Below are 115,343 nucleotides of genomic sequence, written 5' to 3' on the forward strand. Positions count from 1 at the left end.
TGATTGACCTATCTTCTCACACCGAGTATCTTAGCCCGGTTGGCAATTTCCTGCCATACCTAAAAGGTGATTTAAGATAATTTGTCAGCCGAAATTTAATAAATGCAGAAAATAGCATGATTCTGGATGGCAATGTATAGGCAAACGATGGATAAGAAACCTTATATATATATCGAAAAAAGAAAAACGAATAAAAATAAAAAATCTAAGCCATCTAAGGTATTAATGGGTTTTGCCTTAATTATTGCCTTTTCGCTTCCCTATTTCCTTGTAAAAAAATTTTCGCATGATCCTCAGAAGGGTCTATCAACTCAATCCATTGCTCTGCCTGATCTGGAGGAGGATGAATCCGAAGAATATCAAGATGAAGCATATCAAGAAGACACGTATCCAAATGAAGAAGGACAAGTTGCTGAAGAATCTCCATCAGAGCTTATTCAAGAGACAGCTAAAACAGTTGTAGAGAATGTTGTTAGCACAGTAAAACCCGTCAAAAAAATCGTCAAGGACAATGAGTGGCAAACCATTAGACCCAGATCAGGCGACTCTATGGCTATTATATTTAAGCGTCTTGGCTTAACGGCACAAAATCTACATTTGGTCATGCAAAAAAATCCTTATGCAAAAGCCCTTACTGCAATAAAACCAAGCCAGGAACTGAAGTTTTTAATTAATAAAAATAAGTTGGAAAAATTAGTTATTCCAATAAACACCATACAAACACTCACAGTTTATAGGGATGGGGCAGTTTATAAAACTAAAATTGACTCTAAAAAAGTAAAAACTCAAGAGCGTTATATCACTGGTGTGGTCAAGGGTTCTTTATTCACTACGGCCCAACATTTAGGGATCCCCAGAAAATTAATTCAACAAATGACCATGATTTTACGTAAAGAAATTGATTTTTCCCGTTCCGTTCGCAGTGGCGATCGATTCTCTATCGCTTATGATACGTTGTATGTGGAAGACAAAATGGTAGGTATTGGTGATGTTGTTGCTGTGAGCTATACCAATCAGGGTAAGACAGCCCAAGCGATACGTCATATTAGTAGAAATGGTGCTCGTGACTACTATACTCCTAAAGGAGAAAGCTTTAAAAAGGCTTTTTCACGCTATCCCATTAAATTTAGCCATATCAGTTCAACCTTTTCAAATTCCAGATATCATCCAATATTACATTATAAAAGAGCTCATAAAGGCATCGATCTTGCGGCGCCCATTGGTACTCCGATCCAATCAGTTGGTGATGGAACTATTGCCAATATTGGAAGGCATAATGGCTACGGTAATATGATTGAAATCAAACATGATAAAACTTACAGTACCCTCTATGGACACATGCTTCGATTTGCAAAAGGTCTATCAAAAGGCAGTAGAATAAAACGAGGTCAAGTGATTGGCTATGTAGGTCAGACAGGTCTTGCAACAGGTCCTCATTGTCATTATGAATTGCATGTTCATAATCAACCAAGAAATCCAACAACGACCTATTTGCCTACAGCATCTCCTGTCCCTGCGCGCGAAATGGCTCAATTTAAAGCAAAAGTACGCAATGTATTTGCACGTTTAAAATCACTTGAAAAAACAAGTTTTGCCGGTAAAGACAAGGGCAAGAAGAAGATAAAAGTTGGATAATCTATATATAACTCATTCTAGCCCCTAATGTATTTTGACAGGAGTCGAACAACTTGCAGAACCATCATCAGTATTGAAAGTTGCTGCTTCTTGAATGTCTGATACGGAACAAACAGAAGTGTATAACCCATCTCCGGTTTTACATTTGTAACTGCCACTTGCTTTTATTGTTAAGAAAGGGACATCATCAAAATTATCTGAAGATACATTGGCTGGAATAGTGTATGTAGCATGAGGTTTTTTCATCTGTACACATACGAGTTCCGCTGGGTAAGTGTTTCTTATGCTATAGGCGTATGAACTTGTCCCATATAAAATAATAGGAACTAGTGTCATTAATTGTAATTGTTTTTTCATTAGATACCTTTCTTGTTAAATTGTCTTATCTTTACCATTGGCATCATAAACAATTATTATTTTGTAACGAACATCACCCGAATAAATAACGACAAACAATTACAGAAGCAATAATTCCGGCAAGATCTGCGAGCAATCCTGCTGGAATAGCATGTCGTGTACGTCGAATTCCTATAGAACCAAAATACACAGCAATGACATAAAATGTAGTTTCTGTACTTCCCATCATAGTTGCTGCAATTTTGGAAATGAGTGAATCTCCACCATATTGATGAATCAATTCTGCCATCATTCCTGTTGAGGCACTTCCTGAAAAAGGTCGGATTAAAGCCAATGGTAATACTTCTGGAGGCATGCCAATCATGGCTAGAAGCGGAGCAAGGAGATTTGCTATGAGACTAAAAAAGCCAGAGGCACGCAGCATGCCTATAGCAACGATCATTGCAATTAAATAAGGGACGATACTCAAAATTGTATCAAAACCTTGTTTCGCACCAACAATAAATGCATCAAACACATTAATTTTTTTAATTGCTCCATATAAAGGAATCCCTACGATAAAAACTATAAGCATCCAATTGGACAATTGGTTGGCGAATCCGATCATAAGCTGTCTTTCCTTCCAACACGAAACATCGGTAATTTTTCTAAATGTTTTACAGAAATAATGGCAACCAGAGTAGAAATGATTGTTGCGATCATGGAACTGACTATAACACTGCTTGGGTTGGTACTGCCATTTGCTGCCAAATATGCAATAGCAGTAGCAGGAATTATCTGCACACTTGAAGTATTAATTGCCAGGAAAGTACACATTGAATTCGTTGCAATTTTTGCATGTTGATTCAGTGCTTGCAGTTCTTTCATCGCTTGTAGACCAAACGGGGTTGCTGCATTAGCCAGCCCTAGCATATTCGCGGCAAGATTCATGGTTATAGCCCCCATTGCAGGATGTTCGGTAGGAATATCAGGGAATAGCCGTCTTAAGATCGGCTTAAGAATTTTTCCCAGCAAGTTAACCAAACCTGATTCATTTGCAATAGACATTATTCCCAGCCATAAAGTCATGATTCCTGCTAAACCAAGGGCGATTTCAAAGCCAAGTTTGGCGGATTCAGTGACGGCGCGTGCAACCTCATCAATACGCCCCTCAATCACCCCAACTATTACAGAAATCAGTATCATCCCCAGCCAAATTAAATTGAGCATTCTTGCCTCCATACTCTAGAACAGGTTAAAATGAAATTCTTTTTTGGCTTTAGATAGAAAAAACTGATGAAGTACACTCTTACTCCCTTAAAACATCTGGTTTTTATAACCTGTCTTCTCATTTCTTTTCAGAGTAATGCTTTTGATTCGAATAGTACTGAAAAACAGGCTAATTCCTCAATAGAAGAACTATACCATAGACTGAGCAGCATGCCGAATAGTTCTATGCCCGACAGAATAGATTGGATTAGCAGCCAATTTTTAGGAGTGCCTTACCTTCTTGGCTCTCTTGGAGAAGGTTCATCAGCACAATACGATCAATTTCCCAAATATCGTGTTGATGCATTCGACTGTGAGACGTATGTTGACACTGTTTTGTCTTTAGCTGTGGCAAACTCCCTTTCATCATTTCAACAATGTATCGATAACATACGCTATAAAAACGGAACCGTCTCTTACCTATATCGAAATCATTTTACTGGCTTGGATTGGAATCAAAATAATCAGCACAGTGGAATACTGAAAGACATTACGCTCACCATTAAAGACCAAAATAATCAACCAGTAGCCAAAATTGCTGATGCAATCATTAATAAGCCCAATTGGTATGCCTTTAAAACTGTAGAAACAATTAGACTAGAAAATGCAGATAATGCGAAAGAACGGAACCGATTGGCCGAATTAAAAAGAAAAGGGGCAAAATTAGAAGTCGCTTCAGAAAAAGTTCCTTATCTTCCTTTTACTGCGTTATTTTCCGAAAATAAACCAAATATGTATTTATTCGCACAAATTCCTCATGGAGCAATTATTGAAATCGTTAGACCAAACTGGGATTTAAGTCAAAAAATTGGCACTGCGTTAAATATTTCACATTTAGGCTTTGCAATTAGAAATAATGGTCAATTGTATTTTCGCGAAGCTTCGTCAGAATACGGCAAAGTAGTTGATGTTCCATTAATTGATTACCTTAACAAAGCACAAAATAGTCCAACAATTAAAGGCATCAATGTCCAAATCATTGTACCTAAAAGTCCATTAATAGACTGTAAAATGCCTGTTTAAAATCAAGCTTAATTTGGGTAAACTACAGTCAAAAGCAGCCTGGAATTAGAACTAAGGAAAATCCGTGGGTTATGCTTTCCCAAAGGCCATCCAAGTGTAGGAACCATTAAAATGAATTACGGATTAACGCACAAACCTACTTTATCAACTAGTGAATGTCTGGTTCTTGGGGTATTTTCTGATGCTGAGTTAACCGATTTTGCTTTGACTCTTGATAAAGAGCATCACGGCCTAATCAGTAGGCTTATTAAGAAAACCTCTGATACTGGCGATACACAATGGCATCATGATGTGCATGGTAGTATATTCATCATTCAATGCGGCGAACAAACAAAATTTACTCCTCCTCAACTAAAAAAAAGGCTAGGTGAGATTACAGGAGCATTAATTAAGCACCGCATCCGAACTGCAACTGTATGTTTGCCATTACTCACTCAATATTCTGCAGATTGGCAATTGGAGCAAATGGTTATCCAAATAGATAATCAATGTTATCAATTACTCGATTTTAAAAAGAAAAAAGCAAAACCCCATCAACTAGAAACTATAACTTTTTATTTGCCCAATGCCAGTGAAGAAGGATTAAAATCAGGCCAGGCAATTGCAGCAGGTGTTGAATTGACGCGCCATCTGGCAAATATGCCAGCCAATATCTGTACCCCTACCTATTTGGGCGAACAAGCATTACAGCTAGCCAAACAATTCACCCAACACATGAATTGCAAGGTTATGGGCCCTGATGAAATGCGCAAAATGGGTATGGAGACTTTACTAGCAGTTGCCCAAGGCTCAGCTCAGCCACCAAGGCTCATAGACATCCATTACAAAGGAGCTGGTGATTTACCCCCAATAATTTTGGTGGGCAAAGGAATTACTTTTGATTCGGGTGGATTATCCATCAAACCAGCAAATGCGATGGATGAAATGAAATACGATATGTCGGGTGCTGCCAGTGTATTAGGCGCCTTAAAAGCCTGTGCTTTATTAAAGCTTCCCATCAATGTTATAGGTTTAATCGCCAGTGCTGAGAATATGGTAAGTGGCACCTCAGTTAAGTCGGGAGATATTGTCACCAGCATGTCAGGACAAACTGTCGAAATTATTAATACCGATGCCGAGGGCCGCCTGGTCTTAGCTGATGCACTCACTTATGCAGAACGGTATCAGCCCCAATTTGTCATCGATGTTGCAACACTTACTGGTGGAGTTATTGTCGCCTTAGGGACAGTAGCGTCCGGTTTCATGACCCAGGATGAAGAGTTAGCACAACTGATTGAGAACGCAGCTAAAGAAAGCAATGACAGAGTATGGCGTATGCCTTTAGATGATGAATACCAAGATGCTCTTGATAGCCCTTTAGCAGATATGATCAATGCAGGCTTTGATCGTACGGCAAGCAGTGTTACTGCAGCGTGTTTCCTATCTCGCTTTACAGAAAAATATCGTTGGGCACATTTAGACATTGCAGGTACAGCCTGGGTTTTTGGTAAAAATCGTAATGCCACAGGTAGGCCAGTTCCTTTACTCACTCAAATAATACGCCATGCCGCCAATTCGTGTTGATTTTTATTTATTAGCGAGCGACCAGAATGATGCACGTTGGCTGGTCGCCTGCCGTCTTTTGGAAAAAGCTTATACTAAAGGCCATAAAGTTTATGTCTTATGCAAGGATAAACAGGATGCGGAACTTTTAGATGAGCTGTTATGGACTTTTAAAGAAGACAGCTTTATTCCACATAACCTCCAAGGCGAAGGCCCCATACCCCCTCCGCCAATACAAATTGGTTATGAGTACGAGCCCAGAGGATTTAATGATATTTTATTGAATCTTGCGAGTCACGTTCCGGATTTTTACCCTAAATTTAAGCGTATTATGGAAATCGTAATCAATGTAGAAGCGGACAAAGAACAAAGTCGCGCGCATTATAGAGACTATAGAGCAAAAGGTTGCGAGTTGCATACACATCAGATTGATTAAACAGTCTACAAAATACATGCGGCCTGTGTAGCATGAGAGATTCCCATAAAATCTCAACAGGAAAAAACGTAGTAGCCTGGGTGCAGCGCAGCGGAACCCGGGTTTCGGTGTGCTACACCCAGGCTACAAAAACAATAAGCAATACATTAGTCCCAAAGAATATCTTTATCTTTTTTTATTGCTGCTTGGAGCAAGCTAATTAAAGGAACAGCTCGTTTTGCCAAACTGATTTCCTGTTCATTGTCTTCATCATCCTCAACAATTTTTGTTTCTTTTTTAAGAGCAGCCTGTAACCTTTCTAATGCTTCAGGAAGATGCTCGGATTTAATCGCCCCAGGAATGGTACCGCTATGCCCCATTAAAGAAAGCAGACGTTTGGCTATATCTGCAAAATAAGTAATATCTTCATAAGCATCTGTATGAAATGTTACTAACATCAAAAATCTCCTTTTAAACTCGATATTTTATTACCCATAAGCCTTTAGTAAATATTCTGCAACAGTATGTAACCCCATCGCTTCTCCCCCCTCAGGCTTTCCTGCCTTACTGCCTAAATTCCATGCCATAATGTCAAAATGCATCCATGGGATGGATTTTGTTATGAAACGTTGAAGAAACAAACCTGCAACAATTGCTCCTGCAAAAGGATGATCACTGGAATTAGTTAAATCAGCAACACTTGAGCGAAGCAATTCCTCATAAGGAGCAAATAAAGGCAAACGCCAGACCGGATCAGCTGCTTTATGGGATGCTGCCGTTACTTCTGCAGCCAATTGATCATTATTAGTAAACAGAGCAGCAATTTCGGTACCCACTGAAACTCGAGCAGCTCCTGTTAACGTCGCAAAATCAATGAGTAATTCAGGCAGCTCTTCGCATGCCTTTACCAAAGCATCAGCCAAAACCAAACGTCCTTCTGCATCTGTATTATGCACTTCCACCGTTAAACCATTACGCATTGTGATGACATCGCCAGGTCTAAATGCATCAGGCCCTATAGAATTTTCAACTGCGGGAATAAGTATTTGTAGACGAATGGGTAAATTGCGAGTCATTATCCATTGCGCAAGACCTATTACATGTGCTGCGCCACCCATATCTTTTTTCATTAAACGCATACCCGATGCCGATTTAATATCCAGACCTCCGCTATCAAAACAAACTCCTTTTCCTACCAAGGTAACATGAGGATTTTTCTCATCACCCCAAGTTAATGACAACAAACGAGGCTCTGATTTGGCAGCACGCCCCACTGCATGAATTGCTGGAAAATTATCTTTTAACAATTCATCGCCAACCCATTGCCTGAATTGTGCTTTATGTGTTTTAGCTAATTGTTCTACTACCTCAGCTAATTCTTTGGGACCTAAATCGCTTGTTGGTTTGTTGATTAAATCCCTCACCAGAAAATGAGCTTGGGTTAATGCCAAAAGGGGATTTAAATTATCTGGATGAATCATTAAAAGCCGGGGTTGCAGATCGGTTTTTTTATATGCATCAAAACGGTATTGCGCCAAAGCCCAGCTCATTGCTGCTTCCTGAGTACAAGTACCTTGCACCTGATAAATATTAGGAGGAAGTAATAGCGCTGCATTAGCTAAAGCTTGAACCTGATTCCCATCACCTGTACCAATATACGCTTTATCCATTAATCCATCTGAGTTTTGAATAAAACAAGAATCACCGACTTTTCCTTTAAATTGGTGCAAGGCAAGACAATTTTGCTCTGCTGGAGCAAGTATGCTTAGTCCTTCTTCCCATTGGCTTTGTGAAATCAAATAAAGAGGAATAGCTCTGTCGCTCTGGGTTTCATAAAATAATTTTGCTTGCATATTTTTATTCCTTCACTTGGCCACGAAAATGAGCAGGTCTAAGCCCGGCTAATCCCAGGACTAATAAATAAATGATTACGGCAACTAATACGTGAACGGATAATAAGCCTAAACGCGTACCTGGGGGGAAACTGAGCCAATAACTTACTGTACCATTCATGAGAATTAAATAAATACTAATTGCCACGTTAGCAAAGAGTAATTGTATACTGTATTTTACCCATCCCGGTGAGGGTTTGAATACCCCTCGCTTAATGAGTAAAAATAATAAAGTTCCGCAATTGACATAGCCTGCCAATGCTGAAGCTAAAGTCAAACCTGCATGAGCAAAATGCCAAACAAAAAGAAAACACAACAACGTATTAATCACCATAGAAATCGCCCCCACCTTAACTGGAGTACTGATATCTTGTCGTGCATAAAAACCAGAAGCCAATACTTTGACCATCATAAAAGCAGGTACGCCTGCACCAAGAGTAATCAGGCTTTTTTGTGTCTGAAGCACATCGTAGACAGTAAACTTGCCATAAGCAAAGCAACTGGCAATTAAAGGCATAGCAAACAAACACAGCCCCAGACCCGCAGGAATTCCTATAAGTAAAATAGAACGCAATCCCCAATCCAACGCGCTTGAGTATTGGCTTATGCTTTGTTCGGCATGTCTTCGCGATAAATGCGGAAGAATTACCGTTGCAATCGCTACCCCAAAAACTCCTAATGGGAAATCTGTAAGGCGGTCTGTGTAATACAACCAAGAAACACTGCCAATTTTTAAAAAGGAAGCAAAAATACTGTCAACCATTAAATTAAGTTGGGCAATAGAAACGCCAAATAAAGCCGGAATCATGAGCTTAAGCACTTTATTCACTCCAGCATCATTTCTTACCAACTGGGGTTTTACCAATAAATTCCTTTGATACAAAAACGGAATTTGAAAAAGCAACTGCGCAATACCAGCAATAAGAACCCCCCAAGCTAAACCTACTACAGGTCGTGGTAAATGAGGGCATAAATAGATCGCTGCAAGAATCATACTGATGTTCAGTAATACCGGTGTAAACGCGGGGATTGCAAAATAGCCATAGGTATTTAATACAGCCCCAGCCATAGCAGTCAACGAAACCAGCATTAAAAAAGGAAAGGTAATGCGCAGCATTTCTGTTGCCAATACAGCACGACTACTGTCATGACTAAAACCTGGGGCAAATAAAAAGATGATCACAGGTGCAGCAAACATCCCGATTAACGTGACAACACTGAGAATAGAACCTAAATATCCCGCAATACGTGCAATAAAAACACGTACATCGTTTGGAGAGCGTGTTTTTTGATATTCAGCCAGGACAGGTACAAAAGCTTGAGCAAAAGCTCCTTCTGCAAAAAGACGACGCATAAAATTAGGAATGCGGAATGCTACAAAAAAAGCGTCCATACCGGCTTGGGCACCAAAAAAATTAGCAAGAACCATATCGCGCAAAAAACCTACAATACGTGAAATAAAGGTCATTACTGAAACCAGTGTCGTTGAACGCAATAAGCTCTGCCGTTTAGGTACCATAATCTCTGAATCGGTTGTTGACATAATTTTTATGCACAAAGTAAAAATACTTTATAATATACTAAATGAATCGGCTGTCATAATCTTAAATAACAGCATATCCGCCTTTGCATTGAAATAACCTGAACCAGGTAGATATCCTATTCCCTCATGTCATTTGAGCATAAATAATACATACCGCAATTGAGAGAATCAATTTATACTTTAGAAACAAAGAAGTCTATTGACAAATTCTAACTCATTGTGCATGATCATCATCTTTTGTACCGTCTGAATGAGTGGAGATTTTTAAGTGGCAAATATTAAATCAGCGATCAAACGTGCTCGCCAAAACGTAAAACTACGTCAACACAACGCCAGTGCACGTTCTATGTTCCGCACTTACATCAAAAATGTAATTAAAGCTGTTGAATCAGGTGATAAAGAAGCCGCTCATGCTGCCTACACCAAAGCACAACCAATTATTGATAAGGCTGCTGGAAAAGGTTTGATTCATAAGAATAAAGCTTCTCGTATTAAAAGCCGCCTGGTAGCTCGTGTTAAGGCAATGACCGCTTAATCTTTCAATTCACTTCATAAAATTCGAACTGGCAGTGCCAGTTCGAATTTCTTTACATACTGATATTACCCTTATACTAAAAAAACCGTAGCTTTTGAGCACACCCAAGACACGTAATAGCTCAGTTCTCAGTTAAAGGTTACTCGAGCGGTCGGATTTGCGTGCAGCCTTTGTGAGCAAAATTTTTCTAAACAAGCGCAACATACATCAACATGTGACATTGATTAGAAAATTTTATCCGCACGATGCGCTCAACACACCACTCCCTGATAGCGACGGAACACTTAGACATAACCTGGATTTACTTTGCCCGGGTTATGATTAAAAAAGGGGTGAATAGCTGTGGCTGCAGGTTAACATCCTAAAGAAAAGGACTCATTCATTGCTATTATTGTAGCTCTTGCATTTAATATCTCTTCCATCAGTGATTCATGGAAATCAAATGACTCCAATATAGTGAGAAAATGTCTGTTTCTTTTGAGGATCTTAATAATCTCTCCACTTACCATATCGTCTTCTGGATAAGGTAATAATCGCTCTAAAGCGCCCTTAAGCAAGCGATTTCTATTTTGGACTTCATCCTCTATTTCATCAACAACATCTAGTGAGGGAGCTTCATGCAGGCGCTCTTTAAAAAGCTTTTGTTGATTTATAAGTAATTCTGCAATAGGCTTAAGTTCTTTTAGTTTGTTAATAAAAACCAATAATTCAGTTTGTTGTTTTATGGTTAGATTGGATAATGCTTCCTGCAGACTTAATCGTTCTTTTTTGTCTATAATATTTTTTGTTGCGATCTCTGTATAATTCAACAAGGTCATTGCATTTTTGAAATTAGGGAGGTCAACCATGTACGCCTTCACTTTTGATATAGTCTCTTCATCTGTTCCATTTGTAAGCTCCAATAAAAAGCGATGAACATTTTTTTCTTCGTTGATTGTCAATTGAACAACACCGTCGAACTCTTCTTTTGTATTTGCCGCATAGAGCTTATCTTGCAACATATTCAGCGTATTACAAAAAGTATCTACTTTTGTTTTAGCGTCAGTAAAACCATCAATGACTCGCTGAGCATTTCTCTTTTTTTCCTGAAAAAGCTTACACATTCCTATTTCCTCAATGTAATTAGCGTCGTGTACTTAAATTGTAAATATTGACTGTACATCCGTTCTCCCCTTCTGCTGCGTACTTTCGTTTTCCTTTTGCAATTGACCAAGGAAAGTAGTGCTGGCATGTATACTCAATACCACTTCCGACGCTTTTACTTTCGGATCAAAAGAGTTTCCATGCGTGCCCAGTACTTCCACCACTTCCTGCTTATCTCTTTCAGGTTCCTTAGCTTTAGGAGTTGCTTTTTCAGGTTCCTTAGGGCTCACTTTTTCAAGTCCTTCACCAATGCTCCCACTAATCGGTAAAGTGCCAGCTAATCTTTTTCTCGCATCCTCAAGCATAAATGCTCTTGCTTTATCTATAGCAGATTGAACACTGTGCGCCCACTTTGGAACGTCAGGTAGTTCCTTTTTAAGTTTATCATCCCTGCCCATACCCGGCGTTTTAGCGAGATATCGTGTTCCTTTAATTTTACTGGGATCAGTTATTTCAGGAGTAAGTCCTCTGCTCCCACCCGTACTTCTGAACGCTACGAATTCATTATACTCATTATCCACTTTCTCTAATAATGCACTTAGGCTTTCCGTTGTCAGGCCTTCTCTCACAATCCGCTCTATTTCCTTTCTCGCTGCTTGATAATCTACTTTGAGTTCTGTCATATTAATTCGACAAGGTTCCTGTTGGTGGGCAAATAACTCCAACTCAATCACATCTTCTAATTCTAGTTTTTGTGATGGAGAGCTGAAGTATTCCTCTTCCAGTGAAGGTTTCGCTCCCTCTTTTGCAACCCATCCCAAATAAAACTGTTCGAATTTTTTACAGATCTCGTCAATTTCACCCTCTTCAAAAAATTCTTGATAAATTTCAGTTTTGGCGAGAGCAACCATGTGTTGATTAAAATCTTTAGGTGTATATGCTTTATTATTCTTTAATCGGTAATGATTGTGATTATGTCCAAACTCTAATGGTAGATGATGCATTAACTTACCATGGAGGTCGTCACTGCCTCTGAGATATAAATCGCATCCATCCTCAACTTCCTTATGAGCCTTCGCTGCAGCATTATATAATTTATCTCTAAAATCTTGAGGATATTGATCCATTCCATCTGGAGCCCAAAAGTACCAAGTTAAGCTGAATCCTTTAACCTGGACAGCAACGCGAACATTTATTTTTTCGCCTTCATCCCTAATTTCATAAACAACTCCTTTGGTCAATCTAAATTTATAACCTTCTTCATTAAGCTCTTGCTCTCTTTTTCTATATTGTGCTTTATTGCCTGATGCAACAAGCAATTGAAGCTCATTAGTTTGTTCTGTATTTTGATATGAAGTAAATTTTTTAACGGTATGTTTTTTCTTTAAAAAAACAAAAAAAGGATTTGGCATAATGACCACCACATCAATTACAAAAAGATCCCATATTGGCCGGGCATTTTAACTTATGACCAAAATATAATCAATGATTATTCTTTAAAGACACCAACACGTTATTGGATATTAAGAAATTTTAAAAAGAAATATCAAAGTGAAGAACACGAATTTAAAAGCTGCAGCAAGCAGCTTCTTTCTTATCTGCCTCTTCTTTTTTTACCGCTCTTGCTTTATCCATATAGCAGGATTGAAAAAAAAATTGTTTTTCACCCAGGTTATTTTTTGTCAAAAAAAAACTGGAATCAAAGGGGGCAGAACTTGGCTTTTGGCTTGCAGTTCCAAAGAGTCGATGAACATCTGCTTGAGTCAGGGAGTGCGCCTTTACTATTTTTTCTACAAAAAATGATTTTGGTTCGCCATCTAAAGAAAAAGACATTTCTACCGCTGATTTAGAAGAAGCCAATTTACAAATGGTATTCTGAAGCTTCGTTTTCAGAAATGAATTTTTATTATTACTCAATGTGTTTATCAATACCCGTAAAGGCGAAAGCGTATAATCACCTATAGTACTTTTTGGAGCCTGGTGAGTAAATGCAGAACCTAAATCTTCGGGATCATTTTTTATAAAATCATTTAAAAAGTCGATAATTGGTGCTATTTGAAGTTGATGATCGATGGCAACAGTCAATGCACGCACTATCATCATGATACCATTTAAATCAACATGCTCACCACTATGAATCGTTTGTGTTAATGCCGAAGTAACTTTGCCATCTAAGTTGCTCCTCCAAATCTCATGTACTGCATCAATCAAAGTACCTATAGCCTCTGAATTTTGATCAATATATGCAGCAGAAACTAGTGAAGTAAGAATAATGTGCAGCGTATGCTTACCTTTATAAGGACCGACTTTATGAATTTTGCATAAAGAATTAACCAGGTGATCAGGGCACATCTTATTGACATCAATCAGAATACGACTAAGAATTTGCACTACTTTAGGATTATCCTCTACTGCATTCTTTAATCCACCCATTAATACATAGATACTGCTTTTATCTTTAAAAGAACCATAAATAACTTCCTCAGTTAAAGCAGCACTTATAATTCCAGGGGACTTCTTAACAAAACTTCTTAGAAGCTCAGCAATTAATTCCGCTGTTGGCTGATTATCAGACATTGAAGTAGCATTTGCCAATGCGCGCGCAAGTACAAGAATTGCATTTTTTCCTTTTTCACTGCCCTTCTCTACATTTTTTGCAATAACGGAAGAAAGTTCATCACCTGTTTTCTCTAACAGCTGACTGAAAATATAGTTAATTGCCACAACCACTGAATTATTTCTGGAATCGAAAGTAGCAGTAAAGAGGTTATCCATCCAAGCATAAGCTACAGTTTGACCCTCAAAAACTCCCCCGAGAGTCTGAGAAAGGATTGAAACTAAAGGCTCTGCATTTTCATCATTGTATAAATTATATAAAAGTGCACAAATCTGCTGTGCTGCTTTCTCATCATATAGATTCAACGCACATTGGAGCGCGTACGTTAACCAGTAACCCAAATTACTTTCTGCTAAAGTTGCATACGGAGTTTCATTTATGAAATGATTAAGCTGAGTAATCAACCATTCAAGTTCTGTGCTCGAAAGTTGGGGATCCTTAGCACCTGGATATTGATCAAATGGGATAGTTAGAAAACCTGTTGGGAAAAGGTCTAGAGGATTACCCATGTAAATTTGTCCCAAAAAAAATACAACATTATTATTTTATTATGATACCAAATGAATTGATACACAAGAAATTTTATTGGCATTAAGTTATTGATTTTAAAAGTCGTAGTCTGGGGAGGCACTTTTTGTTACATCGAACCCAGACCACTATTATTATTCTCGCCCATTCAAGGCGTTAGGTTGGGGAAAATATCCGCGAAGTCGCTTGCATTTTTTCATTTTCTATATAATTTCTTCCTATTATCTGACATACATTTTTCTTATCGTTTTTTGATAAATAAGAAGCTACCGCCTCAAGATCGTTATAATCTTCCGCATCTTCAGGGGCAGAAATCTCAGAAGGATAATCCTTATCGATTTTCCATTCATCCACTATTGCCCAATAAATAGAATTAAAAAGCATTTTAGCGTGATGAATTTTATCTTGTAATTTTTTCTCTTCCTTACTTCGGGGTACAGAAAATAAAGAAAGAGCAAAGCCTTGCCAACCTGATATTTTAGTATCTTTTTTAGGCTCAATGATGGCAAACGCCCTATAGCACTTCACGATCACATCAGCTAAATCATCTTTATATTTAGTTAAATAAGCTTCTTCTTCTTTGAATTTCTTAGAGAAAGATGCATTTCTTATTGCCCATTCCAGACATTGTAACTTCCTGACAATATCTTTCACCTCATTGCGATACTCAGTATCTATATTAACTAAATCTGCTGACTCTTCTGATAATTTATCAAAACGTTGTGGCGGGACACTCCAATATAATTTTACATCTTTATCTCCCCAGTTTCGAGAGAACACCTGTCGACCTGATGATTTAGTATGCGGACGTAATGTTCCTTCGCTATGTAATAAGATAGGCTCCAAACCAGAAATAAATCGCGGGAAAGAGGAGTTTTTGAACGGTGCAAGCTGCTTTTCAGTGAGGATACCCTCTAACAGAGCAACCGCCCTGGTTTTACAGGTATTTGAATTTTCAAGACTGGGTACAGGAACCCAAAAGTCAAACCCTAAGAAGCTCACCTGCCTGTAACCCAATGATAAATGAAAATCAAAAGGTTTCAATCGAGATGGACGCCCTTCAATTTTGGCCTTAATTTGCTCAATCTCAAAAATTTGTCTGGAATAGGCCTCTTCTTTATAAATTCTTCCCTCCCTTTGCGGATCAACTTTAAAATTTTGACCATCCCCTACTATTTCCTTTATAGCAGCCTCTTGATCTGCCTTTTCTTTTGCACATCTCCTTTGCAGTTCTTCAAATTGCTGCTGAGTGAGCTCAAAAGTATATCCATGTAAACCATATCCAAGATCCATGAAACGAATTTCTTCATGGACCAACATACCGTGATTACCTTGCAAATCGACATCCAAATGATTTTTTCTTTTAAATTGTTCGAAACGACTGTTTTTATCTCCAGTACTAGTAACACCATAGAAGCCCCAAGTCTCAACGACTTCAAGCATCTTCTTGCTTTTATCCAGTTTCGATAGATAAAAGGAACCATGCCAAAAAGGATTCCCGCCTATAGTATGATCAAATACACAAAAAGATACTGAATATTCCATTTCAACACCCCTGTTATTTACATTAGACATTCCGTTATAAAACTAGATAAGGCAAAAGATATTTTGAGTAAAAATTATAAAAGATGCAAGATTTTATCCCAAGGAATAAATCTAAATAAAAATTTAATTTAGATTCAATAAATTAATCTAATGAAGTTAATGCAATGAGGACAAACGATACGGTTAGGCTTTCCCGGGTTACACATTTGCTTCACTCGGGCTTAGCCTATAAGGAATGGATCAATTAACCAAAAATACTCCCTTTTTGTATCTGGTTCAATTGATCAAAAGCTCGTTTTGCTGGGATAAAGTTAGGATATTGAGTTACTAAACGTTGTAAAATCATACGTGATAAAATTTCATCTCCCTGATTCCACTCATTTAATGCTTGAAGATACATAAAGTCAGCAGTCTGTCCCGCAATAACAGGTACTTTATTTATCAAAATAGGCTCAATAAAACTGACACGAGCTTGAGTTTGTGCTTCCATTCTTTGCAGGGCTTTACGAGCCTGGAGACTACCATTATCACTGGCTTGCTGCAATAATTCCTTGCCTTTGGAAAGAGAACGCTCACCCACAGTACCTTCAAGATAATAAGTACCTAACTGATATTGTGCATACGCATTTTGGCGTGCGGCCAGTTTTTCATAAAAGCCTGCCGCCATTTTGGGGTTTTTCTCCACACCTAAGCCATAATGATACATTCGTGCTAGGGCCAACATCGCTTTCTCATTACCTTTATCTGCAGATTGCTGGTAATAATTGAGCGCGTTATTAAAATCAAGTTTGGTGATAAAACCCGTTTCCGACAATAATCCTAATTGATAAAGGGCATTGGCATTACCTAATTCTGCCGCCTTTTTATACCAGGATAAAGCTTGCTGTGTATCGCGAGGTTGACCCAATCCATTGAAATAAAGAGCTCCTAATTGATTCATTGCCTCATGAACTTGATGAGTTGCTGCTTCAACAAATAAATCTCTAGCTTTTTGATAATTGACAGGGGTTCCTTTACCGTATAAGTACATTAACGCCAAATCATATATCCCTAAAGCATCCCCTTTCATAGCAGCTTGTTCATAAGCCTTTAATGCCTGAACGTAATTGTCATTGACTGTTTCATCAATAAACCCTAATGCAACGGAGGCTTCAGGTAGGGTTGCAGCTGCCTTTTCATACCATTGCTTCGCCAAATTATAATCAGGCTCAGCATTCTCACCCAGCTGATAAAACTGACCCAATTGATACTGTGCGAGAGGATTTCCCTGTTCTGCAGAAGCAGTATACCAACGTTGTGCACCTGCGAGATCAGGTTCAGAACCTAAACCGTTTTCCAGCATATAAGCCAGTTTCAGTTGTGCATACTGATCCCCTTTTTCAGCCAAGCCAGTATAAATTTGTTTGGCTTCTTGCATTTTTTCCGGATCAGAATTTTCTGCCAAATAATAATCTGCTAAAACAATCCCAGCATGGCTGTTTCCTAATTTATATGAACGTATTAAATTAGGTAAAAAGTCTTGTCCAGTTTCTTTTTGTAATACCGCTATATTAAAATCTGCATAAGAGAATTGATCGTCCACGGATTGCTGCAATTGCTCCATCCCTTTTGTCTTGTCTTGAGCTATTCCCTTCCCTTCAGAAGCATAAGTTCCCAAAATAAAATTACTTACCGCATTTTGCCCTGCTTGCTGGTACCAGGTAATTGCTTGTCCTGGGTCAGCTTTGACACCAATGCCCCGATCATAGAGTAATCCCATCAATAGTGCGGCATGTTCATTACCAGTCGCTGCTTCATCTTTGGCAATCAGAAACGCTTGTGCCTGTCTTTGTTTGTCTTGATCCATAGCATTATAATACGCGAGTGGTAGTAATGCTTGGGAAACACCTCGATCTGCTGCTCCCTGATACAATTGGCGAATCATGGCTATTTTTTGTTTTCTAACATCCACACTTAAACCACTGTCATTTTGGCGCGCCAAGCTATCCGCTAGCTCATATTCTGCAGGGCCATAATTATTGGCCGCAGCCAGGTACAACATAGACGTTGCTTGCTCTTGATTGGGCTGAATGTATACTGTGCCGTCTGGGCCAGTTATCCCCTGTGAAAGAATTCTAGCCAGAACGTATTGGGATCTTTTATTTCCTTTAAATGCAGCATCAGTTAAATCATTGAGCGCCAACTGATAATCCTTTTTATCTTTGGCATGCTGCAAATATAAAATAGCCAAATTGTATTCTGCGCCCAGATGCTGCTGTTGTGCTGCATTTTGATAAAAAATAATGGCCGAAGAATCACTTTGTCCCACACCAATACCGTACTGAAACATTTGTCCTATTTGAAATTGTGATTGGGCATCACCTAATATTGCTCTAAAGTATAAATGATTAAATACAGACATATAGTTAAGTTGTGCTTGCCAATCCTGAGTCCACAAATCCATAACATGGGCTTGGGAATTATCATCATAATCATAAAAGTTGGCATCGATATAAGGTGTAGGCAAATTAATTCGCGTATATATAGGCGTGTTTATTCTCTCTAAGACTGATAACTGATGATCTAAAGGATAATGAGGATAGGTCCATTGATTCGCCTGGAAACCAGGAGTCTTACTTAAGAGAGCATCATAATAACTGGTTATAGGAACATCATTAGGCTGAACTAATTCAAACTGTGGATGAAAAACAGACTGGCGCATCATCTTTTTCAGTTGAGGCCCCTGGTTGTAAGCAAAATCGCCTAATACCATGGGGTTATGCCAAGCACTCAATATCCCTTTCATTTGAAAATCTGTTTGTTCTAATTTATCAGTCGTACCATTACTTAACCACAGTGCAGCCTGTGCTAAAGCGGCCTCCTGATTTTTAGCACTTTCATCTTGCATCGCCTGATTTAGCCATTGCTTTGCCAAGTCGGGAGCCACTTCAACACCTATTCCTTTTTGATACATTTCAGCTAATTCACGTTTGGCTTGCGGCAATCCATTCTGAGCTGCTTTCAAAGTCCACATGTATGCAGTTTTTGGATCGTAAACTGGACTTTTTTGCTGTAAATAAATATGAGCCAGATCCAAATAGGCTTCATTATTCTGTTGATTGCCCGCTTTATTAAACCACTGCAATGCTTGTTCTTTTTGGTTTTGCTCTAAAGCCAATTCTCCTAAAGCAACCATTGCAGGTGCGAAACCTTGAGCCGCAGCTTGGTTTAATAACTGCTCCCCTTTATTTTCATCTTTATCTAACATCTTTCCTTCTAGATAAAGTTCCCCTAATCTGGTTATTGCTTGAGGATTGTTATTGGCAACTGCTTTATTTAACCAAATGAGACCCAACTTTCGATTGGATGCATTACGGCTTTCGATAAAGTTTTTTGCTAAGGTAAATTGTGCTATGGAGTTACCATTTTTTGCCGCATTTATGTAATAACGAGTTGCCGCATCCATATTCTTCTTAACCCCAACTCCATACATATAAGCCGCTGCTGTAAACATTTGGGCATCTACATCACCTGCATCTGCCGCCTTTTTAAACCATGTAAAGGCTTGTTGCGGATCTTTATCATGCAATAGGGTGTATTTGGCCATAAGCTGAATGGCGGGGAGGTATCCTTTTTGTGCCGATTGAGTAAAATAGCGTATCGCTAACAAACTATTTTTGAGTTGGCCATATCCATAAAGATAAATTCGCCCTAAGTAATAATCAGCAACTGCATTTTTACCCGACTGACTCATTAAAGGTTCTATCGCTTTATTATAATTCCCTAATCGATAAGCACTGAAATCATCAGCAAAAACGTTTTGCCCAGCTGATGCAACAAATAAACATACCCAAGGTACTAGCGATTTCATGAAAATTCTCCCTCTTTGCATGCCAATTTAACCCGAATTATTATTATACGTTCAGTCTTATGCCCCGGGTATTATGCCATAATGCACTACTTCATTGACGGCTCCATTTCTTGTAGTGCCATCTACTATCCATAAATTGCCTTTATTATTTAAACCAAACTTTACATTGACATATTCACATACTTTAATCGTATCAGCACAATCAATGATTTTTCCATAGGAGGTTTTACCATCGCCCAAGGTGCAAATGAACTTGACTAATGGTTCTCCTGTAGCTAATGCGGCCCATTGCCGCCCCCCTATTGTATGATTGTATCGAGTTGTATATTGGCTATCTTCATCACGCATTTGATACAAACTTACAGTTTGCGGCGATTTATTAAAGAAGAAATATAAAGATTGCAAAGCACCTTCTTTACCTGGGAAAAGAGACAAAACCTTTAAACTTTCCTTATATCCCACAGGCTTGCATCCTATAGGAAATCGGGCTTCTTCCTTTTCTGCCTTTTCCGCTTTAGTTTGCACATCCTTAGGATCATTCTTTTTTGGTTTAGCTGCTTCAAGATGTGCAGATATTAGCCCTAAACAAACCATCAATGAAATTGAAGTGATTTTTTTTATTGTATTCATCATATTCTCACTCACTGTCATTTATTGGACGTACAATTACTGTTGTACCCATGAAATTATTTCGTTCACTGGATAATTCAACAAAGCTCAAATTTAACCATTTAGCATCTTGGATAAACATCCGTACGCATCCATGACTTGCTCTGACCCCTGGAATGTCGTCAGAACCATGTAAAGCGAACCCTTTATGAAAAAACATGCAGAAAGGCATCTTTGCGCCCCCTTTACCAATAGGGAATACATCAGAGACACACTTCTCATTTTCTTTACTAAAAACTCGATAAATTCCCGTCAAAGTGCGGCAAGAACGATTGGAATCAGAACATCGATCTCTTCCTGATGAAATTGGCCCCCATCTCACCAAATTACCCGCAGCATCATAAGCGGCAAAAGCCAGCTTATCTTGATCCACTATAATTTGTTTTTGATGTTCTGGGATTTTTAATGGAAAAGGAGCTACGTCAAAAACAGTGAGATAGGCCAGATTTTTTGGAACAGCAATAATCTTACCAGTCCATAAAGGGTTATAAGTTCGATTGACTCTTTGTACGATATCTCGTTGATTTTCATCCGGAAATAAAGTCTCCCAACTTTGCCCCGACTCTACTTTAATACAATCGTATTGTGGGTAACCACATAATCCTGTGCCATAAAAATTACCGGCATTCGCTATGGCAGCCATGAGCATCATCAATGCAGCTGAAAGTAATTTATACATATGCCCCCTCTCATCTTACTTTTTATTTTTACATGCAAGATTTGTGCTTAAATATCAATTTATTTTAATTATTATTCGAGCATATCTAAACTAAGTTTAGTACGAATATTAGAATTTTTGCCAGGGTTATAAATAATATTCTAGTTTGCTAATAAGAAGCCCTACGTCCAGCAAGGCGGAGACTGGTTTTTTGCACACAGAATGAAGCAGCAGTATTACCGGGTTTTACTCCCTGCCCCAGCATAATGTCTGGATTCCTTATGACGATACGTTTTCACCATGAAAAAATTGAAAAATGCGCTTTGCCAAATATTCACTAATACCTGATACTTTGGCAATTTCTTCTACTGGGGCTTTCGCAAGCTCACGTATTCCACCAAAACGATGAAGTAATGCTTGCCTGCGCTTTGCTCCTACTCCTTCAATCTCTTCAAGAGTTGATTCCAATCTTTTTTTCTGTCTTTTCTTACGATGCGCAGTAATGGCAAAGCGATGAGCTTCATTACGAATATGTTGTAACAGATGTAGGGCTTTAGAGTCATCGGGTAAGCTCAACTCATATTCTTCATGCACTAAGATTAACTTTTCCCATCCCGCTTTTCGAGAAGGCCCTTTAGCCACACCAAGCAAGCTCACCTTAGAGATACCTAAAGACATCAATACTTTCTGGGCTACAGCTACTTGTCCTTTACCTCCATCAATAATTAATACATCGGGTAAGGATTGGGTTTCGACCAAGCGCCTAAAGCGACGAGTAAGTGCCTGTTCCATTGCGGCATAATCATCTCCAGGGGTAATACCCTCTATGTTAAAACGTCGATACTCATTAGGACAAGGGCCTTCATGATCAAACACAACACACGATGCAACAGCGGCTTCACCTTGAGTATGACTGATGTCAAAACATTCCATTCGCTCAATCGGTTTTTCCAGTCCCAAAAACTGTTCTAACTCATGGAAACGAGATCTCATTGTAGAATGTTTCGTCACATATTCAGCTACTGAGACCCGCAAATTATTCAATGCAAAATCCATCCAGCGAGATTTTATACCGCGAGGGTTCACTTGCAGTTTACACAATTTGCCACGTTGTTGTGATAATGCTTCTTGTAATGACTGATGATCTATTAAGTTACGATTCGTAATAATTAAAGCGGGGATTTTCTCCGGGGCATCCAAATAATAGAATCCAATAAATGCATCAAAGGTTTGTTGCCATAAATCATCCATGCTAAGTTCATCTTCCAAACTTTTTTGCGGTACAGAAGGAAAATAACTACGGCTTGCCAATACTTGACCTTCACGAATTGTCACACACTGGACACAAGCAAACCCTGGACTAACCTCAATCGCAATAGCGTCTGCATCTCCACGTAATTGCAAAATACCTTGTTGCTCTTGCACTAAGCGCAAACTTTTAATTTGATCGCGCAAAAGTGCTGCCTCTTCAAAATTCAATTCACTTACTACTCTATCCATCCGTTTGGCGAGTTCATCAAGAATTAATCGGGACTTTCCTTGCAAAAAACGCATAGCATCATTTACTGAACGCTTGTAATCCTCGGGAGTTATATAGTTGACACAAGGAGCTGTACACCGCTTGATTTGATACTGCAAACACGGTCTTGAGCGTGCATTAAAATAACTGTCTCGACAATTACGAAGTTTAAAAACTTTTTGAATAGTTACTATAGTTTCTTTTACTGCAGCACTGCTGGGATAAGGGCCAAAAAAGTTACCTGAAAGAGGTTTTTTCTTAGAGCGATAGCTTTCAATGCGTGGGAAATCAGGATGATTGGAAAGATGAATGTAAGGATAAGATTTGTCATCTCGTAATAACACATTGTATTTGGGTTTTAATGTTTTAATCAGATTACTTTCCAATAATAAAGCTTCTGTTTCGCTCCGCGTAACGGAAATTTCTATGGAGGCAATTTGACTCACCAAAGAACGTGTTTTAATGCCTGTATTTTGTTTATTAAAATAGCTCGTAACCCGTTTTTTTAGATTGGATGCTTTACCTACGTAAAGAAGATTACCTGTTTCATCCAGCATACGGTAAACACCAGGTTCATTAGGTAACTTAGTGAGGAACAACGCTAATTCAGTAGAAATATTCATGTAATAATAATAGCAACAATTCTAGATACATAAAATCGTATCCTGAGTGCATCACTTATCTATGCGTCTGCTCTCAAATATGGCACCGAAAAGCCACATTTGTCACATCTTAAGTGAAATGGTTCCCCAAAAGCGCAGCATAGATGACTATGTGAGCATTTTCGAGAACCATTTTCACCCAACCTGCACTCAAATCTGGCTTTTCCCCAAGATTTTTAACTTGTGACTAAGGAAGGACTCTGCGTCCAGGATACACTAGGACCTCTAATCCTCTGATGCCAGATCGATGGGATTTTCTATAATTCCGTGTTTTAGAGCCAGATAAGTGAGCTCCACATCATTTTTAATGCCTAATTTTTCAAATGTTCGATAACGATAACCGTTAATTGTTTTTGTGCTTAGGAAAAGTCTATCACTAATTTCCTGAACATTCATGCCGCTGGTAATCATCAACATCACTTGCATTTCACGCTCAGATAACACATCAAAAGGCGAACCTTGTACCTCCTCTAAACTATTAATCGCTACTTTCTGAGCGATTTCGGCACTAAGGTACTTTTCTCCTTTCGCTACTTTACGGATTGCAGCAGCCATTTCTTCGGCACCCGATTCTTTCGTCAGATATCCCATAGCCCCTAATTGCAAAACACGGGTAGGCAACACATCGGAACACATCGCAGTTACAGCGATTACTTTAATATGCGGATTTGATTTTTTCAGGCGACGCGTTACTTCCCACCCATCGATTCCAGGCATTTTCATATCTAAAAGAACTACATCTGGGGAGTATTTTTTTACTAATGCTAAAGCTTGCTCACCACTTTCTGCATCAGCGACTACCTCTACATCTGACATATCTTCGAGTAATCGTCGAATCCCCATTCGAACCAATGCATGGTCATCAACAATTAGTACTTTAATCAAATAATGCTCCTTGACTTGAAACAGCCAATGAACAAACTAGGTTGCTCGATGTTAACAAGACTAGTTGTTCATTACAATAAATATAGATTAACACGCTCTAATATGGATATTAGGGTTATTTGGATCCACCTTAAAAAATGGTGGAAATTCCCCAAGCTCCCGAGTTCGAGTTAAAAGTTTACCTATATCAGATAAAACAAAATCGTACAAAACCTGGTAATCACTGATTACAAAATAAACTGGTTGCAACATATCGATACGGTAAGGCATACGAAACGCCGCGACTGGCTCAAAAATTACTCTAAGCGGAATATCGCTTTCTACACTATATACCGTTTCACTAATGGAAGACAGTATCCCCCCGCCATAAGCTCGCAGACCTTGTGCACTTTTAATTAATCCAAACTCAACTGTAAACCAAAACATACGTTGTAATAAGGGCCAATCTGACTCAGGGAAAGTTAACACGTTCCTAGCATAATCATAAACAAATTCTGCATACACTTTATCTGTCAACATGGGACAATGACCAAATACCTCATGAAAAATATCAGGCTCTTTTACATAATCCAATTCCTCTTCGTTACGAATAAATGTAGCTACAGGAAAATGTTTTGTTGCCAATAACTCAAAAAATTCTCGAGCAGAAATTAATGCAGCAACCGCAGATACTTGCCAACCAGTCGCTTCTTTAAGTTTTTTATTTAGATGTGGAATCTGCGGAATTCCTTCGGATTTAATACCCAAGGTTTTTAATCCTAATATGAATTCATCACAAGCACGTCCGGGTATTAATTTTATTTGTCTTTCAAATAAAATGTTCCATATTCTGTTTTCTTCTGCAGTATAATTCACAAACCCTTGAGCGTCAGGAACATGCGCTACATAACGGCTTGAAAATTCCATAATTTCTCCTTCACATACAAATAATCGTAAAACTATAGATGGCAAGAGTATATCTTAAAAAAAACCACCTTTTTTAGTTATTAGGCAATTTGAGAATAAATGTCAATAACTATTACAGATTTTTCAAATTATGCTATAAAATCAGCGAATATTGACGCATGGAAAACTGACAATGACGGTAGCCATTTTAGCAACCGGTGATGAAATAGTTCATGGTGATACCCTAAATACTAATGGCCGCGACATCGCTCATGCACTAAGTTCCGAAGGCTTGCCTTTAGGCGTGCATATGTCCTGCAGTGATAAAAAGGTTGATATCATTAATTGTTTACGCTTTCTGACAAAAAAGCATGACATCATCATTATTATTGGGGGACTTGGGCCAACGACTGATGATCTCACCCGTTTTGCCTTATCTCAATTTACTGGGGAGGCATTAGTACAACACTCTGTAGCTTTTGAACATATTAAAAGCCGGCTACGCGATGCAAATCCAGTGCTCAATCCAGGCAACGTACAACAATGCCTCTTCCCCGAGAAAGCTCAGCTCTTACCTAATCCTGTAGGTAGTGCTTTGGGATGTTATTATTCATGGAATAATAGGCATTTTTTTCTGTTACCCGGACCACCTCGTGAGTGCTTGCCGATGTTTAACCAGTATGTAATGCCTATATTACAGCAAACCACTCACAGCCAAAAACAAATACTCAAATGGCGAATTTTTGGTTTGGCAGAAAGTGAAATAGCCCAAAAACTGGAAGATGCGCTCCAGGATATTGATTGCCAAACAGGTTATCGCTGGGAGTCCCCCTATATTGAATTTAAGGTCCGTTGTATTCCCAATCTTGCAGAGAAAATAAAAACCATTGTTGGGCCTCTCTTGGAGCCCCATATTATTAGTGATGTAAATAAAAAAGCGTCTGAGAACCTAAGTGAATTAATTGCACGTATCAATGAACCAATAACCATTATCGATGAAGCAACTGGAGGATTACTGCAATTACTGCTTAGTAACCCCAACATTCATCATTTATTACATTTTACAGATTTGCATAAAAACACGCTGTATTTTCATATACGCGGTTTAGAAGAGTATTGGCAGCAACAACCAATAAAAGGAACAACACAATTAATTATTGACTACAGCAATCACCATGAAGGGCGTGAAACCCATAATATACCCTATCGTTCTGCCTCGGTAGTTGAATATGCTGCGGAATGGCTATGCTTCAGACTCTTTCATCTCATCAATCAATTGCATCAGTGAATAACACAATTGTTGCGTGCCTTCACCACTGATTGCTGAAATTGCAAAGACTTTATCTTTCCAGTTCAAACCATCTACTATAGCTTTTATTCTTTCTTCCCGGCTCGCGGCATCCGGTAACATATCTATTTTGTTCAATACCAACCACCGAGGTTTTTGCAAAAGTTCAGGATTGTATTCTGCTAACTCATGAATAATTACCTTGGCTGATTCAACCGGATCACTATTATCTAAAGGGGCAACATCAATTACATGGAGTAGCACACACGTACGTGAAAGATGTTTTAGAAATCGATGTCCAAGTCCAGCTCCTGTAGAGGCTCCTTCAATAAGACCTGGGATGTCAGCCATCACAAAACTCTTGTGCGAAGAAACGCTAACCACGCCTAAACTCGGATGTAATGTTGTAAAAGGATAATCAGCTACTTTAGCTTTTGAGCTGGAGACCGCGCGAATTAAAGTAGATTTTCCTGCATTAGGCAATCCCAACAGACCTACATCAGCTAAAACGCGTAACTCCAAACGTAAATGCCGTGACTCACCTGGGCTTCCTGGAGAAGTTTGCCTTGGAGAACGGTTCACACTACTTTTATAGCGCGTATTTCCTAAACCATGAAATCCGCCTTGAGCAATCAACACAGGGACACCTGGTTCCTTAATATCACCAAGCAATTCTCCCGTATCCACATCAAAAACCAGAGTACCGACCGGTACTTTTATTGTTAAATCATCACCTTTTTTCCCAGTACAGTTTCCTCCCATACCGGATTGCCCATTACCAGCTTTGTAATGACGCATATAACGAAAATCAACAAGGGTATTTAAATCGGTGCTGGCTTCAAAATAAACGCTTCCCCCATCACCCCCATCGCCACCATCAGGGCCACCTCGTGGTATGAATTTTTCGCGTCTGAAGCTTAGGCAACCATTTCCGCCATGGCCTGCGTCTACTTTTATCACTGCCTCATCAACGAATTTCATGACCAACCTCAAAATAAAAAAAAACCCCGTTACCCGGGGCTAATAACATTGTATTTAGGTATAAAATGTAGCCTGAATTAACGTAATTCTGGAATACATCATAAATAACCAATGCCGCTATGCGGTATTCTGGCTACAGTAACAATTAGCTTGCAGCTTCTTCTTTTTGTTCTGCAACTATTGTTACATATTTACGATTTTTCTCACCCTTGACAACAAATTGTACCAGACCTTCAACCAATGCAAACAAGGTATGATCGCGACCACAACCTACACCAGGCCCTGGATGAAAACGTGTACCACGTTGTCTTACAATTATTTCACCCGCATTAACGAACTGACCGCCAAAACGCTTCACTCCAAGATACTTGGGATTCGAGTCGCGGCCGTTACGAGTACTACCACCTGCTTTCTTATGAGCCATTGCTATCCTCTCTTACTTGCTTATCGCAGTAATTTTAACTTGTGAATAATATTGTCTGTGCCCCATTTGTTTCATGTGGTGCTTACGACGACGAAACTTGATAATTTTAACTTTTTTGTGACGGCCATGATCAAGCACTTCGGCTTTCACTATTGCCTTGGCAACTAATGGGGAGCCGCAAACAATTTTATCGCCATCCGCCAACATTAACACTTCTTTAAATTGTATTTCATTGCCAACATCTTCAGGCAGTAATTCAATTTTTAATACATCACCTTCCTTCACGGTGTATTGCTTACCGCCAGTTTTGATTACCGCATACATAATTTTTCTCCAATTCGCCTGATTGGCTATCACAAATTCATAAAGTCGCATATTCTATGAAATTATGGCTATGACTTCAAGTTCATTTTAAAATATTGTATACTTCGCCACCCTTTCCGGATTTTTTAACTCATCATCCGGTGTTTAATCTGGTCGCGGATTAAACTTAGGGTCTGTTTCCAATTTGCCAGATTGGCTGCAAAGCCTTGTGATCAAGATGGTGTAATAGTAAACAAGCCCTTAAGGAATTTTATATAAATTTTTGGAGTATATAATGTCAAATGTCCTTTTAGAAGCACAAGCAAGAACGGATATGGGGAAAGGTGCGAGCCGCCGCCTACGTCGTCTTGAAAATAAAGTACCTGCTGTAATTTATGGCGGCGATAAAAAGCCAATGTCAATTCATTTTCAACATAATAAAGTAATTAAAGCCTTGGAAACTGAAAGTATCTATTCCAGTGTTTTTGATATTACAATTGATGGCAAAGTTGAACATGTTATTTTGAAGGCATTACAACGTCACCCTTATAAACCAGTTGTAATGCATATGGATTTACAACGCGTTTCTAAAACTGATGTTCTGGTTAAATTAGTGCCGATTCATTTTATCAATGAAGATAAAGCCCCTGGTATTAAAGCGGGCGGTATTATTAACCACACCATGACTCAAGTAGAAATCCGCTGCCAAGCAAAAGATTTACCTGAGTTTATCGCAGTAGATATGTCAGACGTTAAAATGGACGATATTATTCATTTGTCTCACTTAAAATTACCTAAAGGGGTAAAACTTACTGTTGATGTTACCGATGGAAGTCATGATGCTCCTGTTGTAAGCATCCACATGGCTAGAGTAAGTGCAACAGAAGAAGAAGCAACAGAAGCAGCAGAAGTTCCAGCATCAGCTGTACCAACTGTTGACTCTGAGAAAAATGAAGAGTAATCATTCAAATTTGATTGAAAAAATGTAAAACGTAGCCTGGGAAAACGAAGCCTCGGGAATTGAGTGCAAACTTAACCCGGGTTCCTCTTCGCTTCCCAAGGACTACAAAATGCTCCAAAATTATATCCCCTATCTAAAAGAGCGATGCCATGGCAATAAAACTTATTATTGGTTTGCGCAACCCAGGATCAGCATACGAACACACTCGCCATAATGCCGGTGGATGGTTAATCGCTGCTCTAGCTCAGCGACACAGTGTCTTTTTTAAACTAGAAAAAAAAATGCAAGCCGAATTGGCGGAGTTGGAGTTAAATCATTATGCAGCTAAATTAGTTTTGCCCACATCTTTTATGAATCATAGTGGCCAACCTACCCGGCTTATCAGTCAATTTTATCGAATTCAACCTCAAGAAATACTGGTTGTACATGATGAATTGGATTTACCCCCAGGACGCATTAAACTTAAAACAGGTGGCGGTCATGGCGGTCATAATGGATTAAGAGATATAATAGCCCAATTAGGTAGCACAGAATTTCACCGTTTACGAATTGGAATTGGTCATCCTGGGCATAGAGATTTAGTTCATCAATTTGTGCTCGGAAGACCCTCGGCACAAGACCGGCAACTCATTTATGATGCAATTGATAGAGGCATAGCAGCAATGCCTTTAGTCTTCTCAGGCGATTTAGCTAGGGCAATGAACCAATTGAACGTTTAGGGACTGCTTACCCCCAATGAAAAAATTCTCGTTGGATTTGCACGCAGTTGATGCGGGTAACAGTTAGTTTAGTTTTAACAATTTAGAGGTACTAGACATGGGATTTAAATGCGGCATTGTGGGCTTGCCCAATGTTGGTAAATCAACTCTATTCAATGCACTCACCAAAGCAGGTATTGAAGCAGCAAACTATCCTTTTTGCACCATTGAACCCAATGTAGGGATAGTTACTGTTCCAGATCCTCGTCTCGATGCTTTGAGTGAGATAGTAAAACCCCAACAAGTGCTCCCAGCTACCATGCAATTTGTTGATATTGCGGGTATTGTTAAAGGGGCATCCAAAGGTGAAGGTTTGGGTAATCAATTTTTGGCCAATATTCGTGAAACCGATGCCATTGCTCATGTGGTACGTTGCTTTGAAAATACTGATGTGGTTCACGTGGAAGGCCATGTCAAACCGCTAAGTGACATTGAAGTAATTAATACAGAGCTTGCTTTAGCAGATATGGAAACGCTTGAAAAAGCCATACTGAAAGCAGGAAAAAACACGCGTAGCGGTAATAAAGAAGCACTTTTTGAAATGAAGACCCTGGAAAAGATCAAGGCGCATCTTGATGCAGGCCATCCTGTTCGCACGCTTGAATTAAGTGCTGAAGAAGAACCCATTGTACGCCGTCTTTTTTTACTCACTGCCAAACCCGTGCTTTATATTGCGAATGTCGATGACAATGGTTATGAAAACAATCCATTGCTTGATCAAGTGCGTCACTTAGCCATCCAAGAAAAAGCCAGTATCGTTGCTCTATGCGCGGCAACTGAAGCGGAGTTAGTTGAACTGGATGAAGCGGATCGTCAAGAATTCATGGAAGATTTAGGGCTAAGTGAACCCGGATTGCATCGGGTGATTCGTGCAGGTTATGAATTGTTGGGGTTGCAAACTTATTTTACTGCTGGAGTAAAAGAAGTAAGAGCCTGGACCATTCCTAAAGGAGCTACTGCGCCGCAAGCTGCAGGTGTCATTCACACAGATTTTGAAAAAGGATTCATCCGCGCGGAAGTCATAGCCTATGATGCATTTATCACTTATAAAGGCGAGCAAGGAGCTAAAGAAGCCGGAAAATTGCGCCTGGAAGGTAAAGATTATGTCGTTTGCGACGGAGATGTAATGCATTTTCGATTTAATGTATAAGCTAGGGGCTGCTCGATGAAGACAAAATAATGAGATTTCAGAGCACCAAAATGCAGCATATACGAAGTATGTGAGCATCGCAGCACATAAAATCTCATCATTTTGACCATGGGAGTAGAATTGTCAATAGACCCTAAAGTTAAGCCTACTTTTACTTGACAATTGGCATGCCCAACCTTAGCATTTGTTGATTGAATCGTAGAGGAAAAACAATGGCGATTGACAGTATACGCGCGCTAGTTAGTGACGATTTTAATGCAGTTAATACTTTAATTGTTAATAAAATTGAATCGCAAATTGGCTTAATTGATGACATGTCTCACCATATAATAGAAAGTGGCGGCAAAAGACTACGACCATTGTTGGTTCTTTTAGCAAGTAATGCTTGCGGTTATCAAGGTAATGAGCATATTACTCTGGCTACCATGGTGGAATTTTTTCATACAGCTACATTACTTCACGATGACGTCATTGATGAATCTACTTTAAGAAGAGGACGTCAAACAGCAAATGACATTTGGGGTAGCAAAGCAAGTATTCTAGTTGGTGATTATCTCTTTACCCAATCAATCGAGTTAATTGTTGATTCCGGTAATTCAGAGGTACTTAAGCTTTTCGCCAAAACAGCACTTGAGATCAGCTGTGGGGAAGTCAAACAACTATCGAACCGCCATAACCCTGCATTAACCTTTGATGAGTACTTTGATGTAATTCGTGCAAAAACAGCTCTTTTATTTGCAGCTGCTGCGTGTATAGGTCCAATGATTTGCAACTCCTCCAAGGAAATGCAAGACAGTCTCTATTCCTATGGCCTGCACCTAGGTAATGCCTTCCAACTCATAGACGATGCCTTGGATTATTGCTCCGATGCCAAAACTATTGGTAAAAACATAGGAGATGACTTAGCTGATGGAAAAGCTACATTACCTTTAATTTATGCATTGCAACACGGCACTGAACTACAAAAGCAACAAATTATGGAAAGCCTTAAAAAAGGCAGTTTGGATTTTTTACCTGAGATTCTTGTAGCTCTAGAAGAAACAAAAGCAATAGAATATACCAAGAAAATAGCCGCACAAGAAATCGACAGAGCTTTGTCCTCTTTGACAATATTACCCGATTCAAAATATAAAGAAGCGCTTATCAATTTGGCTCAATTCGCTTTGCAAAGAAGTTATTAATTTTTTAGCTTTAAGTAACCTTGATAGAGTACAGGACGCTCTGAAATTTCATTCTACAGGTTCTTTGTAAGGTTACATCAATTAGGTACACATACGGAGTGTAGCTCAGCCTGGTAGAGCACTGCCTTCGGGAGGCAGGGGTCGCAAGTTCGATTCTTGTCACTCCGACCATCAAATAATCCCGTATATTATATTGCAAGATTTATGAAGAAATTCCCTTTATGCTGTTTGATACGGCTGCTGCCTCTGCATCAAAGGGAAGAAAATATGATTTTATTAATTAAAACCTGCCGCTCCTAGGAAGCGCGATGTCACGTACTGAAAAAATAAATTTTGCTGTAGAGACGAAGGTATCGAACAAGGATGAAAAAATCTATTGCTCAAATTTTACTTTATATCGCTTTCAGCGCTCTAATAACGCCAACCTGGTCCGAGACTACAGAAGCAGAAACGACTTCGATTTCTTTACCTTACCCTGCGATGACAGGTCCACTTGTTACAAATTCCAATCCATTTGGCATCGAAACTAGCCCATTCGGAACGATTTATATCACCGGCATTATGAGCGGCCTTGGCTTATGGCAAAGTAACTCTGTGGAGGGGGATTCCAACTCACTGCTCGATTTAGATAATGGCCAGGTATTTATTCAAAATACCAAAGGTTTGTTGCAATTTTATGTTCAGGCTGGTGGCTATTCTTTACCTTCTCTTGGCACGTCTTATTTGCACATGGACGATACGACTCGTGATTTTTTCGGCCCTATTCCAGTGGCTTTTATCAAATTAGTTCCTAGTGATAATTTTTCGATAATGGCGGGCAAGTTATTCACACTCATCGGCGGTGAAAATACCTTTACCTTCCAAAATTTTAATATTGAGCATGGATTGCTATGGAATCAGACAAATGCTGTCAATCGCGGTGTGCAAATGAATTACAACCAAGGGACTTTAAGAGCTTCAATTGCTTTAACTGATGGATTTTATTCTGAGCGCCTTAACTGGCTTTCAGGGTTGGTGACTTATGCTATTAATTCAAAAAGTAGCCTAAGCCTAGTTGCCTCCGGCAACATCAAACATGACAACAAATCCAGTGTAGTAACTCCGTTGGCGCAGAATAACAGTCAGATTTATGATTTGATTTATTCCTATACATCTGGCCGATTGACGATAAGTCCTACAGTACAATTTACTCATGTTCCTAAAGATCAAAGTATCGGACTCCTGGACTCGGCATCGACTTATGGCGTTGCCTTAGCGACAAAATTTGCTTTCAATACCTGGTGGAGCATCACTGGTCGCCTCGAATATATTGATACAATGGGTGGGACCAATGTGACCTATGGCCCTGGGAGCAATGCCTGGTCCCTAACGCTGACACCAACCTACCAGCGAGGCATCTTTTTTGTGCGCGGCGAAGCATCCCTTGTAGAGGCATATAATATTACTGCCGGTTCGGCCTTTGGCCAGGAGGGTATAAACCACTCACAAGGGCGGCTGCTAATTGAAACAGGTGCGTTGTTCTAGAGGGAATATCAAAAAACATTAGTAATTATAGGGGAAGCCTGTAATTCAAATCCTAAGCCTTGACCAAGCCAACATGCTATAATTCATTTCTGAAACTAAAAGGGGATATTAAAAAATGACAAAACGTATCTTCATCGTCGGTCATATGGGTGCAGGAAAATTTATATTTACCGAAGCTTTGGCTAAAAAATTAGGATGGCAAATCGTCGATGCAAATCCAAGTATTGAACGCTATATCGGGCGGCAGACACGAGATATTCTGGGCGAGCAAGGTGAAGCAGCGTTTAATCGATGTCAAGCCGACATCATTTCCCATTGTGCCGAAAAAGAAAATGTTGTTGTTTTATTAGAAGAATGTGTTGTGTCAAGCGAACAATGCCGAAAATTGTTATCCTCTGAATTTGTTGTTTACTTGAAGGTCTCTATTCCAACCCAACTTGGTCGGATGAAGAATGGGCGGGTCCCAGCGCTTCCCGTAGATGATATGATGACCTTCCTGGAAAAACAACATAGTGAACGCGATACTTTTTATGAAGAAGTTGCTACCTTAGTTATTGAATCTGTTGGGTATTCAGATCAGCTTTCGGAAATCAATAAAATTATTGAGGAAGATGTCAACAAAGTGATGAAGGCCTTGGAAATTTAGGCGAATATATAGACCCATTCCAATTCACAATAGTGCCTGCCACATTGAGTAGCCTCATTTGCATAATGAGGCTACTCATTAAATATCAGATAAAAGAATAAACCATTAATTTCTGTACAATTGAAGCAGCAAAACCATTCTATTTTTCAAAGATCCAAAAGACCTTTTATACCATGGAAATAAACTAAACTAACCTGGCTTCATGGAAGGTACAGCACGGTCAGCAAGTTTGTACTACTATATGATGGAGAATACTCAACGCAACGCAAGGAAAGATAATGTTAACAGGAGCTTTTGTGTGTTTGGTAATAGCGATTATTTCAGCTCTTTACCGATTTACAGGAACAAATCCCACTCTGGTCGCTATAGCAAAAATTATTCTCTATCTTTCCTTAGCTGCGTTTTTTATTCTATTAATTGTATATGTTCTTAATTCTGCACCACCACCTCCTGAGGATAAGAAAAATCTTCCTTTATAAATAGAACGAAGCAAATGATTCATTCCTTTTTAAATGGATAACTTTATTTCCTAGTGGAGATTGCAACTCCAATCGTATTGCCAAAAATCCCAGGTATTGAGAATGAATATATAAGTTATTTGATTATTGGGTTAATTTTCCATTGTCCCTATACGATGGATCTCTACAGCGAATTAGAGTAATAGAATATTCTGTGTGAGCTTATTGTTAATGAACCCTACCTACGCGGATAACAGTCAGGCTTAAAGCGCAAAATGTAGATTTGTCATGGATGTTGTAATTAATATCGATTGTTAATCAAGATATTAAAGTGATTTTTTGGCTAATCGATTTAAAATATTCTTAGGGAGCAATAACCAATAATGGCCTTCATTTTTCATATGTTCACCTAGAAATGTTGCAAGTTTTCCTGAACCCCAATAAATATCACCTCGCATAAAACCACGAATCGCGCCGCCTGTATCTTGTGCAATCATAAGACGCTGAAATTGTTTCTCATCTGTTTGATTTTTGTCGGGCCGTTTCGTATCTAACCAAAGCGGAGCACCAAGTGGGATCCACTTCTTGTCTACGGCTAAAGAATAGCCAGGTGTAAGTGCCATACCTTGAGCTCCAAGCGCCATGGGCTCTCCTAAATCCTCAAAAAAGACAAAGGACTTATTTTTCTCAATAATTGTTTTTGCTTTTTCAGGATGATTCTCTAAATAGCGTACAATCGCTGCTTTAGATGCATTATGCCGCGTCATGATCCCTTTATTAATCATTACCTTGGCAATTGACGTGTAGGGAGCACCATTCTCACCTGCATAGCCTAGGTATATATTTTCACCATTAGGTAGTTGAATCACACCAGAGCCTTCTATCTCTAAAAAAAGGCGTTCTGCAGGACTATGAATCCAGGCAATTACCGGCGCTTTTTTCTTAAGGGCTCCATTATCAATTTGTTCACGAGTATAGGAAGTTGAATATTTTCCCTTTGGTAATCCGTAAATTGGCGTATTGTATTTAGGGCTTTTTGTTAAATTTCCTTTTATTTTTGGCATGTAATAACCCGTAAATAAACCATGAACAGGCTTTTTTTGTGCAAACTCAATAGGACGAAACCACTTCTCGAAAAAAGCTTTTGCTGAATCTTCAGAGGCTGAGTCTAGAGCTAATGCCGCCTTGCACGCTGGATGCCAATCACGAGCTTTTAATTTGATGTGTTGTGTCCTGATCATATGAGAAGGGGACTGTTTCAAAAACGTCTCACACGACTTCTGAAATGCTGATAAAGATTTTTTAACATCTGCAGTATCCCAACCTGGCAATTCATCAAAAGATACTTTTGTTAAAGCAATATTTCTGCTTTTCATAATAACCTTTCTTGGGGTGTGCTTGGGCCGAGGGCTTTTTCTTACGGCCACAACTTTATGAGCACTCTTAGGTGCCATATTAGCTATTTTTTCGGCACTCTTATGCGAGGTATTATTGTCTGTCGTAACGTTTCTTACACTTTCGGTTTTAATAACTTTTTTGGTGTTATTAATAATTTCTTTTTGCGTGTTAACAACTTCTTTTTTGGTGTTAACAACTTCTTTTTTAGTATGTAGTGGTTTCGTATGAACCTGGGCTTTCTTATAAAGTGCCAATCCGATCATACCGAATGCAAGACAACTAATACCAATTATTATACAAATTAATTTCCTAATCATAGTTGCGCAAGGTTTACATAAGATGAAATTGAAATCAACACTTTTTAGTGTTTTTTATGCAAACTTAAATCGATTTAATAAAAGTTTAATCAACTTTTATTAAATAAGAACAAAAATTGGCTTTCATAAAGCCATTTAAGGAGTCAATCAAAAGACATGAATAAGCACATTGTGCGCCATTTATGCACAATTAAGTTGCTTAAGAATTGCCCCTTTCTGTCACTGCAGCAAACCACAGATTAATACTTTCAACTAAGGTAGGATGGGCAAACATAACATCACGTAATTTCTGATAGGGCATATCCAATTCCATAGCCAATTGGATTACGCCAAGGATTTCACCCGCCTCGGCACAAAAAATGGAAACACCTAAAATACGATCTGTTTTTGCATCAATAACGGCTTTCAGAACGCCTGTTGTTTCACCTTGTGTTTTTGCTCTAGGAACAACTGCAGCAGGAATTTTTGCTATTTTTAGCGAATAACCTTGTGCAAAAGCTTGTGATTCTGTCATTCCAATACGGGCTAGTTCTGGATCGAGAAATACTGTATAGGGAATAAGCCGCCCTTGTACTGAGTGTTTGTTCTGTGGATTTTTTAGATTATGCTTGACTAAACGATAATCATCTAAAGATAAATGGGTAAATTGTGCCCCGCCCTTTACATCTCCCAAAGCCCAAATACCTTGTGCTGTGGTTTCCAGATGTTCATTAACCTTGATAAAACCACGTTCATCAAGCTCAACTCCTGTTTTATCTAAATTCAATCCGCTTGTATTTGCCATACGACCAACAGCAATAAGAATGTCGCTTCCACGAATAAGCTCGGATTTTCCATTTTGATTTGTATTGATAGTTACTTCGCCTTGTGTTTCTTGAATACTATTGATTTTAGTATTAAGAGCGAAATGAATCCCTTCTTTGGTTAGCGTATCAAAAACCTGATCAGCAATATCTCTATCTTCACGGCCAATAAACTTGCTATCCGCCTCAATTACCGTGACCTCCGCCCCCAAGCGACGAAATAACTGAGCAAACTCTAAACCTATATAACCGCCCCCAATTACAAGCAAATGTTTAGGAACTCTATCAACATTCATTAAACTGTCATTAGTATAATATTTTACTTTGTCGAGCCCCGGAATCGGGGGTATAAAAGGTAAGGCCCCGGTATTAATAAAAATTTTATCCGCAGTAATTTCTAATACATCTTGCCCATCTCGTGGTGAAGATAAACTCACTTTAATCGTCTTTGGTCCTACAAAATGTCCACGACCTAGCATGAGATCCATTCCTGAATCTAGAAATTGTTTTAAATTTGCTTCACGCATCGCCTGTACTATCGCGTCTTTACGAGCACGAACCGCTTTAAAATCTACGGGGGCAAGAGTAGCATCTAAACCATACTTTGTTGCTGAGCGGCAGTAGTGGGCTATCTTAGCTGATTGTACAAGTGCTTTTGTTGGTATGCATGCCACATTAATGCAAGTACCACCAATTTGGTTGTCTTCTATTAGAGCAACTCGCTGACCTGTTTTCGCTAAATCGACAGCCAGAGTTTTTCCCCCTTTACCTCCCCCTAAAACGATCACATCATATTTTAATGTCATGATTTTTTCCTAATTTGTATTTAATTTAAAGCCACATACATAAAACTATAGAAGCAAAATATCTAATTTTGAAACATTAAACTTAAATTTTGAAATATCCTCCTGGGATTTAATATAATTGAAGAGGCATATAATTTAATTCCTTAGAAACTTTCATTTAGTTCATGATCAAATAGTTTTTATTATTCCTTGATGAAATAAGCGTAAGTTAATGATCTTAATTAAAAAAGAAAGGAGTGTTAATACAGCAGGGAAACTGAATACGCTTGAGTCAAATCCTATATAAAATAGAAAACAACATTCTATTGTACTTTCTGGAGTAAAGACCTTTGGACTAATATGCCATGATTTAAAAAAAGCATGGCATACTATTTAAAACAGTAAAAGAGTTATTAGTCTGCCTTTGTAAGAGCAAAGTTAGCTGTAATGTTGATTGTACTTATGCCAAAAGTATCATCGACTTCGTTCGTAGGATTATTATTTTTACTAAAACTAAGCGTAGAAACGTAACGAAAATCTAGGCCCAGGGTAGTAAAATCATCAAGGTAATAGTAAAACCCTATAATCCCTTGGGCGGCAAATCCTGTGTTAGACGTATCGAAACTTTCGTTGATGATCGGCGCACAGGTACCTAAGGTAACACATTGCTCATTAGTTATGAAGGCAGCATGATGTCGAATAAGCGCTCCACCAAAGCCTGCCCCTAAATAAGGGACAAAATTTGAATTGTCACCGACATCATTAGTGAATTGAAAATCATAATACACATTGACCAATCCATAAAGACCTATGACGTTTCCATTAAATCCTAGACCTGTAGCCTCAAAAGCAGCAGGGCATACTCCTTCAGGACCTAATACCTGAGGACTAATAAGCGTACAAGAACCCGATTTGAGCGAACCGTAATTATTTATATTAAAAAGAAGCTCCGCTTCTGTACGGAAATTTTTAATTTTATAGCCAAGAGCAGCTCCCATCCCGCCGCCAGCAGGTCCTAGCTGGATTGATCCTAGGGATGCGAGGTTGTTAATTGTAAAATTAATATCAGGACTTGAGGCATGGCTCACCTGCCCCAGTAAGTTCAAATAAAGTCCTTCAACAGGATCCGCACTAAAAGCGCTGCTACTTGCCATCAAACCCAATATAAATCCAAATTTAATTATTTGTCTCATTCTATATCCTATATCAATTCCAAAGGACAAAGTGCAATGATTTCTGCACAAGCCACAGGCTATATGAAAACATATACCCGATGCAAATTTTTTAATAATTTAATCTACACGATATTGGTAGTATCCTTAGCCCTTAAAGAATTCTTGATTTAAAAATCCAATTGATGAAAACTCCTGAACTCCAATATAAATTGTTATATCCCTATTTATTTAACAATAGTGTCATGCACCTCGAACACTCTTCTTTGAGCAGAAAATTTATCTTTAAAGAGATTAAGTCCCTCCTCACGCATCTTAGGGGAAAACTCAGCGAAATATACGTTTAAAGATTCCCTATTTTCCAATTGATATTGTACGGTTAATTTCTCCTGGTCCGCTGTTCTCTCATTTTCAGGTTTTAAAATAGATGCTTGCATAAATCCAGGAAGCTGGAGCATTTCTTTGACATGCTTTTTTAACCATAATTGAAATTGAGGATAAACCGCTTCATCAATGGCTAAATTTACTTCGTATATAACCATACTCCTCCCTAAATTAAAATCAAAAGTAATAAGGGCACCTTACGTGCCTACCCCACGTCTTGTTCGCGGAGGAGTCCGCGGCGTCCATGAATAGCCGCCTGAGAGCTGGATCTGGGGACAAGCCGCAGGACATAGACATTAGGACCTATTACAATCAAAGTTATAACACCCTAATTGCTCAAGAGAAACTTCGCTTGAGGCAATTATGAAGATTACAATTAAATTGGGTGTTAATCCAGTAGAGAAAACAAGATAAGAGATAAATTTTTTACACTAAAAAACAAAGAGATTAATCCGATTTTATTTCAATGAGTCAAACCCTGGTATTGATGAATTGCCAAGGATCGTCAGCATCCAAGTTTTCTGAATACAACCTTCCTCTGTTTTGTAATGGTGTCCAATCTGTATAATATCCATCTACCTTACCGAGATAAGGTAAAGCAATCTTCAAAATCTCCTCATGATTCAGCTCTTCAGGCTCAAGAATTCCTTGATTGGGATGTTCAATTGCCCAAACAATTCCAGCAAATAACCCTGCCACAACTTGTAAGCTTGTTGCATTATTATGCGGAGCCAATGCACGTGCTTGTTCAATGGATAAAGTTGAGCCGAACCAATATGCCCCTTTGGGATTCCCCATTAATAAGACCCCCAACTCATCCACACCTTGCTTTACTTCATCGACAATTAAACGACTCTTTTGTTGAGGAATCCATTCGTTTCCATAGAGCTCATAAAGAGAAAGAATCGCATCTGGACACGGACAATAGGAATAAAGAACCGTAGGGCGATAGTGTAGCTCGGCTCCCTCTTTCAAAGTTAAAAAATGCGTAATCGAAGTGGTTTCAGGATGAGTGATTAAAAAACCATGGTAGGTACCGAAGCTTGGTGTCCATGAGCGGATTTTAATACTCGCACTGGGACGCTCAAGGTAAATAGAACAGTTAGGTCCAACAGTATGGGATTTCGCTCCTTCCGGGAGGTGACGTTCGTGGCTTCCCCAACCAATCTCAACAGGTTGTCTTATCTCCTCAATAAATCCTTTAATCGACCATGTATTAACAAACTCGCCGACACCCTTAAAAGGTAAAGCAGTTTGAGTATCACGTTCAGCGATATGAATTACCTTAATACCCAGTGTATATGCAAGTTTGGCCCACTCAAAACGTGTTTTGGGTATCGGAATCTTAAGCTGATTATCTCGAGCTATATTTAATAACGCTTGCTTTACAAAATGTGACACTAAACCCGGATTGGCGCCATGAGTTATAATTGCTGTCTTACTGGTTTTTCCTTTTAATTTCAGTACTTCTTCCCGTAACAAATAATTAGTTCGAGACTCAGGCGGTATATTTTCTAAAATAAATTCGTCACCCCATCGCTCCGTAGAAGCGTTAATGTATAAAGCTCCTTTTTGTTCACAAAGTGTTAACATGCAGTAACTAGAAAGAGTAATTGAAACATCAATTACAAAATCCCCGGGTTGCAATCGGTCTCCTATAATTTCGATATAATTCGTGCGTGTAATTGTTTTTACTTGAAAATTTATCCCAAATTTTTGAGCTATGCCAATTGATTCTTCACCATTGGTAATCACTGTAATGTGCGAGGGTTTAACATTCAATTTATCAATGAGTAAGGGCAATAATGCGCGGCCAATACAGCCAAACCCAATCATAATAATTTGATTTTTATAATGCTCCTTTGCTTTTTCCATGCAAAATTCCCTCATGCGTTACTTTAATTATCTCAAAATTCCCTATCGATTTCTTTACAGGTTTAAAAGTACTATTTTATTGTTACTTATATTAGGATGTATTAACAATATAGATCAAATCTCAAACGTCGTGTTTAAAACGTTTCACTAAAAAAGCAACAAATCCGAGAGAAAGGGGGGGTGTTGAGTTTCTTCAACTACCTCACACGTAGAGGTAAGCTTTAATGCTTCTGGCCTTGGGATGATTTTATTTTCAGGGAAAATAACCCGAAATCCAGGCTCCAAAATTTGCCCTAGAGGATTCAATGAAATTTCAGATGCCCGAACCTCAGCACGTCTTTGCATCAATAAATGATACATCCTCACAACATGTTCGCTGTCTTGCAGTTTCGACTGGCATTGCAGAAGAAACTTTTGGGCTTTTCGCCTATAGAATTCGACATTTTTTTGCGGTGAGGTAAGATTTTTAAGTAATTTTTTAGCAGCCCAATCCTGAGACTGGCCGAGATTTTTCATAAAAATTTCTCGCCAATTGGATGTAGTTGTATTAGGAAGCAAACGTAAAAGACCACAACGTGCTGATGAAAATACTGGATTGGCTCTATCTACATCTAAAACATCCAATACAAACTTCTGATCAATTATTCCGTATTGTATCAAATTATCTACAGCCAATTGATCTGATTTCGCCTTAACAGGTGTAAGCCAAGCATGATCTGCATCAGTTAAATCAGTTTCAGGAAAATGACTACCTACTGTATTTAATGCGATATGATAAAAAGTCCGCGAAATCCTAATTGCCTGATTGTCTTCGGCCTGCAAAAATTTTGGATCAAGGAAAAATTCAGCAGGAATGCTTATTTCAGAGCGCAGTACGTCATTAGGAAAAATATCCGACATCAAATTTAATTCAACAGGACAAAATAAAGGTCTAAGCTGTTCTTGTAACGAACCCGATCGTTTTCGATATAAGGTTTTGCTTTGGTTCAATTTTTTAAGACCAATTAAGACATTTTTAGCTAATTCTTCTGAAGAAACCAGGGTTTCTAAAATATCGTGTAACGAGGCATCAGTCCTTCTTCCGCCAAAATCCAACCCTCTAACTGGTTCCCACCAATCATTATGAGGTTTATCCAACTCTTTCATAATAGGGCCTCCAGCACTATGACAGCCAGAACAACGGAGTCGACTCCCAAACTGAAGATGCTGTGGGTCGGGTTGGCGATGGAGCCATTCATTGTCAGCAAAAATATCAAATGAATCTCCTCGGTAAAACCATTGACCTTGAGTGCCATCGCCACGTAGCTCATAGAAATTAAATACTTCTTTCTTGGGATCCCAAGCAAATGCTTCGATCATGAGTGAATTTTTTTCTGGGCTCTGATCAGCGATCAACTCATCTTCTGAACTAATTGCCGTAAAATGTCCAAAGAAGAAATCACCCGCGTTAATGAGCAGATGATTATCCGATGTCTTAAATTCTCCAAAAACCATCTCGAATAAGCTAAAACTACCTTCACCAGGATTATGAAACCCTCGGTTTGCAACCAATGTAGTTTTCAATTGCAGGCCTGAATTTTTGAAAAGCTGACGTAATTCAAAAACATTTTTTGGGCATGCGTTTTCAGATAAAAGCAATAACCCTAAAGCGTCATGGGATCCCTTAACAGGTTGACCCGACGAATCAATGAGAGAACAGGCTGCAAAAGTCTTTTGTGGAAAAGGTACTACGCTATAGAAGAGAAGAATTAGAGAATAAAAAAATCCTTTTTTCACAATTACATTCCTATTTTGTTTTTCAGGCTACACGCGTAAAAAAATAAAATTCAGTATCTACTTCACTTAAAAAAGGGGTAATGGATTGCTGCTCCACATACCCCTTTTAAATTTATATTCCACTCTTGAACTTTTTAAGAAAGCATTTTTATTGATTTCGAGAATTTGCCACAAAGTGGGTATGGTTTGTATGACACCAAAAGATAATGAAATTCCATGTGATGTGTCAGAGTTTGTTAAATAATAATTTCGCCAATATTCATCCAAATAATTGTGCCAATATAAACTGGTCAAAGGCAAATTACTCAGACTTGTATGCAGTATTGCTCTTCCTTCTACAATTATTTGACCATGCTCCGGATTCACTAAGCAAATTCCTACATTGGGACAACGATTTAAATGAGACCATTTTGGTGAACGAGTATCCGTTAGGAAAATAAGGGAACTGTTAGGAGTGAAATGATAGAGTTCCATGGTCCTAATATGCGGCTTTTTATGCATAACCGTTGTTACTTGGGCAAATACCTTATCTTTCGGGAATGAAAACCAATGGCGTAAATAAAGTTCTACAGCATGAATCAGCTCTGAAGAATCGATAAGCATAGTTTTTCTTTAAACAGAATAAAAAATACATCATAAAAATAAATACTCATTCAGTCAAAAGATTACTTAACTCGCTGAAAGACAATCAAAAAATCAGTCAGACCAAAATAAATGCACATTTTACAAAAACTACTATACTTTTAAAACTTGGACGAACAGGAATTGAGTGATATGGATGCCATTCAATTAGCTCTGGATGTACAGTTAAGAAGGACTATTTACAATTCACAACGATTTTTTTTCAAACAACAAGAATTATCCGAAGCAACTTACCCCTTGCTCATATCGTATCTCGCATGGCTTAGAAAAATTAATGCAACCCTCAATAGCATCGATGTGATGCATCAAAATGAACAAAAAAATCGTGAATTCAAATTTTTATGCAAACGCAACTTCTTATTCTTTTTGACCGTTACGGGGCAATTTAATGTCATTGAAAAATTATTTAAAACCCCATCTTTAACAACAAAATTACGTCATTTAATCAATCTAATTAAAAAAGAACGTTGTAAGATAAAACAAAAAAAGAGCATGCTCTTAAAAGTAACCTGTTCACCTAAAGTAAAGTTCCGCAATCTGGATCAGAAACATAATGCCTATTGCTTGCCAAAAATGGGGCTATTCAATCAGGTAAGGAAAACGCACCAATTATCTTTTGAATACCCGCTTAGAAGAATAAACGTTTTTTATTTAGCATGCATCAGCAAAATTGAACTTTTAAGAAAAATTTTAAAAGCAATTCAAACCAATCCCAATCTGCAATCGCATATTAAAAAAAACTTGCTCCATCAAATAACAACGATTCATCGGCGTATATCAAAAAATAAAGCACTATTCACAAAACCCATCAATCCAAATGCGCCATCAGCTGGCGCTTTGGAACCCATACGCCAAGCATGGAAGCAATTACATAATGATGTTTTGGAACTAAATTCAATGTTTAAGCAATGCAAATACTTAAGCTTGGAATTAGAAAAAACCCGCAAAGATGAGTTTACAGCGTATACGAACCTTATGGATGAACTGAGTAATTTAATGCAAGGGTCCTATGAGTTACACAATGAGATCGACTTAGAGCAAACACCTGATGCATCAGCAGAAGATAGTGATATTAACCTAAGTTTTTTCATGCAAGATACAGAAAAATCCATAAATGGAACTCTTTTCAAACTCGCTGAGGAGAGTAATGTACAAGAAGACGAGGAGCAGGGAACGGAGGCGTACACACAGTCACATGAAGACTCGAGCACCGCAATAAAATTTGGAAAGAGTACCAATATAAACAAAAGTACCTTTGGTAGTCATCAACTCGCGTTTTTTTCACCGCCTCAAAAAAATGAAAAATCAGTACCGCTTGAACCAAAATTTAATTTCAATGAACAAAAAACAGAAAATAATATTAGGGCAGGATATTAAAAGAAATGATTGCTTTTTGTTGCAGCAAAGCTGCAACAAAAAATTCGTTAGCGGTACAAAATACCCGCTTTTTTTTAAATTAGGTGCGTTGAATGCATTCTATTCCCCCTAAATAGGGTCTTAGAGCCATTGGAATATGGATATTTCCTTCTTTATCCTGATAATTTTCCATCAATGCAACCAATGTTCTGCCTACAGCAAGGCCTGAGCCATTTAGGGTATGAACCAATTCAATCTCACGTGTATGTTCCTGCCTGTAGCGTGCTTTCATACGCCGCGCCTGGAATGATTCCATATTTGAACAGGATGAGATTTCTCGATAAGTATTTTGACTGGGTAGCCAAACTTCTAAATCATAAGTCTTTGCTGCACTAGGACCCATGTCACCTGAACATAGGGTTACCACTCGATAAGGCAGTTCTAAACGCTGTAAAATTATTTCTGCATGATTAACCAATTGTTCCAAAGCGAGATAAGAATCTTCAGGCTTGGTAATCCAAACCAGCTCCACTTTTTCAAACTGGTGCTGCCTGATCATTCCCTTGGTATCTTTACCATAAGAACCCGCTTCACTACGAAAACAAGGCGAATGACAGACATAACGAATTGGCAAAACCTGTTCATTTAAAAGAGTATCGCGGACGGTATTTGTGACAGGAATCTCTGCCGTAGGAATCAAATAGTATCCATGTTCTCCAGTTAATTTAAACAAATCCTCTTCAAATTTCGGTAATTGACCTGTACCCAATAGACTGTCTGCATTGACAATATAAGGCACATAAATTTCTTGATAACCATGCTGTTGGGTGTGAATATCCAACATAAATTGAATTAGGGCGCGATGTAGTCTGGCCAATTGATTTTTCATAACCACAAAGCGACTGCCTGTAAGTTTCGCCGCCAAAGCAAAATCCATTTGACCTAAACCGTCTCCCAACTCATCATGAGATTTAACCGGAAAATCAAAAGGAGTAACCTTACCCCAGCGCCTTACTTCTTGATTATGCTGCTCATCTTCGCCAACTGGAACTGATTCATGTGGTATATTAGGCAATCTTAAAGCAATTGCTTCGATTTGCTGTAATAATCCCTCCAAATCAGCTTTTTTTTCTTCTAACTCCTTGGCAAGACGATTCATATCCTCACGCATTGGCTCTATATCTTCACCACGAGCCTTTGCTTCGCCAATGGCTTTAGAACGTAAATTACGTTCATTTTGCAATGCTTGTGTTGCAACTTGGAGTGCTTTGCGTTTTTCTTCTAAAGTAGTAAAAGATGAAACATCAAACTTAAAACCTCGCTTTAATAGCTGCATAGCAACAAATTGCGGATCATCCCGTAATAATTGAATGTCTAGCATAGGATATCACTCTAATTAAATTTTTTTGTAATCAATTACCTAACAATTCCACGCGTGGATTGATTTAATGCATCTATCATTAAAACCACCTCAGGGCATTCATTTTGCATCAACTCTAATTCAGCAACTGCCTGTTGTACTGTTAATCCTTTGCGGAAAATTATTTTGTAAGCACGTCGTAAGCCATCGATTGCTTCAGATGAAAATCCTCGTCGGCGTAATCCCACAGTATTAATACCACATGCAGAGGTTGTGTCACCAGAAATCATAAGATAAGGGAGTACATCTTTAGCTACATAAGAAGCTCTAGCAATAAAGGAGTAAGCACCCACATGACAAAACTGATGGACTGCTGCATATCCACCTATATTCGCATAATCATTAACAGTTACATGCCCTGATAATGCAGCATAGCTAACCAAAATAATTTGATTACCGATCATGCAATCATGTCCCACATGGGAATAAGCCATAAAAAAGTTCTTATTACCGATACGGGTAACACCACCCCCTTTAACAGTTCCTCGACTAATCATACAATATTCACGAATGATATTATCATCGCCTATTTCTAATCGGGTTGACTCGCCTTTGTAAGTAATATCCTGGGGCTCATCGCCTACGGAAGCAAATTGGAAAATTTTATTATTTTTCCCAATAGTTGTAGGCCCTTCAATTACTGCATAAGGACCAATCCACGTATTCTCACCAATTTCTACATCAGCACCAATTACAGCGCCAGGACCTACTGATACCCCTTTTGCCAATTTTGCAGTGGGGTGAATTATCGCTCGTTCACTTATCACTTTTGAATTTCCTTTGCAGCACTTAATAAATCCGCGGAACAGGCCAGTTTATCACCTACATAAGCTTCACCATGTACACGCCAAAATTCTCTTTTTCTTGCTAATATCTTTACTTCCAAGCGCAATTGATCTCCTGGGGTAACCACATGTTTAAATTTTGCATTATCTATACCCGCAAAAAAATGCAAAATCCCATCAATTTCTTCCGGTGTTTGCGATAACCCCGCTAAAAGTCCACTAGCTTGTGCCAATGCCTCTAGCATTAATACTCCTGGCATAATGGGATTTTCTGGGAAATGACCACTAAAAAAATTTTCGTTAATGGTGACATTTTTTATAGCCGTCAAACAGTCAAATGGCTTGAAATCTAATACCCTGTCTATCAAAATCATGGGGTAACGGTGTGGCAATATACTAAAAATCTGTTTTATATCTACAGGTTCACTCATTGCATTTCTCGCTTAAATAAGTATGCTTAGCATGGTCCAAAAGTGAGGCTCAAAGGAAAAAACATTATCCTGATTTAACTGGTTCAAATCAATTGTTAATGTTAAAAACTTATCCTTTCTTGTCCGGGTTTACTTACATTTCGCTAGCTTGAGCCAAAATGGTCTGATTTTCGAGTACGAAGCGCAGCATACACAAAAGTATATGAGCATCGTAGCGCAGAAAATTAAGACAGTTTGGCCAAGATAGTAGAAGTAGAAACAGCCCCTATTCAATACGGCTTAACTTTTTCTCTAAGGCACCAAGCTTCACAATATAATCATCCAATCGTCGAAATCGCGCTACATTACGACGCCAACGGCGATGTTCATGTACTAAAGTCCCAGATGAATAAATTCCTGATTTGGCAAGAGATTTACTTACTGTGGACATCCCAGTAATCACTACATCATCTGCCAAATGCACATGTGCTGCAACGCAACTAGCACCACCAATAATACAATCTGCGCCAATTTGCGCATATGCGCCTAAAGCGGCACATCCGGCAATGATTGTATTTTTACCAACTAACACGTCATGTGCAATCTGGACCAAATTATCAATACAAACTCCTTCTCCCAAATAGGTATCACTTAAAGAGCCTCTATCAATCACGGTATTGGCGCCTATTTGTACTTGATTTGCGATAATAACGGCACCAACACTATAACCTTGTTGCCAACGCCCATGTTCTTTTAAATAATTGAAAGGAGAAGCACCAATAATACACCCTGTGTTTATAACTACAAAAGCACCCAGCTGGCAACCTGCATGGATCACGACTTTATGTCCAATCTGACTGTTTTGGCCGATGTGTACAGAAGACTCAATAACAGTATTTGCACCTATCGTAACTCCATCAGCAATTTGGGTATTCGCACCAATCACACTGTAAGCGCCTACTGATACATTTTGGCCTAATTGAGCAGATTGATGAATTATGGCTGTAGGATCAATGCCAGATCTTGAAGATGCAGGCACGGATAAAAACTGGGTAGCTTGCATCATTGCTTGTAAAGGATTCGATACAACAATACAGTTTCCCTGATATAAATGGTGATCTTTTGCTTTGAGTATTACTGCGCCTGCTGATGTCGTATCTAGGGCTTGACGTAATACTGAATTATCATAATAAGCAACATCCTTTAATGTAGCTCGAGCCAGAGAAGCAAAACAAAAAATGGCGTGATTGGCATTTCCATGCCACACGCCACCTAAATGATCTGCTAGTTCAGCTAAAGTTAGCAACGCGACTTCGCCGAAATTAATTAATTGCTTTTACAACTTTATCAGTTACATCAAGCGTTGTTGTACTGAAAGGAGCTGCATCTTTTTGTACAATAAGGTCGTACTTGTCATCTTTAGCTACTTTTGCAATTGCTGCACGAACTTTAGCATATAGTGCTTCCATTGCTTCGTTATTTGCTGTACTTAATTCTTGTTGATATTGCTGCCCATCACGCTCAAATTGTTGTTGTGCGCCAACAATTTTCCTCTCCATCTCTTTCTTTTGAGAAGCACTTAGAATCGCACTATCACGCTTGAACTTTTCCATATCCGCTTTAATACCCGCTTCAACCGCAACGAGTTTATCACGACGTGGTTTAAATTCTTTCTCCAATTTTTTTTGGATTTCTTTTATTTGACTGGAAGTCTGCATGATCTTTTGTAGATCAACCACGCCAATTTTTGCTGCATCAGCAAATGCGCTTGCGCCAAACACGCTGAAAACAAAGGCCACTAAGACCAGACCTAACCGTTTCATAACTAATCTCCTAAATTAAAGAGCATGATGCTAGCACAATTCGAAATGGGTTGCGATATATACAGCATGATTTTCGATAATTTTATAAATATAAAATTTCTCGCTTCCCCTCCTGATGAGGGGAAGCGAATATAAGTTTAGAATCCTGAAGATAAAGCAAATTGGAAGAATTGCTTTTGATCAAATTGCTGTGGATTCAACGGCTTAGCTAAGCTAAATGACAGTGGTCCAAAAGGGGAGCGCCATTCAAGTGAAACCCCTGCTGAATATCTTAAAGGACCTTCATACTTTCCAGTTAAAGTAGGCAACGTATTGACAGCAAACACGTTACCCGCATCAACAAAGGCTGTGGTGCGCATATTGTCCCGACTCAAAGGATAAGGCAGGATAATTCCGGCAGTTCCACTGAGCAATAAGTTACCGCCCACAGAATTACGGAAATTATCCAATGGTCCTAAAGAGTAACTATCATATCCGCGTACCTGGCCTGGCTGTGCAATACCCCCAGCATAGTAGTTCTCGAAAAATGGCAATCCATTACTGTTAAAGGAATTTCCATAACCTGCAAACCCTTGTACAGAGAAAATCCATCCCCTTCCTATAGGTTGATACATACGTGCTTGATACGACCCTTTATAATAAGACAAAGAGTCCGAGCTCGCTGGTAAAGCAACTACAGCCGAAAGTTGTTGATTAATCCCTCGTGTAGGATATGGAAACTGATCATAACTGTTTCGGTTCCATCCTGTAGATAATCGAATTTGCTGGAAATGGTTTCCATACATTTGCACAAAGTTCTTAATGACTATTACATTTCCAACGCTTTTGATATCTATATCTTGATAACCATAACCCAATTGCCATCGGCTCGTTTCACCCAGTGGTATACTATAATTCACATCAGCACCAAAGCGGTTGGAGCTGTACGTACTTACATTGAGGTTTTTGGGGTCGACGCGAGCATAATAAAGATTTAGACCTCGTCCTATACCTGTTTCAGTATAAAAGGGGTTGTAGTAGTTTATAGTATAGTCTTGCCCCCATTGGCTCGCAGTAAATGCGGCACCCATCGAGCGTCCAGTACCCATAAAGTTATGTTGGTTTACTGAAGCATTCAATTGATAACCGTTAGTACCATAACCAATGGAAGCACTCGCTTCAGCTGAAGGTGCTTCTTCTACTTGCACATCTAAATCAACCTGATTATTTGCTTCTGGTACTGGATTCGTTTTAACATCCACATTTTTCAAATAGCCTAATAAGCGCAATTGCCTTTCAGATTCTTTGATGTTATGCAGAGATAACAATCCGCCTTCATCCTGACGAATTACACTTCTCAGTACATAATCGCTTGTTTTGGTATTACCATGGAATTTAATACGACGAACGTACACGTGCCTGCCTGGCTGTACAATAAAAGTAATGAATACGGTTTTGTTCTCTTCATCGATTTGAGGATCTGCATTAATTGCTGGGAAGCCATAACCTACATCTCCTAAAGCCAAACCAATAGCAGAAATTGTATCAGTTACTTTTTTACGTGAAAAAACTGCACCTTTTTTAACTTGTACTAATGAAGTAATTTTTTCCGGTGCTAATATTGGCTTCCCTACTACTTTATACCCTGAGAAGTGATATTGGGGCCCTTCTTCAATATGAACATTAATGTAAACGTCTTTTCTGTCTGGCGACAGCAATACCTGTGACGATATGATCTTAAACTTTAAGTAACCTCTGTCCATGTAAAAGGAACGTAATGCCTCCAAAGATGCATCCATACCAGATTTGGAATATTGATCTTTTTTAGTAAAGTAGGTAAAGATGCCAGATTTTGATAAAGCGAATTCAGGCAACAATTCATTGGTAGAAAAATCGTGGTTACCTATTATTTTGATTTGTTTAATTCGTGAGACACGTCCCTCAGAAATTGTAACGGTAATTCCCACCCTATTATCGGTTAGAGGAGTAACTCGTGTTTCTATACGTGCATTATATTTACCTCGGGCGTTATAAGCTTGCTTTAATTCTTTTTCCAAACGCTCCAAAGTAGATGTTTGGAAGACACGACCTTTGACCAAGCCCATTTCTTTAAGGAAATCTTTCATCTTGTCACTAGGAATTTCCTTATTTCCTACCACGGTAATTGAGCCTATGGTTGCTCTTTCAATTACATTGACAATTAAAACATTGCCTTGACGTTCCAATGAAACAGATTGAAAAAAACCAGTATCATAAAGGGTTCGAATAATCTCAGCAGTTGATTCTGGACCTATCTCCTCTCCAACTTGAACAGGAATATAGTTGAGTACCGTTCCTGTAGAAACACGTTGCAAACCGGTAACTTTAATACTTCGAACGACGAAAGTATCTGCTGCGATTGTTTGTGCTGACCAGGCTATGAGCGAGGAACAACAAACACCTAATATTAACTTACTGCTGATTTTTTTCATTATTATTTTACGCCCAGTACTACGTGTACTTTTAATAATCAAACTCTGTACACCTAAAATTGAAACACTTTTTATAGGAAGTAGAAACTACTGTCAAGTTTTTGTTCCCTGACTTTGCCAATACTTTGCGATTGTGGACCTAATTAATATCTCCGACTATCCTGCCAGTCTCGATAAATCATTAGTCAATGCAATAAACATTAGAGCGGCTAATAGCAATAAACCTAAATAGGCCCCTGCAGATTTTAAATTATCAGATACAGGCTTGCGTCGAATTGCTTCCAATACATAATACAGTAAATGCCCACCATCCAGCATAGGTATGGGTAACAGATTTAATGCACCCAAGCTGATGCTCACCAAAGCAAGAAAAAATAAATAGGAAGTTAATCCACTGCGCCCAGAATAACCTGCTCCTTGAGCAATACCCACTGGGCCACTAATGCTATTTAATCCCAATTTTCCGGTAACCAACCTACCCATTAAAGTAAATGTAGTAGCGGTCAATTGCACGGTCTGCTTTAATGCGGTCCCTACGGCAGTTAAGGGGTCTTGTTTTTCCAAACGCAACCAATGTTCTGGCCAATTGACCTTTTGTGACCGAACTCCTAAGAACCCTTCTATTTTCCCTTTATTTTCCTGGCTACCAGTTTGTACCACAATTTTTTGTATGTTGCCTTTTCTATTAATAGAGAGAATCACTTGTTTCGCTGGCCGTTCCTGCACGTAACTCACCAAAAACAACCAGTCGTTAAAAGGCTTTCCATCCACGCTTAATATCTTATCGCCATTTTCTAATCCTGCTTTTGCTGCTGGGGAATTGGGGACGACTTCACCAACTATAGGAGGAATTGAAGGAATAAAAGGCTCAATCCCTAAACTTTGGAGCGGATCTGGCTTTTTACTATCCAATTGCCAATTAACCAAAGGTAAAGAAACTTGACGCAGATGTCCATCGACCATAGATTTCAACGTTAATTGGATCGTTTCCTGAGAACCTACAAGCGGCATGATTGCATACTGAAAATCGCGCCAGCTGTTGATCTGAGTATCATTGAGCGCAACAATTTCTTCTTTGGCATGTATTCCAGCATGGGCCGCAATACTATTAGGTTTCACCGATTCAATCATAGGCGCTAAAGACTGCATTCCTATAACCAATACCCACCATAAAGCGACAAAAGCGAAAAGAAAATTAAAAAAAGGACCTGCCAGCACGATTGCAGTTCTTTTCCAAAGAGATTGATTATTAAAGGCTAAATGACGTTCGTTCTCGGCAACATCTCCTTCAGATTCGTCAAGCATTTTGACATAACCGCCAAGAGGAAACAGAGACCAAGCATATTCTGTTCCTTTTTTATCGCGCCAATGCGCCAAAATGGGACCAAAACCAAAAGAAAAACGTAGTACTTTGACACCGCACCAACGTGCCACCTGAAAATGACCATACTCATGGACTGTAACCAATAAGACTAGGGCCAAAAGAAAATACAGCAATGTTGAAAGCATAGCGCAATCCCAAATGAAGTATGCTCGAGAATTACTCTCCTAAAATTCTCCGAGATTTAGATAAAAGTTCTTTCCTGCTATTTCACACTCACAAATAAAGTGAGTCCGAAATAAAATAAAGGTAAAGCTGCAATTAAACTGTCCAAACGGTCTAAAATACCCCCATGACCAGGAATAATAGCGCCTGTATCTTTTAAATGACAACGACGCTTCAATATACTGATGAATAAATCACCAAAGATCGCAATAATTATAGTACATATGGCTAAAACGAACCAATGAACCGCGGCAGTTGGATTAAAATAACCATAGCCAATCCAAGCAACAAGCATAGAAAAAATAACGCCGCCAACAACCCCTTCCCACGACTTTCCTGGACTAACACGCGGAATTAATTTATGTTTTCCTAGAAGCTTTCCACTAATATAAGCCCCTGTATCTGAAACCCAAATTAAAAACAATAAATAAACAAGTAAGGCTTTACCATGAGGCAAATAATATAAGTGAATCAGGCTTTGCACGAATAAGGGTAAGAGCACCAGACATACACCCGCTACAATAACAGGATAACCCCAATACTTCTGAGAGCTGGGGAACCAAAGAATAGCAAGAATATTTAAAGCCCAAATAATTAATCCTGCATATAACCAATAAGAAAAAAGATAATTACATGCCCACAAACAAAAAAACATCAACACAAAAAATCCAGCTTGAAAAGTCCAATTTTTCAAGGGAATTAATTGAAAACACTCTCTGCTTGCAGCAAAAAAAACAAGCAAAACTATTCCTGCCAAAAGCCACTGATTGCCATAAAAAATAAGCCATAAAACCAAGGGCACTAAAATCAGAGTTGTAATTAAGCGCTGCAAGAACATAATTTTGCCCTTCTTAATGTGAAAAATGAATTAGGAAATTTGCCCAAATCTTCTTTTTCTTTTATTAAATGAAGCTAAAGCCAACTCAAGTTCATGTTCACCGAAGTCCGGCCAATGAACCTCGCTAAAATATAGCTCTGTATAAGCAAGCTGCCAGAGGAAAAAATTACTAATTCGCAATTCACCGCTGGTGCGTATAAATAAATCAGGATCGGGTAACCCTTCCGTATCCAAATAATGAGCAAAATTGGTTTCGTTTATCTCTTCTATAGACAATTCACCATTCAATACAGAGAGGGCTATTTTTTTTGCTGCATTTACCAAATCCCATTTACCACCATAATTTACAACTACATTTAAAATTAATTGCTCATTATTTGCCGTCAAAAGTTCCGCTTCTTGCATTTGCTTTTGCAACACAGGTGAAAGCACACTACGGTCTCCAGTAAATCGCATGCGTATTCCGTGCTGATTCAATTCAAAAATTTCCTTTCGCAAGGACTCCAGAAATAGCTCCATTAAAAAATTAACTTCCTCTGCCGGCCTGCACCAGTTTTCAGAGCTAAAAGCAAATAAGCTAAGACAAGGAATTCCTTTAGCCATGCAGCAGCGAATCATTTTTTTTACTGACTCAACGCCCGCTTTATGACCTTCAATTCGGGGCAGCCCCCTACTTTCAGCCCAACGACCGTTTCCATCCATAATAATGGCAACATGCTGAGGTTTTTGTTCCAAACTACTCTTCCCAATCTAATAAATGGTGCATAGTCTAACCTTTTTAATACAAAATTGTCACTATTCACTCTTGTAAGTTAATAATGTAATACACTATTTTAGAAAAAAAATACCATATCAATGAGTGGTAGGCATACCTTAATTTTAACAGCTTAATGAACTATGAGAGAAGTGAATACATTACGAAATACCTGCTAAATAATGTATAATCCACCCACCAGATTTGACTGTATTCTACGGAGAATTGCATGCAAAAAAAAGCAACCTTGTTGCTCATGATCTTAGATGGCTGGGGCTATAATGAAAATAATAAACATAATGCTATTGCCCAAGCCAACACACCTCAATGGGATGAATGGTGGAACAGTTGTCCCCATATTCTTTTGCAAGCATCGGGGTTTGCCGTGGGTTTACCTGATGCACAAATGGGTAATTCAGAAGTAGGACATATGCATATTGGTGCAGGTAGAGTAATACAACAAGATTACACGCGCATTAACGAAAGCATAAAGAATGGAGAATTTGCCAATAACCCAGTTTTCCATGATGTAATTTCCACATTGCAAAAAACTGAAAAATCGTTACACATCATGGGGTTGTTTTCCCCAGGAGGCGTTCACAGTCACGAACATCATTTATTTGCCCTACTCAACTTATGTGCCCAGCACAAGTTTACTTCTGTATATTTGCATTTATTTTTAGATGGGCGAGACACTCCGCCGCAAAGTGTGTTACCAAGCTTGGCGCGCCTCAATGCAGAGTTAAAAACACATCCGGTAGCCCGCGTGTGTTCGATTAGCGGACGCTATTATGCTATGGACAGAGACAATCGTTGGGAAAGAATAGAGCCAGTCTATACTTTATTAACTCAAGGCAAGAGTGAGCATCATTTTTCGGATGCAGAAACAGCGATAAAGTCTTATTATCAACAAGAGCTGTCTGATGAATTCATACCACCCACTCTTATAGGCAAAGAGAAAGCAATCGAAGATGGCGATGCTATTTTCTTCTTTAATTTTCGAGCAGACAGAGCCCGACAATTAACTGCGGCCTTTATTGATCCCGCATTTAAAAAATTCAACCGGGCCGTACAACCTCGATTATCTTATTTTGTCAGTATGACTCAATACGATAAAAAATTGCCCACGACCCAAGCCTTCCCTCCTATTCTTTTAAATAACACTTTAGGAGAAGTTCTCGCAGCCCATGGCTTAAGTCAATTACGCATTGCAGAAACAGAAAAATATGCCCATGTTACTTTTTTCTTCAATGGTGGAAATGAAAATGTTTTTACTCACGAAGAAAGGATCTTGATTGCATCCCCCAAAGTTACCACATATGATTTACAGCCTGAAATGAGCGCACCCCAATTAACAGAATGCTTGGTCGAGGCAATTAACAGTCATGCTTATGATGTCATTATTTGTAATTATGCCAATGCCGATATGGTAGGACATAGCGGGGATTTTAAAGCTACAATTCGCGCAATAGAATGCCTTGATCAATGCATGAGTAAAGTCTGGAATGCACTGGAAAAACAAGGTGGAAAATTACTCATTACAGCGGATCATGGTAATGCGGAAGAAATGTTTGACGAAACAACGCGTCAAGCACATACTGCTCATACTAGTGAACCTGTACCCTTAGTATACGTCGGTGGTCATTGGCATTTTTCCCGAAACGAAGGCAGCTTAATTGACATCGCGCCAACCATGCTGGCTTTACTAGGAATTACTCCTCCCGTGGAAATGACAGGTCATCAATTGTTAGAAAAAGATACTCATGAATAAACGGAATTACACTGTTTCTTTTAACTTATGTTGCTCTGATGTTAAAAATTACTGCGTTTACAGTTCTAGAACAATCAGAGAACAATTAAAATTTAATAGCAGGCCTCTTTCGAAACTTGCGAAAGAAGTGAAAAGGGCTATGAAGCGCAGAACCGCAGTGTGTACACCAATACAGAATTCAGTCATTTTATCGACGAAGCAATCCTCTTCTGGAGCAAACTTTCGAAAGATGTCTGCAGGATGGAATCGTACCATCTATGTTACCGGATTGGTTTTTTGCATGCTGTTCTGCTTTGAAGTGCATGCAAAGTCGACTTCCACCGTACTGCAAACACAAAATAAATTAAAGCAATTGGACGCGCAAATTAACACCCTTCAACGAACCTTAAACTCAGCCCATGATAAACGAGGTGTTTTAAATAAGGAATTGTCAGAAACGGAAAAGCAAATTGGTGAAGGAATTCACAAGCTGCATTCCATCCAGGATGACATTAAGAATAAAGAAAATAGAATTACTGACTTACAAAATCAAGTAAATCAATTAAATCAACAGCTGATTACCCAACAACAATTATTAGCCAATCATGTACGTGCTCGTTATCAAATGGGTGAATATCAGCCGCTTAAATTACTGCTGAATCAGGATGATCCCAATAAAGTGAGTCGGATTCTAACGTACTATCAATATATTGTTAAATCACGACAACAACTTATTGATAAAATTGATAAAACACGAATGAGTCTCAGTGAGAGTAAAGAAAAACTCCGGGTAGAACTTATTGCGAACAAACAACTAAAAACAGAGCTTACTCAGCATCAGCAACTACTGCAACAAAATAAAAGTTATCATACTGCTTTAATTCAATCACTGAATCATGAAATTCAAGATAATCAAAACACCTTGCGCGAGGTGCGAAAAAATAAAGAGAATTTAGCACGCCTGCTCAAGTCATTAGCGCAACAAAGTAGTACCCCCACAAGCAAACCTTTTAACCAACCAAGCAAGCCCTTTAGTCAGATGCGCAAAAAATTGCCGGTTCCGATCCAGGGTCAGGGCCATTCTCTACGTAAAATGAACCAGGGAGTGACATTTTTTGCCGAGGAAGGAACAGTAGTTACTGCCGTTTACTCCGGGAAAGTAGTATTTAGCGATTGGCTTAAAGGATATGGTTTACTTCTTATCATTGATCACGGTCAAGGTTTTATGACTTTATACGCCCATAACCAATCTTTATTTAAAAGCAAAGGCCAATATGTCCATCAAAATGAACAAATTGCAAGCGTAGGACATACCGGCGGAATTAAACAAAACGGTCTATACTTTGAAATAAGACTAAAGGGAAAAGCTATTCCACCACTTAATTGGTTGTCGTAGATTAACCCTGGCACCTTAATTGCATTTCAAAAATTATAATAAAGAAGATGGCTTATTTTGTAGCCTTGCATCTGAGGAGATCGCTATGTTGATAAGAAAATTATATCCATACTCGCTTGCGATAGTATATGCGTTTACTCTTATGTTCCCTCTGACAAGTTTTGCAGAAGATGAGGTGGATACAGATACTTCAACAAGCTCCAGTACTTCTAAAGCGGTTCCTTTAGAAGATGTGCAACGATTTTCTAATGCCATAGGCGAAATTAAAAAATACTACGTTAAACCGATTGACGATAAAGAACTTTTTGATAATGCCATTCGTGGGATGCTGAGTGGCCTTGATCCACACTCCAGTTACTTGGATGAAGAAGAATTTAAAGACTTGCAAACATCAACAAGCGGTGAATTTGGTGGCTTAGGGTTAGAAGTTACCATGGAAGATGGCGTGGTTAAAGTAGTTACTCCTCTGGTTGACACCCCAGCTTTTAAAGCAGGGATCAAATCTGGCGACTACATTATTAAATTAGGAAAAGAATCCGTTCAAGGTCTTTCTCTTAAAGATGCAGTCAACCTTATGCGTGGTAAAGCTGGAAGTACCATCCAATTGACTGTACTACGTAAAGGGGTAAATAAAGCACTTACTTTTGATTTAATACGCGAAATTATTCAAATTAAAAGTGTACAAAGCAAAATACTTGCTCCAGGATATGGTTACATTCGCTTAACTCAATTCCAAGCATTGACTGGAAAAGATATGTTACAAGCCATTGATAGATTAAAACAACAATCTGGAGGGGATTTAAAAGGTTTAATACTGGATTTACGTAACAACCCAGGAGGATTGCTTGATTCAGCAATTCAGGTTTCTGATGCATTTCTTGGTAAAGACAAATCAGGTAAGCCAGAAACAATTGTCTCAACTAAAGGACGTTTGCCTGGGTCGGACTTTACTGCCATAGCTAAGGGAGTTGATATCTTACATAATGCCCCAATGGTAGTATTAATTAATAATGGTTCTGCATCTGCGGCCGAAATTGTTGCCGGAGCGCTCAAAGACAATAAAAGAGCGGTTATTCTTGGTACAACAAGCTTTGGCAAAGGTTCAGTACAAACCGTATTGCCACTGGATGATAAAACCGGGATTAAGTTAACTACCGCTCTTTATTACACCCCATCAGGAACATCAATTCAAGCTCAAGGAATTATACCTGATATCGTGGTTAATGAGGTGGAGATTCCTAAAACTGCTGCGAAATCTTCTGAACTCACTGGATTTAGTGAAGCAAGTCTTAATGGGCATTTAGTGAATAAGAATAATTCGGAAACCATAAAACCTAAAGACGTCAAAGCACAAATTGATGAGTTAATGCATAATGATTATCAACTCTATGCTGCTTTAACCGTCTTGGAGGGTATGGCTTTAGCTAACAGATAATTAGCCCTTGAGCGGGAAAAGGAGTCAAAAGGAGTTGATTTAAACCAACTCACTGAGGCTCCTCTTCTTTTATAGAGTAAAAATTGTTGCCCGGATGCAGGCAACTAGCAAATCTGAGTAATTTAAATAGGATTAGGCTGTAAGTATTTGCTTCTTATAAGAAACACCATTTTTATTTAAATTAAATGTACCCATTACCCCTATCCCAGATTCAAGCGCCAACAAATGTGTTGCAATCGCCTGACTGGAAAAATCAGGATAAGTTTTCAAAGCAAGCAAAGCACTCCTGTGGAGCAGGTGGAATATATCAAAAGCATAACCTGCTTCACTGGTAGGATGACTAAGGTATTCTTGTTTATATTGATCAATAAATTCTGGTTTCATTGATTTAGTCAAGACAGCAGACTGTTTGTGATTAGGGCTTTGTGCCTGAAAATTATTCTTCCCATCCGCAATTATTGAGTCATCGGTGAGGCAAAAATGAATAATATTATTTTTTTTCGCTAAAGGTGCAACTAAAGCGCCGCTTTCAGCTCCTTCAGTCAGTAAGATATTAATATGATGTGCCTCGATAAATTTTTGCACAGTTTTTGCTGCATGAACATTACTTAGCATTTTATCCAGAGTATAAAACTCATAGTTAATCTCCGAGGATGATAACTGCTCGCGCGCAATTTCCATTGCTCCCAGCATATTTCTACCAATAAAAGCAGATTCATTGGAAAAGGGAGCATAAATCCCAACATTGATTGTCATTTTGGTTTTATCTTGAGCTTTGTCCAAACCAGATGCCGCTTCACAAAAACTTACTGCTGTTAGCAATACTAAAAAGGCACCTAAGAAAGTATAAATTTTTGATAAAAAATAATTCATATTCATCATCCTAATTGATTAGACTCTATATTAATCTCATTTAAACGAATGTTGAGCTCTTTTTCCTACAGGCCCAATACCCGCTTTTCTACTCTCCTGATAGTCACTGCATAGTAAGGGCTCATTTGATTGCCCAAAGAACAGTAAAATTATTTTGCTATGAATAGAATCCAAATACAATGGTTGGGATTTAATAATAATTGTGCGATAATCCCATAAAATTGACATATTTTCGAATACAATGAACTATATTAAATCAATTGCACTTCTGACCAGCCTATTTTTTTTCTCTTTTGCTCAAGCGAATGTTCAATCCTATTTTGATCAAATAAAGAATGATCCCAATGCCTTATATGCCTTTTTTAAGAATATGCCTAAAGGTGGAGAGTTACATTATCATTTAGCTGGGGGTGCATATCCAGAAGTCATGCTGGAACTCGCATCTAAAGATAATTATTGCTTGAATCCAACCAATTGGGCAATCAGTAAAAACCCTGCAATCTGTCATGGTATAGATACTAAAGATCTGTTTAATCATCCTGAACTCTATGCAAATACCGTCAAAAGTTGGTCTATGAAAGATTTTGTTCCAGGGAAAGAATCTGGGCATGATCATTTTTTCAGCTCGTTCTACAAATTCAATGCAATAGTGGCTGATCATCACCCTGAATTAGTCGCAGCAGTGCTGCAAACGGCAGCGCAACAAAATGAACACTACATGGAATTAATGATTTTACCGGATAACGCTCATTCAGCCAGCTTCGGTGATATGCTTAAAAATACAACTTCGTTTAGCCAAAAAAGAAAGCTTTTATTAGCTAACCAGGATTTTCAGGGTAATATCAATTATACTGCAGTAGAGTCTAATCGAATACTGCAACAAGCTCACCAGGAATTAGGCTGTGATACTAATCCAGAAAAGAAAGCCTGCCAAATCAAAGTTAAATTTTTGTATTATTCACTTAGAGAACAATCTTTAGATAACCTTTTTGCACAAACTCTGAATGCTTTTGAAGCAGTAAGCCAATCCATGGAAAGTAAAGGTGCGCTTGTTGGTGTTAATTTAGTACAGCCTGAAGATGGTATTATTTCTTTACGCGACTATCGCAAACAGATGCAAATGTATCAGTATCTACACGGGGTATACCCACAGGTCAATATTGCATTGCATGCAGGTGAATTAACTCAGGAAATAGTTACTCCAGAAGAGTTGGATTATCACATTCATGATGCACTTTTTACTGGTCAAGCGCAAAGGGTTGGGCATGGGGTAGATATTGCCCATGAAAATAATGTGAAGAACACTTTAAATTACATGGCTAAGCATCATAAGCCGGTAGAAATTAATCTAATTAGTAACCTTAAAATATTAAAAGTTGCAGGTCGCAGCCATCCGTTGAATTTTTATCTTAAGCATCATGTTCCTGTTGTTTTATCTACTGATGATGAAGGTATCTTGCGAACCAATTTAAGCCAGCAATATGTAGAAGCCGCATTGAATCATGATCTGGATTATCAAACCCTAAAGCAAATCAATAGAAATGCACTAACTTATGCATTTTTACCTGGAAACAGCATATGGTCTGATGCAGAAAAAGCCCAATTGATCCCCGATTGCCAGGATTTAGAGAGTAAAGGCTGCCAGCAGTTTATAAAAGCAAACGAGAAAGCACAATTGCAGTGGAATTTAGAACAAAAATTACGTGCGTTTGAAAATAAATTTTAGATATCTATTTTTTGTGGCCTAAAAGAGTAAAGCGTAACCCGGGGAAAATATCTATATCTAGACTAAAAAAACCCGGGTTACGCTTGGCGACACCCAGGCTACACTGTTCATTTATGCAAACCGATACGAATTAAATTTTGAATGGATCTCGTAAAATAATCGTCGAATCACGTTCTGGGCCGGTTGATAATATATCAATAGGTACCTTGAGCAGATTTTCTATTCGTTTTATATAGGCAAGAGCATTCGCAGGTAAATCATTTATATTCGTAATATCAGCAGTAGATTCTTGCCAGCCTGGCATTTCTTCGTAAACAGGCTCTAAACCTTGAAAATCAGCGGCTGATTGGGGGGGGCGAGAAATTAAATTACCTGTTTCATCTTTATAAGCCACAGCAATGCGCAATATATCTAATTTATCCAGAACATCCAGTTTGGTGATGCATAATCCCGTAATACTATTTAACTCAATTGAATGTTTTAAAAGAACTGCATCAAACCATCCACAGCGCCTAGGTCTTCCAGTAACAGCCCCAAACTCCTGCCCACGTTCAGCAATCTGTTTACCCACTTCATCAAAAAGCTCGGTTGGGAAAGGACCACCGCCAACACGTGTAGTATAAGCTTTAGTAATCCCTAAAATATAGTCAAGGTATTTGGGACCAAATCCCGCACCATTAACTACCGAACCCACACAAGTATTCGATGAAGTAACAAAAGGATACGTGCCATGATCAATGTCCAGATAGACCCCTTGCGCTCCTTCAAATAAAATATTATCCCCTTGCTCTCTATGATCATGCAAACAAGCAGAAACATCACAAACCATTGGGCGTAATTCCTTAGCCCAGTGTAAAGCAGAATCCAATAAAGGGTTAAGATCCACAGCTGACTGCTTGAAATATTGAGTTAAAATAAAGTTATAGTATTCCAAAAGATCGATCAATTTTTTTTCAAAACGCTGTGGATGAAATAAATCGCTGACCTTTATCGCACGACGGGCAATTTTGTCTTCATACGCGGGACCTATACCACGTCCGGTTGTACCAATCGCTGAGTCTCCCATATGTGCTTCACGTGCTTTATCCATAGCAACATGACAAGGGAGTATCAGCGGGCAAGCCATACTAATACGTAAGCGGGAACGGACATCAATTCCACTTTGTTCTAATTCTTTAATTTCTCCCAATAGAGCATCGGGCGAAAGAACTACACCATTTGCAATGTAGCATGTGACGTGAGGTCTTAACATGCCAGAGGGAATAAGGCGAAGAACCGTTTTCACCCCATTAATTTTTAAGGTATGACCTGCATTATGACCACCTTGATAACGGACAACAACCTGCGCATCGTGGGTTAATAAATCGACTATTTTACCCTTGCCTTCATCGCCCCACTGCGTTCCTAAAACAACAACATTTTTACCCATGATAAACCTTAATTTGCACAATGCTTGTTCGTCGCTCTAAATTGCGAATCACTAAAACCCAATTTCACTAAAAATAGTCACTACCCAACCCATGCAGGGTTTTCTTCTTAAAAGAAAAGATTCCGAAAATACGTGCGCATATCCGTTGATGTGATGCATTTTCAGAATATTTTTCACTCAACCTGCATTCAAATCTGGACGCTCGCCACGATTTTAGTACAGGGATGAATAGTTACCAAAATCTGACATTATAGTTACTTTTTAGCAGGTACACCATCATTTTTTGGTGCGGCCGTTTTAAAATAATCAAAAAATGCACTACTTTGATCCAGTACCAAAATATCTTTTCTACTGTTAAAACTCTCTTTATATGCGAGCAAGCTGCGATATAAAGCAAAAAAATCCTTATCTTTATTGTATGCCTCCGCATACATTGCTGCTGCGCGCGCTTTTCCAATAGCTCTTACCTTTTGGGCATTACTACGGGTTTTTGCTAACAAAACCATCACATCAGCGTCAGCCTTTGCTTTTATTTCTTCAGCAGCTGCCTGACCATCAGCACGATGCCTATTCGCAATTTTTTGCATGTCTGCACGCATGCGTTGATAAATTGCATTACTGGTATTGGCTGGCAACTCTATTCCTTTAATACGGACATCAACAACAATAATACCTAACCCACCTGCTTGCTTTTGGGCAGCCTGACGCAGTAACTCCATTAAATCGTCACGACCACCAGATACTACTTCGGGAATGGTACGTTTACCGAACTGAGCACGCAATAATGTGTTTAATTGTTGTTCCAATAATGTTTCTGCTTTAAATTCACTGCCGCCAGTTGATTTAAAATACTGGGCCAAATCAGTAATTTGCCATTTAACATAATAATCAACCATTACGTCCTTTTTTTCCTTGGTAACAATTCGGGTTGATTTAATATCCATTGTCTGAATACGAGTATCAAAAATGCGCACATTTTCGATAAACGGTATTTTAAAATGCAATCCAGGTTTTAAGACTTTAACTTTATTAGTCGACTCATCATTGACCAGACGACCTAAACGTAAAAGAATACCTTGCTGCCCTTGTGTTATGGTAAACACACTGGTCAATAAAAAGAGAAGTATTAAAAAGATCAAAATACCAAGGGTTCTACCCATCGTTTTCATTATTCATTTCTCCCTTGTCGATAAACAGGTCTAGTAAATTCACGACCATCGACCAAATTCTCTGTCTCGCTGGTTTCATCACCTTCAACATTGCCATTTTTTGCGATTTCATGCGGGAAACCTGATGTTTTTTCGAACAATTTATCCAAAGGTAAATACAACAAATTACCTGATTTGCTATCAACAATGATCTTACTGCTCTGACTTAATACTTGTTGCATTGTTTCCAAATACATACGTTCTGCTGTAACTATTGGGGCCGCAGTATATTGAGGCAGCAAGGCTAAGAATTCAGAAACCTGTCCTTGGGCCTTCAGCACAACCTGTTTGGAATAGGCTTCTGCCTCTTGCTGGATACGACTCGCCTTTCCTTCCGCAATCGGTACCACTTTCGCCGCATAGGCATAAGCTTGTTCTTTAAAGCGTTTTTCATCTTCCTGTGCCTTAATCGCATCGTCAAAAGCATCTTGCACACTTTCAGGCGCACGTGCTGGTTGGGGTGAGACATTAACAATCACAATACCTGTTTTATATAAATCCAATGTCTTTATCAAAGTATCTTGTACTGTGTTACCCCAAACTTCACGTCCTTCAGTAATCATTTGATCTAACGTAGTTGTTCCGACTACTTGTCTTAGAGCACTTGAAGTGGCTTGTTGCAAACTTTCTTCGGGATTAGCTACATTAAATAAATAATCCTCAAGATCGCCAATGCGGTATTGTACAGCTAAAGACACGGAAACCAGATTTTCATCACGGGTAAGCATTTGTCCAGAATAGGAATAATCCAAAACTCTATCCACATTCATGATAATTTTGGAAGAAACAATTCTTGGTATCCAATGTGGTCCTGGCCCCACAGTTTCAACATATTTGCCAAAACGAAGAATAACCGCTTGCTCCGCAGGATCAACAATAAAGATGCCAGAAAGTACCCAAAGGATAAAAGCAATTAAGATAACAACGAGAGTTACCAAACCACCATTTGATTTTTTGGACGGCTCATTACCTGTTTTAGCAGAACCACCTCCAAAGAACTTCTTCAATTTGTCATGAACACGTTTAAGAGCGTCATCCAAATCTGGAGGCTGATTTTTACCCTTCCAGGGATCTTTGCCTTTATCTGGCTCATTCCACCCCATGTACTACTCTCCTGGCAAATTCTATGAAAACTAGAATTCTATGGGGTATATGAAGTTTAAGCAAGTTCTCCGGGTGTAATTAACTCAATATGGATTCTTAATTTTTTCACAGAGCATGAATTTCTTGAGATCGCCGGATAGGGTAAAGGAGTTAAATCCCGCAGCTCCTATTGACATTTTCCTCTAAGATCAATATTCCAAATATCCACTACAATATCATTTTCAGTAATAAAAAATTGATTAAATAAGTTAATAGTTGGGTCACAATGTGGAACAATAAGTTCTAATACTTCACCATATGCTGGTAATGGAGCACCATTTACTGCAGTAACTTTGCCATGCTCATCACCAAATCCCCCCCAATCATATTCCAATCCCTGATGACTGATAATCTGGGGCTTTTGTTGATCTACATAAATGGATTTTGTACCTGCATCTACGGTAATATGTTCTGTTCTATTATTACTGATGACTGTGGTCAAAAGGGTCATTGCCGGTTTAAATAGGTTAAAATGCTTCTCATTACTTTTTGAACCAATAGCAGCGTATTGAACATCCATAACTGTATAAGAACCTGGTTGAATTTCAGTTACTTCCGCCGCATCAACATCAATATCATAAGTTCCCGTTCCGCTTCCGGTTAATATAGGGCAGTTAAGACCGTTTTCTCTAAAACTTTTTACAAGATTGCTTGCCATTTCCATCGTTTGCAATGATTTCCTTTTTCGCTCACTAAAGGAAGAAATATGTTGTAAATTCCCCGCATAACATTGAATTCCCATCAAGTTCAGCCAGGGTAATTGCTCAATCTCCAAAGCAAAATTTAAAGCACTTTCTGGTTTAATACCGGTACGCCCTATTCCTGGATCCACATCCACTAACACATGAATCATTTTTTTATTGTGTCCTCCAGCTTCATTTAAGGCAATGATATTTTCTTTATTATCTGCGACTATCAAAGTAGAGGGAGCTTTTTCCAGGCACGAAATAAGTCTGGAAATTTTATTTTTTGTGACAATTGGAGAAGTAATCAATACATTGGGTATTTTATTATGAATCAAAACTTCAGCTTCTGAGATTTTCGCGACACTAACACCAATTGCGCCGTATTCAATCTGTAAACGAGCTAGTTTGGAGCACTTATGCGTTTTACAATGAGGCCTAATATTTACATTATTTTCAATGGAATGTTTACGCATGACCTCTAGATTGGCTTTTAAAATGTTTTTATCAATTAATAAACAAGGAGTGTCCAACGCTGTTTTTCTTAGACCTAAGGCTGCCTTTGACATTCTATTCCTCATGAAATAGGGTCTATTTACATTTCGCTAGATTGAGCCAAGAGAGTAGAAATGGACCCTAATCTGCACTCAACATCACTCGAATTCCTATATAAACTAACAAACCACCAAACACACGACTTAATGCGGCTTGAAAATGAGTAAATACTTTTCGAACATTATCCGATTGCAGGAATAAAACGAGCAAAGGCCAATAAAACGCAGACTCAGAAACAAATACTCCGGCAACTAAAGCTTTATCACCAATTGATGCGTGTATTGATACAAACTGAGTAAAGACGCTAAGTAGAAAAACTGCAAGTTTTGGGTTTAAAGCATTACACAAGACACCTTCAATATAAGCCCTTGAAACGGTTATATTTTTTGTCAAAGAGAAGTCCTGACTTATTTTCATAGATCGCTTAAATTTTAAGCCTTTTAATCCAAGATAAATTAAATAACATGCGCCTGCATATTTTATCGCGGTATAGAGAACAATACTTTGAGTAATAATTAACGCCAATCCCAAAATACAATAAGTAGCATGAAAAAGACATCCAGTGACAATACCTAAGGCTGTTGCCAAAGCCTGACGCCTGGGATACAAAAGCGCATTTTTTGTAACAAGTATAAAATCTGGTCCAGGGCTAATCATGCCAACAAAACAAATCATGATTAAAAGTAATAAGTTAATATTCATAATCACCATGTCTCAACAAATAGACTCGCTCCCCATCAATTTTAATCCAATGTCCATTTAATATCCATCCCAATAATATAGAGATGGTTCCCTTAAACACTATTTAAGGTTTTCCATCTCTATCATGGAAGACATGCAACAGATGTGAATCTTCACTTACATCGTAGCTTCGCTGTTAAGAGTGGGTTCTCCAGTAGAATTTTCAATTACTTCATGTACCTCCATTTTAGGCAAAGTTTTAAACATATCATCATAGATAATCTGTGTCCTGGTTCCTGGATGGTTACGAGCATACTCTTTTACTGTTTCCCAATTACATTTTCCCTCAGCAATCATCCAACGCATAGTACTCCAGGGATTGGTAATCCTTTGATTTTCATAAGCTTCATTATAACGTCGCACAAATTCTGCATAGAGTTTTAATGGAGGTTCGTCTCCTCTTAATGGGACCGCAGCCGCTGTTGGCAAAACAGAAACTTCGGAGTTTCCTTCTGGGCGACGGCTGTATTTGCGTGTAACCAACCTTTCTACAGCAAAGGCTGCGTCACTTGGTCTACCAAAAAGCTGACGCAAAGTACTACCCCAGGAATGATCCACATAAATTATGTGATACAATGCACTGTTTGCTAAATGGCATCGGTTCACAAAAGGATCGACCAGCTCAGGTCTCGTATCCATATAAGTATCAATTTCTTTGAGCAACTCTTTACGTTTATCTGCTAATACTTGACGCAGTTCCTCATTTCGTGGTGGTTCGGCGCCACGACAAAGCAACATAGCAACACCGCGAAGCAAATCTTTATCGTTTTGCTTATTAACTAACTTTTTACAAAGTACTTCAATTGCATTTTCACCTGTTTTGTTACCTTGCCCAAGATTTTTATTTCTCGCCTCAAGCTTCAATTCTTCTACTGGAGACTCTTCTAATAAAGCTTCAAGTGCCTTTATCTTACCGTGTTGTGCCGCCAACAATAGAGGAGTATTTTTCATCTCCCCCATAGGATTAGACACATCCGCCCCAGATCGGACTAAATTGGTTACTCCAGAAGCAAAATCCAATACTATAGCCTGGTGCAATGGTTGGAAGGGAATACGCTCTTCGTTAAGACGCGTTGCTGCGTTCACGTCAGGTTTACAGGTTAAGATTTCTACCAATAATTGACGGTTTCTAGTGGGTAAAACCAATGACAATAAGGTTCGAGCCTCATCATCACGTTTGTTGACATCAAAAACGTTATTCCCTAAAAGATGAAGAGCCAGTTGAATTTTATTGGCAACAATTGCTTGGTGCAAGGGCAAGCCAATATTTTTATCTTGAACTTTGCTTAAGATTGCATCAATGAAATCGGTCAAATCAGAAGAGCCCTCTTCATGGACAGAGTTTTTATTTTTTTCCTGGTGTTGTTGAATTAGATAATTCAAAACAGTCATTTGCACGCCACCTTCCGTCCAATATGGGCGCTCAAGATAATTCGCTTCTCTTTGCAGCTTTTGCTCAATAAATAGATTAAATCCTTCTAGTCCTGATTTTATAGCTGCATTTATTTCTGTGATAAATTCCATGTTACGTCCCCTGTAATATCCTTCCGGATTTATATTACACATTGGACAATAGAAGATCAAAGAATAGTTAAATTTTATACAAAACCATCAGGGTCTGTTTACATTTACACTATCTTGGCAAACAGCCCTTTTTTATACGTTCTAAGTGCACATATTTCTGTATGCTGCAATCGATACTCGAAATCTCACATTTTGGCTCAAGCGAGCGAAAGGTAACAGCCCCTCAATTTCAAGAAATTTATCGGATATAGCGATGTATGCTATGCGTCCAATTTAGTAAAAATCAAATCCCAAACACCATGCCCTAAACGTTCACCGCGTTGTTCAAATTTAGTAAGTGGCCGCGATAAAGGTCTGGGTGAATACCCTCCTTCTTTCTGCGTATTTTTTAAAGTTGGCTCGGTAGATAAAACCTCTAATATGTGCTCAGCATAATCTTGCCAATCGGTTGCACAATGAATAAACCCACCTGGCTTAATTTTTTTTGTCAATAATTGAATGAATTCTTTCTGAATCAAGCGTCTTTTATGATGACGTTTCTTATGCCATGGATCCGGGAAAAAAATTTGTACCCCAGCAAGAGAGTTATCCAACAATTGAGTTCGAAACACTTCAACTGCATCATGAGCAACAATTCGCACATTGGATAATTGATATTCATGCAAATCAGCAGCCAAGCTTCCTACACCAGCCTGATGCACTTCTATTCCTATGTAATTAAGCTCAGGGTTATTTTTTGCCATTGCCAACAGCGATGCTCCCATACCAAAACCTATTTCAACCACTGTATCCGCAGTACGAATAAACTCTTCTGACAAATTCCATGGACTTTCATCTACAGTAAGTTCATAATTTTTAAGCCAAAGATCCAACCCCTGACGCTGTCGATTGCTCACCCGACCAGCACGTAAGACATAACTTTTTATCTTGCGCTGCATAAATCACACTCATATTTTGTTAAAGCCGGAATTATATGTCGTTACAAAAATCTTGCAACTAATGCATTTTTTTGATATAAAACCGCTCTTGTATTTCACATCCGGCTATTTGCCCAGAATTTTACAAAGACCAATAGAGTCTGTTTGTATTTAAAGTAAACAGAACCTAAATTAAAACCTATTTTGGAGTAACGCAATGTCTAGAGTATGTCAGGTAACTGGCAAGCGACCCATGACTGGTCATAAAGTGTCGCACGCTAACAACAAAACCAAAAGACGCTTTCTGCCGAATATTCAGAATCACAGTTTCTGGGTTGAAGAAGAGAAACGATTTGTCACATTAAAACTCAGTACCAAAGGTATGCGTATTGTAGACAAGTTAGGTATAAAAGCAGTTCTGGATAAACTCAGAGCTAAAGGCGAAAAAGTATAACTAAGGGGTTAAACCATGGCAGCCGTCACTATCAAAGTGAAAATGGAATCCACAGCAGGAACTGGATACTATAAAACTACGACTAAAAACCCAAGAAACCATCCTGAAAAAATGGAGCTTATGATGTACGATCCCAAAGTACGCAAGCACGTTCTTTTCAAAGAGAAAAAAGTAAAATAATTATTTAAGCCTCATACCCATGGGGCTTTACGTTTAATATTAATTTACTTCTTAAATACAATCTTTCTTCTCCTCAAAAGCTAAAAATTTAGCTTTTCTTGCAAAAGCAACTTAATTCAAAAGTGCGCTAGCAAATCGCCATTTCATGAATCTAACATGAACACTTTGATTTGTGTTTAACTCTTCCATTCTGAAAAGCCAATTAGTGTCATGCATTTTTTTCAGAGGATTCCTAAATTAACGCCCATAGATACTGGATAATCCTTACGAATCGTTTAAACTGATAGTAAATAGCAATGAATAAATACAAAGAGGATTTGCATGAAACCATCATTGCAACTAAGTATTGGACAGCATCTGACGCTGACGCCACAGTTACAACAAGCAATAAGACTGTTGCAATTATCAACGATTGATTTACAGCAAGAAATTCAGCTTATTGTTGAATCTAATCCAATGCTTGAAGCAACTCCAAATGAAGATAAAGAAGAATTTGGTCCCAATGAAGCAAAGCAGCAAAATAATGATGAGTCCTATGATTTTCAATGGTCTGAACTGTATCAAAGCCCAAACAAACGCACTTCTTTTGAGGATAATGACTATAATTTCGATAATTTGCATTGCACAACAACTAATTTAAAAGACCATCTAAGATGGCAACTTGAGCTTTCTCCTATGAGTGATATAGACAGAGCAATAGCAACCACAATTATTGATGCAGTGAATAGTGATGGTATCCTAACGATGAGCATTCCTGAACTGCATGCGATTCTTACAAGTGATGAACATCCACTCGATTTAGATGAAATAAATGCAGTACGTCATCGCTTACAATTATTTGATCCTGTGGGATGCGCCTCAACAAGCCTCGCAGAGGCACTACTTGTACAGCTAGAGCAGCTTTCTTTGGATGCGGAACATTTGGCATTGACTAAAAAGATTATTACCGAAGACATTGAATTACTGGCTCAGCATAATTACAAACAATTAATGAAAAATCATCAGATTACTGAAAAAACAATTAATGAGGTGTTGAAAACAATTCAAGGTCTAAACCCTAAGCCGGGCAATTTAATTCATGAAGACATTACGGAGTACATTATTCCTGATTTAACGGTTAAAAAAGTTAATAATAAATGGAGGGTTCAACTGAATCAAAGTGTACTTCCTCATTTAAGTATTAATAGCCAATATGCATCACTGATTCAACGAGCAGATAATAGTGCAGACAATCAGTTTTTGAAAAATAACCTGCAAGAAGCCCGCTGGTTTTTAAAGAGCATTCAAAGTCGCCAGGAAACTCTGCTTAAAGTAGCTACGTGCATCATGGAATACCAGCAAGGATTTCTAGAGTTTGGCGAAGAAGCGATGAAGCCATTGATTCTCAATGATGTTGCTTCCGCTTTGGATATGCATGAATCAACCATTTCTCGTGTCACTACACAGAAATTTATCCACACCCCTCGAGGAGTATTTGAACTCAAATACTTCTTTTCAAGTCATGTCAACACAAATGCTGGAGATGAATGCTCCTCTACAGCCATACGTGCCGTCATAAAAAAATTAATTTCTGCGGAGAATAGAAAAAAACCATTGAGTGACAGTAAAATTACCCAATTATTGGAAGAACAGGGTATTAAAGTAGCAAGACGAACCGTAGCAAAATATCGTGAAGCAATGGGAATTGCTCCATCCAATGAAAGAAAAATAATTTGTAATTAATTTAGAGGCCTGTTGACAATTCGCTAGATTGAGCCAAAATGGTGTGACTTTAGAACATCGAAATGCAGCATACATGAATAAAGTATGTGAGTATCGGAGCATATAAAAATCGCCCCCCTTTTTGTAAAGATAGTAGAATTGTCAAACAGACCTTATGTAACTGGAGATTTTCATGCAAATTAACATCACTGGACATCATATTGATGTTACTCCTGCCCTCAGAGCATTTACCGAAGAAAAATTCGATAAGCTGGAGCGTCACTTTGATCAAATCAAATCAATTAACGTGGTATTGAATGTAGAAAAATTACGTCAAATTGCTGAAGCAACCGTTCATGTAACCAAAGGTGAACTGCATGCAAGCTCAGAATCTGATGATTTATATGCTGCAATTGATACGTTGATTGATAAGTTGGAACGTCAACTAACGAAACATAAAGAGAAAAGCCATAAGCATCACGATTAAGGAATAATCGCTTGCGGTAATTTTGCAAACAGCAAAGTGAAAGCCTATTTTTATCTTGGCTCCACTTTGCTGAGCTTAACTACACTTATTACCTATTTCATGATACATTTGTAGCGCTATGATTAAAACTAAAATTAAAATAATTAATAAATTGGGCTTACACGCACGAGCTTCGGCAAAGTTTGTTTCTACCGCAGCAAAATTCCAAAGCCAAATTGATGTAACCAGTAATTCACAAACCGTTAATGGGAAAAGCATTATGGGTGTTATGATGCTTGCAGCCAATAAAGGGAGTGAACTCATTATGGAAATAGATGGCCCTGATGAAGTACAAATGAATGAAGCCTTAACTCATTTGATTAATAATTATTTTGGTGAAGGCGAATAAGTGGAATTTGAATAATATATTATTTTTTAACTGAATATAGTTCATAAGTAAACTTACATCATTGTAATCAATAAAACCTTTCGGGTAATTGGAATCAGCGAGATGATATTTTCCATCTGATGTACATAATCCACTTATAGCATATAGCATGGGTAAGGGTTGCAACATCATAATCTCATCCTATTGCAGAAGGTACTTATTGAAGACCCTTAAATAATTGTTTCTATTTCTCAGAATTCTTTCTTTGCTTCCTCACTTTGTGCAAAGCAAATAAAGTCATAAATAACCCAGATAATGCATAAACAGTAAAACCTACAAATAAGACGACTGAAGGATTGGCTGCAATAGCTACAAATAAAATGATCATTACCAAGACATAAAGAAATGGAACTTTGCCCTTAAAATCCACTTCCTTAAAACTGTAATAGCGAAAGTTAGAAACCATTAAACCTGAAGTAGTTAATGACAAGAGCGCCGTTAATAGGGCAACAAACATATTCTGCCATTCATTTTGATAGCATAACCAGGCAAAAGAGGCCATTACTGCAGCAGATGGCGGGCAAGGCAACCCTTGAAAATATCGTTTATCTGCTGTTTCAATCTGAGTATTAAAGCGAGCTAAGCGTAAAGCAACCGCAGCTGTATAAACAAAAGCGACCAACCAGCCTACTTTACCTAACTGACTTAAAATTAAATTATATACTAACAATGAAGGGGCAACACCAAAGGTGACCATATCGGATAAACTATCATATTCAGCACCAAACTCTGTCTGTGTATGAGTTAAACGTGCAATTCTCCCATCCAGTCCATCAGCAATCATGCCAATAAATATGGCGATGATAGCGGCTTCAAATTGTCCCTTCATCGACGCAACCAGTGAGTAAAATGCGGCGAATAAGCTGGCCGTTGTAAATAAATTAGGCAATAAATAAATACCAGAATGACTTTCTTTTTCCATTCCTAATAACCTTCAAAAAAATGCCAAATACAATATGTTGACATAATAGGGATAAAAATTGCTTTTGAAAACCAAATTTAACACAAATTTATTTTTGCAAAATGAATAAATTTCAGTACAGCCCCCTCATATGATGGTATAATTAACATACTGTATTTATATTACATAAAAAATATGGCTGCATCTGAAAAAAAAACCATCATTATCGAAGGAATAACTTCACAAGGAAAAACTTTTCGACCCAGTGACTGGGCGGAGCGTATGAGTGGCTCATTGGCAAGCTTTAAGAACAGTCGTATTCATTATTCCCCTCTATTAAGGCCCAGTGTAAATAGTGAGGGATACCAATGCATTTTACTTGATCCGAAGCTTAAAGAATCAAGCCCGTTACTTTATCAGTCCATTATTGATTTTGCTAAGGCAAATAACCTCAGAATCTGTGGGGAAGAAAACTAAGAAGAGTGCGGCTAGTACCCTTGGCTCGTTTTAATTGCTATAGTCCAAGAAGTGAGAGAATTCATTACATAATTCAGCATCGCTATGCTGTTATCAAAATTCATTGCCAATACCCCGGCAATTATAAATACTAAACCTTTAGGTCCATGCTGAGTTCCTGGCTGACTGGCATGTGCAACCAACACACATCCACGCACAAACCATAAGACTCCTGCAGTTTGGACAACTAATCCCATTGAGCTGAATATATTTGATGAATTGTATGAGGTATAAGTTAAAACATTACCTACCCCAAAGGTAGTATTGGCCATAATATCTAACGCAGTCGGCAAATAAAGTAAGGCCGCCCCCATCAGTAGATACATCATTGGGCTAAACATTTTTTCTTGCGACGAGGATCCTGACCGGTGATCTGCAATTTTCCGGAATTTGGAAATAGCGGTTATAAAAAATAAAATTCCCAGCAAATATGCTCCCCCAGTAATTAAATGTTGTACTGGATATAAGGAATGGCTGAGATTGCCTATAATTGTAATGAGATCCGGTGTATTCATAATTTAATTATATGCTGTTAAAACTTATATTGCATAATTTTTTGCTTATATTAAGCTTCATTCGGAGTTATAATCTCAGATTTTTACAGTAAAGTTGAATATTCGTCATGCAAATAAACACATTTCCCATCAAATTAAAAGAATCATTTATGATTTCTCCTAAAGTAAAGCACTTCATTTTTACTTGTGAAGTAGCCCCATATTTCAATTATTTACCTGGTCAATTTATTACCATTCATTTTGAACATCAAGGTAAAATATTAAAACGTAGTTATAGTATAGCAAATGCACCACAACAAGATAATCAAATTGAGCTTGCAGCCGGCTATTTTGAAAATGGACCAGGTACTGAATTGCTGTATAATTTAAAATCTGGTGATACGATTCAGGTTAGTGGGCCATATGGTCGATTAGTTATCAAAGATGAAACAATCCCTCGTCGATTTATCTTAGTCGCTACCAGTACAGGAATTACTCCATACCGAGCAATGCTTCAAGAACTAGGAGTACTTATGGAGCAGCACCCAGCACTTGAGGTTGTCATATTACAAGGAGTACAACGACGAGAAGAAATTCTCTATGCCAATGAGTTCCAAGCATTTTCTCAAAAATATCCCAAGGTTTTATTCAGACCCTATTTAAGCAGACAACCTGTGCATGAATTAAATGAAAATGAGTACAGCGGCTATGTACAACATGCCTTTCCTACATTAAATCTAAATCCTCAGCACGATGTTATTTATTTATGTGGAAATCCCGGTATGATCGACGAGGCTTTTCACTCTTTAAAAGAACAAGGTTTTGCTATGCAACAAATTATTCGTGAAAAATATATATCTAGATAATGTAAACAATCAGGAGCAAATACACTATGAGTTATGATGAATTATCCAATACTATGGAGCTTATACTGCAAGAGGGCAAAGGAATTTTAGCTGCAGATGAAAGCAATTCAACTATAGGTAAACGATTTACCTCGATTGGTATTGAAAATACTGAAGAAAATCGCAGAGATTATAGATTACTGCTCGCCACGACTACTGATTTAGAACAATATATCAACGGGGTTATTTTATTTGAAGAGACCTTTAGCCAAACTGATGAGCATGGAACTCCTATCCCTCAATTATTTGCTGATAAGGGTATCGTTCCGGGCATTAAAGTAGATAAAGGACTAATTCATCTCGCCAATACTGAAAGCGAACAAGTAACTCAAGGGCTCGATGGATTAGCTGAGCGTTTGCAGCATTTTAAAAAATTAGGTGCAAAATTTGCTAAATGGCGGAATGTCTATTCAATTTCTGAATTTACTCCCAGTTTGACCGCGGTTAAAACAGGCGCAGAAAATCTGGCACGTTATGCCGCAGCTTGCCAAGAAGCAGGGATTGTTCCTATTGTTGAACCAGAAGTACTCATGGACGGTGATCACACTATTGAACATTGTGCAGAAGTATGTGAAATTGTATTGCACGAACTATTCCATGCCTTATTTATTCACCAGATTGAGTTAGAACATATTATTTTAAAACCAAGTATGGTTACTTGTGGTAAAGCACATAGTCCTTTCAGTGAGCCTGATGAAATTGCTGACTACACAATTAGTGTATTCCGTAATAACGTACCTGCTGCAGTACCAACAATTAATTTCCTCTCTGGTGGGCAAACACCACAACAAGCTACAGCAAATTTGAATGCAATCAATAGCATCGACCATCAACCTTGGCTACTCAGCTTTTCTTTCGGCAGAGCACTACAGGAAGATTGTTTAGCTGCCTGGGGCGGAAATAAAGCGAATATCGCTAAAGCACAAGAAGCTTTATTAAAACGCGCCCGTTTGAATAGCTTAGCTTGTGTAAGTGAATACAACAGCAATATGGAATAATCATTCTATTGGGGAGAGGTTTTTTCCATGAAATAAACCAATCCCCAAAACAGTAACCCTCATCTTTATGCATCCTAAAAAGATTCACACTACGATTTTTAAACAAAATGCTAAAGAGGTTTAATCAATTCAAAACGAGCATAAAGCGGCAAATGGTCAGAAAGCATTCGCCAGGGCTTGCCATGTAAACACGCTACCTCTTGCACTTTCATGCCACGGAAATAGACGCGATCAATGCAAAGTGCCGGCCTTATAGCCGGGAATGAGCGTGCATGCTGTCCTTCTACTGAAACAAAAGCCTCTTCTATATTTAAGTTCTCAGCCAGAGGTTTGGAAATAACAGTACGCCAATCATTGAAATCCCCAGCCATCAATAGGGGTTCATCTTGTGGCACTACATCCTTTATGCGCTGCATTAAAGCATTACATTGCACCATCCGCTCTGTTTTAAAAAGGCCTAAGTGAACACATAATAAATGGATGGTGACCTTATCCAGTTTCAATTGTGCATGCAATATTCCCCTCGAGGCTCTGCGTATATTTGCAAGATTAATATTTTCAAATCGTTCAAAAGCATATTTACTTAAAATTGCATTTCCATGATGTCCCGATTCATATACCGCATTTTTTGCATAAACATAGTGAGGCCATATGTTTTCAGCAATATATTCAAATTGAGGGGAGTCAGGCCAAGCATTGATCCGTTTTTGTCGTTTTCTATGTTCGCCTTGAACTTCTTGTAAAAAAACAAAATCAGGAGTTAAGCTGGTAATTGCATCGCGCATTTTAGGAAGCAAAAAACGCACAGCGCCGCCTACACCAAACCCTTTATGAATATTATAAGTAATTAATGAAACGCTCTGTACTTCTTGTTGCATAATTTACTCTTTTCAAGTTCTCGTATTAAGCATAACACTAAATGTCATAAAAAAATTGCACTACTCTCTCGTTATAGAGCTTTCAAAAAAATTACTGAACACGTTAATTGTAATCATTGAAACCACGAGGCTCAAATCATTATTCATTTTATAAGGAATTATAGCTCTCCTGTTTGCAGTAGGGATATAATGATTACTTATATTAATTAAAAAAATAGTAAATAAAATGAAAACATTAAAGCTCACCATTCCAGGCTTTTCTATAGCCTGCACGATTTGGGGAAATCCCGATAAACCTACAATTCTTGCACTACATGGTTGGTTAGATAATGCAAACAGTTTTGCTCCTCTTGCTTCATTTCTAGAGAATGATTTTTATTTTATTGCTGTTGATTTGCCTGGCCATGGTCATTCATCACATCTTCCCGAAGGATGTCATTATCATTTTTTTGATGGAATTTTTGTTGTTATTGAAATAATCAATGCATTAAAACTTGATACAGTCCATCTATTAGGACACTCCATGGGCGCTTGCCTGGCAAGTTTGGTTGGAGGCGTAGTTCCCGAGCGTTTTCTCTCCCTAAGTCTAATTGAGGGATTAGGCCCATTTTCTCATCCGGCAGAAACCGCATGCCAACAATTAAGAGAGTTCGCACATTTTCTTGCTCAAAAAAGCAAAAAACCTAAGGGGTATGACAGCATAAGTAGCGCGGCTCTTGCACGTGCCTTTAAAGGATATGTTTCTCTAGACATTGCAAAAATTCTTTGTGAGCGAAGTTTAATAGAAAAGCAAGGCCAATATTATTGGCGGCATGATCAACGCTTACTGGCACGCTCACCTTTACGGATGACGGAAACTCAAATACTCTCTTGTCTGCAAGAAATTACGGCAAGAACTTATCTACTTCTATCCAGCAGAGGATTTTCTTTTGATCCTGAAATAATGAATAACCGGATTAAGACGGTAAAAAATCTGACACTTAAAAATATGGATGGAGGACATCATATTCACATGGAACAGCCAGAAGTTATAAGTAAACTTCTGGCTGAATTTATTACCACATAGATTAATTATGCACAGCCTTCCATGTTAGTAATGATTTTAACTTCGTTTAATGACTTTTTAACATCACATACAGCAGAAGAAGGATACTTCTCATGGTTCGGATCACCTGCGATTAGGTCAGTAATTGCACTTACCAAACCTTCGCCACCCTCATCAAAGTTTGAATAAGGTGTCCAATAATCCATGTTGGCTTTAACCATAACATCGAATGCTGAGCGGGTATTCCAATTAGGTTGATTGGCCAAAATGTAGAATAAATGGTTGTACACTCCACTGGAATAATGAACATCCAGACCACCATAGTATTCATCAGCAGTATCAATAGACTCACCATCACGACTTGGCATATCCATGTAACGTAATGCCTCCCAGCCGCTGTCTTCTTTCATGATCTCGCCGCCAATTTGCCAGCTGCTTTTATTCACAGAATAATACTCAGCTGCCTGAGCTGCCATGTCAGAAAAGGCCTCATTCATTCCGCCAGATTGGCCAAAGTATTGAAGATTGGAATGTTGTTCTGTAAAACCGTGGCTGATTTCATGGGCACCTACTCCAAGAGATACTAATGGATACATCATGGTATCGCCATCACCAAAAGTCATCTGCTGACCATCCCAATATGCATTCTCATAACCTTCGCCATAATGAACTCGCATGACTAGCTGCATTGGGGAACCATCAGGATTACTCAGTGCGTTAGTATCATACCAATCTTTAAACATATGCCTAATCACATGGCCAGCATACAAGGCATCATTTGTTGGAGAGGCGGCTCCATTCTCTTTGTCATAACCATCTCCTTTATAACCAGTTAGGTAAACGTTGGAGTCATTGGTTGGACAATTAAACTTCATTGCTTTATTTCTAGAACTGTATCGGTGATCCATGTCAATTACTTTGACATCTGTATTTTCCATAAAGCAAACCTCATTGCTCATATCACGAGTTAAATCGAGATAGGGTAAATCAGCTCCGAATCGATAGAACCCTGTTTTGTTATTTCCACCAAAACCTGCTCCATTCGCCGAATCTCTTTTTGTTTTTATATCATTCCATTGTACAAAGGGTTTATTGGTTTTTGCGTCAATTATTGCAGTTGGGCGTTCTGGAATTTGATCTCTATGCACAACAAGAACACTTACTTTATAAGCCCAGTGTGCTTTATGCTGAGCATCGATATAAACCATAGGGGTAGATTTTTCATCACGTACCTCTTTACCCGCATACTTAGCTTTAAATTGTTGTAGCGCCAGATCAGCATTTTTCACAAAAGAAGCATCAGGTTGCCCCAATTCAGTCTGTAGGCCTTGATAAATGACGCCATTCATAGCTACATTTGACTGTGCTTTAGCTAATGATTTTGCTGTATGTATGCTATGCATAATCGCATAACCACCATAAACAGGAAATCCTACATATTGTTGCTGCATACGCACGTGAGTTACTTTATTATTATCAGTATGCTCACTTACAAAACTTAAACTGTCTTTAGCAAAAGTGATGCCTTGTGGTGTCAAAGCAAACTTTTGTTTTACTTGCTCAAGAGACGCCTTCTGTAAAGGCATAGGTTCTGCGGCTCTCGCAGAAGATGCTATTCCCAAGGCCAGAGCAACAGCTAGGGGAGATAAATAGTAATTATGATGCATGGAAACCCTCTCCTTATTTGCAACTTAATCTAAATTGAAAGCAACTCATCTCCTGCCAAACCATTAGTCCTTAAAATCAAGCTATAGAATAACCTGATTGGTTTTAACAGTGAGTCACACCTGTGAACACAACCAATAACTTTAAAAATCTTATCCAAGCTAGCATAATTTTAGGATTTTTGAAATTATTATTTATGCCTGGTAATAATTACCATAAAAAATACAGAGATGAAGAGATAAAAATTCTTCCCTACACTCTATTTTCCCAAAATGATGTGACTGAAATGAAAACTTCTTTATTGGATTATTGATTCTTGATAATACCATGCTGCCAATGCACTTAAGCCTAGTACAAGTAATATTAAAGCCAAAGAGAGTTGACCTTGTATCTTAGCCACTGCGATGATCCCACTTGTCAATGCAGAAGTTAAATCTTGCATACTGACATATAATGCCGCCACTGTTCCTGCAATTTGAGGGAATGGATGGAAAACTCCTGCAAAAGCGTTAATAAAAGTAAAGCCTGCCCCCATACTAAATAATGCAATCGGGATCATGATTGTCGCTACATTCATTATTCCTGCAAGAGCAAAACTGAGCATGATCCCTCCTCCGCCGATCATCAACAGGACACCCATAAACAACATGTAAGATACTCCTTTAGACATGACTAATTGGCTGTTAATTATTCCGCTAAGGCAAATAGCACCGGCAATAAAAATTGACAGTTGACCATATTCCAAAGGGCTTAATCCCAATACATTTTGAAACAAAAAAGGAGCAATAGTAAGATAAGCAACTAAACCAGCACATGCAAAACAGGCACATAGAGTGTAACCTAAAAAAATTTTAGACCTTAATAAAGCACAATAATTTTGCTGTATTACCCTTATTTTAGTTGCATCAGGATTAAGATTTTTATTGGTTTCAGGCAAAGCCCAGAGAATAAAAAACCAAAATACAAAACCCACGATAAAAATAAATAAAAAGTTCGCCCTCCATCCAAAATGCTCTTGAATGAACCCACCCCAAATTGGGGAAGCAACCAGAAGAAACGTACTTACAACACCGACATAAGAACCAATTTTTGATAAATATTTGTCAGCAAAAAGATCACGAATTAATGAACGCCCTACTGAACTGCACGAGCCAATGCCAAATCCTTGTAAAAACCGTCCCAACGTTAACACCATGACAGAGGGAGCAAATAAACAAAAAAGGCAACCTATGACACTGATTCCAATACCATAAATTAATGGACGTCTACGGCCAATTTTATCGGACCAAGGCCCAAAAAAAATATGGGAAATTCCCAATCCAAACATAAAAAGAAATAGAGTGAATTGGATTGATGATTCGGTACTCTTAAAGGCTTTCGTAATAGCAGGTAATGATGGAATATATTGATCAATGGAAATTTGCACTAATATCATCATCATAAAAATAACAAAATATATTACCGGTTGTACTTTTTGTATCCCTTGCTGTTGCTCGAGCCTCTCCTGCATCAAAAATTCCTTTCTCTGGGAAGAGTTGAATAGAACGCCTTTTAATTCCTAAAATGATTGCATCATGAATTAATTCAATAGTCTAGTTTTACTGCAATAAAGCCCAGCAAATTTTCACTCAATATCGTAGGGACAAAAAATATAAAAAAGCGGAGATCATGCAGATATCCTCGGAGATATATAGACAATTTTAGGAAGATCAGGCAAAATCAGCCAAAATTGCTCGATACTAACTAAAACATGAAAAAAATTCTGGTTTTACATGGACCAAATTTAAACCTCTTGGGAACTCGAGAACCATCAATTTATGGCGCCACTACGCTCGATCATATCAACACCCGTTTAATCAAAGAAGCAACACAAGCCGGACTTGCATTAAGCTGTTATCAAAGCAATTCCGAGGCGGATTTAATCCAGGCAATTCACCAGGCCAGTATCGACAAAGTAGATTATATAATTTTTAATCCTGCAGGTTTTACTCATACCAGTGTGGCTTTAAGGGATGCTTTATGTGCTGTGGCCGTCCCATTTATTGAAGTACATATTAGTAATATTTATTCCCGTGAGCCTTTTCGTCACCATTCTTATTTTTCTGATATAGCAAAAGGAACGATTAGTGGCTTGGGCGTGCAAGGGTATTCATTAGCATTAACATCAATTATTGAAAGAGAAGCAAACAATGGACATTCGTAAAATCAGAAAATTAATCGAATTGCTGGAAGAAACTGGCATTTCTGAAATTGAAATTAAAGAAGGTGAAGAGTCACTTAGATTGAGCCGTCACAGTAGTGTGCCTGCAGCAGAACCGCATCAAGTTCACTATATTTCTGCTCCTGCACCTCGTCAGGAGTCATATCCTAATGTAAATAATCCACCTGCTCATGCAATGGCTGCTTCGCACCAGGAAAGCAAGCCTGCTGCACCGACTGCTTCGGGCCATAAAATTCGTTCTCCTATGGTAGGTACAATGTACACTTCTCCATCACCAGAAAGTTCTCCTTTTGTGACTCTTGGTCAAACAGTCAAAGCCGGGGATGTTTTATGTATTGTTGAAGCAATGAAAATGTTTAATGAAATCGAAGCGGATCGTGCCGGTAAAGTCGTAGAAATACTTGTCGCTAATGGAGAGCCTGTTGAATACGATCAGGTCTTGTTTGTTATAGAATAGAGGGTACATCCATGCTCAGTAAAATTGTTATTGCCAACAGAGGTGAAATTGCTCTTCGTATTTTACGTGCGTGTAAAGAACTTGGCATTCAGACTGTAGCCGTACATTCAGATGTAGATAAAGATTTATTACATGTGCGCCTTGCTGATGAAACGGTATGTATAGGCCCTGCTCCAGCACAAAAAAGTTACCTTAATATCCCAGCGATTATTTCTGCTGCCGAAATTACTGATGCCGTAGCGATTCACCCTGGTTATGGATTTCTTTCTGAAAATGCTGATTTTGCGGAAGTAGTAGAACAAAGCGGGTTTCGTTTTATCGGCCCCCGGGCAGATACCATTCGTCTTATGGGTGACAAGGTATCTGCCATCAACGCAATGAAGGCTGCGGGAGTTCCTTGTGTTCCAGGATCAGATGGCCCTTTGTCAGATGATGATCGGGTCAACTTAGAAATTGCCCGAAAAATTGGTTATCCTGTTATTATAAAAGCAGCAGGTGGCGGCGGTGGACGTGGTATGCGTGTTGTTCATGGTGAAGCCAATTTACTCAATGCCATCGCACTTACCAGTAGTGAAGCAAAAGCTGCATTTAATAATCCTATTGTTTACATGGAGAAATTCCTAGAAAATCCGCGTCATATTGAATTCCAGGTACTTGGAGATGGCAAAGGTAAGGCAATTCATTTAGGTGAACGTGACTGCTCCATGCAAAGACGTCATCAAAAAGTAGTAGAAGAAGCACCTGCCCCGGGAATTAGTCCTGAATTGAGAAAACAAATTGGTGCCTCTGTGGTCAAAGCGTGCCAAGAATTGCAATATCGTGGCGCAGGAACTTTTGAATTCTTATATCAGGATGGGTGTTTTTATTTTATTGAAATGAATACACGAATCCAGGTAGAGCATCCTGTAACTGAAATGATCACTGGAATCGATTTAATTAAAGAACAAATCAAAATTGCCAGTGATATTCCGATGACGCTTAGCCAAGAAGATATAAAGCTACGTGGTCATGCAATTGAATGCCGGATCAATGCAGAAGATGCCAGAACCTTCATGCCGTCACCAGGAATGATAAAGTTATTGCATCAACCCGGAGGACCAGGCATTCGCTTTGACTCTCATATTTACAGCAGTTATACGGTTCCCCCCAATTACGACTCCATGATAGGCAAATTGATTAGTTATGGGGAAACACGTGATGAGGCCATCGCAAGAATGCGAAATGCGCTTGATGAAATCATCATAGATGGTATAAAAACCAATATTGAATTACATCAACGTATTTTCCATGATCAATCTTTTATGGCAGGTGGTACTAATATCCATTACCTGGAAAAAATGTTGAAGGGCTAATGCTGTGTGGTTTCAATTAAAAGTAGAACATTGTCCAACCTCAGAAATAGAATTACTTAGCGAGGAGTTGGAAGAATTCGGTGCGCTGTCAGTGATGCTTACCGATAAAAATGACAATCCTGTTCTTGAACCTGAGCCAGGAACAACACCATTATGGCCTGAAGTTGTCATTCAGGCTTTATTTTCAGAAGTTTTTCAGGCGCAATATACACGAGATCACTTGTTACAAACGTACCCCGAATTAACCTGTTCCCTGGAAGTTCTGGAAGATAAAGATTGGGAAAGAGCCTGGATGGACGATTTTAAACCGCAGCGTTTTGGCCAACGCCTATGGATCTGTCCCACTTGGTCAACTCCTCCTGAACCCGATGCAGTCAATCTCATGCTCGATCCGGGTTTAGCTTTTGGGACCGGGACCCATCCCACGACTGCTTTATGCTTGACTTGGCTGGAACAGGCTAATTTAAAGAATAAATCGGTTATTGATTACGGTTGTGGCTCAGGAATACTTTCTTTGGCTGCATTAAAATTAGGCGCATGGGAAGTACATGCAGTAGATATTGATCCACAAGCGCTGCAAGCGACTAAAAATAACGCGTTGGCCAATGGACTTGATGAACGCAAATTGTCAATTGATATGCCCGAAGTAGTACATAAACCCGTCGATTTGATTATCGCAAACATTTTGTTGGCACCATTAATGAGTCTGAAAGAACGCTTTCAGCAATTGCTAAATCCTAAAGGAATACTCATTGTCTCGGGCATCCTCGAAGAACAAGCTCCCGAACTTATTGCAACGTATAGTTCAATGTTCACTGCAGTTCATCAGGAAAACCTTAATGGATGGGCATTATTGGCTTTTAAACACAAAACAGATTAAATTGTCATAACTTAGTGCAAGTAAAAACAATCCTGAAATTAGATTTCCTGGAGGTTTGCTTCACTGCACTCAGCCATACTAGTTAAGGAAGTTATAATGGTCCAAGAACATACATTCTCTAATTTTAAGCCTCAAAGAGCCCTGCTTAGTGTTTCCGATAAAAAAGGCATAGTAGCGCTGGGAAAAGTGCTCCATGAAATGGGCGTTGAACTGATTGCCACAGGAAATACTGCTGCATTACTTAAAGAAAATAAATTGCCTGTCATCGATGTGAGTGAATGCACAGGATTTCCCGAAATGATGGATGGTAGAGTTAAAACACTGCACCCAGCCATTCATGCAGGTCTACTGGCACGTAAAAAAAAGGATGAAAAAACGCTAAAAGAGCACTCCATTAAGCCCATCGATTTGCTGATAATTAATTTATATCCATTTGAACAAACCATCAGTAGGCCTGACTGTAATTTCAACGAGGCTATAGAAAATATCGACATTGGCGGTCCAGCAATGATTCGCTCAGCGGCAAAAAATCATGCAAATACGTTTGTGGTGGTAAAACCAGACGATTACCCGGAACTTATTCATTATCTGAAAACACAAAAAATTCCTTCTGACTGGGGATTTACCTTAGCCAAAAAAGCCTTTGCACACACCGCCGCTTATGATGCGGCCATCACGAATTATCTGACTACATTAGATAAACAGTATACTCCCTGTGGCTTTCCAGAGGTTCTAACCTGTCAATTTAATAAACTAACTGACTTACGTTATGGAGAGAATCCACATCAACAAGCAGCTTTTTATGTAGATAAAAACAGTTCATCCGGCTCTCTTGGTGCTGCGCAATTGCTTCAGGGCAAGCAATTGTCTTATAACAATATTCTAGATGCTGATGCTGCTTTGGATTGTGTTAAATCATTTTCCTGTGACAAACCCACTTGTGTTATTGTCAAACATGCTAATCCTTGTGGAATCGCCATAAGTGATTCTCCTCTAAATGCTTATCTAAAAGCATTCCAATGTGATCCGACATCTGCCTACGGTGGGATCATTGCGTTTAACCAAAAATTAGATGGCAATACAGCAAAAACTATTCTTGAAAAACAATTTGTAGAAGTTATTGTAGCGCCCGAAGTCAGTAATGAAGCCAAAGAAATCCTTGCCAGCAAAGAAAATATTCGTGTCCTGGTGACTGGAGCGTGGAAGTCAGATGATGCATTTCGCTTGAATATGAAAAAAGTCGATGGAGGGTTATTGGTACAAGAACACGACTCACTTTCGCTGGGAAGTTATGAATTAAAAACTGTAACTCAAAAAAAACCATCCGAAGAGCAAATGAATGATTTACTGTTTGCCTGGCTTGCCGTAAAACATGTGAAATCCAATGCAATTGTTTATGCTAAAGATGCGGCAACGATTGGTTTGGGAGGCGGCCAAACCAGTCGGGTTATGAGCGCTCGCATTGGTCTGTGGCAAGCAGAACTCATGGGATTTAATACTCATGGAGCAGTCATGGCTTCAGATGCATTTATTCCTTTTCCGGATACTGTGGAAATTGCTGCAAAAGCAGGTATTTCTGCGATTATTCAACCAGGCGGTTCAATCAGAGACACACAAATTATCGCGTGTGCTGAAGAACACGGAATAATTATGGTATTTACTGGAATTCGCCACTTTAAACATTAGGAAAAATTCAGGTAAAAAATATTGTAGCCCGGGTACAGCAAAACGTGACCCGGGTTTGAGGGACCATCAAATTTCCCGGGTTACGCTTCGCTGCACCCAGGCTACGGATATTATGGAGAAATAGGATTATGAATACTCTTGTAATTACTGGTATTAGCCGCGGGATCGGATTAGAAACAGCAAAAATCTTTCTAAAAAATGACTGGCTCGTTATTGGAACCTCAACAACTGGACGCACTGTTTTAAACCACCCGAATCTAAAAATCCATCCACTTAATTTAACAGATTCAGAACAAATTAATCAATTTGCTAGACAATTACCAAAAATTGACGCGCTAATTAACAATGCCGCTGTACTCCTGGAAGATTGGCAAGAAGAGAAAATTAGCATGAGCCAACTAAGAGAGACATTCAATGTTAATGTATTTGGAACAATTGAATTAACCGAACAATGCATTTCCAAGTTAAATCCCAATGCCCAAATCATTAATATCTCGTCAGGATGGGGGGCTTTCAGTTCCAACGACTCTGCCTCGGTCCCGCACTACAAAATGTCAAAATCCTGCTTAAACATGTATACCCTGCTTCTGGCAAAAAGATTACCTAAAATTATTGTCTCCAGTTTTGACCCAGGTTGGGTCAAAACAGATATGGGTACCAACAATGCGCCAAAACTGCCTTCTAAGACAGCACACGAACTCTACGAGCTTATCAATAAGCAAAAGGAAAGCGGTTATTTTTGGCATGAGGGAACAATTAGAAATTGGTAAATTTACTTAAATAAGGCTATTTTCAAAAAAAACACATAAATATTTCTTAATAATAATTCTGCAATAATTACACCCACACCCTTTCAGTAAGGGTTATTCTAAATAAAACTTGCTAAACACCAATAAAAAAACCAAAATATACACCTGTTAATTTGTCTAATAGGAGTTAGGATGACCCATGACAAAGAACTTGCCGAGCTGTTGCAAGCAATAGCAGAAAAAACTCTGCAAATTATCTCTGATGTAAAGGAAACTCCTTTACAAGTTCCCGTGATAATCAACCAGTACATTGAGTTGACGGAGCACTTTCAAAATGTAATGAGTATTCTTTTACAGAATCCGGAAAAAATCTGGGAAATGCAACTTGCATACTGGCAAGATGCGTTTAATTTAGCACAAGTCCAATTGCAGCATTGGTTAAATGGGACATCTATGCCCATAAATGACCCACGTTTTCATGAAGAAGACTGGCTAAATAATCCGTTTTTTAATATGTTAACCCAGCACTACCTCTTAGCTAGTCAGCATATGAATACTTTATTTGAAAATCTGGAATATCCTGACCCAAATACGGCAAAACGCTTGCAATTTTTTACCAAACAATATTTAGATGCATTATCTCCTGCTAATTTTCTGCATACTAATCCCCAAATCATGGATGAAACATTGAAAAGCCACGGCAAAAATTTATTACAAGGGCTTCATAACTTACTTTCCGATCTGGAAGTAGGCTCTCCACGTCTCATGATTAAAATGACAGATACAGAAGCATTTAAGCTCGGTAAAAATATCGCCATTACCCCCGGAAAAGTAGTCTTTAGAAACAGCATGATGGAGCTTATCCAATACACACCACAAACTGCAAAAGTAAAGTCGATCCCCCTTCTTATTATTCCACCCTGGATAAATAAGTATTATATTCTTGACCTAAGCCCGCATAACTCACTCATTCTCTGGTTAGTGAAACAAGGAATTACTGTATTTGTCATTTCCTGGATTAATCCAGATTCAAATTTCTCTCATAAAAGCTTGTATGATTATTTGAATGAAGGACCATTAACTGCGATTAGTACAATTCAAAAACAACTCCATGCAAAACAAGTGAATACTATGGGGTTTTGTATCGGTGGAACACTTCTATCCATGTTGCTTGCTTATAATAAAGCACATCAAGACAATTCTATCCGTAGTGCGACCTTTTTAGCTTCAATGATTGATTTCAGTGATCCTGGCGATATTGCTGTCTTTATCGATGAACAACAAATTGCAAAGCTGGAAGATGAAATGAAGTCTAAAGGTTATCTTGCTGGAAAATTTATGGCTTCAAGTTTTAACTCATTACGGGCAAATGACTTAATTTGGTCTTTCTTTATTAAAAATTATCTACGTGGCAAAAACCCGGTTCCTTTCGATATATTGTACTGGAATTCAGACTCTACCAATATGCCAGCAACAATGCATTCTCAATATTTAAGATGGATGTATTTGCATAATGATCTGGCAAAACCAGGCAAGATCCATCTTAATCATACTCCAATTGATGTCAGTACCATTGACATACCAACTTTTTTTCTCTCAACAGAAAAAGATCATATAGCGCCATGGAAAACCACCTACTTGGGCTTCCAGCTTATGAATGGACCTAAACGCTTTGTGCTTGGCGGATCAGGACATATCGCAGGGATTATCAACGCCCCTGAGGCTAAAAAATACGGCTATAAAGTCAATCATCATTTTCCCCCTCATGCAGAACAATGGCTAGAACAGGCAACAGAATATCCCGGCTCATGGTGGCCAGAATGGTTAAAATGGTTAAAAACTCATTCAGGGAAACTGATACCTGCCCCTGACTTGAATCAACTCCCATTAAAACCTCTAATGGATGCACCAGGTAGTTATGTATTGAAAAAATAACGTAACTTGGCGAACAGGGCAAAATGTAACCTGGGAGCCCGGGGATAAGAAACCCTCGGCTACGTTTCAACTAATTCTTTCTCAATGGTAACGTAATCAATTTTTCCTGAAGGTAAAACAGGAATTTTGCTTCCTGGAAAAATTTTATGAGGAATGAGTAATTCCGAATAAGCCATTTCTTGTATTTTCTTTACAAAACTGACTTTATCTGCATTGGCAGCCTCACTATATAGTATAATCTGCTCTCCTTTATTGGGACTTTTCCTACTCACTGCAGCATGCAATAATTCAGGCCAAATTGAAGCAGCAACCCCTTCCACAGCAGTAAGGGAAACCATTTCTCCAGCAATCTTAGCGAAACGTTTTGCTCGACCAGCTATAGTAATGAATCCTTCTTCATTCATAGTGATTATATCCCCAGTATCGTGCCATCCATCTTCTGGAGCTATGATCGTTCCAGGTCTTTCAGACGAGAGATACCCGTTCATAATATTAGGGCCGCGCAATATAAACCGTCCTCCTTCAGCTATGCCATCTACCGGCTGAATTCGACCTTCCATAAAAGGTAATAACATGCCCACGCTGCCAGGCAAAGAAGCTAAAGGACAATTCATGGAAATCACCGGGGAAGCTTCTGTAGCACCATATCCCTCATAAATTTTTACCCCGAAAGTATCTATCCAATGTCGAATCGTCTCCGGTTTAACTTTTTCAGCACCGGCAAAAATGTAACGCACGCTGCTGAAATCATGTCGCTCTGCAACTCGAGCATACCCCGTTAAAAAAGTATCAGTCCCGAGCATAATGGTTGCACCGGTTTGATAAATCAAGCCGGGGATTATTTTATAATGCAAGGGAGATGGATAAAAAAAGCAATTAATTCCATGTATTAGAGGAAGAATTGAACCCGTAGTCAAACCAAAACTATGAAATATGGGTAAAGCATTGAAGAATTTATCATGAGACGAAAAATCCACTCGCGAAGTTAATTGGCAACAATTCGCGACTAAATTAGAATGGGATAAGACAACCCCTTTGGGAACTCCTTCAGAACCTGACGTAAATAGTATAACGCCTGTCATTTCAGGAGAAACCGGCTTTCCAATTAATTGATACGCTCGAAACGGAAACATCCCCTTAAGTAACCCAGAAAGTTTATGACCTAAATTAATAGAAGGCTTAAAATCTTCTAAAAAATAAACGTTTAACCCTGCTTTCTGTAATTCTTCAACTAAACCCTCCAATTTTGCTGTAGTGATAAATTGCCTTGCTGTATAAATAGTTTTTACTTCTGCAACCCTACACGTGCCCAACAAATTATGAAGTCCCAAACTAAAATTCAGCATAGCTGGAATACGCCGATATGCATGCAAAGCAAAAAAAGTGACCATACCCGCAATTGTAGTAGGTAACATAATCCCTACATGTTCTCCTACTTGTGTTTGTGTTTTAATTTGTCTGCCCAAAATAAAACAACGCGCAAGAAATTGCTTCGGCGTTAATGGAGTTCGGTTTGCGTCTTCAATTTTCGCCTTATTTTTTGTTCCTAACGCCATTCCTTGAATAAGTGCTTCAAACATTGGCATTGGTTGAAAACTATTTGCAAAAGTTAGTTCACTAATCAAACGAAACAAACGGGTACTCATCGCATTTCGATTCAGAGGCTTATTTCCGTCCTGTATGAAGGATCGTATGGGCAATACATGTAAAATAATTTTAGGGAATAAACGAATAAGATGTTTATCCTTACTTATAGAAAAAATACTGTGTTGAGCCCCATCAATTCGAATCGGAATTACGGAAGCGCCCGCTTTTTGTAACACCAGTCCAGGAGCATCAAAAACTTTCAAGCTTTCTTCCTGTAATCCAATTCCCTGAGGAAAAATAACGCAACGCTTTCCTTCCTTTATTGCTTTTACTAAAGCTCTTGCCGCAAAAGCATTCGTAGAATCGATAACAATGACGTCGGCAAAAAGCATCATTATCTTCATCCAAAGTTTACCTGATGAGTGTGGAGGAAACGCTACAGTCAATTGCTCAGGTAAAAAAGCAGCGAGTAAAAGCAAATCAATTTTTGAGGTCCTATTAGCAATAATCACCGAGTTAAACTCAGGTTGATAATTTCCATGCAATTCTACTTTAAACCAGCGGGCTAACATTGCTCTAATCCATTTCCGAGCACGCTGCTTTTGCCTTTCCTTTCGCATAACTTGTTCCATGTTTTTGTTTCTCTTATAAAAATTCGCTTTGAGTTATACCCAATCAATCATTTTTTTTCAAGATTGCAACGGATAACCAGGTGTAATAGACTTCTTAATCAATTGATTGTTAAGGGACAGTAGCGATTACCAGGGTCTGTTTACAATTCGCTATTTTGAGTCAAAACACTGCGAAATATGTGAGTATTGGAGCGCATAAAATCGCAGTATTTTGGCCAAGGGAGCAGAATTGTAAACAGAGCCTGATAAAGATTTATCCTACACAAAATAAATCCTATGAAATACCGAATCATTCATCCAGTTAAGTCACTCTTCATTGTTTTAGCATTGGTATCTCTAATTACTACTGCCTTCTTTTTTCAAAAATCCTCAAGTGAAATTATTAACTGGATTGATCATCTTGGTTGGCTTGCCCCCATTTTCTTTTTAATTATATATTGTCTGGCAACCATTATGTTCTTGCCAACTATGGTAATCACTTTAGCAGGAGGAGCACTTTTTGGCCCCTTCTTTGGCATCCTGCTCAATTTATTAGGTGCAACAAGCGGTGCTGCTTTCTCTTTTTTAATTACAAGGCATTTGATTTATAACTGGTTTTCTCAAAGAAAAGGAGAAAAGCTAGGCAAATTAATCTCCGCTGTGGAACAAAAAGGATGGGTGATTGTCGCCCTTTTGCGATTAGTTCCAATTATCCCTTTTAATATAGTTAATTATGGTTTAGGGATGACAGCAATAAAATTTCGATCTTATCTGATCACTACGTTCATTTTTCTTATTCCAGCTGAAATTGTTTATACCTATTTTGGTTATGCTGGAATGGAGTTCATATTAAAGCAAGGAGCATTTTATAAAAATACTGAAATCTTAATAGTATCCCTAGCACTCTTATTGTTATGCGTTATTAAGTTTCTGCATCTTAATAATTTTCGTTTCAAATATTCAGAGAAGAAGACAATTGATTCAGCAACGGATGATCGACTGTAAAAACGATGTCATCTAAAGAAAATACGGAACGAATACCTTGTAATGAATTCGTTATAAAAAGACCATCCGCATCCTTAAGCATTGCTTTTGTAATAGAAACCTCCGTACAACTTACACCTTGTTGTTTGGAAAGCTGAAGTACTCTTGAGCGAGTAATACCGGGAAGTACACCATCAGTTAAAGGAGGAGTCAGCAATCTTTTATCCTGTATCAAAAATAAATTAGCACAGGTAGTTTCAGTTGCATGATGCTGCAGGTTAAAAAACAAAGCATCATCAGCGCCTAGAGCAATGGCTTGGCGACGGGCTAATATCGCTTCCAAATAATTGACCGACTTAACTTGATATATAGGATTATTACCATCTCTTAGCCATAGCACACTAAGCAATTTCAGTGGATGTGATTCCACCGAATAATTAAAAGTCTGGAAGATAAGCTGGCTTACTTGTGCTCGAGCGGCTAATCCTCTAGGTGCAGAACCACCGCTTAATATCGCTTTGATCCCGCCATGATATAAATTATCTTGCTTAATTTTACTAAGCAGATGTTCTAACCAATGCTCAAAAGAAAGATCAAAGGGGATACCTAATTTTAGTGCGGAGTCCCCTAACCTCTGCCAATGCAAATAAGCACAGCATGGCGTGGCTGCCTCCACTCTAAGCGTCTCAAACAAGCCCTCGCCTAAAAAGACGCGATCATCTATTGGAAACGCAAAATTGCTTTCCCCTTCTGAGAGTATTCGTGTCCGGCTCATAAACTCTAGTTAAACCTTAATTGTCAATTGAATCTACTACGAGTGTTAATAGATTCCGTTCCAAACCGGGCATTAAAGACCAATTCGGTTAGTAGTCTCCAAAATCGTCCAGTTCATCACGTAAACGTTTTTCATCTAACATATTTTCCAATTTCCTGCGTGCATCCAAGCCACGTGGAACTGTTTCCATAACCTCCGCTTCAACATCCAATTCGCTATCAACATCGACGAAGTCTTCTCCGACTTCTACAACAGCATCTTCATCATCTTCAAACAAATCACTCATACCATTCTCTCAATGAGTTATACTGTACCTATACTCTGGATCATTAAAAACCAGGACGGCTTATATACCTTATTTTTACATTCTTGACTAGTTTTTTTAAAAAAAATTAGCAATTACCCTAGGATTTCAGGGTGACAAATTTTTTAAAGCATTGCAATACCTTGAATTTTTACCATAAAAAATCGATAATTTAATAAGAACAATACACTGATACCTGTATGACAGATCAAGTCAAGAAGGCTTTAAGAGATACGATGAAAGAAATACGATCCAAGATATCGGTTTCATATCGTGCTACCGCTTCAAATCAAGTTTGTACTCGCATCCGTTATCTGGAGCAATATCGCCATGCCAAGCAAATAGCATTTTATTTTTCGGTCAATGGTGAAATTGATTTAGATGAGCTCTGGAGGAATGCACTCTTACAAGGGAAACTCTGTTACTTCCCAGTTCTCAATGACGATTTAACCCTTTCTTTTTTGCCTGCAACACCAGATACCCCTTTTCAAAAAAATCGCTACGGAATTGCCGAACCGGAAGTTCACCCCGATTTAGCCATTCCTGTGCAAGAGTTAGATTTGGTTTTAGTTCCATTAGTTGCTTTTGATGTACGATGTAATCGCCTTGGCATGGGAGCTGGCTATTACGACCGTACTTTTAAAGGTAAAGAGAATTGTCCATTATTTGGCGTAGCTTACCAATTCCAGCGTGTAGATGATTATCTTGAGCCAGAACCTTGGGATATTCAGCTCAACGCTGTCATTACCCAACGCGCCATTTATTGGTATGGCGGATAATTCACAAAGCGTTCACACCCTATTGACCGAAAACTGTATTTGTCACATCTTCCAAGATATCCCCTGAATAGATAATTCAAGTTTTTAAACTATCCCTGGAAAAAACAATCTCAACTGCTTTTCTACGTTAAGGCATCAGCATTTATTTCGCCAGTACGCACACGAATCACTTGTTGCAACTCATAAACAAAAATTTTGCCATCACCAATTTTACCGGTATAAGCCGACTTGCAAATCGCTTCAATTGCAGCTTCAACCATATCATCCGGCAAAGCGAGTTCAATTTTAATTTTAGGAAGAAAATCCACTACATACTCAGCACCACGATACAACTCAGTATGACCTTTTTGTCTGCCAAAACCCCGCGTCTCAGAAATGGTTATTCCTGGTACTCCTATTTCCATTAATGCCTCATGAACATCATCTAATTTAAAAGGTTTAATAATTGCCATAATCATTTTCATAAAATATTCCGCTGTGATTATACTTTTGTTAGACTCTTTGCAAGCAATAGCTCAAGCCGCCCATGTTTATGTTTACTCAAACGGTTAGATTTTAGCGCGGATCGCGCCAAATAAAGCCGTTCCCGGGTAAGGGCTGGGCACTTACCTTTGCAAAACCAAAAGGAGTGATTATGTTCGACCCCAAACAATTTGACGATTTAGCAAAAAAACTTTTTGCCGCTCTCCCCCCCAGTCTACAAAACATTGAAAAAGACATCCAACAAAAATTCAAAGATGTACTCCAAGCTGCTTTTGCTCATATGGATCTGATTACCCGCGAAGAATTTGATGTGCAAACTAAAGTTCTAGCTCGAACTCGAGAGAAGGTAGATCATCTTCAAAAACAACTCGATGTTTTAATAGCCCAGCTTAACAAAGAACAAAAGTAATTACAGTGTAAACTTAGGGTCTATTTTACAATTCCCCCGGACTTGATCCGGGGCAAAATGCTTCGATTTTAGAGCACCGATACGGAGCATACACGAAGTATGTGAGTATCGAAGCGCAGAAAATCGAAGCATTTTGGCCAAGAAAGTAGAGTTGTAAATAGACCCTAAGCGACGATAGAGCTCTTGCAGGTTATGCAAGAACTCTAATAGGAAAATTTTGTCGCTCATTTTGTCCAACATTAAAGGAATAAGCAATGAATCTTTCGTTTACTAAAACGCGGAGTACGATTGGGATATTGGCACAGCCCGTGTCAGTAGAAGTACATTTATCAAATGGTTTGCCGAGCTTTACAATAGTAGGTCTTGCGGAAACCGCAGTGAAAGAAAGTAAGGATCGAGTTCGCTCTGCTATTATTAATAGCCAATTTGAATTTCCCTGCCGTAAAATTACGGTAAATTTGGGGCCTGCTGATTTACCTAAAACTGGAAGCGGTTTTGATTTACCAATCGCTCTTGGCATTCTAGCCGCTTCCAACCAAATTCCCCAAAACCAATTAGCCTACCATGAATTTATAGCAGAACTTGCTTTAAGCGGTGAACTTCGAGGCATTTCCGCAATTATCCCCTCAGTATTAGCAGCTCATAAAGACCAAAGTTTACTCATAATCGCCACTGCGAACGCTCATGAAGCATCTTTAACCGGTTATCAAAACATCTATAGCGCGAACAATTTACGTGAAGTATGCAGCTATCTTTGCCAAGGGACTCCCTTATATTCCTTACCGCCCAAGCCAGAATCTTGTTCGGAACCATACCCAATAGACTGGTCTGATATCAAAGGACAGTTTCACGCAAAAAAAGCAATGGAAATTGCCGCTTGTGGTGGACACAGTATTTTGTTAAGTGGTGCTCCTGGAAGCGGTAAAACCATGTTAGCAAAACGGTTTAATACACTCTTACCACAATTATCTGAAAAAGAAGCTCTAGAATGTGTAGCCATCAATTCCATACGCGGTAAATTACCTGATTTTAGTGAATGGCGCTCCCCTCCTTTCCGCTCTCCTCATCATACTGCCTCACCTGTATCTTTAGTGGGTGGGGGTAATCCTCCTAAACCAGGAGAAATCTCTCTGGCACATCATGGAGTTTTGTTTCTTGATGAATTACCTGAATTTAGCCGGCACGTTCTAGAAACGTTAAGACAACCACTTGAAGCAGGAACAATATGCATTTCAAGAGCCGCTGCACAAACAGAGTTCCCAGCTAAATTCCAGCTCATCGCAGCAATGAATCCCTGTCCATGTGGGCAATGGGGTAATCCTCAGGCGAACTGTTTATGCAGTCCTGATCGAATTAAGCGTTATCATGCCAAGATTTCAGCCCCTCTATTAGATCGTATCGACATGCATATTTCTGTACAAGCATTAACTCAGGAAGAATTAATTGCCCCTAACATTAATCCCAAGAAACAAAGTGATCTTATCCGAGAAAAGGTAATCAAAGTACGAAGCGTTCAATTGGAACGACAAAAGTGTCTTAATGCCTCTTTAAGTGCCAATAGTTGTGAAAAAATTTGTGCATTAGGCATCCAAGAACAAAATTTTTTACGCCAGTCTACGCTGCAACTCAAACTGTCTGCTCGAGGATATCATCGCTTATTGAAAGTTGCGCGAACTATTGCAGATATGAGTGAAAGCAGTCAGGTTTTTCAAACTCATTTACAACAAGCATTGTCCTTTAGACATATTTTGAGCGCTCCTGGGACCCTATAATTCCCATAACCTGTTTGCACTTATTCGATCATTCAGAGCTGAATTTTTTTGCACTTGAATTTAGGGTAACCCTAAATTCAAATGCTAATTTGATAAACGTATAAGGTAATATATTATAGGGACAAACACGCCGAGCATTAAAATAATGATGATTACGGATATCGAATAATGTTTCGCTCCATCCCACAGAATTTCATTATTTCCATAGATTTTTTTTCTTTTGCCTAAAAGATAAATTAAACAAATTAAACCATAAAAAAAACTCGAGAAGAAACTGATTCTCGCTAACAAATTAGGCATATTTTGACTGTTCAAGTAATCAATAGGAGCGTTGATGAGAAAAAGACAGGAAAGCCAAACAAACATTGTTTTCGCAGAACTTTTCTGCTCCTCCAAAGCGACAAACCAAGTAAGTGTCATAGGAAAAATCAATAAAGAAAAATAATACATCCAGCCAAAAGGACTCATAAATAACATCATTGCCAAAGTGAGGCAAAAGGGTTGATGATTGATGGGTTTGTTTTCGGTTGGCCCCAACTTTCCCCAATACCAAAGAAGCAAAATAATAAAGAGGACACCATAAGATAAATTAATGGCTATTAAATAAGACATATCAGGGAGTTTCTCCCCACCAAAAAAAAGACGAAAAATGAAACCATAAATTGAGGCATTCCAATCATCGCCATACCAAAATACATGATTCATCATTTTGAAATAGTATTTATAAATCATTGGACCATGAAACAGGACAGGAAGAAATGTGGCAATTAAGAGAGTGACTATCATAGTCACAAGAACTCTCTTCCTGCCTTGTTTTAAAGCATAGAAAAGTAACAATGCAGGGAATATTTTAATCGCAATAATAATGCCCCATAATATACCCGCCAAATAGTCGCGATGATTCAAATAAAAATAATAACCCACCATGATGAAAAACAATAAAATGCAGCCAAATTGCTGCGTTACAAAATTCATTAATGTCGGAAAAAATGCGAAATAAAAAAGGTATAAATTTATATAGTTTTTCTGAAAAAATTGAGTAGAAAAAGCGTAGCGAAAGGTAATGGTTACACCAATTACTCCCAAAACAAAGGACAAACAAAACCAAACAATTAAAGCATTGGAGAAACTTAATCGTGCCAAAAAATCAAAGCTCCAGAGAACAAAGGGTGGATTTAAATTAACAGGTAGTATCTTTATAGAAGACGAGTAGGGAGTAAAAAAATTTCTATAAGGATTTTCGTCATGCAATAATGCCTGCGTCGAGTAATAGAAAGAAGAAAAATCAATCCGTTGATAATTTTTAAAAATGAAAAAGGAAAGCAAGCAATAGAAACTCAGAAGCACAAGAATGCATATTTGCTTGTAGCGATGGCTGCTCATGGAGATATCCTTGGGGCTTTTCTATTTTAAATTGCTCTTCCTTTGTGGATTAGAATAGCTCTGTTTACAGTTCTATATGAGCCAAACTGGCCTGATTTTCTGCGCCCCAATACATATACTTCATATATGTTGAAAATCTGGCCACTTTGGTTCAAGCTAGCAAAATGTAAAATATATCCTACTATCCCTGGTTACATAAAGCATCAAAAATTGCCATACGCACAAAAACACCGTTAGTAACTTGGTGCAATATAAAAGAATTTGCACCATCTGCCACATCGCTGTCGATTTCAATGCCACGATTTATAGGTCCTGGATGCATCACCATCACATCCGAGTCAGCATAAGCCAGACTTTCTTTTGTTAAAGCAAAATCCCGACGATAAGAATCTAAATCCAAATGATCAGATTCCAATAAGCGCTCACGTTGCACCCGTAAACAAATCACTACATCTGCATCAGTTAATCCATCACGTAAATCATGAGTTATTCGTCCATAATGCACTGTTTTCGGCTGCCAAAGTTCTGGCGCGACTAAAACAAGCTCACCGACCCCTAATTGCGCGCAAATACATTGCAATGAATTGGCTACTCGCGAATGCCTAATGTTTCCTAGAATTGCTATTTTTAATTGATCCAACTGTGGTTTTTGTTCAAGAATTGTCATCATATCAAGCAAAGCTTGGCTTGGATGTGCATGAGTACCATCACCTGCATTAATTATATGAGCATTTTCCCCAATTTGATTTGCTAAATTTTGCTGTAAACCCTCTTGCCTATGACGAATCACAAAATGTTGAATTCCCATGGCAGCAAGGTTACGGATTGTATCTTCAATAGCCTCTCCTTTGGTTTCTGAAGAGCTTTGTAGATCCAAATTAATTACCGGCATAGATAAACGATTTGCTGCCAACTCAAAACTCACTCGAGTGCGAGTACTGTTTTCATAAAATAAAGTCGCAACAGGATGCTGTGCATAGGAAGGATAGTGATTATGGTGTTTGAAATAAACTGCACGATCCAGTATAGACTCAATCTGTTGTCGTGATAATTGACTAATTTCTAAAAAATGATTCATAAAAACCCTATCTTTTTAACTTAACCCCCAGGAATTTTGGGTCTGGTTCCATTTCGCTAGCTTGAGCCAAAATGGTTTGATTTTCGAGTAGCAAAGCGCAGCATACACAAAGTATGTGAGCATCCGAACGCAGAAAATCAAGTCATTTTGGCCAAGATAGTAGAAATGGGATCCTATTCAGGATGTTGCAGCCATTGCTCCAGTATAACACACGCCGCTATACTATCTACCTCAGACTGTTTGATTTTACGATATCCACCTTGTGCAAACAATTGCTCTTTAGCCTCCACAGTTGAGAGTCGCTCGTCAACTAAATGTACTGGCAGAGAAAATCGTTTACGTAATTCTTTGGCAAATCGCCGTGCGGCAGAAGTTGTGTACAATTCACTGCCATCAATACACGTGGGAATACCAACTATTAATGCTTGAGGTGACCATTCAGCAATAACTTTAGCCACTGCATTCCAATCAGGGATGCCCAAACGGGCACCAAGGGTTGCGAGAGGAGAAGCACTGCATGTGAGTTGTTGGCCTACTGCAACACCTATGCGTTTATAACCAAAATCAAAACCTATATAAACAGGACTAGGCATGGCCAATATTTGAACTAAGTTGACTCATTTTGATCCCTAATGTGGATCCCGCATATTCCCAACGATCTTCGAAGGGTACCTCATACAGAATCTCTGAGCGATATGGGCAAATTAACCAAGTATTTTCGAGAAGTTCTTTTTCTAATTGATTCTCTACCCATCCAGCATAACCTAAAGTAATTAAAACATCTTTAGGTCCTTTATCTTCTGCAATAGCGCGAATAATATCATTTGATGTGGTAACCGTCACCTCATCTTGCAGAAACAAGCTGGAACGCCAACCTCCAAATTGTTTATGGATAACAAATCCCCTCTCAGGTTGAACCGGGCCACCAAACATTAAAGGCAACTGGCTTTGTTCCATACGAACTGGCTCAATATGGAGTTGCTCAAAAACAATTGACAAAGGAAATTGCATTGGGCGATTTATAATTAAGCCCACTGAACCTTGTTCATGGTGTTCGCAAATATAAATAACGGTTCTTTCAAAATTGGGATCATTAAGGGAAGGCATTGCGATCAGCAAGTGATTAGCCAATGAGCTTATAATTGCCATGAGCCCTCCTGAAAGGTCAGTTTATTAATTAGTATCTTTATATTAATTATATACCATAAACAAATTGTTTAATTTTTATTCTTCTATTGAAGATCACGTTCAACTGAAACCTTTACATAAAGTGTTGCTTGCTGAGAGAATGGTCTTCCTGCTGTATACGATACCGACGTAGAATCAGTATCCTGTGTTCCCTCAGCAGTTCCTAGAGAAACCCACTTATTCAATGGAACCATTAAAGTAGTATCTATATTTTGATTATCAAATTGTTGCCCTCCCGCAGGATCTTGCTGTTCACGTACTCGACGTAGCTTTAGTTCGACCTTTGAGCCACGCATAATGGGTTGCACCAATAAACCATTTTTGATTTGATGCTGTTGGTAAGCGATTCCTGTTGTAAAAAATCCTGCACCTACTGAAGTGATGATGGGTACTTCTTCATCGGTAGATACGAACGCGGATTCGCCACTCATTACTTTAACGGATTGTGAGCGTTTTACTTCAGCTGGAGATTTTGTACTGTAGCTTACGGAATTTTCATTTTGGGCACTAAGCCAATCCGGATCACCTTGATAAATGGAAATTTTAAATGTTACTGGAGGTACATCAATTTGGTGTATTACAGTTCTGATTTGGGTAAGTGTTTGCGGCGAAACCTGAACTACTAAAGTTTCCCCGGAACCGCTTATTTTTTCCCCAGTTTGCAATAAGGGTTGTATTAATTGGATAACTTTTTGGACTGGAACATAGTGTAACTCAATAACTTTTGTGATTGTTTGGGAAAATACATTACTTGCTAAAAACAGTAATCCTATTAGGCAAAATCGCTGCATCCTCAGCTCCTTGTTCCTATTCCCTAGACAATGAAGAAAAATTTATAGTGGTAAACCCTAGTATTTTCAATTGTAGACTAATATGAAAGATTCATGTAACAAATTGAAAATATTTTTATTTTTAACCTCGAAAGATCAAAGAATAAACTGAAAAAATCTTCGAACGCTGATTCAATAGTTTTGTTCCTGAAAAAGTTTGGGTATACTTCTCAAAAATTTGCTTAAGAGATGCAAACATGGGTAGCATATTTAATATATTTGGTCCTTCTCCGATAAGGCCGATAGAACAACACATGCGTAAAGTACATCAATGTGCCAAACAACTCTACCCATTTTTTGAAGCAGCCCTAAAAAAAGACTGGTCTACTGCGAATAAAATAGCAGAAAAAATAATTTCCCTAAAAAAAGAAGCCGATTTAATCAAGCGGGATCTACGTCTTCATTTGCCTACCGGTCTCTTTCTTCCTGTTTCTCGAACTGATTTGCTTGAGGTGCTCAGCGCCCAGAATCTTATTGCAAAAAAAACTAAAGCTATCGCCAAACTCATCATAAGTAGACAAATGCTCATTCCAGAATCACTCGTTCCCGTTTTTATGCCTTTTTTAAGTCGTTGTCTGGATGCATCAAAACAAGCTTGTAAAGCAATCAATGAATTGGATGAATTGCTTGAGGCAGGCTTCAGAGGATCTGAAGTTAAAATCGTTGAAGAAATGATCTTAACACTTTATGAGATTGAACATGACAGCGATGAACGCCTAGCGGATATCCGACATCGTATTTTTGAAATCGAAAAAGATTTATCTGCAATTGATGCAATTTTCCTTTATGAATTAGTCCAATTGATTGATGATTTAGCCGATAGTGCTCAGCATGTGGGTAGTCGTCTTCAAATTCTAATAGCTCGGTAGTCACTTTTTATGGATTATTCAATTATATATCTTCTTGCAGCAGTCATTTTGTGTTTTCTTATGACTTGGGGGGTTGGCGCTAATGATTTAGCCAATGTCATGAGCACTACTATGGGCTCAAAAGCAGTTACTGTCAGACAAGCGATGCTGATCGCCATAATTTTTGAATTTGCCGGGGCATTTTTAGGAGGAACCGGTGTTACAGAAACAATGCGCGATGGGATTATTAATTCCAGTGAGCTCTCTGGACAACCACTCATTCTTATTGAAGGAATGCTGGGTGTTTTATTAGCATGCACGATTTGGATGAATCTCGCAAGTTACCTTGGTGTTCCTGTTTCTATTACTAATGCTTTAGTAGGTTCAATGGTAGGTTTTGGCACCTTAGTGCTAGGTCCGCAAGCAATCCATTGGAACCAAGTAAGCCGCATTGCTATAAGCTGGATTACCTCACCAATGATTTCAGGGATCACTGCTTATGCATTATTTATCAGTATTCAGCAAACTATTTTTGTCAAAAGTAATCCACTAGCCAAAGCTAAATTGTATATCCCGATTTACCTTTTTCTCATTGGCTCTATTTTGTCATTTATCACTGTATTTAAAGGGCTCCATCATTTTCACATTCATCTCAATTTTAAACAAAATCTTGCAGTTACTTTGGCGACCAGTATTGTTATTACAATTATAGGAATGGTCATTATTAAACGAATCCCGGAACCCCATAGAATAAGACGCAGAGAACGATTTATCCAGGTTGAAAAATATTTTGCTGTACTCATGGCGATGACCGCATGCGCAATGGCTTTTGCACATGGTTCGAATGACGTAGCATTAGCCGTGGGGCCACTATCAATTATTTACAGTTTGATCATGAATTCTCATCAAGCGTTTGATGCCAATAATTACCCAGCCTGGATCATATTATTAGGCTGTATTGGCGTAGTAACCGGTTTGCTTATGTATGGTAGAAAAGTTATTGAAACGGTAGGCAGCGCTATCACTGCACTTACTCCTAGCCGCGCCTTCGCCGCTACTCTTTCTGCCGCAACCACTGTTGTTGTAGCAACAAGTACAGGCATACCCGTTTCAGCGACACAAACATTGGTTGGTGCAGTTCTTGGGGTAGGTTTAGCACGAGGTATTGGCGCATTAAATCTGATTGTAATTCGCAATATCTTTATGTCCTGGATACTGACATTACCTGCAGCATCTCTCCTTACGATTTTAGCTTACAAATTGCTGCATTATTTTATAGGGTAGGCCAATAGATTACATTTTTTGACATTTGTTTCTTTGCACGGCTGATTTGGCCGCATCTTGGGCGAGAATCTAACCGTTAACCATTAACATGAGGAACCTGAGCCCTTACTGAGTGTTGCAGAAAGGAACTAAGGTTGCAAAGCCTGGGTTCCGCCATGTGCCCCTCAGGCTACACCAATATTTAAAACTCTTCCCAGATTTCGCCCTCTTTGTTTTCGTAATCTTTATTATCACGCATTAAAAAAATACGCTTGTGCTTGTTAATTTCTTTTATTTGCGATGCGGATTTATTATGCGTTGCGTCAAATTCAAATAAAAATTTATCATAGGGACTTACATAAGCTTTATCTATATCGTCTGAATTCATAACTAATCCAAAATAACTATAATTTAAATCAGGTATTTTATAGCTTTTTCGGCTAAGTTACCATTATCCTAGAAAAAGTAGTTGAACCGTGCTAACTAAATTAGGGGCTGAAGATGAGTTTAAAAAAAGCAGAGTTACATGTCCATTTGGAAGGGACCATCACGCCAAAATTAGCTGCAAAACTGGCCGCACGTAATAAATTAGTTCTTCCGGAAGGCCTTGTTGCTCCAGATGGGAAAAGTTATTTATCCAAAGATTTTCTCGATTTTTTAAAAGTTTATGATACCCTTGCAGCGCTGATTCGCTACCCTCAGGATTATTATGATATTACCTTAGACTATTTACGAGCTCGAGCCCAAGAAGACACTATTTATGTGGAGATGATGTATTCACCTGATCATGCCGAGCTTTCCAGTAAAATTCCTTCTGCAGAACATTTGACTGCAATTCAACAAGCAATTGACGATGCTGAAGAACAATATAACATAGTAGGACGAATTATAATGACAGCGGTACGTCATTTTGGCGTCCCAGCTGTAGAGCATGTTGCGCAACAAACTCATAAAGACAGGTTTCCATGCGTCACAGGCTTTGGCCTAGGGGGGGATGAAGCAAAGTTTCCTCCGAAACTTTTCAATAAAGCATATCGCATCGCAGCCGATGCGGGTTTACAATGTACTGTGCATGCAGGTGAATTTGCTCCTGCAAGCGGAATGGTTGAGGCAATGGAGAATCTTCCAATCCAACGTATTGGCCATGGAGTTAATTCAATTTATTCCCCAGAAACAATGGCTATGGTAAAAGAGAGAGGGATCGCTTTAGAGGTTTGTCCTTCAAGCAATATCTTTTTGGGTTTATTCAAAGATATGAATGAACATCCCTTACCTAAATTTTATGATGCAGGCATCAAGATCAGCATCAGCTCAGATGATCCGCCATTTATGAATACCACTCTGGGTCAAGAATATCAACGTGTACAAAAATCGTATCACTACAGTGATGAGACAATGAACAAAATCACACATATGGCTATAGAAGCTGCTTTTGTTGATAAAAAAACCAAAGCAGAACTGCTCGCAAGAATTTAAATTCATTTCTACGTATCGTGCTTTTATGCACGGACGTAGCGAGTTTATAAAAAACTTTGTGAGGGTCTCTTAGGCCGTAACCAGAAAAAACTGTCTCAAAAAAACCAAGTTCCGCGAGAGGAGCCTGAATCTTCTACACATCATGAAAAAAAGTCTAGCTCTATTCCGACGTCCAGCGCCTTGTCCGCGGGATCCAGAAGATCTGTTCTCAAATACTCGAGCCGCGGGGCGTAGGAAAGATGTGGATCAAGAGACAAACACTGCTTGCAGGCTGCATACATTATTTGAATCTTTAATTTTTCTGTGCTTCATCGCACAGAGGTATAAAAAAACTAATCACCTCGCAGCTCACCCAACAATTGCTCGATGTAGCGCCTGCACGTCAGCGGGTGATGCAAAAAATTAATAATGCGACGTGTGCCACCAGTTCCTGTAATGCATATCATCCCATAGCTCAACATACTGCCTAAGATCGATTGGCGGATATCAATTGCTTCAATCTTGCTTAATGGAATATCAATCGTTTGTCTTACAACAACCCCGGTGCGGATAATAACATGATTTTTCTTGATCGTAACCGAAGAAAAATAATAGGTCATCCACGTCATGCCAATCCATAGCAAAGCTAAAGCCGCCAAACCGTACCCAATTTTTTGTAAAATATCCATTTCTACATAAAAGACAATTGCCAAAGCACCGCATAAGGCAAGAGCTGGCCAAAGAAATATTATCCAATGCATTCGCGTAAAAAAAATAACATTACTGTCGTAGGGCTTCTCAAACATGGATTCACCTATAATCCTGAATTATTTACTAAAAAATTATAATATTGCATTTAGCTTGAATTTGCTATTCTATACTTTGTATGAAGTATATACTAACCCTCTTAATTTTTTTAGAATCGAAAAATGCGCTCAATCAGTCACTGCCTTAATAAACAACTTGCAGACCTCTGCCAACGCTCTGTTCAATTGGAAGAGCTTACAAATAAAATCAAGCTTATTCTACCTGAAGCCTTAGCAAATGAATGTCAGGTAGGAAGTTTTAATAAGGGTTGTTTGTTATTAACAACTACTGATGCCGCCTGGGCATCGCAACTACGTTATGCGATTCCTGAACTACGCGATAAATTACGTAAAGAAGCTGGTATGTATCAGCTTTCTTCAATTAAAGTGAGTGTCATTGAAGCCCAAATTCAATATGAAAAATCGCGACAGTCTCAAAAACATGAATTGTCAGAAAAAGCTAAAGCGATCATAATTAGTGAAAGTCAAAGTTGTACGTATGAACCATTACAAAAAGCATTATTGCATTTGGCTGATGGTGATGATTAGCAGTACAAATTACAGATATACCTAGAATAAATTTCTGAATCATTCTCAATTGAACACTATGGCAAAACGACGTGTTACCCATTCTGAGCCAAGATAAGTAAAACAATCGTGCAAGTAATCATTCAACTCTTCCTCTTCCAGCACATGTTCTTGACCAATAGGTTCAACATCATGATGAAAATAAGTATCAAAATAGCGTATTGAAAAATCGAGATAATCTCGTGTATGGAGAATAAAGGAATGCCATAGTTCATCAAGAATGAGTAATGGACCAAAAAGATAGGTTTTTTTACCCTGTTTTGCCCTTTGTGCATTGAGCCACATCCAGGACAATAAATCTGCAAATAAGACCTGACTTTCTTGCTCAGAAAACTCAGGATGAAAATGGCGAAAATGGTTTAGTACTGCATTATTTTGATAATCAAGCAGAGCGGATAAATTAATCATCCGCAACATGCTTTTTTATTACTTGGTCTTTGTATTACATAACGTACAATACGGCAGATCATTTCTTCTTTCGTCATTATTATCTCCACGCCTGTGATTATAAATAAACGGTGCAGACAGTCTAACCAATGTCCATAATGGAAGCAATTTAATTCTTTTATTTTTCACTTCAATGCACATTGTTCAAGCTCAATCCTGAATATTCAGGATTGAGCACTTAATTACCAAATCACACAACGATTTTTATTTACCATAGGACTGTCATTCGGAATGTGGAAGGCTTCCTGAAATTGTGGAATATTAGCCAAACTCCCATTCACTCGATATTGGGCTGGAGGATGCGGATCAGTAGTTACCTGATTACGCAGTTGTTGGGGTCGAATGTTCATTGCCCAGACATGAGCTGTTGCTATAAAAAATTGCTGCTCTGGTGTAAAACCCTCAATTGTAGGGGCATTTTTATATGCATCAGAACGTTGGAAGGCTCTATAGGCAAGAGTGATACCTCCCAAATCAGCAGTAGCTTCTCCTACAACCAATTTTCCTTGTACGCGCAAACCTTCATCTACATCATATTGTGAAAATTGATTCACGATACATTGTGTTGCCGCCTTGAATTTTTCTAAATCACTTGGTGTCCACCAATTTTTTAAATTACCATGACCATCAAATTGTGCACCTTGATCATCAAATCCATGAGTCATTTCATGTCCCATTACAAAACCAATTGCTCCATAATTTAAAGCAGCAGGTGCATTAGGATCAAAAAATGGTGGTTGGAGAATGCCCGCTGGAATATTTAAATTATTCATTGATGGATCATAATATGCGTTAATCGTTTGTGGTGTCATAACCCATTCAGTTCTATCTATGGGTTTACCAATTTTATTAAGATCACGTTGGGTTAAAAATTCATTGGCTCGAATTACATTTAATACGTAGGGTCCTCGATTAACAACCAATTTGGAATAATCCCACCACTTAGAAGGATAACCAACTCGCTCTTCCATCATATCAAGTTTTTTCAATGCAGCTTTACGAGTAGCAGGGGTCATCCATGATAAAGTATTGATGTCTTCACGCAAGACTGCGCGAATATTTTTGAGTATATCCAAAGCCTGTTTTTTATCTTCTGGAGAGAAATAGCGTTCCACATACATTTTTCCTATGGCAAAACCTAACGCCCCATTTTCTGTGCCGACAACCCGTTTCCATCGAGGTAATATTTTCTCAGCACCAGTCAAAACAGCTACCATCTTAAAATTTTGATCGACAAAAGGTTTAGATAAGTACGAAGCAAAAGCATCAATTAAATGCCAACGCAAGTAAGTTTTCCAATCTTCTAAAGAAACCGTTTTTAATTGCTTGTCCATATCCTTAAAAAACTCAGGCATTGCTAAATTCATACTCTTTATTTGAGCTTGTCCCATTGCCGAAAAATATGCCGGCCAAGAAAAATTGGGAGTTACTTCGGCGAGTTGGGCTCTATCCATAATATGATATATCGCATGAGGATCACGTTGCTCTACTTGAGACATGGAAACCCTAGCCATTTGTGTTTCTAATTTCATTACAGTATTGGCTTCAGCTGCTGCTTTATCAGGAGAATCCCCTAATAACTCAAACATTTTAGCGATATGATTGGTATAAGCCTCGCGAATTTGTTTAAATTTAGCATCATCTTTTAGATAATAATCGCGATCGGGCAAACCTAACCCACCCTGCATGACAGCAGCGATCATCTCTTCACTATTTTTAAAATCTTGCATGCTACCAAAATTAAAGAAAACACCTACGCCTATTTGATGCAAATGTGCTATTTCACTTTGTAAATCCGTCAAATTTTTTAAATCTTTAATACGATCAAATTCAGGCTGTAATGGTTTAATGCCCAGTTGGTTGATGCTGGTTTCATCCATACCGCTGTAATAAAAGTCACCTACTTTTTGTTCTATGCTACCTGGTTTTGCTTTGGTATTTTTTGATGCATTGATTAACATCTGATGAATAATATTTTGGACTTTTTCATTGATAAGATTAAAGCTTCCCCAGCTTGAATAATCAGGAGGAATTGGGTTGTTTTTTTGCCAATTACCGACAGCGTAAGAATAAAAATTCTTACTCGGTGGAATATTGGTATCCAACCAATTCAAATGAAGTGCTTGTTCCGTTATTTTTTGTGGTTCAGTGTTTGCAGAATATATTGAGGAGCTGCATAACAAAGCCAAAACAAAAAGGCTACCATTAAGTTTCATACTACAACTCTCCCTTGCCAATTATTTATTGTTAATTCACCAAGAAATTTAAATAAACCTAGACAGGTGGAGGCAAAACCATAACCAGTAAATATCTCTGAAATCCAGTTTTCCCGGGTTATGAATTCACCTTCACCTTACACTTGTGCACAATTTAGCAAAAGCCATGTGACCAAGAGACAGGTTACTCCCAGGGCTACATTTTCCTACGCTTCGACAGGATAAAATTCAGTGTGCATTGCAGGGAGATATTCTTCTGTATCAAAATAAGTATATTCCCAAGCGTCTTGTCTTGCCATTAATTCCCGTAATAATCTGTTATTCAGTTCATGTCCTGACTTATAACCTTCGAATGCGCCAATCAAACTAGAACCTAACAGATACAGATCACCAATTGCATCCAATACTTTATGAGAAACAAATTCTGATTCAAAACGAAGTCCATCATCGTTGAGAACACGGTAGTTATCAACAACTATGGCGTTATCCAAACTACCGCCTTTTGCCAAATCGCATTCCCTTAATTTTTCATAATCGGAGAGAAATCCAAATGTACGTGCTCGGCAAACTTCTTTGACATAAGAAGTTGTAGAAAAGTCAAAACTTACTGTTTGTGGTTTATTATTAAAAGCCGGGTGGTCAAAATCAATAGTGAAGGTAATTTTATACCCATTATAAGGATAAAATTGAACAAATTTCCCATTATCTTCTACACGAATAGGCTTAAGAATACGTATGTACTTTTTAGATGCATTTTGCTCGCGTATACCTGCTGATTGAATCAGGAAAACAAAAGGAGCCGCGCTACCATCCATAATTGGCAACTCTGGGGCATTCACATCAATGTAAGCATTATCAATACCCAGCCCTGCTAAAGCAGAGAGCAAATGTTCCACGGTTGCGATTTTAACAGGCCCATGATGTAGCGTGGTACAAAGCATAGTGTCACCCACATTCTCATATGACGCAGGTATTTCTACAACAGGTGAAAGATCTACCCTTCTAAAAACTATGCCTGTATTCACAGGAGCAGGTCTCAAGGTTAAAAGCACTTTTTCACCGGAATGCAATCCAACACCAGTTGCCTGGATCACCTTTTTAGGAGTTCTTTGTTTTGTCATTCAGTGCTCACCTTGTTCCTCATCATTTTAGTTTTACTTTGCACGCAAAACTTCGTGATCGTATCAATATTTTAATATTTAGTCTAATTATTTTTGTATCAAAGACTTAAATTTCCCTTCCTCTGCACTATGAAGAGGAAGGATCAGAATATTTATACCTCTTCTTGTCGTCGTAAAAACGCAGGAATATCAAGATAATCCACATCAGGAATACTCTCACTATTTTGCTTTATAGAAGAGGACATATTTGCTTGGGCTTGTTTGCGAACAAGGGCTGGTCTATCTAACTGCTGATAATCCAAAGAACCATCACTACGCGTTGTTTCAATCAAACGTGCACGATGTGCGTGTTGTGGTTGTGCCTGCTGATGACGTTGTCGTCCATCACCCAGACCTGTCACAATAACGGTTACACGCATTTCATCTGTCATTTCTGGATCAATGACTGTTCCTACTACTACAGTTGCATCATCAGAAATAAATTCTTTGACTACATCGCCTACTTCCTCAAACTCACCAATTGACATATCAAGGCCAGCGGTAATATTGACCAGGATTCCACGGGCACCTGAAAAATTCACATCCTCCAATAAAGGAGACGCAATAGCAGCTTCAGCAGCTTGACGTGCTCTTTGTTCGCCTACAGCGCTGCCTGTACCCATCATAGCCATTCCCATTTCTGACATTACGGTACGTACATCTGCAAAATCTACGTTGATCAAACCTGGGCGAGTAATTAAATCTGAGATGCCTTTAACTGCACCAAGTAACACATTGTTCGCTGCCTTGAATGCATTAAGAAGACTAATGTTTTTTCCTAAAACGCTGAGTAATTTATTGTTAGGAATTGTGATCAATGAATCAACATGTTCTGCTAAACGACGAATTCCTTCGTCAGCTGCTAAGGCTCGCTGCTTGCCCTCAAATGAGAATGGCTTGGTGACAACAGCTACGGTTAGTATGCCTAATTCTTTGGCGATTTCCGCAAAGACAGGCGCAGCACCAGTTCCAGTGCCTCCCCCCATTCCTGCAGTAATGAACACCATATCTGCACCACTTAAGATTTCACGAATATGGTCCCTGTCTTCTTCTGCTGCTTCACGACCTATTTGTGGATTTGCACCAGCACCTAAGCCTTTAGTGAGCTCATCACCCAGTTGAATGTGTATTTTCGCATTTGAGCCCCTTAATGCCTGCGCATCAGTATTAGCGCAGATAAATTCAACTCCATCAATATTTTCTGCAACCATATGCTCGACGGCATTACCACCTCCACCGCCAACACCAACTACCTTAATGACTGCGTTATTATTACTATGGTGTTGGCCTTCCATTAATTCAAACATAACCCTGCTCCCCTCATATGTTTAATCTTTTAACAAAAAACCGGCAGTAAACTTTTGGTCGAATCGATTACCAGTTTTCATTTTTTAAATGTTTTTTGAAACCTAAAAATTACCTTGGAACCATTCTTTCATACGTGCCCACAAACTCTGGGTATTATCATTCATTTTGGGTACAGTGTAGTTTGATTCATACTGCTGCTGATAACCTTGCAACAACAATCCTACGCCTGTAGCAAAAGAAGGATTTTCAGTTGCTTCAGCCAACCCAGAAACATGATGAGCACAACCTTTTCTTACCGGCATTTCAAAACAGAGTTCTGCAAGTTCAATGCCTCCTCTCACATTGGCAGCACCGCCCGTTAGAACAATGCCTGCAGCCATCCTATCTTCAAAACCACTACGTCTTAATTCATTTCGTACTAAAGTAAATAGCTCTTCATATCGCGCTGCAACAACATCAGATAAAGCTTTAGCTGATATTTTTCTTCCTGGCCTATCATTGACGCTGGTCACTTCCAACATCTGATCTGAATTGGCTAATTCGGTTAATGCAACCGCGTGATTCAGTTTAATGGATTCTGCCGCTTTTGTAGGTGTGCGTAAAGCCATAGCGATATCATTGGTCACTTGATCTCCTGCAATAGGAATTACGGCTGTATGCTGAATTGCACCTTCACAAAATATCGCAATATCTGTGGTGCCACCCCCAATATCAATCAGGCAAACACCCAGATCTTTTTCATCATCGGTCAAAACAGCATGGCTTGAAGCTAGTTGTTCAAGAATGATGTCATTTACCTCTAGACCGCAACGACGCACACATTTAACTATATTTTGTGCAGCGCTTACTGATCCAGTGACAATGTGTACACGCGACTCAAGCCGCACTCCTGCCATTCCTATAGGTTCACGGATACTGCCTTGTTGATCGATGATAAATTCCTGAGGTAAAACATGCAGAATTTTTTGATCTGCAGGAATTGCTACTGCTTTTGCAGCATCAATGACGCGTTCTACATCAGCCTGCGATACTTCTTTATCGCGGATGGCAACGATACCATGTGAATTTAAACTACGAATATGACTACCAGCAATACCTGCATACACAGTTCTTACCTCACAACCTGCCATAAGTTCAGCCTCCTGAACAGCACGTTGAATGGAATTCACAGTAGCCTCTATATCAACTACAACGCCACGTTTTAAACCACGAGAAGGATGACGACCTATTCCGATAATTTCTATTGCACCGTCCGAGGTAACTTCTCCAATTAAGGCAATTACTTTTGAAGTTCCTATATCCAATCCAGTGATAATATCTTTTTCTATTTTTTTTGCCATTATCGTTCCGTTTGTTGTTTCCACTGCACCGCCATACCACGTGGATAACGCAGGTCCACGCTAGACAATTGCTCAATTTTTTCTGCAAATACCGCTGGATATGCTTTACAAAAACGCAGCAATCGGTCTTCTAACTCTTTCTTTCCTAAATATATTTTTATACCATTGCCTAAAAGCAATACCCAAGATTGGTTTTCTCTTAGATGCAGTCCAGCAGCGTTTAAACCATATATTGATAATATCTTACTCAATTTTTCGTAAACTTGTAAGACTTCTGCTTGTTGAGATAGAGGTCCTTTTAATTGTGGTAAGTTTAGACCCTCTGGTACAGCACCTTCATTAAATAATCTGCCGTCCTCAGTCATCAAAGCATTGTCCCAAACCGCAACTGGTTTTTTCTCAACGAGCCTAATTTTTAATGTATCTGGCCAAACACGCTCCACGGAAGCAGTGTCGACCCAGTTCAGCTCATTTAATTCACTCTCTAATGCTCTTACCGATAAAGTAAAAAAGCTATTGCTCAAGTGTTTTGATAATACACCTTCCAATTCTTTATGTGTAACATGCTCATAATTTGCAGCAATTTTGATTGTAGTGACTGGAAACCGTTCCACATCAGACACATAATAATAGCCTAATCGACAAGTTAAAAATATTGCGCTTAAACTGAGTACCAATAACCAACAGATGTATCGCAAATTCCCGGAATAAACATCCCTATTTCTATTCATGGTGTTCACAGATAATTGGTTACTAAATGTCGCCGGCAATTCTGATGTACCGTTGCAATACGGATCAACTCGTCCAGTAACTCAGGATAAGATAAACCACTTGCCTGCCATAGTTTTGGATACATGCTAATCGAAGTAAAACCAGGTAAAGTATTTACCTCATTGAAATAAATCGTTTCGGTTTTGTCATTAACAAAAAAGTCAATACGTGCCATACCCTTACATTTTAATCGGATAAAAATATCTGCGGCTGCCTTTTTTAATTGCGCATACAAAGTCTGAGTTAAAGGAGCGGGTATAATTAGATCTGTTTGTCCGCTCTCTAAGTATTTCGCCGAATAAGAATAAAAGCCATCCGGATGATTAACACGTATTTCACCCGCAATAC

108 protein-coding genes and 1 tRNA gene (1 of these 109 only partly in view) are annotated in these 115,343 nt (G+C 38.6%); 43 read left to right on the top strand and 66 right to left on the bottom strand.

Annotated elements, in window-relative coordinates:
- The first annotated feature begins 147 nt into the window (after positions 1-147).
- The gene (locus FOLKNPGA_RS13955; RefSeq protein ID WP_182352874.1) at positions 148-1,635 is read left to right on the top strand and encodes a peptidoglycan DD-metalloendopeptidase family protein; all 1,488 of its coding nucleotides are present in this window, start codon (positions 148-150) and stop codon (positions 1,633-1,635) included.
- 24 nt (positions 1,636-1,659) lie between these two features.
- Here FOLKNPGA_RS13955 and FOLKNPGA_RS13960 read toward each other — a convergent pair whose 3' ends face one another.
- The 3 genes from FOLKNPGA_RS13960 to FOLKNPGA_RS13970 all read right to left on the bottom strand — a co-directional run bounded on the left by FOLKNPGA_RS13960 (position 1,660) and on the right by FOLKNPGA_RS13970 (position 3,201).
- On the bottom strand, positions 1,660-1,992 hold the full coding sequence (locus FOLKNPGA_RS13960) for a hypothetical protein (protein ID WP_182350466.1): 333 nt from the start codon (positions 1,990-1,992) through the stop codon (positions 1,660-1,662).
- A gap of 73 nt (positions 1,993-2,065) precedes the next feature.
- Positions 2,066-2,599 carry a spore maturation protein gene (locus FOLKNPGA_RS13965; protein ID WP_182350467.1) on the bottom strand — a complete coding sequence of 178 codons (534 nt, stop codon included), beginning with the start codon at positions 2,597-2,599 and terminating at the stop codon, positions 2,066-2,068.
- Positions 2,596-3,201, bottom strand: coding sequence for a nucleoside recognition domain-containing protein (locus tag FOLKNPGA_RS13970; protein WP_182350468.1), 606 nt, complete (start codon positions 3,199-3,201; stop codon positions 2,596-2,598). Before FOLKNPGA_RS13970 ends, FOLKNPGA_RS13965 begins: the two co-directional genes overlap by 4 nt.
- A gap of 66 nt (positions 3,202-3,267) precedes the next feature.
- Here FOLKNPGA_RS13970 and FOLKNPGA_RS13975 point away from each other — a divergent pair, with 66 nt between their 5' ends.
- From FOLKNPGA_RS13975 to FOLKNPGA_RS13985, 3 genes are all read left to right on the top strand, one after another.
- Positions 3,268-4,263, top strand: a complete 996-nt coding sequence (locus FOLKNPGA_RS13975) for an N-acetylmuramoyl-L-alanine amidase-like domain-containing protein (RefSeq protein WP_182350469.1) — start codon at positions 3,268-3,270, stop codon at positions 4,261-4,263.
- Positions 4,264-4,374: 111 nt separating this feature from the next.
- Positions 4,375-5,826 (top strand): leucyl aminopeptidase, encoded by a 1,452-nt coding sequence (locus FOLKNPGA_RS13980; RefSeq protein WP_182350470.1) that lies wholly within the window; start codon positions 4,375-4,377, stop codon positions 5,824-5,826.
- Positions 5,807-6,241: a DNA polymerase III subunit chi gene (locus tag FOLKNPGA_RS13985; RefSeq protein WP_182350471.1), complete on the top strand. Its 435-nt coding sequence runs from the start codon at positions 5,807-5,809 to the stop codon at positions 6,239-6,241. The genes FOLKNPGA_RS13980 and FOLKNPGA_RS13985 overlap by 20 nt, the downstream gene beginning before the upstream one ends.
- Before the next feature lie 146 nt (positions 6,242-6,387).
- On the opposite strand, the gene FOLKNPGA_RS13990 is transcribed toward FOLKNPGA_RS13985, so the two are convergent.
- Genes FOLKNPGA_RS13990 through murJ form a run of 3 tightly spaced genes read right to left on the bottom strand, consistent with a single transcriptional unit; the run spans position 6,388 to position 9,655 of the window.
- Positions 6,388-6,678: a DUF1840 domain-containing protein gene (locus FOLKNPGA_RS13990; RefSeq protein ID WP_182350472.1), complete on the bottom strand. Its 291-nt coding sequence runs from the start codon at positions 6,676-6,678 to the stop codon at positions 6,388-6,390.
- A gap of 30 nt (positions 6,679-6,708) precedes the next feature.
- Positions 6,709-8,073: a M17 family metallopeptidase gene (locus FOLKNPGA_RS13995; RefSeq protein ID WP_182350473.1), complete on the bottom strand. Its 1,365-nt coding sequence runs from the start codon at positions 8,071-8,073 to the stop codon at positions 6,709-6,711.
- Between the two features lie 4 nt (positions 8,074-8,077).
- Entirely contained in the window at positions 8,078-9,655 is a 1,578-nt protein-coding gene (gene murJ / locus FOLKNPGA_RS14000) for a murein biosynthesis integral membrane protein MurJ (RefSeq protein ID WP_182350474.1), read from the bottom strand.
- 268 nt (positions 9,656-9,923) lie between these two features.
- Between murJ and rpsT the strand changes: the two genes are divergently transcribed.
- Positions 9,924-10,190, top strand: a complete 267-nt coding sequence (gene rpsT, locus FOLKNPGA_RS14005) for a 30S ribosomal protein S20 (RefSeq protein WP_058521317.1) — start codon at positions 9,924-9,926, stop codon at positions 10,188-10,190.
- Between the two features lie 353 nt (positions 10,191-10,543).
- On the opposite strand, the gene FOLKNPGA_RS14010 is transcribed toward rpsT, so the two are convergent.
- From FOLKNPGA_RS14010 to phhA, 10 genes are all read right to left on the bottom strand, one after another.
- Positions 10,544-11,293: a hypothetical protein gene (locus tag FOLKNPGA_RS14010; RefSeq protein ID WP_182350475.1), complete on the bottom strand. Its 750-nt coding sequence runs from the start codon at positions 11,291-11,293 to the stop codon at positions 10,544-10,546.
- Between the two features lie 33 nt (positions 11,294-11,326).
- The gene (locus FOLKNPGA_RS14015) at positions 11,327-12,685 is read right to left on the bottom strand and encodes a hypothetical protein (protein ID WP_182350476.1); all 1,359 of its coding nucleotides are present in this window, start codon (positions 12,683-12,685) and stop codon (positions 11,327-11,329) included.
- Between the two features lie 154 nt (positions 12,686-12,839).
- Entirely contained in the window at positions 12,840-14,399 is a 1,560-nt protein-coding gene (locus tag FOLKNPGA_RS14020) for a hypothetical protein (protein ID WP_182350477.1), read from the bottom strand.
- Positions 14,400-14,574: 175 nt separating this feature from the next.
- Complete coding sequence (locus FOLKNPGA_RS14025) at positions 14,575-15,963, bottom strand: hypothetical protein (RefSeq protein WP_182350478.1); 1,389 nt, start codon at positions 15,961-15,963, stop codon at positions 14,575-14,577.
- A gap of 244 nt (positions 15,964-16,207) precedes the next feature.
- On the bottom strand, positions 16,208-19,813 hold the full coding sequence (locus tag FOLKNPGA_RS14030; protein ID WP_182350479.1) for a tetratricopeptide repeat protein: 3,606 nt from the start codon (positions 19,811-19,813) through the stop codon (positions 16,208-16,210).
- Between the two features lie 57 nt (positions 19,814-19,870).
- Positions 19,871-20,443, bottom strand: a complete 573-nt coding sequence (locus FOLKNPGA_RS14035) for an endopeptidase IV (RefSeq protein ID WP_182352875.1) — start codon at positions 20,441-20,443, stop codon at positions 19,871-19,873.
- Positions 20,444-20,450: 7 nt separating this feature from the next.
- Positions 20,451-21,161: a L,D-transpeptidase gene (locus tag FOLKNPGA_RS14040; RefSeq protein ID WP_182350480.1), complete on the bottom strand. Its 711-nt coding sequence runs from the start codon at positions 21,159-21,161 to the stop codon at positions 20,451-20,453.
- 258 nt (positions 21,162-21,419) lie between these two features.
- On the bottom strand, positions 21,420-23,282 hold the full coding sequence (gene uvrC / locus FOLKNPGA_RS14045) for an excinuclease ABC subunit UvrC (protein WP_182350481.1): 1,863 nt from the start codon (positions 23,280-23,282) through the stop codon (positions 21,420-21,422).
- 264 nt (positions 23,283-23,546) lie between these two features.
- Entirely contained in the window at positions 23,547-24,206 is a 660-nt protein-coding gene (gene letA / locus FOLKNPGA_RS14050; RefSeq protein WP_182350482.1) for a two-component system response regulator LetA, read from the bottom strand.
- An 87-nt stretch (positions 24,207-24,293) separates the two neighbouring features.
- Positions 24,294-25,112, bottom strand: a complete 819-nt coding sequence (gene phhA / locus FOLKNPGA_RS14055; RefSeq protein WP_182350483.1) for a phenylalanine 4-monooxygenase — start codon at positions 25,110-25,112, stop codon at positions 24,294-24,296.
- A gap of 172 nt (positions 25,113-25,284) precedes the next feature.
- On the opposite strand from phhA, the gene FOLKNPGA_RS14060 reads away from it, so the two are divergent.
- On the top strand, positions 25,285-26,379 hold the full coding sequence (locus FOLKNPGA_RS14060) for a molybdopterin-binding protein (protein WP_182350484.1): 1,095 nt from the start codon (positions 25,285-25,287) through the stop codon (positions 26,377-26,379).
- On the opposite strand, the gene cgtA is transcribed toward FOLKNPGA_RS14060, so the two are convergent.
- The 3 genes from cgtA to rplU form a co-directional block, all read right to left on the bottom strand.
- A complete protein-coding gene (gene cgtA, locus FOLKNPGA_RS14065; protein WP_182350485.1) occupies positions 26,335-27,360 on the bottom strand; it encodes an Obg family GTPase CgtA in 1,026 nt (341 codons plus the stop codon). The two genes, FOLKNPGA_RS14060 and cgtA, sit on opposite strands and share 45 nt — an antisense overlap.
- A gap of 145 nt (positions 27,361-27,505) precedes the next feature.
- Positions 27,506-27,784 carry a 50S ribosomal protein L27 gene (gene rpmA, locus FOLKNPGA_RS14070; protein WP_058521330.1) on the bottom strand — a complete coding sequence of 93 codons (279 nt, stop codon included), beginning with the start codon at positions 27,782-27,784 and terminating at the stop codon, positions 27,506-27,508.
- Positions 27,785-27,796: 12 nt separating this feature from the next.
- The gene (rplU, locus tag FOLKNPGA_RS14075) at positions 27,797-28,108 is read right to left on the bottom strand and encodes a 50S ribosomal protein L21 (protein WP_058521331.1); all 312 of its coding nucleotides are present in this window, start codon (positions 28,106-28,108) and stop codon (positions 27,797-27,799) included.
- A gap of 274 nt (positions 28,109-28,382) precedes the next feature.
- On the opposite strand from rplU, the gene FOLKNPGA_RS14080 reads away from it, so the two are divergent.
- The 8 genes from FOLKNPGA_RS14080 to FOLKNPGA_RS14115 all read left to right on the top strand — a co-directional run bounded on the left by FOLKNPGA_RS14080 (position 28,383) and on the right by FOLKNPGA_RS14115 (position 34,786).
- On the top strand, positions 28,383-29,048 hold the full coding sequence (locus tag FOLKNPGA_RS14080; protein WP_182350486.1) for a 50S ribosomal protein L25/general stress protein Ctc: 666 nt from the start codon (positions 28,383-28,385) through the stop codon (positions 29,046-29,048).
- 149 nt (positions 29,049-29,197) lie between these two features.
- Positions 29,198-29,767, top strand: a complete 570-nt coding sequence (pth, locus tag FOLKNPGA_RS14085) for an aminoacyl-tRNA hydrolase (protein WP_182350487.1) — start codon at positions 29,198-29,200, stop codon at positions 29,765-29,767.
- 97 nt (positions 29,768-29,864) lie between these two features.
- Positions 29,865-30,956 carry a redox-regulated ATPase YchF gene (ychF, locus tag FOLKNPGA_RS14090; RefSeq protein WP_182350488.1) on the top strand — a complete coding sequence of 364 codons (1,092 nt, stop codon included), beginning with the start codon at positions 29,865-29,867 and terminating at the stop codon, positions 30,954-30,956.
- 212 nt (positions 30,957-31,168) lie between these two features.
- Entirely contained in the window at positions 31,169-32,137 is a 969-nt protein-coding gene (locus FOLKNPGA_RS14095) for a polyprenyl synthetase family protein (RefSeq protein ID WP_182350489.1), read from the top strand.
- 94 nt (positions 32,138-32,231) lie between these two features.
- A tRNA-Pro gene (locus tag FOLKNPGA_RS14100) sits at positions 32,232-32,308 on the top strand.
- 192 nt (positions 32,309-32,500) lie between these two features.
- Positions 32,501-33,661: an outer membrane beta-barrel protein gene (locus FOLKNPGA_RS14105; RefSeq protein ID WP_182350490.1), complete on the top strand. Its 1,161-nt coding sequence runs from the start codon at positions 32,501-32,503 to the stop codon at positions 33,659-33,661.
- 115 nt (positions 33,662-33,776) lie between these two features.
- The gene (locus FOLKNPGA_RS14110) at positions 33,777-34,307 is read left to right on the top strand and encodes a shikimate kinase (RefSeq protein WP_182350491.1); all 531 of its coding nucleotides are present in this window, start codon (positions 33,777-33,779) and stop codon (positions 34,305-34,307) included.
- 278 nt (positions 34,308-34,585) lie between these two features.
- On the top strand, positions 34,586-34,786 hold the full coding sequence (locus FOLKNPGA_RS14115; protein ID WP_182350492.1) for a DUF1328 domain-containing protein: 201 nt from the start codon (positions 34,586-34,588) through the stop codon (positions 34,784-34,786).
- 305 nt (positions 34,787-35,091) lie between these two features.
- On the opposite strand, the gene FOLKNPGA_RS14120 is transcribed toward FOLKNPGA_RS14115, so the two are convergent.
- The 7 genes from FOLKNPGA_RS14120 to FOLKNPGA_RS14150 form a co-directional block, all read right to left on the bottom strand.
- On the bottom strand, positions 35,092-36,426 hold the full coding sequence (locus tag FOLKNPGA_RS14120; protein WP_182350493.1) for a murein transglycosylase A: 1,335 nt from the start codon (positions 36,424-36,426) through the stop codon (positions 35,092-35,094).
- Between the two features lie 253 nt (positions 36,427-36,679).
- Positions 36,680-38,089, bottom strand: a complete 1,410-nt coding sequence (locus FOLKNPGA_RS14125; protein WP_182350494.1) for a mercuric reductase — start codon at positions 38,087-38,089, stop codon at positions 36,680-36,682.
- Between the two features lie 392 nt (positions 38,090-38,481).
- Positions 38,482-39,261, bottom strand: coding sequence for an outer membrane protein (locus FOLKNPGA_RS14130; RefSeq protein WP_182350495.1), 780 nt, complete (start codon positions 39,259-39,261; stop codon positions 38,482-38,484).
- 206 nt (positions 39,262-39,467) lie between these two features.
- Positions 39,468-39,782: a DUF4286 family protein gene (locus FOLKNPGA_RS14135; RefSeq protein WP_182350496.1), complete on the bottom strand. Its 315-nt coding sequence runs from the start codon at positions 39,780-39,782 to the stop codon at positions 39,468-39,470.
- A gap of 313 nt (positions 39,783-40,095) precedes the next feature.
- The gene (locus FOLKNPGA_RS14140; RefSeq protein WP_182350497.1) at positions 40,096-41,499 is read right to left on the bottom strand and encodes a saccharopine dehydrogenase C-terminal domain-containing protein; all 1,404 of its coding nucleotides are present in this window, start codon (positions 41,497-41,499) and stop codon (positions 40,096-40,098) included.
- 147 nt (positions 41,500-41,646) lie between these two features.
- Positions 41,647-43,275: a hypothetical protein gene (locus FOLKNPGA_RS14145; RefSeq protein WP_182350498.1), complete on the bottom strand. Its 1,629-nt coding sequence runs from the start codon at positions 43,273-43,275 to the stop codon at positions 41,647-41,649.
- A 66-nt stretch (positions 43,276-43,341) separates the two neighbouring features.
- Positions 43,342-43,878 carry a pyridoxamine 5'-phosphate oxidase family protein gene (locus tag FOLKNPGA_RS14150; protein WP_182350499.1) on the bottom strand — a complete coding sequence of 179 codons (537 nt, stop codon included), beginning with the start codon at positions 43,876-43,878 and terminating at the stop codon, positions 43,342-43,344.
- 171 nt (positions 43,879-44,049) lie between these two features.
- Between FOLKNPGA_RS14150 and FOLKNPGA_RS14155 the strand changes: the two genes are divergently transcribed.
- Positions 44,050-45,294, top strand: coding sequence for a hypothetical protein (locus tag FOLKNPGA_RS14155; protein WP_182350500.1), 1,245 nt, complete (start codon positions 44,050-44,052; stop codon positions 45,292-45,294).
- A 79-nt stretch (positions 45,295-45,373) separates the two neighbouring features.
- Here the strand turns inward: FOLKNPGA_RS14155 and serS are convergent, their stop codons facing one another.
- From serS to uppS, 9 genes are all read right to left on the bottom strand, one after another.
- Positions 45,374-46,654 carry a serine--tRNA ligase gene (gene serS, locus FOLKNPGA_RS14160; RefSeq protein WP_182350501.1) on the bottom strand — a complete coding sequence of 427 codons (1,281 nt, stop codon included), beginning with the start codon at positions 46,652-46,654 and terminating at the stop codon, positions 45,374-45,376.
- A gap of 35 nt (positions 46,655-46,689) precedes the next feature.
- On the bottom strand, positions 46,690-47,460 hold the full coding sequence (gene lpxA / locus FOLKNPGA_RS14165) for an acyl-ACP--UDP-N-acetylglucosamine O-acyltransferase (protein WP_182350502.1): 771 nt from the start codon (positions 47,458-47,460) through the stop codon (positions 46,690-46,692).
- Positions 47,457-47,909 (bottom strand): 3-hydroxyacyl-ACP dehydratase FabZ, encoded by a 453-nt coding sequence (gene fabZ / locus FOLKNPGA_RS14170; RefSeq protein WP_040522516.1) that lies wholly within the window; start codon positions 47,907-47,909, stop codon positions 47,457-47,459. Before fabZ ends, lpxA begins: the two co-directional genes overlap by 4 nt.
- 265 nt (positions 47,910-48,174) lie before the next feature.
- Positions 48,175-49,194 (bottom strand): UDP-3-O-(3-hydroxymyristoyl)glucosamine N-acyltransferase, encoded by a 1,020-nt coding sequence (lpxD, locus tag FOLKNPGA_RS14175; protein ID WP_182350504.1) that lies wholly within the window; start codon positions 49,192-49,194, stop codon positions 48,175-48,177.
- 16 nt (positions 49,195-49,210) lie between these two features.
- Positions 49,211-49,711, bottom strand: coding sequence for an OmpH family outer membrane protein (locus FOLKNPGA_RS14180; protein WP_182350505.1), 501 nt, complete (start codon positions 49,709-49,711; stop codon positions 49,211-49,213).
- A gap of 137 nt (positions 49,712-49,848) precedes the next feature.
- Positions 49,849-52,161: an outer membrane protein assembly factor BamA gene (bamA, locus tag FOLKNPGA_RS14185; RefSeq protein ID WP_182350506.1), complete on the bottom strand. Its 2,313-nt coding sequence runs from the start codon at positions 52,159-52,161 to the stop codon at positions 49,849-49,851.
- Positions 52,162-52,317: 156 nt separating this feature from the next.
- On the bottom strand, positions 52,318-53,670 hold the full coding sequence (gene rseP / locus FOLKNPGA_RS14190) for an RIP metalloprotease RseP (protein WP_182350508.1): 1,353 nt from the start codon (positions 53,668-53,670) through the stop codon (positions 52,318-52,320).
- 77 nt (positions 53,671-53,747) lie between these two features.
- Positions 53,748-54,545 carry a CDP-archaeol synthase gene (locus tag FOLKNPGA_RS14195; protein WP_182350509.1) on the bottom strand — a complete coding sequence of 266 codons (798 nt, stop codon included), beginning with the start codon at positions 54,543-54,545 and terminating at the stop codon, positions 53,748-53,750.
- Positions 54,546-54,575: 30 nt separating this feature from the next.
- On the bottom strand, positions 54,576-55,247 hold the full coding sequence (gene uppS, locus FOLKNPGA_RS14200) for a polyprenyl diphosphate synthase (RefSeq protein WP_232891336.1): 672 nt from the start codon (positions 55,245-55,247) through the stop codon (positions 54,576-54,578).
- A 281-nt stretch (positions 55,248-55,528) separates the two neighbouring features.
- Here uppS and gpmI point away from each other — a divergent pair, with 281 nt between their 5' ends.
- From gpmI to FOLKNPGA_RS14215, 3 genes are all read left to right on the top strand, one after another.
- On the top strand, positions 55,529-57,070 hold the full coding sequence (gene gpmI / locus FOLKNPGA_RS14205; RefSeq protein WP_182350513.1) for a 2,3-bisphosphoglycerate-independent phosphoglycerate mutase: 1,542 nt from the start codon (positions 55,529-55,531) through the stop codon (positions 57,068-57,070).
- 229 nt (positions 57,071-57,299) lie between these two features.
- A complete protein-coding gene (locus FOLKNPGA_RS14210; protein WP_182352876.1) occupies positions 57,300-58,445 on the top strand; it encodes a murein hydrolase activator EnvC in 1,146 nt (381 codons plus the stop codon).
- 85 nt (positions 58,446-58,530) lie between these two features.
- Positions 58,531-59,880 carry a S41 family peptidase gene (locus tag FOLKNPGA_RS14215; protein ID WP_182350514.1) on the top strand — a complete coding sequence of 450 codons (1,350 nt, stop codon included), beginning with the start codon at positions 58,531-58,533 and terminating at the stop codon, positions 59,878-59,880.
- A gap of 132 nt (positions 59,881-60,012) precedes the next feature.
- Here the strand turns inward: FOLKNPGA_RS14215 and FOLKNPGA_RS14220 are convergent, their stop codons facing one another.
- Positions 60,013-60,753 (bottom strand): branched-chain amino acid ABC transporter substrate-binding protein, encoded by a 741-nt coding sequence (locus FOLKNPGA_RS14220; RefSeq protein ID WP_182350515.1) that lies wholly within the window; start codon positions 60,751-60,753, stop codon positions 60,013-60,015.
- Between the two features lie 241 nt (positions 60,754-60,994).
- Here FOLKNPGA_RS14220 and FOLKNPGA_RS14225 point away from each other — a divergent pair, with 241 nt between their 5' ends.
- Complete coding sequence (locus tag FOLKNPGA_RS14225; RefSeq protein ID WP_182350517.1) at positions 60,995-62,479, top strand: adenosine deaminase; 1,485 nt, start codon at positions 60,995-60,997, stop codon at positions 62,477-62,479.
- A gap of 130 nt (positions 62,480-62,609) precedes the next feature.
- Here the strand turns inward: FOLKNPGA_RS14225 and FOLKNPGA_RS14230 are convergent, their stop codons facing one another.
- From FOLKNPGA_RS14230 to trmB, 7 genes are all read right to left on the bottom strand, one after another.
- Positions 62,610-63,908 (bottom strand): adenylosuccinate synthase, encoded by a 1,299-nt coding sequence (locus tag FOLKNPGA_RS14230; protein ID WP_182350518.1) that lies wholly within the window; start codon positions 63,906-63,908, stop codon positions 62,610-62,612.
- Positions 63,909-64,162: 254 nt separating this feature from the next.
- A complete protein-coding gene (gene hflC / locus FOLKNPGA_RS14235) occupies positions 64,163-65,077 on the bottom strand; it encodes a protease modulator HflC (RefSeq protein WP_182350519.1) in 915 nt (304 codons plus the stop codon).
- Positions 65,077-66,219 carry an FtsH protease activity modulator HflK gene (gene hflK / locus FOLKNPGA_RS14240; RefSeq protein ID WP_182350520.1) on the bottom strand — a complete coding sequence of 381 codons (1,143 nt, stop codon included), beginning with the start codon at positions 66,217-66,219 and terminating at the stop codon, positions 65,077-65,079. Before hflK ends, hflC begins: the two co-directional genes overlap by 1 nt.
- Positions 66,220-66,386: 167 nt before the next feature.
- Entirely contained in the window at positions 66,387-67,511 is a 1,125-nt protein-coding gene (locus FOLKNPGA_RS14245) for a DSD1 family PLP-dependent enzyme (RefSeq protein WP_182350521.1), read from the bottom strand.
- 67 nt (positions 67,512-67,578) lie between these two features.
- Positions 67,579-68,199 (bottom strand): LysE family translocator, encoded by a 621-nt coding sequence (locus tag FOLKNPGA_RS14250; protein WP_182350522.1) that lies wholly within the window; start codon positions 68,197-68,199, stop codon positions 67,579-67,581.
- 156 nt (positions 68,200-68,355) lie between these two features.
- A complete protein-coding gene (ankC, locus tag FOLKNPGA_RS14255; RefSeq protein ID WP_182350524.1) occupies positions 68,356-69,762 on the bottom strand; it encodes a Dot/Icm T4SS effector AnkC/LegA12 in 1,407 nt (468 codons plus the stop codon).
- Between the two features lie 260 nt (positions 69,763-70,022).
- The gene (trmB, locus tag FOLKNPGA_RS14260) at positions 70,023-70,700 is read right to left on the bottom strand and encodes a tRNA (guanosine(46)-N7)-methyltransferase TrmB (RefSeq protein WP_182350526.1); all 678 of its coding nucleotides are present in this window, start codon (positions 70,698-70,700) and stop codon (positions 70,023-70,025) included.
- A gap of 196 nt (positions 70,701-70,896) precedes the next feature.
- On the opposite strand from trmB, the gene rpmB reads away from it, so the two are divergent.
- The 5 genes from rpmB to FOLKNPGA_RS14285 all read left to right on the top strand — a co-directional run bounded on the left by rpmB (position 70,897) and on the right by FOLKNPGA_RS14285 (position 73,889).
- On the top strand, positions 70,897-71,133 hold the full coding sequence (rpmB, locus tag FOLKNPGA_RS14265) for a 50S ribosomal protein L28 (protein WP_019233564.1): 237 nt from the start codon (positions 70,897-70,899) through the stop codon (positions 71,131-71,133).
- A gap of 15 nt (positions 71,134-71,148) precedes the next feature.
- Positions 71,149-71,313 (top strand): 50S ribosomal protein L33, encoded by a 165-nt coding sequence (gene rpmG, locus FOLKNPGA_RS14270; protein ID WP_003635328.1) that lies wholly within the window; start codon positions 71,149-71,151, stop codon positions 71,311-71,313.
- A gap of 321 nt (positions 71,314-71,634) precedes the next feature.
- On the top strand, positions 71,635-73,035 hold the full coding sequence (locus FOLKNPGA_RS14275) for an RNA polymerase factor sigma-54 (RefSeq protein WP_182350527.1): 1,401 nt from the start codon (positions 71,635-71,637) through the stop codon (positions 73,033-73,035).
- Between the two features lie 172 nt (positions 73,036-73,207).
- Complete coding sequence (gene hpf, locus FOLKNPGA_RS14280) at positions 73,208-73,501, top strand: ribosome hibernation promoting factor (RefSeq protein ID WP_182350528.1); 294 nt, start codon at positions 73,208-73,210, stop codon at positions 73,499-73,501.
- Between the two features lie 118 nt (positions 73,502-73,619).
- A complete protein-coding gene (locus FOLKNPGA_RS14285) occupies positions 73,620-73,889 on the top strand; it encodes an HPr family phosphocarrier protein (protein WP_182350529.1) in 270 nt (89 codons plus the stop codon).
- 223 nt (positions 73,890-74,112) lie between these two features.
- On the opposite strand, the gene pssA is transcribed toward FOLKNPGA_RS14285, so the two are convergent.
- Positions 74,113-74,850, bottom strand: coding sequence for a CDP-diacylglycerol--serine O-phosphatidyltransferase (gene pssA, locus FOLKNPGA_RS14290; protein ID WP_182350530.1), 738 nt, complete (start codon positions 74,848-74,850; stop codon positions 74,113-74,115).
- 174 nt (positions 74,851-75,024) lie between these two features.
- On the opposite strand from pssA, the gene FOLKNPGA_RS14295 reads away from it, so the two are divergent.
- Positions 75,025-75,306 (top strand): DUF3579 domain-containing protein, encoded by a 282-nt coding sequence (locus FOLKNPGA_RS14295; protein WP_019233559.1) that lies wholly within the window; start codon positions 75,025-75,027, stop codon positions 75,304-75,306.
- A gap of 11 nt (positions 75,307-75,317) precedes the next feature.
- On the opposite strand, the gene FOLKNPGA_RS14300 is transcribed toward FOLKNPGA_RS14295, so the two are convergent.
- Positions 75,318-75,860 (bottom strand): type IV secretion protein IcmC, encoded by a 543-nt coding sequence (locus FOLKNPGA_RS14300; protein ID WP_182350531.1) that lies wholly within the window; start codon positions 75,858-75,860, stop codon positions 75,318-75,320.
- A 107-nt stretch (positions 75,861-75,967) separates the two neighbouring features.
- Between FOLKNPGA_RS14300 and FOLKNPGA_RS14305 the strand changes: the two genes are divergently transcribed.
- Together FOLKNPGA_RS14305 and FOLKNPGA_RS14310 are read left to right on the top strand one after the other, a co-directional pair.
- A complete protein-coding gene (locus FOLKNPGA_RS14305) occupies positions 75,968-76,705 on the top strand; it encodes a ferredoxin--NADP reductase (RefSeq protein WP_182350532.1) in 738 nt (245 codons plus the stop codon).
- Between the two features lie 26 nt (positions 76,706-76,731).
- Positions 76,732-77,742 carry a class I fructose-bisphosphate aldolase gene (locus tag FOLKNPGA_RS14310; RefSeq protein ID WP_182350533.1) on the top strand — a complete coding sequence of 337 codons (1,011 nt, stop codon included), beginning with the start codon at positions 76,732-76,734 and terminating at the stop codon, positions 77,740-77,742.
- Between the two features lie 110 nt (positions 77,743-77,852).
- Here FOLKNPGA_RS14310 and FOLKNPGA_RS14315 read toward each other — a convergent pair whose 3' ends face one another.
- The gene (locus tag FOLKNPGA_RS14315; protein WP_182350534.1) at positions 77,853-78,620 is read right to left on the bottom strand and encodes an endonuclease/exonuclease/phosphatase family protein; all 768 of its coding nucleotides are present in this window, start codon (positions 78,618-78,620) and stop codon (positions 77,853-77,855) included.
- Positions 78,621-78,846: 226 nt separating this feature from the next.
- Here FOLKNPGA_RS14315 and FOLKNPGA_RS14320 point away from each other — a divergent pair, with 226 nt between their 5' ends.
- Positions 78,847-79,686: an alpha/beta fold hydrolase gene (locus FOLKNPGA_RS14320; RefSeq protein ID WP_182350535.1), complete on the top strand. Its 840-nt coding sequence runs from the start codon at positions 78,847-78,849 to the stop codon at positions 79,684-79,686.
- A 5-nt stretch (positions 79,687-79,691) separates the two neighbouring features.
- On the opposite strand, the gene proA is transcribed toward FOLKNPGA_RS14320, so the two are convergent.
- Entirely contained in the window at positions 79,692-81,332 is a 1,641-nt protein-coding gene (gene proA / locus FOLKNPGA_RS14325) for a zinc metalloprotease ProA (protein ID WP_182350536.1), read from the bottom strand.
- A 296-nt stretch (positions 81,333-81,628) separates the two neighbouring features.
- On the bottom strand, positions 81,629-82,840 hold the full coding sequence (locus FOLKNPGA_RS14330; protein WP_182350537.1) for a multidrug effflux MFS transporter: 1,212 nt from the start codon (positions 82,838-82,840) through the stop codon (positions 81,629-81,631).
- A gap of 240 nt (positions 82,841-83,080) precedes the next feature.
- On the opposite strand from FOLKNPGA_RS14330, the gene aroQ reads away from it, so the two are divergent.
- The 7 genes from aroQ to FOLKNPGA_RS14365 all read left to right on the top strand — a co-directional run bounded on the left by aroQ (position 83,081) and on the right by FOLKNPGA_RS14365 (position 90,610).
- Positions 83,081-83,533 carry a type II 3-dehydroquinate dehydratase gene (gene aroQ, locus FOLKNPGA_RS14335; RefSeq protein ID WP_182350538.1) on the top strand — a complete coding sequence of 151 codons (453 nt, stop codon included), beginning with the start codon at positions 83,081-83,083 and terminating at the stop codon, positions 83,531-83,533.
- Complete coding sequence (accB, locus tag FOLKNPGA_RS14340) at positions 83,520-84,008, top strand: acetyl-CoA carboxylase biotin carboxyl carrier protein (protein WP_182350539.1); 489 nt, start codon at positions 83,520-83,522, stop codon at positions 84,006-84,008. Before aroQ ends, accB begins: the two co-directional genes overlap by 14 nt.
- An 11-nt stretch (positions 84,009-84,019) precedes the next feature.
- The gene (gene accC / locus FOLKNPGA_RS14345; protein ID WP_182350540.1) at positions 84,020-85,360 is read left to right on the top strand and encodes an acetyl-CoA carboxylase biotin carboxylase subunit; all 1,341 of its coding nucleotides are present in this window, start codon (positions 84,020-84,022) and stop codon (positions 85,358-85,360) included.
- 4 nt (positions 85,361-85,364) lie between these two features.
- Entirely contained in the window at positions 85,365-86,240 is an 876-nt protein-coding gene (prmA, locus tag FOLKNPGA_RS14350; protein ID WP_182350541.1) for a 50S ribosomal protein L11 methyltransferase, read from the top strand.
- Between the two features lie 96 nt (positions 86,241-86,336).
- Complete coding sequence (gene purH, locus FOLKNPGA_RS14355) at positions 86,337-87,926, top strand: bifunctional phosphoribosylaminoimidazolecarboxamide formyltransferase/IMP cyclohydrolase (RefSeq protein WP_182350542.1); 1,590 nt, start codon at positions 86,337-86,339, stop codon at positions 87,924-87,926.
- Between the two features lie 128 nt (positions 87,927-88,054).
- Positions 88,055-88,696, top strand: coding sequence for an SDR family NAD(P)-dependent oxidoreductase (locus FOLKNPGA_RS14360; RefSeq protein WP_182350543.1), 642 nt, complete (start codon positions 88,055-88,057; stop codon positions 88,694-88,696).
- A gap of 171 nt (positions 88,697-88,867) precedes the next feature.
- A complete protein-coding gene (locus FOLKNPGA_RS14365) occupies positions 88,868-90,610 on the top strand; it encodes an alpha/beta hydrolase (protein ID WP_182350544.1) in 1,743 nt (580 codons plus the stop codon).
- Positions 90,611-90,669: 59 nt separating this feature from the next.
- Here FOLKNPGA_RS14365 and FOLKNPGA_RS14370 read toward each other — a convergent pair whose 3' ends face one another.
- Complete coding sequence (locus FOLKNPGA_RS14370; RefSeq protein WP_182350545.1) at positions 90,670-92,829, bottom strand: AMP-binding protein; 2,160 nt, start codon at positions 92,827-92,829, stop codon at positions 90,670-90,672.
- A gap of 276 nt (positions 92,830-93,105) precedes the next feature.
- Here FOLKNPGA_RS14370 and FOLKNPGA_RS14375 point away from each other — a divergent pair, with 276 nt between their 5' ends.
- Positions 93,106-93,813, top strand: a complete 708-nt coding sequence (locus FOLKNPGA_RS14375; RefSeq protein ID WP_182350546.1) for a TVP38/TMEM64 family protein — start codon at positions 93,106-93,108, stop codon at positions 93,811-93,813.
- Here FOLKNPGA_RS14375 and FOLKNPGA_RS14380 read toward each other — a convergent pair.
- Together FOLKNPGA_RS14380 and FOLKNPGA_RS14385 are read right to left on the bottom strand one after the other, a co-directional pair.
- A complete protein-coding gene (locus FOLKNPGA_RS14380) occupies positions 93,761-94,567 on the bottom strand; it encodes an aminotransferase class IV (protein WP_182350547.1) in 807 nt (268 codons plus the stop codon). The genes FOLKNPGA_RS14375 and FOLKNPGA_RS14380 overlap by 53 nt on opposite strands.
- Before the next feature lie 88 nt (positions 94,568-94,655).
- Positions 94,656-94,853, bottom strand: a complete 198-nt coding sequence (locus FOLKNPGA_RS14385; RefSeq protein WP_182350548.1) for a PA3496 family putative envelope integrity protein — start codon at positions 94,851-94,853, stop codon at positions 94,656-94,658.
- 218 nt (positions 94,854-95,071) lie between these two features.
- On the opposite strand from FOLKNPGA_RS14385, the gene FOLKNPGA_RS14390 reads away from it, so the two are divergent.
- Positions 95,072-95,650 carry a 5-formyltetrahydrofolate cyclo-ligase gene (locus FOLKNPGA_RS14390; protein WP_182350549.1) on the top strand — a complete coding sequence of 193 codons (579 nt, stop codon included), beginning with the start codon at positions 95,072-95,074 and terminating at the stop codon, positions 95,648-95,650.
- Positions 95,651-95,772: 122 nt separating this feature from the next.
- Here FOLKNPGA_RS14390 and FOLKNPGA_RS14395 read toward each other — a convergent pair whose 3' ends face one another.
- Entirely contained in the window at positions 95,773-96,114 is a 342-nt protein-coding gene (locus tag FOLKNPGA_RS14395; RefSeq protein ID WP_019233538.1) for a P-II family nitrogen regulator, read from the bottom strand.
- 170 nt (positions 96,115-96,284) lie between these two features.
- Between FOLKNPGA_RS14395 and FOLKNPGA_RS14400 the strand changes: the two genes are divergently transcribed.
- Together FOLKNPGA_RS14400 and FOLKNPGA_RS14405 are read left to right on the top strand one after the other, a co-directional pair.
- The gene (locus FOLKNPGA_RS14400; protein WP_019233537.1) at positions 96,285-96,542 is read left to right on the top strand and encodes an accessory factor UbiK family protein; all 258 of its coding nucleotides are present in this window, start codon (positions 96,285-96,287) and stop codon (positions 96,540-96,542) included.
- 254 nt (positions 96,543-96,796) lie between these two features.
- The gene (locus FOLKNPGA_RS14405) at positions 96,797-98,314 is read left to right on the top strand and encodes a YifB family Mg chelatase-like AAA ATPase (RefSeq protein ID WP_182350550.1); all 1,518 of its coding nucleotides are present in this window, start codon (positions 96,797-96,799) and stop codon (positions 98,312-98,314) included.
- Positions 98,315-98,398: 84 nt separating this feature from the next.
- Here the strand turns inward: FOLKNPGA_RS14405 and FOLKNPGA_RS14410 are convergent, their stop codons facing one another.
- From FOLKNPGA_RS14410 to FOLKNPGA_RS14430, 5 genes are all read right to left on the bottom strand, one after another.
- Entirely contained in the window at positions 98,399-99,697 is a 1,299-nt protein-coding gene (locus FOLKNPGA_RS14410) for a glycosyltransferase family 87 protein (protein ID WP_182350551.1), read from the bottom strand.
- Positions 99,698-99,878: 181 nt separating this feature from the next.
- Entirely contained in the window at positions 99,879-100,775 is an 897-nt protein-coding gene (locus FOLKNPGA_RS14415) for an aspartate carbamoyltransferase catalytic subunit (protein ID WP_182350552.1), read from the bottom strand.
- Between the two features lie 173 nt (positions 100,776-100,948).
- On the bottom strand, positions 100,949-101,368 hold the full coding sequence (ruvX, locus tag FOLKNPGA_RS14420) for a Holliday junction resolvase RuvX (RefSeq protein WP_182350553.1): 420 nt from the start codon (positions 101,366-101,368) through the stop codon (positions 100,949-100,951).
- A complete protein-coding gene (locus tag FOLKNPGA_RS14425) occupies positions 101,361-101,924 on the bottom strand; it encodes a YqgE/AlgH family protein (protein ID WP_182350554.1) in 564 nt (187 codons plus the stop codon). The genes ruvX and FOLKNPGA_RS14425 overlap by 8 nt, the downstream gene beginning before the upstream one ends.
- An 83-nt stretch (positions 101,925-102,007) precedes the next feature.
- Positions 102,008-102,754, bottom strand: coding sequence for a type II/III secretion system protein (locus FOLKNPGA_RS14430; protein ID WP_182350555.1), 747 nt, complete (start codon positions 102,752-102,754; stop codon positions 102,008-102,010).
- 236 nt (positions 102,755-102,990) lie between these two features.
- On the opposite strand from FOLKNPGA_RS14430, the gene FOLKNPGA_RS14435 reads away from it, so the two are divergent.
- Positions 102,991-103,662 (top strand): TIGR00153 family protein, encoded by a 672-nt coding sequence (locus FOLKNPGA_RS14435; protein WP_182350556.1) that lies wholly within the window; start codon positions 102,991-102,993, stop codon positions 103,660-103,662.
- Between the two features lie 9 nt (positions 103,663-103,671).
- Positions 103,672-104,925: an inorganic phosphate transporter gene (locus FOLKNPGA_RS14440; RefSeq protein ID WP_182350557.1), complete on the top strand. Its 1,254-nt coding sequence runs from the start codon at positions 103,672-103,674 to the stop codon at positions 104,923-104,925.
- Between the two features lie 181 nt (positions 104,926-105,106).
- Here the strand turns inward: FOLKNPGA_RS14440 and FOLKNPGA_RS14445 are convergent, their stop codons facing one another.
- Positions 105,107-105,292: a CBU_0585 family protein gene (locus tag FOLKNPGA_RS14445; protein WP_182350558.1), complete on the bottom strand. Its 186-nt coding sequence runs from the start codon at positions 105,290-105,292 to the stop codon at positions 105,107-105,109.
- A 113-nt stretch (positions 105,293-105,405) separates the two neighbouring features.
- Here FOLKNPGA_RS14445 and FOLKNPGA_RS14450 point away from each other — a divergent pair, with 113 nt between their 5' ends.
- Positions 105,406-106,380 carry an adenosine deaminase gene (locus FOLKNPGA_RS14450; protein WP_182350559.1) on the top strand — a complete coding sequence of 325 codons (975 nt, stop codon included), beginning with the start codon at positions 105,406-105,408 and terminating at the stop codon, positions 106,378-106,380.
- Positions 106,381-106,712: 332 nt separating this feature from the next.
- Here FOLKNPGA_RS14450 and FOLKNPGA_RS14455 read toward each other — a convergent pair whose 3' ends face one another.
- Positions 106,713-107,165 (bottom strand): PH domain-containing protein, encoded by a 453-nt coding sequence (locus FOLKNPGA_RS14455; RefSeq protein WP_182350560.1) that lies wholly within the window; start codon positions 107,163-107,165, stop codon positions 106,713-106,715.
- 123 nt (positions 107,166-107,288) lie between these two features.
- On the opposite strand from FOLKNPGA_RS14455, the gene FOLKNPGA_RS14460 reads away from it, so the two are divergent.
- Positions 107,289-107,714, top strand: a complete 426-nt coding sequence (locus FOLKNPGA_RS14460; RefSeq protein ID WP_182350561.1) for a DUF721 domain-containing protein — start codon at positions 107,289-107,291, stop codon at positions 107,712-107,714.
- 45 nt (positions 107,715-107,759) lie between these two features.
- Here FOLKNPGA_RS14460 and FOLKNPGA_RS14465 read toward each other — a convergent pair whose 3' ends face one another.
- The 7 genes from FOLKNPGA_RS14465 to FOLKNPGA_RS14495 all read right to left on the bottom strand — a co-directional run.
- Positions 107,760-108,161, bottom strand: a complete 402-nt coding sequence (locus FOLKNPGA_RS14465; RefSeq protein ID WP_182350562.1) for a hypothetical protein — start codon at positions 108,159-108,161, stop codon at positions 107,760-107,762.
- A gap of 221 nt (positions 108,162-108,382) precedes the next feature.
- Positions 108,383-110,416 carry a M13 family metallopeptidase gene (locus FOLKNPGA_RS14470; RefSeq protein WP_182350563.1) on the bottom strand — a complete coding sequence of 678 codons (2,034 nt, stop codon included), beginning with the start codon at positions 110,414-110,416 and terminating at the stop codon, positions 108,383-108,385.
- A gap of 206 nt (positions 110,417-110,622) precedes the next feature.
- Positions 110,623-111,537 (bottom strand): UDP-3-O-acyl-N-acetylglucosamine deacetylase, encoded by a 915-nt coding sequence (gene lpxC, locus FOLKNPGA_RS14475; RefSeq protein ID WP_182350564.1) that lies wholly within the window; start codon positions 111,535-111,537, stop codon positions 110,623-110,625.
- A gap of 152 nt (positions 111,538-111,689) precedes the next feature.
- Positions 111,690-112,883 carry a cell division protein FtsZ gene (gene ftsZ / locus FOLKNPGA_RS14480; protein WP_182350565.1) on the bottom strand — a complete coding sequence of 398 codons (1,194 nt, stop codon included), beginning with the start codon at positions 112,881-112,883 and terminating at the stop codon, positions 111,690-111,692.
- A gap of 102 nt (positions 112,884-112,985) precedes the next feature.
- Entirely contained in the window at positions 112,986-114,224 is a 1,239-nt protein-coding gene (gene ftsA, locus FOLKNPGA_RS14485) for a cell division protein FtsA (protein WP_182350566.1), read from the bottom strand.
- Positions 114,224-114,955 carry a cell division protein FtsQ/DivIB gene (locus FOLKNPGA_RS14490; RefSeq protein ID WP_182350567.1) on the bottom strand — a complete coding sequence of 244 codons (732 nt, stop codon included), beginning with the start codon at positions 114,953-114,955 and terminating at the stop codon, positions 114,224-114,226. The genes ftsA and FOLKNPGA_RS14490 overlap by 1 nt, the downstream gene beginning before the upstream one ends.
- 5 nt (positions 114,956-114,960) lie before the next feature.
- A protein-coding gene (locus FOLKNPGA_RS14495) for a D-alanine--D-alanine ligase family protein (RefSeq protein ID WP_182350568.1) crosses the window boundary here: on the bottom strand, positions 114,961-115,343 show its end. 712 nt of this gene lie beyond the right edge of the window; only the last 383 of its 1,095 coding nucleotides appear in the window; its start codon lies beyond the right edge, outside the window; it ends in the stop codon at positions 114,961-114,963.

It is taken from the genome of Legionella sp. PC1000, from assembly GCF_014109805.1.
Classification (GTDB): domain Bacteria; phylum Pseudomonadota; class Gammaproteobacteria; order Legionellales; family Legionellaceae; genus Legionella; species Legionella resiliens.

What these genes read in the sequence shown, in the direction of transcription:
- purH (WP_182350542.1), top strand. Translation starts at nt 86,337, where the DNA reads ATGGTCCAAGAACATACATTCTCTAATTTTAAGCCTCAAAGAGCCCTG.
- FOLKNPGA_RS14030 (WP_182350479.1), bottom strand. Translation starts at nt 19,813, where the DNA reads ATGAAATCGCTAGTACCTTGGGTATGTTTATTTGTTGCATCAGCTGGG.
- aroQ (WP_182350538.1), top strand. Translation starts at nt 83,081, where the DNA reads ATGAAAAAAATTCTGGTTTTACATGGACCAAATTTAAACCTCTTGGGA.
- hpf (WP_182350528.1), top strand. Translation starts at nt 73,208, where the DNA reads ATGCAAATTAACATCACTGGACATCATATTGATGTTACTCCTGCCCTC.
- FOLKNPGA_RS14150 (WP_182350499.1), bottom strand. Translation starts at nt 43,878, where the DNA reads ATGCTTATCGATTCTTCAGAGCTGATTCATGCTGTAGAACTTTATTTA.
- rseP (WP_182350508.1), bottom strand. Translation starts at nt 53,670, where the DNA reads ATGCTTTCAACATTGCTGTATTTTCTTTTGGCCCTAGTCTTATTGGTT.
- FOLKNPGA_RS14385 (WP_182350548.1), bottom strand. Translation starts at nt 94,853, where the DNA reads ATGAGTGATTTGTTTGAAGATGATGAAGATGCTGTTGTAGAAGTCGGA.
- accC (WP_182350540.1), top strand. Translation starts at nt 84,020, where the DNA reads ATGCTCAGTAAAATTGTTATTGCCAACAGAGGTGAAATTGCTCTTCGT.
- FOLKNPGA_RS14095 (WP_182350489.1), top strand. Translation starts at nt 31,169, where the DNA reads ATGGCGATTGACAGTATACGCGCGCTAGTTAGTGACGATTTTAATGCA.
- rplU (WP_058521331.1), bottom strand. Translation starts at nt 28,108, where the DNA reads ATGTATGCGGTAATCAAAACTGGCGGTAAGCAATACACCGTGAAGGAA.
- FOLKNPGA_RS14440 (WP_182350557.1), top strand. Translation starts at nt 103,672, where the DNA reads ATGGATTATTCAATTATATATCTTCTTGCAGCAGTCATTTTGTGTTTT.
- FOLKNPGA_RS14430 (WP_182350555.1), bottom strand. Translation starts at nt 102,754, where the DNA reads ATGCAGCGATTTTGCCTAATAGGATTACTGTTTTTAGCAAGTAATGTA.
- FOLKNPGA_RS14370 (WP_182350545.1), bottom strand. Translation starts at nt 92,829, where the DNA reads ATGGAACAAGTTATGCGAAAGGAAAGGCAAAAGCAGCGTGCTCGGAAA.
- FOLKNPGA_RS14320 (WP_182350535.1), top strand. Translation starts at nt 78,847, where the DNA reads ATGAAAACATTAAAGCTCACCATTCCAGGCTTTTCTATAGCCTGCACG.
- FOLKNPGA_RS14305 (WP_182350532.1), top strand. Translation starts at nt 75,968, where the DNA reads ATGCAAATAAACACATTTCCCATCAAATTAAAAGAATCATTTATGATT.
- hflK (WP_182350520.1), bottom strand. Translation starts at nt 66,219, where the DNA reads ATGGGGTGGAATGAGCCAGATAAAGGCAAAGATCCCTGGAAGGGTAAA.
- FOLKNPGA_RS14115 (WP_182350492.1), top strand. Translation starts at nt 34,586, where the DNA reads ATGTTAACAGGAGCTTTTGTGTGTTTGGTAATAGCGATTATTTCAGCT.
- FOLKNPGA_RS14230 (WP_182350518.1), bottom strand. Translation starts at nt 63,908, where the DNA reads ATGGGTAAAAATGTTGTTGTTTTAGGAACGCAGTGGGGCGATGAAGGC.
- FOLKNPGA_RS14450 (WP_182350559.1), top strand. Translation starts at nt 105,406, where the DNA reads ATGAGTTTAAAAAAAGCAGAGTTACATGTCCATTTGGAAGGGACCATC.
- FOLKNPGA_RS14405 (WP_182350550.1), top strand. Translation starts at nt 96,797, where the DNA reads ATGAATCTTTCGTTTACTAAAACGCGGAGTACGATTGGGATATTGGCA.
- FOLKNPGA_RS14395 (WP_019233538.1), bottom strand. Translation starts at nt 96,114, where the DNA reads ATGAAAATGATTATGGCAATTATTAAACCTTTTAAATTAGATGATGTT.
- FOLKNPGA_RS14130 (WP_182350495.1), bottom strand. Translation starts at nt 39,261, where the DNA reads ATGAGACAAATAATTAAATTTGGATTTATATTGGGTTTGATGGCAAGT.
- FOLKNPGA_RS14135 (WP_182350496.1), bottom strand. Translation starts at nt 39,782, where the DNA reads ATGGTTATATACGAAGTAAATTTAGCCATTGATGAAGCGGTTTATCCT.
- FOLKNPGA_RS14225 (WP_182350517.1), top strand. Translation starts at nt 60,995, where the DNA reads ATGAACTATATTAAATCAATTGCACTTCTGACCAGCCTATTTTTTTTC.
- ftsZ (WP_182350565.1), bottom strand. Translation starts at nt 112,883, where the DNA reads ATGTTTGAATTAATGGAAGGCCAACACCATAGTAATAATAACGCAGTC.
- FOLKNPGA_RS14285 (WP_182350529.1), top strand. Translation starts at nt 73,620, where the DNA reads ATGATTAAAACTAAAATTAAAATAATTAATAAATTGGGCTTACACGCA.
- FOLKNPGA_RS14015 (WP_182350476.1), bottom strand. Translation starts at nt 12,685, where the DNA reads ATGCCAAATCCTTTTTTTGTTTTTTTAAAGAAAAAACATACCGTTAAA.
- FOLKNPGA_RS14490 (WP_182350567.1), bottom strand. Translation starts at nt 114,955, where the DNA reads ATGAATAGAAATAGGGATGTTTATTCCGGGAATTTGCGATACATCTGT.
- bamA (WP_182350506.1), bottom strand. Translation starts at nt 52,161, where the DNA reads ATGAAAAAAATCAGCAGTAAGTTAATATTAGGTGTTTGTTGTTCCTCG.
- rpmA (WP_058521330.1), bottom strand. Translation starts at nt 27,784, where the DNA reads ATGGCTCATAAGAAAGCAGGTGGTAGTACTCGTAACGGCCGCGACTCG.
- FOLKNPGA_RS13955 (WP_182352874.1), top strand. Translation starts at nt 148, where the DNA reads ATGGATAAGAAACCTTATATATATATCGAAAAAAGAAAAACGAATAAA.
- fabZ (WP_040522516.1), bottom strand. Translation starts at nt 47,909, where the DNA reads ATGAGTGAACCTGTAGATATAAAACAGATTTTTAGTATATTGCCACAC.
- serS (WP_182350501.1), bottom strand. Translation starts at nt 46,654, where the DNA reads ATGCTAGACATTCAATTATTACGGGATGATCCGCAATTTGTTGCTATG.
- rpmB (WP_019233564.1), top strand. Translation starts at nt 70,897, where the DNA reads ATGTCTAGAGTATGTCAGGTAACTGGCAAGCGACCCATGACTGGTCAT.
- FOLKNPGA_RS14310 (WP_182350533.1), top strand. Translation starts at nt 76,732, where the DNA reads ATGAGTTATGATGAATTATCCAATACTATGGAGCTTATACTGCAAGAG.
- FOLKNPGA_RS13985 (WP_182350471.1), top strand. Translation starts at nt 5,807, where the DNA reads ATGCCGCCAATTCGTGTTGATTTTTATTTATTAGCGAGCGACCAGAAT.
- FOLKNPGA_RS13965 (WP_182350467.1), bottom strand. Translation starts at nt 2,599, where the DNA reads ATGATCGGATTCGCCAACCAATTGTCCAATTGGATGCTTATAGTTTTT.
- uppS (WP_232891336.1), bottom strand. Translation starts at nt 55,247, where the DNA reads ATGGATGGAAACGGTCGTTGGGCTGAAAGTAGGGGGCTGCCCCGAATT.
- FOLKNPGA_RS13990 (WP_182350472.1), bottom strand. Translation starts at nt 6,678, where the DNA reads ATGTTAGTAACATTTCATACAGATGCTTATGAAGATATTACTTATTTT.
- gpmI (WP_182350513.1), top strand. Translation starts at nt 55,529, where the DNA reads ATGCAAAAAAAAGCAACCTTGTTGCTCATGATCTTAGATGGCTGGGGC.
- FOLKNPGA_RS14380 (WP_182350547.1), bottom strand. Translation starts at nt 94,567, where the DNA reads ATGAGCCGGACACGAATACTCTCAGAAGGGGAAAGCAATTTTGCGTTT.
- FOLKNPGA_RS14360 (WP_182350543.1), top strand. Translation starts at nt 88,055, where the DNA reads ATGAATACTCTTGTAATTACTGGTATTAGCCGCGGGATCGGATTAGAA.
- FOLKNPGA_RS13980 (WP_182350470.1), top strand. Translation starts at nt 4,375, where the DNA reads ATGAATTACGGATTAACGCACAAACCTACTTTATCAACTAGTGAATGT.
- hflC (WP_182350519.1), bottom strand. Translation starts at nt 65,077, where the DNA reads ATGAAAACGATGGGTAGAACCCTTGGTATTTTGATCTTTTTAATACTT.
- FOLKNPGA_RS14220 (WP_182350515.1), bottom strand. Translation starts at nt 60,753, where the DNA reads ATGAATTATTTTTTATCAAAAATTTATACTTTCTTAGGTGCCTTTTTA.
- FOLKNPGA_RS14025 (WP_182350478.1), bottom strand. Translation starts at nt 15,963, where the DNA reads ATGGAATATTCAGTATCTTTTTGTGTATTTGATCATACTATAGGCGGG.
- ankC (WP_182350524.1), bottom strand. Translation starts at nt 69,762, where the DNA reads ATGGAATTTATCACAGAAATAAATGCAGCTATAAAATCAGGACTAGAA.
- FOLKNPGA_RS14300 (WP_182350531.1), bottom strand. Translation starts at nt 75,860, where the DNA reads ATGAATACACCGGATCTCATTACAATTATAGGCAATCTCAGCCATTCC.
- FOLKNPGA_RS14460 (WP_182350561.1), top strand. Translation starts at nt 107,289, where the DNA reads ATGCGCTCAATCAGTCACTGCCTTAATAAACAACTTGCAGACCTCTGC.
- FOLKNPGA_RS14375 (WP_182350546.1), top strand. Translation starts at nt 93,106, where the DNA reads ATGAAATACCGAATCATTCATCCAGTTAAGTCACTCTTCATTGTTTTA.
- FOLKNPGA_RS14105 (WP_182350490.1), top strand. Translation starts at nt 32,501, where the DNA reads ATGAAAAAATCTATTGCTCAAATTTTACTTTATATCGCTTTCAGCGCT.
- pth (WP_182350487.1), top strand. Translation starts at nt 29,198, where the DNA reads ATGGCAATAAAACTTATTATTGGTTTGCGCAACCCAGGATCAGCATAC.
- FOLKNPGA_RS14445 (WP_182350558.1), bottom strand. Translation starts at nt 105,292, where the DNA reads ATGAATTCAGACGATATAGATAAAGCTTATGTAAGTCCCTATGATAAA.
- FOLKNPGA_RS14215 (WP_182350514.1), top strand. Translation starts at nt 58,531, where the DNA reads ATGTTGATAAGAAAATTATATCCATACTCGCTTGCGATAGTATATGCG.
- FOLKNPGA_RS14195 (WP_182350509.1), bottom strand. Translation starts at nt 54,545, where the DNA reads ATGTTCTTGCAGCGCTTAATTACAACTCTGATTTTAGTGCCCTTGGTT.
- FOLKNPGA_RS14250 (WP_182350522.1), bottom strand. Translation starts at nt 68,199, where the DNA reads ATGAATATTAACTTATTACTTTTAATCATGATTTGTTTTGTTGGCATG.
- FOLKNPGA_RS14245 (WP_182350521.1), bottom strand. Translation starts at nt 67,511, where the DNA reads ATGTCAAAGGCAGCCTTAGGTCTAAGAAAAACAGCGTTGGACACTCCT.
- FOLKNPGA_RS14470 (WP_182350563.1), bottom strand. Translation starts at nt 110,416, where the DNA reads ATGAAACTTAATGGTAGCCTTTTTGTTTTGGCTTTGTTATGCAGCTCC.
- accB (WP_182350539.1), top strand. Translation starts at nt 83,520, where the DNA reads ATGGACATTCGTAAAATCAGAAAATTAATCGAATTGCTGGAAGAAACT.
- FOLKNPGA_RS14180 (WP_182350505.1), bottom strand. Translation starts at nt 49,711, where the DNA reads ATGAAACGGTTAGGTCTGGTCTTAGTGGCCTTTGTTTTCAGCGTGTTT.
- FOLKNPGA_RS14110 (WP_182350491.1), top strand. Translation starts at nt 33,777, where the DNA reads ATGACAAAACGTATCTTCATCGTCGGTCATATGGGTGCAGGAAAATTT.
- FOLKNPGA_RS14435 (WP_182350556.1), top strand. Translation starts at nt 102,991, where the DNA reads ATGGGTAGCATATTTAATATATTTGGTCCTTCTCCGATAAGGCCGATA.
- ychF (WP_182350488.1), top strand. Translation starts at nt 29,865, where the DNA reads ATGGGATTTAAATGCGGCATTGTGGGCTTGCCCAATGTTGGTAAATCA.
- FOLKNPGA_RS14010 (WP_182350475.1), bottom strand. Translation starts at nt 11,293, where the DNA reads ATGTGTAAGCTTTTTCAGGAAAAAAAGAGAAATGCTCAGCGAGTCATT.
- FOLKNPGA_RS14080 (WP_182350486.1), top strand. Translation starts at nt 28,383, where the DNA reads ATGTCAAATGTCCTTTTAGAAGCACAAGCAAGAACGGATATGGGGAAA.
- FOLKNPGA_RS14140 (WP_182350497.1), bottom strand. Translation starts at nt 41,499, where the DNA reads ATGGAAAAAGCAAAGGAGCATTATAAAAATCAAATTATTATGATTGGG.
- FOLKNPGA_RS14455 (WP_182350560.1), bottom strand. Translation starts at nt 107,165, where the DNA reads ATGTTTGAGAAGCCCTACGACAGTAATGTTATTTTTTTTACGCGAATG.
- FOLKNPGA_RS14155 (WP_182350500.1), top strand. Translation starts at nt 44,050, where the DNA reads ATGGATGCCATTCAATTAGCTCTGGATGTACAGTTAAGAAGGACTATT.
- FOLKNPGA_RS14210 (WP_182352876.1), top strand. Translation starts at nt 57,300, where the DNA reads ATGTCTGCAGGATGGAATCGTACCATCTATGTTACCGGATTGGTTTTT.
- FOLKNPGA_RS14060 (WP_182350484.1), top strand. Translation starts at nt 25,285, where the DNA reads ATGACGGTAGCCATTTTAGCAACCGGTGATGAAATAGTTCATGGTGAT.
- FOLKNPGA_RS14365 (WP_182350544.1), top strand. Translation starts at nt 88,868, where the DNA reads ATGACCCATGACAAAGAACTTGCCGAGCTGTTGCAAGCAATAGCAGAA.
- FOLKNPGA_RS14120 (WP_182350493.1), bottom strand. Translation starts at nt 36,426, where the DNA reads ATGATCGGATTGGCACTTTATAAGAAAGCCCAGGTTCATACGAAACCA.
- FOLKNPGA_RS14390 (WP_182350549.1), top strand. Translation starts at nt 95,072, where the DNA reads ATGACAGATCAAGTCAAGAAGGCTTTAAGAGATACGATGAAAGAAATA.
- ftsA (WP_182350566.1), bottom strand. Translation starts at nt 114,224, where the DNA reads ATGGCAAAAAAAATAGAAAAAGATATTATCACTGGATTGGATATAGGA.
- murJ (WP_182350474.1), bottom strand. Translation starts at nt 9,655, where the DNA reads ATGTCAACAACCGATTCAGAGATTATGGTACCTAAACGGCAGAGCTTA.
- FOLKNPGA_RS14040 (WP_182350480.1), bottom strand. Translation starts at nt 21,161, where the DNA reads ATGTATAAATTACTTTCAGCTGCATTGATGATGCTCATGGCTGCCATA.
- cgtA (WP_182350485.1), bottom strand. Translation starts at nt 27,360, where the DNA reads ATGAAATTCGTTGATGAGGCAGTGATAAAAGTAGACGCAGGCCATGGC.
- FOLKNPGA_RS14035 (WP_182352875.1), bottom strand. Translation starts at nt 20,443, where the DNA reads ATGAATACAATAAAAAAAATCACTTCAATTTCATTGATGGTTTGTTTA.
- FOLKNPGA_RS14295 (WP_019233559.1), top strand. Translation starts at nt 75,025, where the DNA reads ATGGCTGCATCTGAAAAAAAAACCATCATTATCGAAGGAATAACTTCA.
- FOLKNPGA_RS14415 (WP_182350552.1), bottom strand. Translation starts at nt 100,775, where the DNA reads ATGAATCATTTTTTAGAAATTAGTCAATTATCACGACAACAGATTGAG.
- FOLKNPGA_RS14330 (WP_182350537.1), bottom strand. Translation starts at nt 82,840, where the DNA reads ATGCAGGAGAGGCTCGAGCAACAGCAAGGGATACAAAAAGTACAACCG.
- FOLKNPGA_RS14425 (WP_182350554.1), bottom strand. Translation starts at nt 101,924, where the DNA reads ATGGCAATTATAAGCTCATTGGCTAATCACTTGCTGATCGCAATGCCT.
- FOLKNPGA_RS13970 (WP_182350468.1), bottom strand. Translation starts at nt 3,201, where the DNA reads ATGCTCAATTTAATTTGGCTGGGGATGATACTGATTTCTGTAATAGTT.
- lpxC (WP_182350564.1), bottom strand. Translation starts at nt 111,537, where the DNA reads ATGACAAAACAAAGAACTCCTAAAAAGGTGATCCAGGCAACTGGTGTT.
- pssA (WP_182350530.1), bottom strand. Translation starts at nt 74,850, where the DNA reads ATGGAAAAAGAAAGTCATTCTGGTATTTATTTATTGCCTAATTTATTT.
- FOLKNPGA_RS14410 (WP_182350551.1), bottom strand. Translation starts at nt 99,697, where the DNA reads ATGAGCAGCCATCGCTACAAGCAAATATGCATTCTTGTGCTTCTGAGT.
- FOLKNPGA_RS14315 (WP_182350534.1), bottom strand. Translation starts at nt 78,620, where the DNA reads ATGCAACAAGAAGTACAGAGCGTTTCATTAATTACTTATAATATTCAT.
- rpmG (WP_003635328.1), top strand. Translation starts at nt 71,149, where the DNA reads ATGGCAGCCGTCACTATCAAAGTGAAAATGGAATCCACAGCAGGAACT.
- uvrC (WP_182350481.1), bottom strand. Translation starts at nt 23,282, where the DNA reads ATGAATATTTCTACTGAATTAGCGTTGTTCCTCACTAAGTTACCTAAT.
- proA (WP_182350536.1), bottom strand. Translation starts at nt 81,332, where the DNA reads ATGCATCATAATTACTATTTATCTCCCCTAGCTGTTGCTCTGGCCTTG.
- FOLKNPGA_RS14275 (WP_182350527.1), top strand. Translation starts at nt 71,635, where the DNA reads ATGAAACCATCATTGCAACTAAGTATTGGACAGCATCTGACGCTGACG.
- FOLKNPGA_RS14400 (WP_019233537.1), top strand. Translation starts at nt 96,285, where the DNA reads ATGTTCGACCCCAAACAATTTGACGATTTAGCAAAAAAACTTTTTGCC.
- FOLKNPGA_RS13995 (WP_182350473.1), bottom strand. Translation starts at nt 8,073, where the DNA reads ATGCAAGCAAAATTATTTTATGAAACCCAGAGCGACAGAGCTATTCCT.
- FOLKNPGA_RS14465 (WP_182350562.1), bottom strand. Translation starts at nt 108,161, where the DNA reads ATGATTAATTTATCCGCTCTGCTTGATTATCAAAATAATGCAGTACTA.
- FOLKNPGA_RS13960 (WP_182350466.1), bottom strand. Translation starts at nt 1,992, where the DNA reads ATGAAAAAACAATTACAATTAATGACACTAGTTCCTATTATTTTATAT.
- FOLKNPGA_RS14125 (WP_182350494.1), bottom strand. Translation starts at nt 38,089, where the DNA reads ATGACATTAAAATATGATGTGATCGTTTTAGGGGGAGGTAAAGGGGGA.
- FOLKNPGA_RS14020 (WP_182350477.1), bottom strand. Translation starts at nt 14,399, where the DNA reads ATGGGTAATCCTCTAGACCTTTTCCCAACAGGTTTTCTAACTATCCCA.
- trmB (WP_182350526.1), bottom strand. Translation starts at nt 70,700, where the DNA reads ATGCAGCGCAAGATAAAAAGTTATGTCTTACGTGCTGGTCGGGTGAGC.
- ruvX (WP_182350553.1), bottom strand. Translation starts at nt 101,368, where the DNA reads ATGCCTAGTCCTGTTTATATAGGTTTTGATTTTGGTTATAAACGCATA.
- phhA (WP_182350483.1), bottom strand. Translation starts at nt 25,112, where the DNA reads ATGGAATTTTCAAGCCGTTATGTAGCGCATGTTCCTGACGCTCAAGGG.
- FOLKNPGA_RS13975 (WP_182350469.1), top strand. Translation starts at nt 3,268, where the DNA reads ATGAAGTACACTCTTACTCCCTTAAAACATCTGGTTTTTATAACCTGT.